Genomic DNA, 112,199 nt, shown 5'->3' on the forward strand with positions numbered 1-112,199 from the left:
CGGAGAAACCCATCGCCGTCGAGCCGGCACCGCCGATGCCGGATTCGCAGGAAGCGCCGCTGCCAGTTGTGCCTGGCCCCGTCGAAGCACCGCTGTCCGTGCAGTCGCCGGCTGTCGAGGCTCCGGTTGTTCTTTCCAACCCGGACGAATTGATCGTTGCCGCACCCGCCGAGGCGACCCCGGCGCCAGTGCTGCTTGACCGCTTGCCATTGCCGGCGGCCATGGCCGAGGCGCTGGCGGCGGTCGATCCGCAGCAGGCCGAGCAGGATGTGCTGTACGCCCTGCCCGACTCGCCGGAGCCGTCCTACAGTTCGGTGGCCAAGCACATCGAACATACCCTGCTCGGCCTGCTGGACGACTTGAGCCTGCCCGAGCGTCACCGGCCGCAAGCCGAGTCCATGCGCGATCGCTTGCAACATGGATTGAACTGGTACGAATTGCTGCCGATCCTCGACGATCTGGCAGTGTTGATGCTGGCGATCACCGACAGTGGCCAGCATGAGTTCGAGGCTTATCTCAAGCAGCTCAACGAGCGCCTGGAATCCTTCCAGAGCAACCTGCAGGCCGCCAGCGAAGGCCATGCCGACAGCAGTTCCGCGGCGCGGGAGATGGACACGCAGATTCGCGAGCAGGTCGATGGTCTGCAAAGCAGCGTTCAGGAGGCGGCGGATCTGGACGACCTCAAGCAGGTCCTGGAAAGCCACCTGGAAGGCCTGCTCGGCACCATGGACCATCACCAGAAGCAGCGTGACGAGCGCGAGAAGGAAGTGGCCGCGCGCCTGCAGAGCCTGGCCGAGCGGGTGTCGAGCATGGAGCAGGAAGCCCAGGGCTACCGCGAGCACCTGGAAGAACAGCGGCAGAAAGCGTTGATCGACCCCCTCACCGGCCTGCCCAATCGCGCGGCCTGGAGCGAGCGCCTGGAGCATGAAGTGGCGCAGTGGCAGCAGCACGGCAACACCTTGTTGCTGGCGATGCTCGACCTCGACCACTTCAAGCGCATCAACGACAACTACGGTCACCTGGCCGGCGACAAGGTGTTGAAGATCATCGCCGGCGTGCTGCGCAAGCGCCTGCGCGGCAGTGATTTCATCGCCCGTTTCGGCGGTGAAGAGTTCGTTCTGCTGATACCCAATACCTCATGGCCGGTCGGGGCGCGCCTGGCGGAAACCTTGCGGGCGGCCATCGAAGCCTGTCCGTTCCACTTCAAGGGCGAGCGCGTGACCATCACCATGTCCATCGGCATGAGTGCCTTCAAGCCGGGAGAACGCAGCGATCTGGTGCTCAAAAGAGCCGATCAGGCGCTCTATCGGGCCAAGGAGGCGGGGCGCAACCGGGTGGAACTGGGTTGACGCATAATTTGTTCCATTTTGTATAAAGCGGTGTTTTTGCCGGTTTTCCGCAAAGGCAGTACGTTACACTGTTGCATTATTTTCTCCAGCGTACTGCCTTCCACCATGAAAGTTCTTGTCCTCGCCTTGTCCCTTCTGTTGCTGGCCGGTTGCGCCAGCGGTCCGCGTTTCGATACCAGCCACCCTTCGGTCAACTTCGATGAGCGGGTGCAATTCGTGGTGGTGCATTACACCTCGGCCTCGATGGAGCGTTCCCTGCAACTGCTGACCCATGGCCAGGTCAGCAGCCACTACCTGATCGGCGACGACAAGGCGGCGACCATCTACAAACTGGTGGACGAGCAGTACCGCGCCTGGCACGCCGGCGAGAGCCAGTGGCAAGGCCGTACCTGGCTGAACTCCAGCTCCATCGGGATCGAGATCGTCAACCCGGGCTTTCGCGACCTGCCCACCGGACGTGTCTGGTACCCCTACAGCGAAGCGCAGGTCCAGAGCCTGATCGTGCTGCTCAAGGACATCAGCAAGCGCAACAACATCGCGCCACAACACATCATCGGCCACAGCGATATCGCCCCCCTGCGCAAGCTCGACCCGGGCCCGCTGTTCCCCTGGAAGCGTCTGGCCGAAGCCGGGTTGGGCCGGTGGCCGAACGCCCAGGCGGTGGCGCGCCAGGAGGCGTTCTTTGCCGCACAGTTGCCGAGCATCGCCTGGTTCCAGCAAGGCCTGGCGCGTCTTGGCTATGAGACGCCGCAGACTGGCGAGCTGGATGTGGCGACCCGTCACGTGTTGGCCGCGTTCCAGATGCATTACCGGCCGTCGCGTTTCGACGGCCAGCCGGATGCGCAAAGCGCTGCGATCCTGCAGGTTCTCAACCAGACAAAATAATGACGCCCGCCCGACGGTCAGGGCTTTTTCTCAATCAGTAGCTATAACTCATTGGTAACCCTCGGATATCCAATGATGCTGGCCGCCCGCGAACCCCTGCGCAGTTGGTTCTATCGCCCCTGGCTGTTGGCGACGTGCGCGGCTGTATTGAGTGCGGTATTGCTGCTGGCGGCGAGCCTGGGCATTGCGATGCACGAGGCGCAACTGCGCGAAAGCGAGCAGATGAATGCCCAGGGCCAGCGCTTTCTCGAGCGCCTGGAGCAACTGTTCGGCCAGCTGCGCGAAGGCCTGGACGTGCTCGAGGCGCAGCCCCTGCGCGAATGCAGCCCCGAGATGGTCGCGACCCTGCAGCAGATCAGTTTCAGTTATCGCTTCATTTATGAAGCGGCCTACATCGATGCTGCCCAGGCCTGCACCAACTGGCCACGCCAGGACAACCTGGCCGTGATGCGGCCGCCGGATATCAGCGGCCCGACCTACAACTACTGGCTGAACACCTCCACCGAACCCAACGAAAACCGCGCGGCGCTGATGCTCGGGCGCGGCAACTTTCGCGTGGCGACGTCTCGCGGGCATCTGACCGATATGGTCGATCTACCCGCCAACAGCAGCCTGATGGTGGTTCTCGACCATGGCTTGCGGGCCATCCCGGTGCTGGGGCCGGCGCTGGAATGGCCGCCGACCGAGCCGTGGCCGCCCGCGGGGCGCAGCCCGTTGCTGGTGACCCAGGACCAGTTGATCTACCGGATGCCCACCCGCAATCCGGAGTATCAGCTGGTACTCGTCACCCCCCGCACCAACATGCAGCGAGAAATGTTCGAGGGGTGGTGGTGGCTGCTGCCCAGCAGCCTGGCGCTGGCGATCTTCATCGGCGGCCTGGCCTTTCAACTGGCCGGGCAGCGCCAGTCCCTGGGCGCCGAATTGCAAGGGGCGCTGCGCCGTGGCGAGCTACAGGTGCTGTATCAGCCCATCTTCGATCTACGAACGCGCCGGTGTGTCGGCGCCGAGGCCCTGCTGCGCTGGCGCCGTCCGGACGGCACCCTGACCAGTCCGGAGCTGTTCATTCCCATGGCGGAGAACACCGGGCAGATCCGCCCCATCACCGATTTTGTCCTGCAACGCCTGCTCGAGCAGTTGGGGCATCTGTTGCGGGCCAACCCGCAGCTGTACATCTCGGTCAACCTGGCGGCCTGCGATGTCATGGTGCCGCGGATCGGCAAGGTGATGGCGCGCCTGCTGGCGCTGCATCGGGTGGCGGCGCGGCAGATCGCCTTCGAAGTCACCGAGCGCGGGCTGATCGATGTGGTGGTCGCCCGGCATAACCTGCAAGCCTTGCGGGACGTTGGCCATCAGGTGCTGATCGACGACTTCGGCACGGGGTATTGCAGCCTGGCCTACCTGCAGACCCTGCCGGTGGATTACCTGAAGATCGACAAGGCATTCATCGATGCCCTGGGGCATGACGCCGCCAGCAGCGGCGTCGCCCCGCACATCATTCGCATGGCCCATGCCCTGGAGCTCAAGGTGATTGCCGAGGGCATCGAATTCGAGGATCAGGCGTTGCTGCTGAGCAGCGAGGGCGTGCGTTTTGGCCAGGGCTGGCTGTTTGCCCATGCGCTGAGCGCAGTGCAGTTCATCGACCTGATTACCCGCGGACGCCGCCTGGGCCCGCGGCGTCTGGACGACGAGGTCTAGCCCCTAAAGAGGCAAGGCCAGATAGAACTGGGTCCCCTGCCCGGGCCGCGAATAGACACCCATGCGCCCGCCGTGCAGTTGCACGATTTCCTTGCACAGCGCCAGGCCCAGGCCGGCCCCGCCTTTCTTGCGCCCGACCTGGACGAAGGGTTCGAAAATCCGTCCCTGTTGCCCGTAGGCGATGCCTTCGCCGTTGTCTTCGACGCTGATGATGACCCGCTCGCCATGCCGGCGCGCCTGCAAGCGAATCAACCCGCCCTTGGCGGTATGCCGCAGGGCATTGTCGATCAGGTTGTCCAGCACCCGTTCCAGTTGCATGCGGTCGGCATGCAGCCGCGGCAGCGGCTCCTGCAGTTCCACCAGCAGCTCGATGCCCTGCGCCGTGGCCGCGCCGATGAAGCGGTTGCGCGCCTGCTCCAGCAACTCTTCGAGGGAGCAGGGCGCCAGGGTGAGTTTCTGCAGGCCGTTCTGATAACGCGAGAAGTTCAGCAGGTCGTTGATCAGCTGCATCAGGCGCTGCATTTCTTCGTTGACGGTGTTCAGCAGGTCGGTTTCGCGGGAGTCCTCAGGGAAGCGCAGGCGTTCCTGCAGCAGGCCGAACGCCATGTGCATGCCGGTGACCGGGGTGCGCAATTCATGTGAGGCGCGCAGCACGAATTCGCTGCGCACGCGCTCGAAGGCCCGCTGCTCGGTGACGTCGTGCAGCACCATCACCGCGCCGAGGATATGCCCCTGGGGATGGCTGACCGGGGTCAGGCTGTACGTCAGCAGGCGCGATTCGCCATCGACCTCGATGTTCAGGTCCTCCGGCGGCCGTTCAAGGCTGCCGCCGCGCAGTACCAGTTGCAGCTGCTCGTCCAGCTCCGGTCGCTGCAGGGCGCTGCCCAGCCCTTGTCCAAGGCGTTCCTCGTCCCAGCCCAGCTGACGCTGCGCCACCGGGTTGAGGTGTTCCAGGTGACCCTGGCGGTCGATCATCAGCAAGCCGTCGTCGATGCTGTCGAGCACCGATTGCAGGCGCTGCTGGCCGGCGAGCAGTTCGTCGACATTGGTGGCCTGATGCTCGCGCAGGGCTTGGGCCATGATCCCGAAGCGCCGGGTCAGCAAGTTCATCTCGGCAGCCGAAGACAGGGGCAGGGTCACGTCGAAGTTGCCCTGGCCGATATTGTCGGCGGCCTTGGCCAGGGCTTCGATGGGGCCGCCAAAGCGCTGGGCGATGCCGTGGGCGGTGATGAAGCCGATGATCAGCACGGCCAGCCCGACGAGGCCGAGCAGGCCGGCGATCAGCAAGGCGCGATTGCGGGCCTGATGTTCGATGTCATTGATGTTGTCCAGGGCCTGCTTGTGTTCGCTGATCAAGCCATTGCGCAGGGTATTGAAGCGGTGGGTCAGTTCCGTATTGCCATTGACCCCTGCCGAGGTCCCGTCGGCACGCTCGAAGGCCTCGAAGAAGCTCTGGTAGTCGTCGCGTGCCTGGGTGAAGCCGTTGCGCACATTGTTTTGCCGTTCATGCTCGATGCCCTGGTCGAGCAGGGCCAGGTATTCCTGCCTGGAGTCGTCCAGCGCCGCCCGGTCAGGGTTGTGGTTGAGCATGATGATCAGTTGGTCGCCCAGGGTCTGGCGCAGCTTGAGCCCCAGGTCCAGGGTGATGAAGTTGTTGCGGATCAGCGCTTCCTGGGTCTTGGCCATCTGCATCACGCTGACCAGCCCGAGCAGCAGGCCGAGCAGCGCCACGGTGATCAGCGCCGAGATGCTCAGAAACAGTCTCGTGCGCAGTTTCATCGCTAACTTCATGAGGTGCGGCTCACAGGTTGTACTGTTTGCGTTTGCGGTACAGCGTCGAGGCGTCGATACCGAGCGTCTTGGCGGCCTGGTCGAGAGTATCGCTGGTGGCCAGCACGGCGCCGATATGGGCTTTCTCCAGCTCGTCCAGGCTCAAGGCGGCGCCGATGCGTGGAGTGTTGTTGGTGGGTTGCTCGGCCATGCCCAGGTGGCTGATCTCCACTTTCTCCTGGGGGCAGATGATGCTGGCGCGTTCCACCACGTTGCGCAGCTCGCGGATATTGCCCGGCCAGCGGTAATTGAGCAGCGCTTCGCGGGCCTCGTCGCTGAAGCCTCGGGCGGGACGGGCGTATTCCTTGACGAAGCGTGCGAGGAAACGGTCGGCCAGGGTCAGGATGTCTTCGCTGCGTTCGCGCAGCGGCGGCAGGTGCAGGGTGATCACGTTCAGGCGGTACAGCAGGTCTTCACGAAAGCGGCCGTCGCGCACCATGTCCTCGAGGTTGAGGTTGGTCGCGGCGAGGATGCGCACGTCGGCGCGGCGGGTTACCGGGTCGCCGACCCGCTCGTATTCCTTGTCCTGGATGAACCGCAGCAACTTGGGTTGCAGGGTCAGCGGGAAGTCGCCGATCTCGTCGAGGAACAGCGTGCCGCCATCGGCCTGGTTGACCCGGCCAAGGGTGCTTTCGCTGGCGCCGGTGAAGGCTCCGCGGCTGTGACCGAACAATTCGCTCTCCATCAGCTCGGCGTTCAGCGACGGGCAGTTGATGGTCACGCAGGATTTCTTGGCGCGCTTGCTCCAGCCGTGAATGGCCCGGGCCAGCTCGCCCTTGCCGGTGCCGGATTCGCCGAGGATCAGGATGTTGGCATCGGTGCCGGCGACCTGGCGGGCGGTTTCCAGCACCACTTTCATCGCCGGGCTGTGGGAGTCCAGGCCGTCCTTGGGTTTGCGCACTTCGCCTTCGAGGGCCTCCAGGCGCGCCGAGAGCTGGCGGACTTCCAGCTGCTTGGCGGTCGCCAGGCGCAGTTGGTCGGGGCTGCAGGGCTTGACCAGGTAGTCGGCGGCGCCGGCCTGGATCGCGTCCACCGCGGTGTCGACGGCCGAATGGGCAGTGACTATCACCACCCGCATCCAGGGGGCCTGGATGCGCATCTGGGCCAGCACGTCCAGGCCGTTGTCCTCGCCCAGGCGCAGGTCGAGGAAACACAGGTCGAACACCTGGCGTTGCAGCAAGGCCTCGGCCTGAGCGGCGCTATTGGCCGTGGCGACGGTATAGCCCTCGTCTTCCAGGCAATAACGGAAGGTACGCAGGATTGCGGACTCATCATCTACCAGAAGAATGCGGCCTTGATTTTCCGGTGCTGATTCCATGTCCGAGGCTCCTGAAGTGAGTGATCTTATTTAGTCCCGGAAAAATCGGGCAAGTTGCATGGTTAATTCTTATCGATTCCCAGGGGTGCAGGTTAGTCATCTCCGGGGTGTATTGCTAATCGATTGAAAATAATAGGTTTTTTATTGCTTTTAGGACTTCTCCGTAATTCTTTCCCGATTTCGTCACTGTACTCCTGCATTTTCAGCCGCGTTTTTTTCCTCAAGTATCAGTCCAATCGTGCAATTCGCACGGTATCCAGGGCGGCATCGTGCAGGATGGCGTATGAAGATCTTCCTTGTTTGCTTTCAACTCATTGTTTTTATTGGATTTATTTCAATTCAAAAAACTGGCATGCAGGCTGCAACAGTCTGATCAGACTCGGCCGAACAAGCTGCAAGCGCAGCCACAAGCGCTTGAGAACAATGACCCACGTGGGAGGAGCCTCCGGATGAAACGCCAACGTCTCGCCCAATTGTCTGTTTCGCCCCTGCACCTGCAGCAGGGATTGTTCGCCAGCCTGGCATTGCTGGTGACCTTGATTGGCGGTCAGCAGTTTTCACGTTGGGAGCAGAGCCAGCAGCAAGAGGCTGTGAGGTTGCCGGTTTATCACACCACTCAAACCCACTTCAGTGCAGTCAGCACTCGGTTTGCCGATTCCGCCCCGTTGCATCTGATGGACGTCGACCAGGCTCAGCCTGCCACCGACACGGCTTATCAGGAGCGCTGGGTGTTCTAGGCAGGACAGCCGGTACGCAACTGCGGGCCGGCTAAGCAGTACCTCTAAATAGAAGCGTAAGGAGAATGACCATGTTGAGCTGGGCAATCACATTCCTGATCATTGCCATCATCGCCGCGGTACTGGGCTTCGGTGGTATCGCGGGCACCGCCACGGGTATCGCCAAGATTCTCTTTGTCGTTTTCCTGGTGATGTTCATTGCTTCCTTCTTCTTTGGCCGTCGTGGTCGAGGTTGAACATGAGCGTTTCTTTGAAAGCATTGGCCGCCGCCCTGTTACTGGGCGGCGCGGCCACGGCGATGGCAGCCAACGACGGTCAGACCCGGGTCAACGAGTTGTTGAACAGCGACCCGCAATACCGCGAAACCTGGCAGGACGTCGTCGAAAAGGAAGAGCGCCTGCCGGAGTGGGTGATGAACCTGTCCGGTGATGCGCAGCAGATGAATGCGCTGGAAGAAGACGGCGACAAGTACCTGGTCGGTCCGCTTTGCGAAACCCGCGATACCTGTCGCAACCAGCGCCTGATCGTGGCGTTCAGTTTCGACAAGAAACACGCCTACGCCATGTTGGTCGAAGTGCCGGCGGGCCTGCCCGCGGACAAGTCGCCGACCCGCCATGCCGAATACCGTTTTCTCGGCAAGCCGGACGCTGGCATGCAGGGCTTGCTCAGGGAACAGCTGAAAAAGGACCCGAACTGGTACTGAGTTTGCGGTTCGAAAGCTTCGATCATGGAAGGCGAGTGTCCAGCGGGCCTTGCTTTCCGTTGCACCGCCCCGAGGAGGGGCAGCGCATGACCAGGGGGGCCGGGACGTTCTGATCGAAACCGGATCGGAGTGACCTAGGGGTACAGGGAGTGCCTCCGCGAGGGCCGGGTCAGGAAAAACTGCGGCGCAAGCTCGCAAGCCGTTCAGGCTTGACGACTTGCGTCGTGTTTGAATGCCACAAACCTTTGTGGCAGAGCTGTGCCTGCTTTTTCAGGCAGGGGTTCGCGACAAATATTCCGAGTTGCCTGGCCTAACCGTTTCACGGTGTTTCTTTGCGACCGTACATCGAGAAACTTTTGCCTTTTTCCAGACGGGATTTCTGGTTCTAACGTAAGAACTTTCCCTTCTTTCGAAGGTCATTCCGAATCCTTCCAAAAGCGCTGAATGCCGCCTGAAATGGCCGTTTCACGGTAGATGGCCAGGCCGAAATGTCGCATTCGAACCGGTTGGGACGCCCGTTTCGTTTAGAAAAACTCATGCCGATTCGGCATAGGGTAGGCGTTTACGGCATTAGACGCGCCCCCCTTGCGTCGGAATAGTTGCGCCTTTTTTCGCCTGCAGAGAGCCGTAAATGCTCGCTCGGGGTGACCTTATACGGGGGCCGATGCACAGACTTTTCCGCCATTGAGCGTTCCAGTTCGCGCATCAGCCCGAGTCCAACTGAAGTAAGGGTAATGATATGAAGAAGGCAAAACTAAGCCTCGCCTGGCAGATCCTCATCGGTCTGGTGCTGGGGATTGCAATTGGTGCGCTGCTCAACCATTTCAGTGCCGAAAAAGCCTGGTGGATCAGCAACGTCCTGCAACCTGCGGGCGATATCTTTATCCGCTTGATCAAGATGATCGTGATCCCGATCGTGATTTCCTCGCTGATCGTCGGTATCGCCGGCGTGGGCGACGCGAAGAAACTCGGGCGTATCGGCCTGAAGACCATCATCTACTTCGAAATCGTTACCACCATCGCGATCCTGGTCGGCCTGGTGCTGGCCAACGTGTTCCACCCGGGCGCCGGCATCGACATGAGCACCCTGGGTACCGTGGATATTTCCAAGTACCAGGCGACCGCCGCCGAGGTACAGCATGAACACGCGTTCATCGAAACCATCCTCAACCTGATCCCATCGAACATCTTCGCGGCCATGGCCCGTGGCGAGATGCTGCCGATCATCTTCTTCTCGGTGCTGTTCGGCCTCGGTCTGTCGAGCCTGCAGGCCGACCTGCGCGAGCCGCTGGTGAAGATGTTCCAGGGCGTCTCGGAAAGCATGTTCAAAGTCACCCACATGATCATGAACTACGCCCCGATCGGCGTATTCGCCCTGATCGCGGTGACCGTGGCCAACTTCGGTTTCGCCTCCCTGCTGCCGCTGGCCAAGCTGGTGATCCTGGTTTACGTGGCCATCGCCTTCTTCGCCTTCGTGGTCCTGGGCCTGATCGCTCGCCTGTTCGGCTTCTCGGTGATCAAGCTGATGCGCATCTTCAAGGATGAGCTGGTGCTGGCCTACTCCACCGCAAGCTCCGAAACCGTGCTGCCGCGGGTGATCGAGAAGATGGAAGCCTACGGTGCGCCGAAAGCCATCTGCAGTTTCGTGGTGCCGACCGGTTACTCGTTCAACCTCGACGGTTCGACCCTGTACCAGAGCATCGCGGCGATCTTCATCGCGCAGCTGTACGGCATCGACCTGTCGATCAGCCAGCAACTGCTGTTGGTCCTGACCCTGATGGTCACCTCCAAAGGCATCGCCGGCGTACCGGGCGTGTCCTTCGTGGTCCTGCTGGCGACCCTGGGCAGCGTGGGCATTCCGCTGGAAGGCCTGGCCTTCATCGCCGGTGTCGACCGCATCATGGACATGGCCCGTACTGCCCTGAACGTGATTGGCAACGCCCTGGCGGTACTGGTCATCGCTCGTTGGGAAGGCATGTACGACGACGCCAAGGGCCAGCGCTACTGGAACTCCCTGCCGCACTGGCGCAGCAAGGAGCCGCTGCCAGCCGGTGAAGTCACCAAAGGCTGATACCTGTAGCCGCTGCCGAAGGCTGCGATAAGTTCCGCAGGAACTTCGCGATCCGGGCCGCGGCGCCTCCTGCGCAGGCGAGCGCAGCCTGTGGCAGCGGCTAGCAATGTTCTGCTCTGTCATCATCGACAAACCCCGGTCAATCCGGGGTTTGTCGTTTCTGTCCGCCCCGCTATCATTCGCCGCATCTTCTGGGGGAATAACTGATGCTCAATGGCCTGTGGCTTGGCTTCTTCATCGTGGCGGCCGTTTCAGCGCTGGCGCAGTGGCTGGTCGGCGGTAACGCCGGGATCTTCTCGGCGATGGTGGAAAGCATCTTCGCCATGGCCAAGCTGTCGGTGGAAGTGATGGTGCTGCTGTTCGGCACCCTGACCCTGTGGCTGGGCTTTTTGCGGATCGCCGAGAAGGCCGGGATCGTCGACTGGCTGGCCAAGGCCCTGGGCCCGCTGTTCACCCGCCTGATGCCGGACGTGCCGCCAGGGCACCCGGCCATCGGCCTGATCACCCTGAACTTCGCGGCCAACGGCCTGGGGCTGGACAACGCCGCCACGCCGATCGGCCTCAAGGCCATGCGCGCCCTGCAGGACCTCAACCCCAGCGAAACCACGGCGAGCAACGCGCAGATCCTGTTCCTGGTGCTGAACGCCTCGTCCCTGACCCTGCTGCCGGTGACCATCTTCATGTACCGCGCCCAGCAGGGCGCCGCCGACCCGACCCTGGTGTTCCTGCCGATCCTGCTGGCCACCAGCGCCTCGACCCTGGTCGGCCTGCTGTCGGTCGCGGTGATGCAGCGCCTGCGCCTGTGGGATCCGGTGGTACTGGCCTACCTGATTCCCGGCGCCCTGGCCCTGGGCGGCTTCATGGCCCTGCTGGCCACGCTGTCGGCCACCGCGCTGGCATCGCTGTCGTCGATCCTGGGCAACCTGACGTTGTTCGGCCTGATCATGCTGTTCCTGGTGATTGGCGCGTTACGCAAGGTCAAGGTCTACGAGGCCTTCGTCGAGGGCGCCAAGGAAGGTTTCGACGTCGCCAAGAACCTGCTGCCGTATCTGGTGGCGATGCTCTGCGCGGTAGGCGTGCTGCGCGCCTCCGGGGCCCTGGACTTCGGCCTGGACGGCATCCGTCATCTGGTGGAATGGGCCGGCTGGGACACGCGTTTCGTCGATGCCCTGCCGACGGCCCTGGTCAAGCCGTTCTCCGGCAGTGCCGCGCGGGCGATGCTGATCGAAACCATGCAGACCCAGGGCGTGGACAGTTTCCCGGCGTTGGCCGCGGCGACTATCCAGGGCAGTACCGAGACCACCTTCTACGTGCTGGCGGTGTACTTCGGTTCGGTCGGCATCCAGCGCGCGCGCCATGCCGTCGGCTGCGCCCTGCTGGCCGAGCTGGCCGGCGTGGTGGCGGCGATTGCGGTGTGCTACTGGTTCTTCGGCTGATCGCGAGCAAGCTCGCTCCTACAAGGACGATAAACATCCTGTAGGAGCGAGGCCTGCCCGCGATGAGGCCGTCAGCGCCTGACCAGCTGGCTGCCCTGCTTCACCGTCCACTCCACCACCTGCCGGTTCAGGGTATCCCCCGCCTGGCCAAATCCGGCGACCACCGCCGGCACCTTGGTATCGTTCAGCGGCTGGCGCACTTCGAAGCGCTGGCTGGCCAGGATCTTCTGGTCGTAGCCGCGCACCAGGCGCGCATCCAGGCGGATCACCACCGCCACGGCCTTGCCCTGGTATTCGCTCTGGAATGCCTGCAGGTTGCCGCCCAGTTCAAGATCGGTCTGCACATCGCTGTCGTCGGTGCCCAGCAGTTGCACCCGACCGTCGGCGAGGAATCCGTCCAGCAGCCGATTGCGCAACAACACCGGCGCCGGATCGCTCCAGCGCGCGTCCTTGTAGCTGCTGATCACATCGCCCTGGGGGATCACAGCGATTCTCGCGCTGTTCAAGGCGTCGCTCGCCAGGGGTTTGGTCAGGCGCAGGGACCAGGGCTGTGTGTGTCCCTGAGGCTGGGCTGCGGCGCTCTGGGCCGTGGGCAGGCGATAGATATCCACTGGGTCGGCCTGGGGCAGGATCGAGCAGGCGCCGCTCAAGGCGAAGCCGGCGGCCAGGGCCAGCCGGCCGAATGGGCGATAGGCACGCTTCATGGCGTGAACTCCTTGTTCTTGTCACTGCCCAGCAGGTAGCCGCTGGGGTTGGCTTCCAGGCGACGCGAAATGGCCCGCAGCGAGCTCAGGGTGTCGCGCAGCTCGCGCACCGCCGGCGCCAGGCCATTGAGGCCCTGGATGCCGTTGTTCAGCGAGTCCTGGTTGTCGGTCAGCAGTTTGTTGATGGTGGCGCTGCTCTGTTCCAGCGATTGCATGGCCAGCTCGGCGCTGCCGAACATCTGCTTGCCCTGCTCGTTGAGCAGGCCGTTGGCATTGCGCATCAGCGCGGTGGTCTGTTCCAGGGTGGCGCTGGCCTGCTTGCCGATGGACGCCAGTTGCTGCATGGCCAGGCGCACGTCGCCGCGCTGTTCGGCGATGGCCCCGGTGGTCTGCTCCAGGTGTTCGAGGGTGTTGCCGATGCGCTCGACGTTCTCTGGCGAGAACATGCTGTTGGCGTTGTGCAGCAGCAGGTTGACGCTGGTCATCAGGTCTTCGCTGTTGTTCAGCAGGCGGGCGATCGGCGATGGCGAAGCGACGATCACCGGCAGTTTGCCGTCCTTGCCCTGAAGCGGCTGGCTTTGTGGAGTACCGCCACTGAGCTGGATGATCGAAGTCCCGGTGATGCCGGTCAGGGTCAGCTTGGCCTGGGTGTCTTCCTTGATCGGGGTTTCGCCGCTCAGGCGGATCCGCGCCAGGACCCGGCGCGGGTCGTTCGGGTCCAGGCGCAGGCTGACCACATCGCCGACCTTGATCCCGCTGTACTGCACGGCGCTGCCTTTGGACAGGCCGCTGACGGCCTCGTTGAACACGACCTCGTAGTCCTTGAACTCCGTGTCGACGCTGGACTTGGCCAGCCACAGGCCGAACAGCAGGGCGCCGACCACCACAATCACGGTGAACAGGCCGATCAGTACATGATGGGCTCGGGTTTCCATGTCATACCTCGTTGAGCTGTGTAGCGGCCTGATACGCCGCGCGGCCGCGAGGGCCATGGAAGTACTCGTGAATCCAGGCGTCGTCGGTCTCGGCGACCTGGTCGATGGCATCCGCCACCAGCACCTTTTTCTGCGCCAGCACCGCCACCCGGTCGGTGATGGTGTACAGCGTATCCAGGTCGTGGGTGACCAGGAACACGCTCAGGCCCAGGGCGTCACGCAGGGTCAGGATCAATTGGTCGAACGCCGCGGCGCCGATCGGGTCGAGGCCGGCGGTGGGTTCGTCGAGAAACAGGATGTCCGGGTCCAGGGCCAGCGCCCGGGCCAGGGCGGCGCGCTTGATCATGCCACCGGACAGCGAGGCCGGGTATTTGTCGGCCGCCGACAGCGGTAGCCCGGCCAGCGCCAGCTTCACCGCCGCCAGGTGCTCGGCGTCGGCGCGGCTCAGGCCGGCGTGCTCGATCAGCGGCAGGGCGACGTTTTCGGTCACGGTCAGCGACGAGAACAGCGCGCCCTTCTGGAACAGCACGCCGAAGCGCCGTTCGATCAGCGAGCGCTCATGTTCCGCCAGGCTTGGCAGGTTCTGGCCGAACACCCGCACCGAGCCTTCGCTGGGCTGGCGCAGGCCGATGATGCTGCGCAGCAGTACCGACTTGCCGCTGCCCGAACCGCCGACCACGGCGAGGATCTCGCCCTTGTACAGGTCCAGGTCGAGGTTTTCGTGCACGCTCTGCGGGCCGAAGCGATTGCACAGGCCGCGGACTTCGATCACCGCCTCGGCAGGCGGACGGGTTGAACGGTTCACCAGCCCATCTCCATGAAGAACAGCGCGGCGACGGCATCGAGGACGATCACCACGAAGATCGATTGCACCACACTGGACGTGGTGTGGGCCCCCACAGACTCGGCGCTGCCGCTGACCTTGAAGCCTTCCAGGCAGCCGATGGCGGCGATCAGGAAGGCGAAGATCGGCGCCTTGACCATGCCCACCAGGAAATGCTGCACGCCGATGTCCGATTGCAGCAAGGCGAGGAACATCGCCGGCGAGATATCCAGCGACAGCGCGCAGACCACCCCGCCACCGACAATCCCCGAGAGCATCGCCAGGAAGGTCAGCATCGGCAGCGCCACCAGCAGCGCCAGGACCCGGGGCAGCACCAGCAGCTCCATCGGGTCCAGGCCCAGGGTGCGGATGGCGTCGATTTCTTCGTTGGCCTTCATCGAGCCGATTTGCGCGGTAAAGGCGCTCGCGGTCCGGCCGGCCATGAGGATCGCCGTGAGCAGCACACCGAATTCACGCAGGAAGGAGAACGCCACCAGGTCCACGGTAAAGATGCTGGCGCCGAAACTCTGCAGCACCGTGGCGCCGAGGAAGGCCACTACGGCGCCCACCAGGAAGGTCAGCAGAGCGACGATGGGCGCGGCGTCGAGGCCGGTCTGCTCGATATGCGCGACCATCGGCGTGATGCGCCAGCGCTTGGGATGCAGCAGGCCACGGACCAGGGTTTCGAGGATCAGGCCGACGAAACCCAGCAGCTTCAGGCTGTCCTGCCAGATGGCGTCGACCGCCTTGCCGATCCGGGTCAGCAACAGGATGCCGACCGATACTTCCGGTTCCTTGAGCGGCACGCAGAAGTCGCTCAGCGAGCAATAGACAGTCTGCAGCAGCGCGCGGTCGGCCGAAGACAGGGTGCAGTCGGGGTGTTCGGCAGACTTGCCGAGACGCTCGGAACCCAGCAGTTCGACCAGCAGCGAGGCGCCCGCGGTATCCAGGGCGCCGAGGCCGTTGAGGTCGATGTGGGTGCTGGTGTCGTATTGTCCGGTGAGCTTTTCGCAGAGGTGCTTGAGCTCGGTGTAATGGACGAGCGTCCAGTCCCCCGTGACTCGCAACCGCGAGGGGGAACTTGACGTATCCAGTTGGGCACTGCCGGCCGTCGCGCTCTGGGTCATAAGCTCCGTGCTTGTATGGTTTTTACGCAGTGCTACGTAATACCACGATCGAGGCGACTTTGCCTTGTACTAAGGTGCTGAGTTTTGTCCGTTGGTGCCGGTGATCTTGAAGCGCAGCACGCCGATCACCTGCCCGTCTTCGGTCAGCACCCGGACCTGCCAGCTGCCGGTCGGATCGCCGGGGAAATTCTGCTTGTGCGACCAGGCGCGGTAGCCCTCCTTGCGCCCGCCGTGGATGTCCAGGGCCACCCGGTCGACCTCTTTGCCGTTGAATTGCCAGACGTGATAAATGCGCTCGTCCAGCCCGCGCGGCGCATTGATCGCGGTGTAGGCATACAGCCCGGTGCTGCGCACGTCGCTGGCGCTGACTTCCTTGAGGCTGGCGCCGGGGGTGCGGTCCTGCAACTGGGTGCTGATGGCTTCCTCGGCGATCCACAAGGTCGCCGGCGGAACCCAGGAGCGCAGCAGCCAGCCGGTGCCGCCGATGGCCAGGGTCATGCCCAGCAGCATCAGCGCGCCGCGCAGGTTGCGGATCGGGAAGATCGACGCGAGGCTGGGGAACGACAGCAGCATGGCGATGCCCAGGGCCAGCTTGAAGCTCTGCGCGGTGGTCAGGTGCAGGATGATCGGCAGCGCGGTCAGCAGCGCGGCGAACAGTGTCAGGGTGTGCAGGGCGAGGAACAGCCAGCGCCGCGGGGCCAGCCATTTGTAGTACAGCGGGTCGATGATCGAGACCAGCGCCGAGGCGCCCAGCAGGCCGGTGAATACCAGCTGTCCGCTGTTCCAGGCGGTGGTGATGAAGAAGAACGGCAGGACGAAAAACAGGCTTTCCTGGTGAATCATCTGCGTTGCGTAACGCAGCAGCGGCTGGGGGATTTCCCGCTTGAAGATCTTGGTGAACAGCTGGGTCAGGCTGTTTTCCAGCATCAGCCAGATCCAGCTCACCAGCATGATCACGGCGATCCAGGTGGCCAGGCCCTGTTGGCGGTCCACCAGGATGAAACTGCCGACACCGGAAATGAAACCGCCGAGCGCAATGACCCCTGGGTAGCGCTTCATCAGTTCCAGGATGCGCTGCATGTAATGAGTCAGGTTTGGCATTCGGCGATCACACTAGAAAAAATCCCCGACAGAATAACGGTTTAGCATGACAAAAGACGCATCAGCCACGGATTCGTTTGCGATAAGCGCGCCAGCCGAACAGCGCCAAAATGATCAATAGCAGTGCGCCGAGGATCAGCCCGCTCAAGGCCGTGTAGCTCAGCAGCGGTTTTTCGATCCGCAGGTAGCCGGGTTGCTCCAGCAGCTGGCGCATGGCCTGGTTGGCCTGCTTCAGGCTGACGGCTTTCAGGCGCTTGGCCGGGTCGCTGAAACGCCCGTCCGCGTAGTCGCTCAAGGCGCCCCAGTAATAGTCCGCCAGGGCGCTGTTGCCCTGCACCGCCCAGGCCTGGCGGGCAATGGCGGCCTGTTGCAGACGGGCGAAGGTGGCGGGCTCCAGGCCGTCCTTGAGCAGTTGTGCCTTGAGCTCATCGATCACCTGTCGGGCCTGGGGCAGGTCCGCGCGTTCCAGGTCGGCATTCAGGCTGAGAAAGCCGACGCCGCCGAACACCTCGCGTTCGCTGTTCGGTCCGTAGGACAGCTCGTGCTGCAGGCGCAGCTTCTGGTACAGCGCCCAGTCCAGGTAATCCTTGAGCAGGTCGAAGGTTTCATCGTGCTGCCGGTCGAGGGTTGGCTCGGGAAACAGCCAATGCAGCTTGGCGCTGTCGCCGACCCAGCCGTGGATCAGGCTGCGCTCGGCGACGGCCGTTTGTTGAATGTCCGGCAGGCCCTGGTGCTCGCTGGGCTCCACCGGTTCCAGCGCGCCGTAGCTGCGCTCCAGGTAGGCCGGCAACAGGCGGTCAAGGTCGCCAACGACGATCAGGGTCATGTTGTTCGGCGCGTACCAGTCCTTGCGCAGCCGCTCCAGCTGTTCGAGGGTCAGTTGATCGACCTCGGCCCGTTCGGCGCATTTCAGGCCCAGTTCCACTGCCAGCTGGTTGCTGGCGGTGTGGCCGAGGTCCTGGCGGTCCAGCCAGCGTTGCAGGTGCGAGTAGTGCCCGCCGTCCTCGCGCTCGACCACCCGTTTCGCCGTTTGCAGTGCGTTGTCGTCGAGTTCGGTGCGGGTCAAGAGGGCCAGCAGCAGGTCCAGTACCTTGCGCTGGTTTTTCGCCGGGGCCTCGATAACGAAGGTGGTGTCGGCATTGCTGGTATAGGCGTTCCACTCGCCGCCCAGGGCTTGCATGCGCTCCTCCAGCCCGCCCTCGCCGCTGGCGTCGATGCCGCTGAACAGCAGGTGTTCGAGCACATGCGGCAGCTCCTTGTCGGCGCAGCCGAAGTCGTCCAGCCCTACCCCGACCACCAGGCGAATCGCCACGTGGCCGCGCTCGCTGCCCGGCTTGAGCAGCAACTGCAGGCCGTTGGGCAGCATGTAGCCCTCGACCTGGAAGCGATCCAGGGCAAACGAGTGGGCTGATCCGAGCAGCAGACAGGCGAATAACAGGCAACGCATAACAGGCTTCCTTACGACGGGCGTAAGTTCTACAGACTTCGGGTAACTGTGGACGTTCAGGGTGAATGGGTGATGTCAGCCATATCGTCCACGGCGAGCGCACCGGTTTCGGACGTCCCCAGCACCACGTAGGCGCTGCCGCAGAACAGCGAATTCAAGCGTTTCATATCGGCGATCAGTTCCAGGTGCAGCGAACTGGTCTCGATGCTCTGGACGATTTTACGTTGCAGGCGGCTGACATGGGCATGGGCCAGGCGACGTTCCTGAGCACGAAAGCGGCGTTTTTCCCGCAGCAACTGCCGGGCGCTTTCCGGATCGGCGCTGAGAAACACCGAAAGCCCCAATCGCAGGTTGGCGATCAGCTGTTCATGCAGGCCGACCAGTTCCTCGATGCCGACTTCGGAAAAGGAGCGGCGCTGCGCGGTCTTCTGCTGCTGGATCTTGCGCAGCATGCGTTCGATCAGGTCGCTGGCCAGTTTCAGGTTGATCGCCAGTTCGATGATTTCGGCCCAGCGCCGGCTGTCCTGTTCGCTGAGGTCCTCCCGGGGCATCTGCGCCAGGTAGAGCTTGATCGCGTTATAGAGCACTTCGACGTCGTCGTTGAGGTTGCGCATTTCCTGGGTGATCGCGGTCTGCTTGCCGTGCAGCACATCGCGCACGGCTTCGAGCATGTTATCGATCAGGTCACCGATGCGCAGGGTTTCCCGCGCCGCGTTGGCCAGGGCCAGGCTGGGGGTGGCCAGGGCAGTCGGATCGAGGTGGCGAGGCTTGGCCCGGCCGTTGGTTTCCGGGCGCTCCGGCAGCAGCCAGGCGCAGACCTTGGCCATCGGCCCGACCGTCGGCAGCAGCACCAGGCAACGCAGGGTGTTGTAGAGCAGGTGGAAACCGATCACCACCTCTTGCGGGCTGAAGTCCAGGCTGTCCATCCAGTGGGCGAGCGGGTCGAGCACCGGAATGATCAGCAGCAGGCCGATCAGCTTGTACAGCAGGCTGCCCAGCGCCACCTGGCGGCCGGCGGCGTTCTGCATGTTGGTGCTGAGAAAGGCCAGCACCCCGCTGCCGATGTTGGCGCCGATCACCAGGCCGATGGCCACCGGCAGGCTGATCACGCCGGCCCCGGCCAGGGTCGCGGTAAGCAGCACGGCCGCCAGGCTGGAGTAGGAAATCATGGCGAACAGCGCACCCATCAGGGCATCGAGCAGGATGTCGCCGGTCAGCGAGGCGAACAGGACTTTCACGCCTTGGGCATGGGTGATGGGCGCGGCGGCTTCGACGATCAGTTGCAGTGCCAGGATGATCAGCCCCAGGCCGATCCCTACCCGCCCGAGCTGGCCGGCGCGGGTCTGTTTGCGCGACAGGAAGAAGATCACCCCGAGAAAGATCAGCAGCGGCGACAGCCAGGACAGGTCGAAGGTCAGCACCCGGGCCATCAGCGCGGTGCCGACGTCGGCGCCGAGCATGGTCGCCAGGGCGGGTGTCAGGGCCATCAGCCCCTGGCCGACGAACGAGGTGACCAGCATCGCCGTGGCGTTGCTGCTCTGGACCATGGCGGTGACCAGGATCCCGGCGATGAAGGCCAGCGGACGCTTGGCCATGTTCTGGCCGATCAGGTGACGCAGGTTCGAGCCATAGACCCGCAGGATGCCGGTGCGGACGATATGCGTGCCCCAGATCAGCAAGGCCACGGCGGAGAGCAAATTGAGCAGGGTGAGCATAACGGCCCCCTGTGGTGAATAGCGCCCCAGAGGGGCAAGTTAACGGTGCCGCGCGTCGTTCTACGTTCTGTACTTAAGCTGTAGTTGGCTAACGGTCTGTGCGCCAGCATCGCATAGCTGATGCGGCGATTGAAACAAAACTGTCATGAAAAAACGGCTTTTCGCAGGCGTGAAAAAGGGGCTCGAAAGCCCCTTTTTCTGCTGCGCTCTCGGGTTATTGACCCGGGATGTCCTTGCGCAGTTTCACCGGGTCCTGCTGCTTTTTCTTTTTCGCGATGGCGGTGCGCATCTTGATGTTGATCGCCTCCACCGCCAGCGAGAAGGCCATGGCGAAGTAGACGTAGCCTTTTGGCACATGCACTTCGAACGCCTCGGCGATCAGTACGGTACCGACCACCAGCAGGAACGACAGAGCCAGCATCTTCAGCGACGGGTGCTTGTCGATGAACTCGCTGATGGTGCCCGAGGCCAGCATCATCACCAGCACCGCGACGATGATCGCCGCGACCATGACCGGCACATGGGAGACCATGCCGACGGCGGTGATCACCGAGTCCAGGGAGAACACGATGTCGATGATCGCGATCTGGATGATGGTGTAGAGGAAGTTGCCGCCCTTGCCGCTTGGTTCTTCCGCGGTTTCGTCCTCGCCTTCCAGGGCGTGGTACATCTCCTGGGAACTCTTCCAGAGCAGGAACAGGCCACCGAAGAACAGGATCAGGTCACGCCCGGAAATACCCTGGCCGAAGACCACGAACAGGTCGGCGGTCAGGCGCATGACCCAGGTGATCGACAGCAGCAGAAGGATCCGCGTGATCATGGCCAGCGCCAGGCCGAAAATCCGGGTCCGTGCCTGCATGTGTTTGGGCATGCGGCTGACCAGGATCGAGATCATGATGATGTTGTCGATACCCAGGACGATTTCCAGGGCGGTCAGGGTAAAGAAGGCAACCCAGATTTCCGGGTTGGTCAGCCATTCCATGTGTATTCCTTTGAGCGAGTGTTGTACCGCGCCAGTCGAGATTTCCGAGAACGAAGTCTAGCGGCCGACGCGGTGAGTCATTGCTTTTTATAGAGTGCTGAACAGCGGAAAAATCCCCATCAGCAAGGCGGCGAACATTATGCACAGGCAAACCAGTACTGCCCACTTGAGGGTGAAGCGCTGGTGATCGCCGAACTCGATACCGGCCAGGGCCACCAGCAGGTAGGTGGATGGTACCAGCGGGCTGAGCAAGTGGACGGGTTGGCCGACGATCGAGGCACGTGCCATTTCCACCGCGGTGATGCCGTAGTGACTGGCGGCCTCGGCGAGAACGGGCAGCACGCCGTAATAGAAGGCATCGTTGGACATGAAGAAGGTGAACGGCATGCTCACCAGCGCGGTGATCACCGCCAGGTACGGGCCCAGTGCATCCGGAATCACCGCCAGCAGGCTCTTCGACATGGCGTCGACCATGCCGGTACCGGACAGGATGCCGGTGAAGATACCGGCGGCGAAGATCAGCCCGACCACCGCCAGCACGCTGCCAGCGTGGGCCGCGACGCGGTCCTTCTGCTGTTGCAGGCATGGATAGTTGACGATCATCGCGATACTGAAGGCCACCATGAACAGCACTGGCAGCGGCAACAGGCCGGCGATCAGTGCGCACATCAGGGCGAAGGTCAGGGCGCCGTTGAACCAGATCAGCTTCGGACGGCGGGCGTCCGGGAACTGCGAGACGCTGATTTCGCTGTGGTCGATCTCGTCGCCCTGCAGGTGCAGTTCACCCAGGCGCGCACGTTCGCGCTTGCCGTACATATAGGCGATCGCCAGGATCGCCACCACGCCGGCCAGCATCGCCGGGATCATCGGCACGAAGATGTCCGATGGGTCGACATGCAGCGCACTGGCGGCACGGGCGGTCGGGCCACCCCAGGGGGTCATGTTCATCACGCCGCCAGCCAGGATGATCAGGCCGGCCATGATCCGCGGGCTCATGCCGATGCGGCTGTACAGCGGCAGCATGGCCGCCACGCAGATCATGTAGGTGGTGGCGCCGTCGCCGTCCAGGGACACCACCAGCGCGAGCACGGCGGTACCGACCGAGACCTTGAGCGGGTCACCCTTGACCAGCTTGAGGATCTTGCGCACGGCCGGGTCGAACAGGCCGGAGTCGATCATCAGGGCGAAATACAGGATGGCGAACATCAGCATCACGCCGGTCGGTGCCAGCTTGGTGATGCCTTCGAGCATCATCGGGCCGATCTTCGGGGCGAAGCCGCCGAACAGTGCGAACAGGATAGGAACGATGATCAGGGCGATCAGCGCGGACAGGCGCTTGGTCATGATCAGGAACATGAAGGTGATGACCATGGCGAAGCCAAGGAAAGTCAGCATGGGAATACTCCAGGCGTAGCGCGGCTAGGGAATGGCGAACCGGTTGGGGTCAGCGCAGAACGGGAAGCGCGGGACGTGGAGGAAGCGGGGCGAAAAGGCGGGTACGAACGGACATCAGAATCACCATTGTTGTTGTTAATTGGGCCTGGAGGCGCGAAAACGCCCAATGGCCAACCGGTCTGTTGCCGGCAGTGGAGGCGATCCTAATCGCGGAAGCTTTCAGCTACCTTTCGTTGTAGAAAGCAATGATCAGATGCATCGCAAGCCGACGTGCGGTTAAAAAACAACCAGATCGGCCTGCTGACGGAGTTTTCCGCTGCCATTCGATGGGAGGTCCTTGTATGAGCCTGTTGCATACCGGCGGTTGCCATTGCGGGCAGCTGCGTTATCAGTTCAGTGGACCGTTGCGCGATATCGCCCATTGCCATTGTTCGATCTGCCGACGGGTCAGCGGCGGCCTGGTGACCACCTGGATCACCCTGCCCCGCCCGGCTTTCCAGTGGCTGGCCGGGACGCCGGCGTGTTACCACTCCTCACCCGGCTGTGCGCGGTACTTCTGCCCGAACTGCGGTGCCCATCTGGCGCTGATCACACAACTGAGCCCGGACAGCATCGATGTGACCATCGCTACCCTGGATCATCCGGAACTGGCGCCGGCCGAGCGGCATATCTGGACCGACAGCCGTTTGCCCTGGCTGCACCTGGATGAGCAGCTGCCGGGAGAGGCCGAGGAGACGTTGTAAGGTTGCGGGATCGCTTCGCGGGCCAGCTATGAAGGAGGCTGGCCCGCGATGCGGGATCAGGGCAGTTCCAGCCCGCCCGCGGCCTTGTGCAAGGCCCGCAGGTGTTCGCCCAGCTGTTTCAGGTTGGCTTCGTTGGCGGCGATTTCGGCGGCGCGGTTCGGCTCCAGCAAGGCCCGTACTTCCTTGTCCAGATCGCCGGTCAGGGCCTGCAGCTGTTTCTGGCGCAGGCTGCTTTCCGACTCCAGGCGTTGCCATTCGCTTGGCTGCGGCAAGCCATAGCCGCTGCTACCGAGCAACTCGGCCGGGCGACTGAGGAAGCCGCTGTTGGCGAGGATTTCCTGCAGGGTCTTGTTGGCCTTGTCCATGCCGCCGTTCTGCAGGTCGCGAGCGCCCAGGTAACGCTGCTTGACCTCGTCCTGGGCCAACAGCAGCTGGCGCCGGAAGCTCGCCTGTTCGAGCAGCAGCAAGGCAGCGCTGGTGCGCAGGTCCGCCTGGTCGAACCATTGGCGGCGCTGCGCGGCGCTCAGGGACAGCCAGTCTTCGACGTTGTTCTGTTTGATCGGCAGGTGCTTTTTCAACACCTCGAACATCGCCTGGTAACGGTCGCGGAAGGAGTCGAAGCGATACCCCAGGCGCAAGGCTTCGCGAGGATCGTCCAGCACGCTGGTGTCGGCCAGGCCACGGCCCTTGAGCACTTCCAGCAGGCCGTTGGGCATGATGCTGTCGAGCCCGGTGAGCTGGGCATTGTTGCTGCCGCTGCGCAGCAGCTTCAGGCTTTCCACGGCACAGTTGTTGGACAGGAAGTAATAGTTGCCGTCGTAGCTCCAGTGCATCTCGGCGGCGCGCTCGACCACCTCTTCGATCTCGCTGCGCGACAGGTTCAGCGGCACCGAAGCCAGGCTGCGCAGCTCGGTCTTGGTGTATTCATCGATGACCTGGGCCAACGGCAGGATAAACAGGCGGGACGGGTATTTGCCGACCAGGCCGTCCCAGCTCGACAGCTGCACGTCACCGACAAAGGCGCGGTAGGACAGCACCAGGTGCTGCTCGAGGTCCAGCCGGCAGTCCGGCCCGCGCGGTCGGCCGGGGGCGCAGATCACCAGGCGCAACATGCTGTGCCCCCAGCGGCTGACCCAGTTCTGGTTGGCTTCGGCCAGCAGATAATCCACAGCGTAGACCCGCTCCGGGTCGACCTTGCCCAGCGGCTGCTTGGCGAAGTCGTTGCCGGCGTTGAGGAAGGCGAAGGATTGGGTGCAGGTGTCCTTGGCCTTCGGCGCCCAGCCGAAGTGTTCCTGGTAATAACGGTACAGCGCTGGCCGGCGGCAGGCGTAGCTCGGGTCCAGGAGGAAGTACTCCATGTTCACCGCGACGAACTCTTTCGGGTTGGTCGTTTCGTAGATATCCGGGCTGCGGGCGACCTGGCGGTTGTACTGCTCGCGCTCGCCGCGACGGCCGACGTATTGCGGCCAGCCGGCGAGGTCGAGCAGGCGCGGGTCGTCGCTGAGGGTGAAGCGGCGCGCGGTCTGGCCGCGGCACTGGTCCGGCAGCCCGATCAGGCCCGAGGCACTGTTCTGGCGGCTGCAACGCTGGATCAGCGTGCGCTCGGCGCCAGGCCACAGGCGCGAACGGTCATAAATATGGGTGAGTTCATGCAGCACGGTGGCGAGCATTTCCCGGCGCACGGTGCCATGGGGGCGATGGGTTTTCTGAGTGGCCGCGCTGCCGTCGGTGAGGCTGGCCAGCAGCTTGCGATTCAGGTCGAGTTCGTCGACCAGCGATGCCTGGCCGTAGGCGTTGTGAGGCATGTCGTCGGTCCAGCCGACATCGATGCGACGGTCCAGTTGTTCGATGAAGCGCGGCGGCAGCGCTTGCATCGCTTCATCCAGCAGCGCCTGGCTGGCGTGCTGCTGCTCCGGGCTCAAGCCTTCGGTCTTGAGCCGCAGTTGCAGGTCGGCCTGAGCGCTGTTGCCCAAGAGTAACAGCGCTGCACCCAGCAGCCAGGCAGCGAGCGGCCTCACAGTGCGAGGATGGCTTCGGCGAGCACCTGATCACTGGCGTCGCGGGCTTCCGGCACGCGGTTACGCAAGGTATCGAAGGCGGCCTCCAGCTGGGCGCCACGAATATCGCCGTCGCTGGCGACGAAGCTGGCGGCGTCGTCATGGGCGGCACGCACGATTTTCGAGTCGCGGATGGAGGTGGTGGTGTCCGAGGTGAAATCGATGGTACGACCAAAGGCTCGAACGATGATGTTACTGGTGGCTACCAGGGTTTGTGCCTGGGCCACATCAGCCAACAGCAACAGGCCAAGGGTGGCAGCAATCAGCGGGCTACGCATGGAACGACTCCGGGATGACAGGGATAGTTATTGGACGAGAATTGCCTGCGCCAGTTCAAGGTCGCCGACATGAAGTTGTGGCTGGGTTTTACGCAGGTATTTCAGGGCTGATTCCAGCCGGGCTCCGCGCAGGTGGCCGTCAGTGGCGACGAACGCCGCGGCATCATCCTGGGCAGCCAGTACGCGTTTGTTGTCGAAAGGCGCGGAGGTCACCTTGCTGGTAGCGTAGCCAGTGATGACCAGGCCTTGTGTGCTCAAGTCGAAAGCAGCCGCCGAGCCTGTCCAGCAAACGGCAATCAACGAAGGGACGGTAAGCAGGGATCTGAAAAAACGCATGAGTCTCGACAGCTGAAAAACCAGCGGCAAGGCTAGCGCAATGCCCGGGCGAGAGCCAGCGCCCAGGGTTTCGGGTGCGTTGGGCGCACCCGTCGCCGGACCGGTGTCAGATCGTCAGGATGGCCTGAGCGAGCTGGGCGTCAGTAGCGCTCAGTTGTGGCAACTGTTGGCGGATGTGGTCAAACGCGCTTTCCAGCTTCACTCCACGAATGGCGCCTTCGGTGGCGACAAAACTGGCGGCGTCGTCACGAGCGGCGCGCACGATTTTGTCGTCACGGAACGAGGATGTGACGTCGGAAGTCGCATCGGAAGTGGCCTTGAGTGCGCCGACAACCGCATCGGTGGTGACGATAAAGCTGGAGGCGTGGGCGTTGGAGGCCAAGGCCAGCAAGGCAGCAGCGCTGAGCAGGCGAAGACGGGACATAGGTAAAACTCCTTGATAACAGATAGGGTGGTGCTGAGTGGGCACCGGGTAGTCACTGTGGGGCAGATGAATCAGACGCCCCTTCAGGAAAATCGCTACACGCTACTGGATATTAGGCCCACCCCATCTGTTCGAATAGCCCTCTTCTGCTGTCTTGGCGCGAACTAGCGCCAGAAGGGTTTGTCCAGTTCAGCCATGCGGTCGCTATGGCTGATGCCTACATCGGACAATTGCTGATCGTTGAGCCCTGCCAGTACGCGGCGTGTCCGGGCGTTCTGTTGCATTTGGCACAAGGCGCGGTACAAGCGTTTCCACGCGCTTATCTGAGGATGGGAGAAGCTGAGAGGTACGATACGTCCTGGTATGTGGTTCATGGTGCGGTCCTTTCGGCAGGCCGAAGTCAGGGACTTGGGACACCATGTTGCTATTCACGCAGGCTCATATACAGATACAACAGTGTGAAATTGTACTGGTCCAGTTTTATTTATATTTAAACTGTACCTGTCTGGCCATACCCTTTCTGTACCGGCTCTTCCCAGTATTGCCAGGCCTAAAACGACAAAACCCGTCGCAGTTGCCCGCGACGGGTTTTGTTTTTTCAATTCGGGGTGCTGGCGGTGGACCCGGTGGGTCAGGGCCAGCGACGCTAACTTAGCGCCAGAACGGCTTGCTCAGCTCTTCGTAGCGTTGAGCTTCGCTGATACCTGCGTCAGCCAGCAGACGCGAATCCAGGCGAGCCAGTTGGTGGCGGCTGGAGATGCGGCGCTGCCACAACATCAGGTTGGCGAGAACGCGCAGAGGCAGGGAGGCCTGGGTTTTTGCAGCTTTGTCTTCGAAGAACAGTTCGGAACTGAGTGTACGTTCCATGGTGTGCATCCTTCCGCTTGTGGCGGGATTAGGTAGTGGTTTAACTGGTGCCCATGATCCTCCTCTCGCGCCAGTCTCTGTAGATACAGTTCATCTGTATTGTGAGGGACCAGTTAACTGTTTATAGGTGCTGTACTGTTCGGAAATGATGCAACTGTACCTATCAGCACCATTTAGGTGCGTTTCAGGACGTTTTCTTGAAAAAGGTGGGGTTTTGAGGGGGTAAAACACCAGTACAGCAGTACAGTTTTTGACAAGTGTTTAAGGACTGTCGATGAGCTGACGCAACTGTGCTTGCGTCAGCCATCGACTGTACCCATCACACAGCGAGCATGCGCCCGGTTTCTTCCAGGTTCATGTGCCAGCGCAGGGCATCGCGCAGGATGTGCGGCGTGTGGCCGCCCAGAGCGCAGGCGGCGGTGAAGTAGTCATTCAGGGGCTGGCGATAGTCCGGGTGTACACAGTTGTCGATGATCACCCGGGCCCGCTCCCGTGGCGCCAGGCCACGCAGGTCGGCCAGGCCGACTTCGGTCACCAGGATGTCGACGTCGTGTTCGGTGTGGTCGACGTGGCTGACCATTGGCACCACGCTGGAAATCGCCCCGCCCTTGGCAATGGACTTGGTGACGAAGATCGCCAGGTGCGCGTTGCGAGCGAAGTCACCCGAACCGCCGATGCCGTTCATCATCCGCGTGCCGCAGACGTGGGTGGAATTGACGTTGCCGTAGATGTCGAACTCCAGGGCGGTGTTGATGCCGATGATGCCCAGGCGACGCACCACTTCCGGATGGTTGGAGATCTCCTGCGGGCGCAGCACCAGCTTGTCCTTGTAACGCTCCAGATTGCCGAACACATCGGCATTGCGCCGGCTCGACAGGGTGATCGAGCTGCCCGAAGCGAAGCTCAGCTTGCCGGCGTCGATCAGGTCGAAAGTCGAATCCTGCAGCACTTCGGAGTACATGGTCAGGTCTTCGAACGGCGATTCGATCAGGCCGCACATCACCGCGTTGGCGATATTGCCGATACCCGCCTGCAGCGGGCCGAGCTTGTTGCTCATGCGCCCAGCGTCCACTTCCTGCTTGAAGAAGTTGATCAGGTGATTGGCGATCCCCTGGGTTTCGCTGTCTGGCGTCGAAACAGTGGATGGCGAGTCCGCCTGGTTGGTGATGACGATGGCGACGATCTTCTCCGCCGGGATCGGGATGGCGGTGCTGCCGATACGGTCGTCGACCTTCACCAGCGGGATGGGCGTGCGGGTCGGCCGGTAGGTCGGGATATAGATGTCGTGCAGACCTTCCAGGTTCGGGTTGTGCGCCAGGTTGATCTCGACGATCACGTGCTTGGCGAAGATCGCGAAACTGGCGGAGTTGCCCACCGAGGTGGTCGGCACGATATGGCCTTGCTCGGTGATCGCCACGGCTTCGATGACGGCGATGTCCGGCAGCTTGAGCTGCTGGTTGCGCAGCTGTTCCACGGTTTCCGACAGGTGCTGGTCGATGAACATCACCTCGCCGGCATTGATCGCCTTGCGCAGGGTGCTGTCGACCTGGAACGGCATACGTCGGGCCAGGACACCGGCCTCGGTCAGTTGCTTGTCGAGGTCGTTGCCCAGGCTGGCGCCGGTCATCAGGCTGATTTTCAGTGGGGTTACCTTGGCGCGCTCGGCCAATGCATGGGGCACGGCCTTGGCTTCGCCGGCGCGGGTGAAGCCGCTCATGCCGACGGTCATGCCGTCCTGAATCAGAGCGGCAGCGTCGGCGGCGCTCATCACCTTATCCAACAACGAAGGCAAGCGGATACGATCACGGTACATGGATTGTTATCTCGGGCAGCGGAAGCAAGATGCGCAGTCTAGTGATTTCAAAAAAATTCGTCCCGCTACCAAGGTCGAATGAAAGGCCGCGATTTAGAGCCTTTTGTCGGGTTTGTGCGGGAAATAAAAAACCCCAGCCTACTAAAGGCTGAGGTCTTGGGTGTTGCGCTGGAGCAGGGTTTACTCGACGGCTTTGACCATGTCTTCGATGACTTTCTTGGCGTCGCCGAACACCATCATGGTCTTGTCCAGGTAGAACAGTTCGTTGTCCAGGCCGGCATAACCGCTGGCCATCGAACGCTTGTTGACGATGACGGTCTTGGCCTTGAACGCCTCGAGAATCGGCATGCCGGCGATCGGCGATTTCGGATCGTTCTTCGCCGCCGGGTTGACCACGTCGTTGGCGCCGAGCACCAGCACCACGTCGGCCTGGCCGAACTCGGAGTTGATGTCTTCCATCTCGAACACCTGGTCGTACGGCACTTCGGCCTCGGCCAGTAGTACGTTCATGTGGCCGGGCATGCGCCCCGCGACCGGGTGGATCGCGTACTTCACGGTCACGCCACGGTGTACCAGTTTCTCGGTCAGCTCTTTCAGCGCGTGCTGGGCCCGCGCGACCGCCAGGCCGTAACCCGGAACGATGATCACGGTGTCGGCGTTGGTCAGCAGGAAGGTGGCGTCGTCGGCCGAGCCGGACTTCACCGGGCGGGCTTCTTGCGCGCCCGCCGGGCCGCCAGCGTCTGCAGTGTTGCCGAAGCCGCCAAGCAGTACGTTGAAGAACGAACGGTTCATCGCCTTGCACATGATGTACGACAGGATCGCACCGGACGAACCCACCAGGGAGCCGGCGATGATCAGCATCGAGTTGTTCAGCGAGAAGCCGATCCCTGCCGCTGCCCAGCCCGAGTAGCTGTTGAGCATCGACACCACCACCGGCATGTCGGCACCGCCGATCGGGATGATGATCAGCACGCCCAGCACGAAGGCCAGGACCAGCATCAGGGCGAAGGCGCTGAGATTGCCGGTGAACATGAAGGTCACGCCCAGGCCCAGGGTCGCCAGGCCGAGAATCAGGTTCAGTTTGTGTTGGCCGCCGAACTGTACCGGTGCGCCCTGGAACAGGCGGAACTTGTACTTGCCCGACAGCTTGCCGAAGGCGATTACCGAACCGGAGAAGGTAATGGCGCCGATGGCCGCGCCGAGGAACAGCTCCAGGCGGTTACCGGCTGGAATCGAATCCCCCAGTTGCTTGACGATGCCCAGGGACTGCGGCTCGACCACGGCGGCGATGGCGATGAACACCGCTGCCAGACCGATCATGCTGTGCATGAAGGCCACCAGCTCCGGCATCTTGGTCATTTCCACGCGCTTGGCCATGATCGAACCGGCGGTGCCGCCGATCAGCAGGCCGACGATCACGTAGCCAATGCCAACGGTCGCCAGTTCCGCGCCGAGCTTGAACACCAGGCCGACGGTGGTGACGATCGCCAGGGCCATGCCGAGCATGCCGAACAGGTTGCCGCGACGCGAGGAGGTCGGGTGCGACAGGCCTTTGAGGGCCTGGATAAAGCAGATCGACGCGATCAGGTAGAGCGTCGTTACCAGATTCATGCTCATTACTTGGGCGCCTCTTCTTTTACGGCTTTCGGGGCTTTTTTCTTGAACATCTCAAGCATGCGGCGGGTTACCAGGAAGCCGCCGAACACGTTGACCGCGGCCAGGGCCACGGCCAGCGTGCCCATGGTCTTGCCCAGCGGCGTCACGGTCAGGGCGGCGGCCAGCATGGCGCCGACGATCACGATCGCCGAAATGGCGTTGGTTACCGCCATCAGCGGGGTGTGCAGTGCGGGTGTAACGTTCCAGACCACGTGATAACCGACATAAATCGCCAGCACGAAGATGATCAGGTTGTAGATACCGGGGGAGATAAGCTCTTCCATCGTCTGAATCCCTGCTTAGGCGTTTTTACGGATGACTTGGCCGTCGCGGCACATCAGGCACGCGGCGACGATGTCGTCTTCTAGGTTGACCTCGAACTGACCTTCTTTAGTGAAGACGAGCTTCAGGAAGTCCAGCAGGTTGCGGGCGTACAGCGCCGAGGCATCGGCAGCGACAGCACCGGCCAGGTTGGTCGGGCCGACAATGGTCACGCCATTTTCGACGACCACCTGATCCGCCACGGTCAGCGGGCAGTTGCCGCCCTGGGCCGCGGCGAGGTCGACGACCACCGAGCCTGGCTTCATCTGGGCCACGGTTTCGGCGCTCAGCAGCACTGGCGCCTTGCGGCCTGGAATCAGGGCGGTGGTGATCACGATGTCCGCCTGCTTGGCGCGTTCGTGCACGGCCTGGGCCTGGCGCTGCATCCAGCTGGCAGGCATCGGGCGCGCGTAACCACCGACACCGACGGCGCATTCGCGCTCTTCATCGGTCTCGTAAGGCACGTCGACGAACTTGGCCCCCAGGGATTCGATCTGTTCCTTGACCGCCGGACGCACGTCCGAGGCCTCGATCACCGCGCCCAGGCGCTTGGCGGTGGCGATGGCCTGCAGGCCGGCAACCCCGGCACCGAGAATCAGCACGCGAGCAGCTTTCACGGTGCCCGCGGCAGTCATCAGCATCGGCATGAAGCGCGGGTAATAGTGGGCAGCGAGCAGCACCGCCTTGTAACCGGCAATGTTGGCTTGCGAGGACAGCACATCCAGGCTCTGGGCCCGCGAGGTGCGTGGCGCTGCTTCCAGGGCAAAGGCGGTGATGCCGCATTCGGCCATCTTGGCAATGGTGTCATTGCTGAACGGATTGAGCATGCCCACCAGGACGGTGCCGCTTTTGATCAGGGCCAGCTCGCTGTCACTGGGAGCCACGACCTTGAGAATCAGCTCCGCGCCGAATGCATCGTTGGCGCTGCCAATGGTTGCACCTGCCGCTTCATAGGCACTGTCGACAACACTGGCGTTGATGCCGGCGCCGCTCTGCACAGTGACTTTATGACCCTGGCCGATCAGTTTCTTGATGGTTTCCGGGGTTGCAGCAACCCGTGTTTCACCCGTTTGGGTCTCGAGAGGAACACCAATGTGCACGTCAAATCTCCTGCTTGATCTTATTGCTTTCGATCTTTTCTAGAAGGCCAGCGCACTACGGATGGTGCAGCTGGGGCGGCCGATCAGCACGATCCCGCCAGAATCAAGGCGGGGCGCGGCATTTTGCAGGCGAACATTACGCCCTTCAAGGGATTATGAGGGGTGACGGAAAATTAACTACAAGTCACCCTGTGACCGAATGTCGCAAGGGTTGGGCTCAATCCCTTGTAAGTCGTGACCTGTAAGGATTTCGACGGAAAATAAAACAATTTTCATATTGCTCGCGTGAATGAGCGTTCATGACCCTCAAAAAGCCCTACAAGCCACGTGGTTAGGCGCTTGTAGGACGGTTGTCCCGCTTATCGATACAGTCTGTCTGAATGCGACATTTAGTTATATCTGTAGTGTTTGATTTTTTTTGACTACGAAGTTAATTTATTGCCCTGCCCTGCTATTTCTCTAGGCTGTAGCTTTGTGCCTGCTCCACCAGCCAATCGCGAAAAGCCCGTAAAGACGCTGACTCCACCTTGCGCTCGGGAATCATCAGGTAATACGCCTTGATGCTCGCCAGGGCTTCGGGGTTGGCGATCACCAGGCGCTTTTCCCTCAGCTCCCGTTGAATAAGGAATGGCGGGATCAGGGCGATGCCCATGTCGTGCATGGCGGCCTGCGCCAGCATGGAGAATAGTTCGTAACGCGGGCCTGTCATGTCCCGCGGGATATTCAGGTGCTGTGAGTTGAACCATTGCCGCCAGGCATAGGGGCGCGTGGTCTGCTGCAGCAGCGGCAGCTCGGCGATTTCTTCGGCACTTAGCCGGGTGCGGTTGCCCAGGGTCGCGGGGCTGCACACCGGCATTGGGTTTTCTCCCATCAGGCGATGGGATTGGGTGCCCGACCAGTCGGCATCGCCAAAGTAAATCGCGGCGTCGAAGTCGGTATCGGCGAACAGGAAAGGCCGGGTGCGGTTGGTCAGGTTGACCGTGACTTCCGGGTGTCGCTGCTGAAAATCTTTGAGTCGGGGCAGCAGCCATTGGGTGCCAAAGGTCGGGACCACCGCCAGCTCGATGACGTTGGCGCCCTGCTGGCCCATGACGGAAAGCGTGTCGCGCTCCACCGCGTCCAGTTGGGTGGCCACGCGGCGGCTGTAGGAGAGCCCGGCTTCGGTCAGCTTGACGCCGCGCCGGGACCGGCGGAACAGCTCGACCCCGAGAAACTCTTCCAGGCTGGCGATCTGTCGGCAAATTGCGCCCTGGGTTAGCGAAAGCTCCTGCGCCGCCTTGGTAAAGCTCTCGTGGCGTGCGGCAGCTTCGAAGCTGATCAGGGCGGCTGTGCTGGGGATCTTTCTGCGCATGTACGGCAATCTCACTAATGGAATCGCTAAAAGCCGATTACGGCTATTACGGAGTGAGAAATTAGCACAACAGTATGCGAAATCCTCGTTTGCCGCGCCCGGCAAGCCGGCCTAGGATCAACCCACGAACGTTGACCTACTTCACGAGGACTCACTCATGGGCGGTAAAGCAAGCTTCAACTGGATCGATCCCCTTCTGCTGGATCAACAGCTCACTGAAGAAGAGCGCATGGTGCGCGACAGTGCCGAGCAATTCGCTCAGGGCAAGCTGGCGCCGCGTGTGCTCGAAGCTTTCCGTCATGAAAAGACCGACCCGGCGATCTTCCGCGAAATGGGCGAAGTCGGCCTGCTGGGTGCCACCATTCCCGAGCAGTACGGTGGCAGCGGCCTGAACTATGTCTGCTACGGCCTGATTGCCCGTGAAGTGGAGCGTGTGGATTCCGGCTACCGCTCGATGATGAGCGTGCAGTCCTCCCTGGTGATGGTGCCGATCAACGAATTTGGTACCGAAGCCCAGAAGCAGAAGTATTTGCCGAAGCTGGCCTCTGGCGAGTGGATCGGCTGCTTTGGTCTGACCGAGCCCAACCATGGCTCCGACCCGGGCGCGATGGTTACCCGTGCTCGCAAGGTGGACGGCGGTTACAGCCTGACTGGCAGCAAGATGTGGATCACCAACAGTCCGATCGCTGATGTGTTCGTGGTGTGGGCCAAGGACGATGCTGGCGATATCCGCGGTTTCGTGCTGGAAAAAGGCTGGAAAGGTCTGAGTGCTCCGGCGATTCACGGCAAGGTCGGCCTGCGCGCTTCCATCACCGGCGAAATCGTCATGGACAACGTCTTTGTTCCGGAAGAGAACATCTTCCCGGACGTGCGTGGCCTGAAAGGTCCGTTCACCTGCCTGAACTCTGCCCGCTACGGCATTTCCTGGGGCGCTCTGGGTGCGGCCGAATTCTGCTGGCACACCGCTCGCCAATACACCCTGGATCGTCAGCAATTCGGTCGCCCGCTAGCGGCTACCCAACTGATCCAGAAAAAACTGGCAGACATGCAGACCGAGATCACCCTCGCCCTCCAAGGCTGCCTGCGTCTGGGCCGGATGAAGGATGAAGGCACGGCGGCGGTTGAAATTACCTCGATCATGAAGCGCAACTCTTGCGGCAAGTCGCTGGACATCGCTCGCATGGCTCGCGACATGCTGGGTGGTAACGGCATCTCCGACGAGTTCGGTATCGCCCGTCACCTGGTCAACCTGGAAGTGGTGAATACCTACGAAGGGACCCATGACGTCCATGCCTTGATCCTGGGGCGCGCGCAGACCGGCATCCAGGCGTTCTACTAATAGGAGAGCGACCATGGGCGCGTTATCTCATTTGCGGGTGCTGGACTTGTCGCGAGTGCTGGCCGGGCCTTGGGCCGGTCAGATCCTGGCAGACCTGGGGGCCGAGGTAATCAAGGTCGAGCGTCCGGGCAATGGTGACGATACCCGCGCCTGGGGGCCGCCTTTCCTCAAGGACGCTTATGGCGAGAACACCACGGAGGCTGCCTATTACCTGTCGGCCAACCGTAACAAGCAGTCGGTGACCATCGACTTCACTCGGCCGGAGGGTCAGCGCCTGGTGCGCGAACTGGCGGCCAAGTCCGACATTCTGATCGAGAACTTCAAGGTTGGCGGTTTGGCGGCCTATGGGTTGGACTACCAGTCGCTGAAGGCGCTCAACCCTGACCTGATCTATTGCTCCATTACCGGCTTCGGCCAGACCGGGCCTTATGCCAAGCGTGCCGGCTACGACTTCATGATCCAGGGGCTGGGCGGGCTGATGAGCCTGACCGGGCGTCCCGAGGGCGATGAAGGTGCCGGGCCGGTGAAGGTTGGCGTGGCGTTGACGGATATCCTGACGGGGCTGTATTCGACTGTGGCGATTCTTGCCGCGCTGGCGTATCGGCAGCACAGCGGTGGTGGGCAGCACATCGATATGGCGCTGCTGGATGTGCAGGTTGCGTGTCTGGCCAACCAGGCGATGAATTACCTGACCACTGGAGTCGCTCCCAAGCGCCTGGGTAATGCTCACCCGAATATCGTGCCTTATCAGGACTTTCCTACGGCGGATGGTGATTTCATCCTTACCGTGGGGAATGACGGGCAGTTCCGCAAGTTTGCCGAGGTGGCGGGCCAGCCGCAGTGGGCGGACGATCCGCGTTTTGCGACTAATAAGCTGCGGGTTGCCAATCGGGCGGTGTTGATCCCGCTGATTCGTCAGGCCACGGTGTTCAAGACCACTGCTGAGTGGGTCACCCAGTTGGAGCAGGCAGGAGTGCCTTGCGGCCCTATCAACGACCTGGCGCAGATGTTCGAGGATCCGCAGGTCAAGGCGCGCGGGTTGGCGATCGAGCTGCCCCATGCGTTGGCCGGGCTGGTGCCTCAGGTGGCGAGTCCGATCCGTCTCTCCGAAACGCCGGTCGAGTACCGTCATGCTCCTCCTTTATTAGGAGAGCATACCGCCCAGGTTCTGCAGCGGGTGTTGGGGCTTGAGCTTGAGTCCGTGGATGCCTTGCGAGCCTCGGGCGTGCTGTGAATGCACTCTTCTATATAGAGAGCATCTGATCCCTTCTATATATGAGGCTTGAAAACACCCCTTTTGGGGTGTTTTCAAGTTTATTCATAGTAAAAGCAAATTAGGGGTTGACGGCAGATTCTGGAAGTCTATAATTCGCCCCACTTCCGGCGCAGTCGAAACGGAAAACTCCTTGAGATTCAACGAGTTACGCGGTTTTCGACAGCGGTTACGCTTCAGTTCATCGAAGCCCGAAGGAGTCGGTTCGGCAGTGTGTTTTCGCCGGATTGACGGTTCGATCTTCTCGGTCGAAAGCGGAGAAAAAGAGGTGTTGACAGCAGCGTGTAACGCTGTAGAATTCGCCTCCCGCTGACGAGAGATCGGAAGCGCAAGTGGTTGAAGTTGCAAAGGAAACTTTGAAAACTTCTTAAAATAACCGCTTGACAGATACAGAGGCTGCTGTAGAATGCGCGCCTCGGTTGAGACGAAAGACTTAACCAACCGCTCTTTAACAACTGAATCAAGCAATTCGTGTGGGTGCTTGTGGAGTCAGACTGATAGTCAGAAAGATTATCAGCATCACAAGTTACTCCGCGAGAAATCAAAGATGTAACCAACGATTGCTGAGCCAAGTTTAGGGTTTTCTCAAAACCCAAAGATGTTTGAACTGAAGAGTTTGATCATGGCTCAGATTGAACGCTGGCGGCAGGCCTAACACATGCAAGTCGAGCGGTAGAGAGAAGCTTGCTTCTCTTGAGAGCGGCGGACGGGTGAGTAATGCCTAGGAATCTGCCTGGTAGTGGGGGATAACGTTCGGAAACGGACGCTAATACCGCATACGTCCTACGGGAGAAAGCAGGGGACCTTCGGGCCTTGCGCTATCAGATGAGCCTAGGTCGGATTAGCTAGTTGGTGAGGTAATGGCTCACCAAGGCGACGATCCGTAACTGGTCTGAGAGGATGATCAGTCACACTGGAACTGAGACACGGTCCAGACTCCTACGGGAGGCAGCAGTGGGGAATATTGGACAATGGGCGAAAGCCTGATCCAGCCATGCCGCGTGTGTGAAGAAGGTCTTCGGATTGTAAAGCACTTTAAGTTGGGAGGAAGGGTACTTACCTAATACGTGAGTATTTTGACGTTACCGACAGAATAAGCACCGGCTAACTCTGTGCCAGCAGCCGCGGTAATACAGAGGGTGCAAGCGTTAATCGGAATTACTGGGCGTAAAGCGCGCGTAGGTGGTTCGTTAAGTTGGATGTGAAATCCCCGGGCTCAACCTGGGAACTGCATCCAAAACTGGCGAGCTAGAGTATGGTAGAGGGTGGTGGAATTTCCTGTGTAGCGGTGAAATGCGTAGATATAGGAAGGAACACCAGTGGCGAAGGCGACCACCTGGACTGATACTGACACTGAGGTGCGAAAGCGTGGGGAGCAAACAGGATTAGATACCCTGGTAGTCCACGCCGTAAACGATGTCAACTAGCCGTTGGGAGCCTTGAGCTCTTAGTGGCGCAGCTAACGCATTAAGTTGACCGCCTGGGGAGTACGGCCGCAAGGTTAAAACTCAAATGAATTGACGGGGGCCCGCACAAGCGGTGGAGCATGTGGTTTAATTCGAAGCAACGCGAAGAACCTTACCAGGCCTTGACATCCAATGAACTTTCCAGAGATGGATTGGTGCCTTCGGGAACATTGAGACAGGTGCTGCATGGCTGTCGTCAGCTCGTGTCGTGAGATGTTGGGTTAAGTCCCGTAACGAGCGCAACCCTTGTCCTTAGTTACCAGCACGTCATGGTGGGCACTCTAAGGAGACTGCCGGTGACAAACCGGAGGAAGGTGGGGATGACGTCAAGTCATCATGGCCCTTACGGCCTGGGCTACACACGTGCTACAATGGTCGGTACAGAGGGTTGCCAAGCCGCGAGGTGGAGCTAATCCCATAAAACCGATCGTAGTCCGGATCGCAGTCTGCAACTCGACTGCGTGAAGTCGGAATCGCTAGTAATCGCGAATCAGAATGTCGCGGTGAATACGTTCCCGGGCCTTGTACACACCGCCCGTCACACCATGGGAGTGGGTTGCACCAGAAGTAGCTAGTCTAACCTTCGGGAGGACGGTTACCACGGTGTGATTCATGACTGGGGTGAAGTCGTAACAAGGTAGCCGTAGGGGAACCTGCGGCTGGATCACCTCCTTAATCGACGACATCAGCTGCTTCATAAGCTCCCACACGAATTGCTTGATTCATTGAAGAAGACGATTGGGTCTGTAGCTCAGTTGGTTAGAGCGCACCCCTGATAAGGGTGAGGTCGGCAGTTCGAATCTGCCCAGACCCACCAATTACTGGTGCACCCTGTAGCGATACGGGGCCATAGCTCAGCTGGGAGAGCGCCTGCCTTGCACGCAGGAGGTCAGCGGTTCGATCCCGCTTGGCTCCACCATTACAGATTGGTGTCCATCGTTTAAAGCTTAGAAATGAGCATTCCGCTGATAGGCGATGAATGTTGATTTCTGATCTTTATCAGAATCGTTCTTTAAAAATTTGGGTATGTGATAGAAAGATAGACTGGATAGCACTTTCACTGGTGTTTATTCAGGCTAAGGTAAAATTTGTGAGTTTAATCGCGAATTTTCGGCGAATGTCGTCTTCACAGTATAACCAGATTGCTTGGGGTTATATGGTCAAGTGAAGAAGCGCATACGGTGGATGCCTTGGCAGTCAGAGGCGATGAAAGACGTGGTAGCCTGCGAAAAGCTTCGGGGAGTCGGCAAACAGACTTTGATCCGGAGATGTCTGAATGGGGGAACCCAGCCATCATAAGATGGTTATCTTGTACTGAATACATAGGTGCAAGAGGCGAACCAGGGGAACTGAAACATCTAAGTACCCTGAGGAAAAGAAATCAACCGAGATTCCCTTAGTAGTGGCGAGCGAACGGGGACTAGCCCTTAAGTGGCTTTGAGATTAGCGGAACGCTCTGGAAAGTGCGGCCATAGTGGGTGATAGCCCTGTACGCGAAAGTCTCTTAGTCATGAAATCGAGTAGGACGGAGCACGAGAAACTTTGTCTGAATATGGGGGGACCATCCTCCAAGGCTAAATACTACTGACTGACCGATAGTGAACTAGTACCGTGAGGGAAAGGCGAAAAGAACCCCGGAGAGGGGAGTGAAATAGATCCTGAAACCGTATGCGTACAAGCAGTGGGAGCAGACTTTGTTCTGTGACTGCGTACCTTTTGTATAATGGGTCAGCGACTTATATTCAGTGGCGAGCTTAACCGAATAGGGGAGGCGTAGCGAAAGCGAGTCTTAATAGGGCGTTTAGTCGCTGGGTATAGACCCGAAACCGGGCGATCTATCCATGGGCAGGTTGAAGGTTAGGTAACACTGACTGGAGGACCGAACCGACTACCGTTGAAAAGTTAGCGGATGACCTGTGGATCGGAGTGAAAGGCTAATCAAGCTCGGAGATAGCTGGTTCTCCTCGAAAGCTATTTAGGTAGCGCCTCATGTATCACTGTAGGGGGTAGAGCACTGTTTCGGCTAGGGGGTCATCCCGACTTACCAAACCGATGCAAACTCCGAATACCTACAAGTGCCGAGCATGGGAGACACACGGCGGGTGCTAACGTCCGTCGTGAAAAGGGAAACAACCCAGACCGTCAGCTAAGGTCCCAAAGTTATGGTTAAGTGGGAAACGATGTGGGAAGGCTTAGACAGCTAGGAGGTTGGCTTAGAAGCAGCCACCCTTTAAAGAAAGCGTAATAGCTCACTAGTCGAGTCGGCCTGCGCGGAAGATGTAACGGGGCTCAAACCATACACCGAAGCTACGGGTATCACGTAAGTGATGCGGTAGAGGAGCGTTCTGTAAGCCTGTGAAGGTGAGTTGAGAAGCTTGCTGGAGGTATCAGAAGTGCGAATGCTGACATGAGTAACGACAATGGGTGTGAAAAACACCCACGCCGAAAGACCAAGGTTTCCTGCGCAACGTTAATCGACGCAGGGTTAGTCGGTCCCTAAGGCGAGGCTGAAAAGCGTAGTCGATGGAAAACAGGTTAATATTCCTGTACTTCTAGTTATTGCGATGGAGGGACGGAGAAGGCTAGGCCAGCTTGGCGTTGGTTGTCCAAGTTTAAGGTGGTAGGCTGGAATCTTAGGTAAATCCGGGGTTCTAAGGCCGAGAGCTGATGACGAGTTACCTTTTAGGTGACGAAGTGGTTGATGCCATGCTTCCAAGAAAAGCTTCTAAGCTTCAGATAACTAGGAACCGTACCCCAAACCGACACAGGTGGTTGGGTAGAGAATACCAAGGCGCTTGAGAGAACTCGGGTGAAGGAACTAGGCAAAATGGCACCGTAACTTCGGGAGAAGGTGCGCCGGTGAGGGTGAAGGACTTGCTCCGTAAGCCCATGCCGGTCGAAGATACCAGGCCGCTGCGACTGTTTATTAAAAACACAGCACTCTGCAAACACGAAAGTGGACGTATAGGGTGTGACGCCTGCCCGGTGCCGGAAGGTTAATTGATGGGGTTAGCTAACGCGAAGCTCTTGATCGAAGCCCCGGTAAACGGCGGCCGTAACTATAACGGTCCTAAGGTAGCGAAATTCCTTGTCGGGTAAGTTCCGACCTGCACGAATGGCGTAACGATGGCGGCGCTGTCTCCACCCGAGACTCAGTGAAATTGAAATCGCTGTGAAGATGCAGTGTATCCGCGGCTAGACGGAAAGACCCCGTGAACCTTTACTATAGCTTTGCACTGGACTTTGAATTTGCTTGTGTAGGATAGGTGGGAGGCTTTGAAGCGTGGACGCCAGTTCGCGTGGAGCCATCCTTGAAATACCACCCTGGCAACTTTGAGGTTCTAACTCAGGTCCGTTATCCGGATCGAGGACAGTGTATGGTGGGTAGTTTGACTGGGGCGGTCTCCTCCTAAAGAGTAACGGAGGAGTACAAAGGTGCGCTCAGACCGGTCGGAAATCGGTCGTAGAGTATAAAGGCAAAAGCGCGCTTGACTGCGAGACAGACACGTCGAGCAGGTACGAAAGTAGGTCTTAGTGATCCGGTGGTTCTGTATGGAAGGGCCATCGCTCAACGGATAAAAGGTACTCCGGGGATAACAGGCTGATACCGCCCAAGAGTTCATATCGACGGCGGTGTTTGGCACCTCGATGTCGGCTCATCACATCCTGGGGCTGAAGCCGGTCCCAAGGGTATGGCTGTTCGCCATTTAAAGTGGTACGCGAGCTGGGTTTAGAACGTCGTGAGACAGTTCGGTCCCTATCTGCCGTGGACGTTTGAGATTTGAGAGGGGCTGCTCCTAGTACGAGAGGACCGGAGTGGACGAACCTCTGGTGTTCCGGTTGTCACGCCAGTGGCATTGCCGGGTAGCTATGTTCGGAAAAGATAACCGCTGAAAGCATCTAAGCGGGAAACTTGCCTCAAGATGAGATCTCACTGGAACCTTGAGTTCCCTGAAGGGCCGTCGAAGACTACGACGTTGATAGGTTGGGTGTGTAAGCGCTGTGAGGCGTTGAGCTAACCAATACTAATTGCCCGTGAGGCTTGACCATATAACACCCAAGCAATTTGCTTAAGAGCGAGTTGCGGTGTGTGAAGACGAAACGAACCGAAAGTTTGCGCTGCTCACAAAAGCACCACAAAGCTATTACATACCCAATTTGCTGAAGCGTCGAAAGACGAGTCGGCACACCGAATTTCTTGACGACCATAGAGCATTGGAACCACCTGATCCCATCCCGAACTCAGAAGTGAAACGATGCATCGCCGATGGTAGTGTGGGGTTTCCCCATGTGAGAGTAGGTCATCGTCAAGATTAAATTCCGAAACCCCAATTGCGAAAGCAATTGGGGTTTTGTTTTTGTGCGCAGAAAAAACATTCTGAATTGCAGGCGCTAGCTGCTTGATTGTGCCTGTCACGCTTTCTATGCAACAGCCTTAGGCATGGCTATCATGCCTGCCTCATTGTGAGGCGAGATCTGCATGCTGACATTGTTGGAGCTTCTGAAGGACGGGCGGTTTCACTCGGGCCAGGCCCTTGGTGCTGCCTTGGGTATTAGCCGTAGTGCCGTGTGGAAGCAGTTGCAGCAGTTGGAGGCTGATCTGGGGCTTTCTATCCATAAAGTCCGCGGTCGCGGTTATCAGCTGGCGGCTCCGCTGATGCTCCTGAGCCCGGCAGATATTTGCGAGCAGTCAAAGGATTGCCCTTGGGCTGTGTTGGCTTTCGATTCCATCGACTCTACAAATGCTGAAGCTCTGAGGGCTGTCGAGCGCGGCGTGCCTGCGCCGTTCCTGGTGCTCGCTGAGCGTCAGACGGCGGGGCGTGGTCGGAGAGGTCGCAAATGGGTGAGCCCTTTTGCAGAAAATGTTTATTACAGTCTCGTGCTGCGTATCGATGGTGGAATGCGTCAGCTTGAAGGGCTCAGCTTGGTGGTCGGGCTGGCAGTCATGCAGACCTTGCGTGAGTTTGGAGTTGCTGGTGCGGGTCTGAAGTGGCCAAACGATGTTTTGGTTGGGCGCAAAAAAATCGCTGGAATCCTGCTGGAGTTGGTTGGGGATCCTGCCGATGTTTGTCATGTGGTTCTGGGTGTGGGTATCAACGTCAACATGCAGAAAACTGACGAGGTTGATCAGCAGTGGACTTCTATGCGGCTTGAGTCCGGTAAGCAGGTTGATCGCAACCAGTTGGTTGCTCGGCTGAGTATGATGCTGAGGGCTTACCTGGAGCGTCACCAAGCCCAGGGCTTTTCCTCTATTCAAGAGGAGTGGGAGCAGAATCACTTGTGGCAAGGTAATGCGGTGTCTCTGATTGCTGGGGTCAATAAAATAGACGGTGTTGTTATGGGCATCGATCAGCAAGGGGCATTGCGATTGGAAGTAGATGGGGTTGAGAGGGTCTACAGCGGTGGTGAGCTCAGCTTGAGGTTGCGCGATGATTCTTGAGCTTGACTGTGGAAACAGCTTCATTAAGTGGCGTGTTCTGAATAATGCCGCGCTTGGGGTATTTGCTGAGGGTGTGGTTGGTTCCGATGACGCCTTGGTCGGGCATCTGCGTGCGCTAAACGGCTTGGTCTTGAGCCGCTGCCGTTTGGTCAGCGTTCGCACGGTCGAAGAGACGAACAAGCTTACTTCTATGTTGGTACAGGCTTTTGGTGTATCGGTGGTCTGTGCTGCGCCTGCGAAAGAAATGGCAGGCGTACGAAATGGCTATGAGGAGTTTGAGCGACTTGGTCTGGACCGCTGGCTTGCCATGCTGGGGGGCTTTCGCCTGGCAACTGGTGCTTGTCTGGTGCTCGATTTTGGGACAGCTGTTACTGCGGACTTCATTGCGGCGGATGGGGAGCACCTGGGGGGCTTTATCTGCCCGGGGATGCCATTGATGCGTAATCAGTTGAGAACTCACACTCGTCGGATTCGGTACGACGATTTGTCTGCCGAGCGCGCCTTGGAGAGTCTGTTGCCGGGGCGTACGACGGTTGAAGCGGTAGAGCGCGGCTGCTCATTGATGTTGAGAGGGTTTGTGCTGACTCAGCTGGAGCTGGCGCGCGACTATTGGGGGGAAGATTTCGTGGTGTTCCTCACTGGTGGTGATGCTGAGCTGGTTTCTGGTGTCGTGCCGCAGGGGCGAGTGGTCCCTGATCTGGTTTTTGTCGGATTGGCTATGGCTTGCCCATTGTCCTGAGGTTTTTATGCGCTGGTTGTTCCTGCTGCTCCTGGTTCTCAATGTGTTCTATTACGTCTGGCATCAGCAGGAGGCGCCTTTGCGTGCGAAGGAGGTAACGCCTCTGACGCTTTATAAAGGGGCTCAGCAGGATATTCGCTTACTGAGTGAGTCGTCTGGCTCGCTCTCCAGGCGTGACAAGGGGGGCGAGGCTCAAGGCGATTGCCTCTATATAGGTGGTTTTGCTCGCCGTGATCAGGCTCAAACGCTTGAGCAGCGCCTGTCGGTATTGGGTGTGGAGGTTCGGTTGAAGTCTTTGGCTCTGCCTGATGCTTCTGGTTACTGGTTGCGTGTGGCCCCTGAAAGCAAGCATTTGCTGGATGATTCGTTGCTGCAGAATCTTGCTAAAGAATTCAATGAGTTAAAACATAAAATAATGTCATGCGAAGGCATTGCAACTGCCGAATAGTTTGCATAGAATGGCGCCCGCTCCGCAGTGAAGACCTCTAGAGGTAGACGCAGCGAAGCAAGGTCAATGCAGCTAACCTCAGGTTTTTAATGAGAAAATGCTTGACAGAAGGGTGGCATAGTATAGAATGCTGCCTCGCTTAGGAGGGGTTCCCGAGCGGCCAAAGGGATCAGACTGTAAATCTGACGTCTACGACTTCGAAGGTTCGAATCCTTCCCCCTCCACCAGATTTAAGCGTGAGCTGCAAGCTCCGCGGGTATAGTTTAGTGGTAGAACCTCAGCCTTCCAAGCTGATGATGCGGGTTCGATTCCCGCTACCCGCTCCAAGTTTGCAGGTTGTGCAAAGTGTTTCGCTCTTGTAGCTCAGTTGGTAGAGCACACCCTTGGTAAGGGTGAGGTCAGCGGTTCAAATCCGCTCAAGAGCTCCATATAACAAGGCAGATATGAAAATATCTGCCTTTGTTTTAATGGCTTGTGTGACTTGCTCAATTCTTCTCCTAGGGGTGATTTCGATGGCTAAGGAAAAGTTCGAACGTAATAAGCCGCACGTCAACGTTGGTACCATTGGTCACGTTGACCACGGTAAAACCACTCTGACTGCTGCTCTGACTCGCGTCTGCTCCGAGGTTTTCGGTTCGGCTCGTGTTGACTTCGACAAGATCGACAGCGCCCCAGAAGAAAAAGCTCGTGGTATCACCATCAACACTGCGCACGTAGAGTACGACTCGAACATTCGTCACTACGCGCACGTTGACTGCCCAGGCCACGCCGACTACGTCAAAAACATGATCACTGGTGCTGCCCAGATGGACGGCGCGATCCTGGTTTGTTCGGCTGCCGATGGTCCGATGCCACAAACTCGTGAGCACATCCTGCTGTCCCGTCAGGTAGGCGTTCCGTACATCGTTGTCTTCCTGAACAAGGCTGACATGGTTGACGACGCTGAGCTGCTGGAACTGGTTGAGATGGAAGTGCGCGATCTGCTGAGCACTTACGACTTCCCAGGTGATGACACTCCAATCATCATCGGTTCGGCTCTGATGGCTCTGAGCGGCCAAGACGACAACGAAATGGGCACTACCGCTGTTAAGAGGCTGGTAGAAACTCTGGATACCTACATCCCAGAGCCAGAGCGTGCTATCGACAAGCCGTTCCTGATGCCTATCGAAGACGTGTTCTCGATCTCCGGTCGTGGCACCGTGGTAACTGGCCGTGTTGAGCGTGGTATCGTTCGCATCCAGGAAGAAGTTGAGATCGTTGGTCTGCGCGAAACTCAGAAAACCACCTGCACCGGCGTTGAAATGTTCCGCAAGCTGCTCGACGAAGGTCGTGCTGGCGAGAACTGCGGCGTTCTGCTGCGTGGCACCAAGCGTGACGACGTTGAGCGTGGCCAGGTTCTGGTTAAGCCAGGTACCGTTAAGCCGCACACCAAGTTCACTGCTGAAGTGTACGTTCTGAGCAAAGAAGAAGGCGGTCGTCATACTCCGTTCTTCAAAGGCTACCGTCCACAGTTCTACTTCCGTACTACTGACGTGACTGGTAACTGCGAGTTGCCAGAAGGCGTTGAAATGGTAATGCCAGGTGACAACATCCAGATGACTGTCACTCTGATCAAAACCATCGCGATGGAAGATGGTCTGCGTTTCGCTATCCGTGAAGGCGGTCGTACCGTCGGCGCTGGCGTCGTGGCCAAGGTCATCGAGTAAGTTCTTGATATATCTCCATCGGGCCGGCATAATGGTCGGCCTGATTTGTTTTTAGGTCAGTAGCTCAATTGGCAGAGCGACGGTCTCCAAAACCGTAGGTTGGGGGTTCGATTCCCTCCTGACCTGCCAGATTCACTCGGTGTGTCTGGCTTTCTTTTCACAGGATCTTCATAGATGACTCCTAAAGCTGAAGCTCAAGGCTCTCGCTTCGATCTGCTCAAGTGGCTTGTAGTAGTTGCTTTGGTGGTCGTTGGCGTTGTCGGTAATCAGTATTACTCTGCTTCGCCGATCCTGTACCGTGTGCTCGCTTTGCTTGCCATTGCTGCTGTAGCTGCCTTTGTAGGCTTGCAGACGGCCAAGGGCAAGTCTTTCTTTGTACTGGTTAAGGAAGCTCGCACCGAGATTCGTAAAGTCGTATGGCCAACTCGCCAAGAAACCACGCAGACCACGTTGATCGTAGTGGCTGTTGTTCTGGTTATGGCGTTGCTGTTGTGGGGGCTTGATTCCCTGCTCGGCTGGCTCGTTTCCTTGATTGTTGGCTAAGGGTGTCCCGTGGCTAAGCGTTGGTACGTTGTGCATGCTTACTCGGGTTATGAGAAGCATGTAATGCGTTCGTTGATCGAGCGCGTAAAGCTGGCTGGCATGGAAGATGGCTTTGGCGAAATTCTGGTTCCCACTGAAGAAGTGGTTGAAATGCGTAATGGCCAGAAACGCAAAAGTGAGCGCAAGTTCTTCCCTGGTTATGTGCTGGTTCAGATGGATATGAACGAGGGTACTTGGCACTTGGTCAAGGATACTCCTCGGGTGATGGGCTTCATTGGTGGTACAGCCGACAAGCCTGCGCCAATCACGGACAAAGAGGCAGAAGCGATTCTGCGTCGTGTCGCTGATGGTAGCGACAAGCCTAAGCCGAAGACTCTGTTCGAGCCGGGTGAGGTTGTTCGTGTTACCGATGGTCCGTTCGCTGACTTTAACGGCACTGTCGAAGAAGTTAACTACGAAAAGAGCCGGATCCAAGTGGCTGTGCTCATTTTCGGTCGCTCTACTCCGGTAGAGCTAGAGTTCAGTCAGGTCGAAAAGGCATAACTGAACGAGAATCCCATACCCCGCAGCCCAAGGCTGTGGGGTTTTGTCGTCACTGGGATAAACGCGCAAGTAACCGGGGAGCCTTTCTAGGCGTTTGAACCCGTAATTGGAGTGCCTCATGGCTAAGAAGATTACTGCTTACATCAAGCTGCAAGTGAAGGCCGCACAGGCCAACCCAAGTCCACCCGTCGGTCCAGCTCTGGGTCAGCACGGCGTGAACATCATGGAATTCTGCAAGGCCTTCAACGCCCGTACCCAGGGTCTTGAGCCAGGTCTGCCGACTCCTGTGATCATCACTGTTTACAGTGACCGCAGCTTCACTTTCGAAACTAAGAGCACCCCTGCTTCGGTTCTGCTGAAGAAAGCTGCTGGCCTGACCAGCGGTTCCGCTCGTCCGAACACCGTTAAGGTTGGCACCGTTACCCGTGCTCAGCTGGAAGAAATCGCGAAAACCAAAAACGCGGATCTGACTGCAGCTGATATGGATGCAGCCGTGCGTACTATCGCCGGTTCTGCTCGTAGCATGGGCCTTAACGTGGAGGGTGTGTAATGGCTAAGCTGACCAAGCGCCAAAAGGCTATCGCGGGCAAGATTGAAGCGGGCAAGGCCTACAGCTTCGTAGACGCAGCTGCTCTCCTGACCGAGCTGTCGACCGTCAAGTTCAGCGAGTCTGTCGACGTCGCTGTAAACCTGGGCGTTGACCCACGTAAATCTGACCAGGTTGTTCGCAGCGCTACCGTGCTGCCACATGGCACTGGCAAGACTGTACGTGTAGCTGTGTTCACCCAAGGTCCAGCTGCTGAAGCTGCCCTGGCTGCCGGCGCTGATCGCGTAGGTATGGACGACCTGGCTGCCGAAATGAAAGGCGGCGACCTGAACTATGACGTGGTTATTGCTTCCCCGGATGCAATGCGCGTTGTAGGTCAACTGGGTCAGATCCTCGGTCCACGTGGTCTGATGCCTAACCCTAAGGTTGGTACCGTAACTCCAGACGTAGCAGGCGCTGTTAAAAACGCCAAGGCTGGTCAGGTTCGTTATCGCACCGACAAAAACGGCATTATCCACACCTCCGTTGGCAAGGTTGGCTTCGACGCCATCAAGCTGAAGGAAAACGTTGAAGCCCTGATCGCTGATCTGAAGCGTATCAAGCCAGCTTCTTCGAAAGGTATCTACGTCAAGCGCGTTACCCTGAGCACCACTATGGGCCCAGGTCTGGTCATCGACCAGGGTTCGCTGGACGTATAAGACACAGGTTGACGCAAGAGATTGCGTCAATTGAAAGATTGGGGTCCCTGCCTGGCGGGGGCTATCCAAGACCGTAGGCGACGCAAGTCTTAAACCACAAGCCTACGCAGATGGTGCTCCCGGTTCCTTACCGAATCAGACACCAAAACGACATCCGGCCTCGGTTGGATGAAACGGTAACAAGCAGGAGTTGAACCCGTGGCAATTAAACTCGAAGACAAGAAGGCCATCGTCGCTGAAGTCAACGAGGCTGCCAAAGGCGCTCTGTCCGCTGTCGTGGCTGATGCCCGTGGTGTGACAGTAGGCGCTATGACCGGACTCCGTAAAGAGGCCCGCGAAGCTGGCGTGTATGTACGTGTCGTACGTAACACCCTGCTCAAGCGCGCAGTTGAAGGCACTCAATATGACGTGCTCAACGACGCGTTCGTCGGCCCTACCCTGATTGCATTCTCCAAGGAACATCCGGGCGCTGCTGCTCGTATTTTCAAAGAGTTCGCAAAGGGTCAGGAAAAGTTCGAGATCAAGGCAGCTGCGTTCGAGGGCAAGTACCTCGCAGCAAACGAGATCGACGTGTTGGCTTCGCTGCCAACTCGCGACGAAGCTATTGCGAAGCTGATGAGCGTGATCCAAGGCGCTACCAGCAAGCTGGCTCGTACTCTGGCGGCCATTCGCGACCAGAAAGAAGCTGCTGCTGCCTAAGGCACTGCAAGCCCTTTCAAAATCATATGTTTAATTTGATGGCTGCGTAGGCTGTCACCCCAATACAGGAATTTATAGTCATGTCTCTGACTAACGAGCAAATCATCGAAGCAATCGGCCAGAAAACCGTTCTGGAAGTTGTTGAGCTGATCAAAGCAATGGAAGAAACCTTCGGCGTTACCGCTGCTGTTGCCGCTGCTGGCCCAGCTGCTGCTGCCGCTGTTGTTGAAGAACAAACTGAATTCAACGTCATGCTGACCGAAGCTGGCGAGAAGAAAGTTAACGTGATCAAGGCTGTACGTGAACTGACCGGTCTGGGCCTGAAAGAAGCCAAGGCTGTAGTTGACGGCGCTCCTGCCATGGTTCTGGAAGGCGTTGCTAAAGAAGCCGCTGACAAAGCCAAAGCAGCTCTGGAAGAAGCAGGCGCTAAAGTCGAGCTGAAGTAAGCATCGACTTTGTGTCTCCAGCCCAAGCGTTAAGCTGAGGCTGATGGCTGGTGGCTCTTGCCACCGGCCTTTTTCCGTTATTGGCAGCCGACTGGGTCGGTGCTTCTAACGTGCTGTAACCACCCTGTGCGGTGGCGCAAACCAAAGGGTTTGCACGATTTTCTGGCTGCTCCCGTCGGGAGGGGCCAAATAAGCAGGTGACCAAGCTGGGGAACGCTGATGGCTTACTCATATACTGAGAAAAAACGTATCCGCAAGGACTTTAGCAAGTTGCCGGACGTCATGGATGTGCCGTACCTCCTGGCCATCCAGCTGGATTCGTATCGTGAATTCTTGCAAGCGGGAGCGACTAAAGATCAGTTCCGCGACGTGGGCCTGCATGCGGCCTTCAAATCCGTTTTCCCGATCATCAGCTACTCCGGCAATGCTGCGTTGGAGTATGTCGGTTATCGCCTGGGCGAACCGGCATTTGATGTCAAAGAATGCGTGCTGCGCGGTGTAACTTACGCCGTACCTTTGCGGGTAAAAGTTCGTCTGATCATTTTCGACAAAGAATCGTCGAACAAAGCGATCAAGGACATCAAAGAGCAAGAAGTCTACATGGGTGAAATCCCCCTGATGACTGAGAACGGTACCTTCGTAATCAACGGTACCGAGCGTGTAATCGTTTCCCAGCTGCACCGTTCCCCTGGCGTATTCTTCGACCACGACCGTGGCAAGACGCACAGCTCCGGTAAGCTGCTGTACTCCGCACGTATCATTCCTTATCGCGGTTCCTGGTTGGACTTCGAGTTCGACCCGAAAGACTGCGTATTCGTGCGTATCGACCGTCGTCGCAAGCTGCCTGCATCGGTACTGCTGCGTGCGTTGGGCTACACCACTGAAGAAGTGCTGGACGCTTTCTACACCACCAACGTATTCCACGTGCGCGGCGAAAGCCTGAGCCTGGAGTTGGTGCCTCAGCGCCTGCGTGGTGAAATTGCGGTCCTCGATATTCAGGATGACAAAGGCAAGGTTATTGTCGAGCAGGGTCGTCGTATTACTGCTCGCCACATCAACCAGCTGGAAAAAGCCGGGATCAAAGAGCTGGAAGTGCCTCTGGACTACGTCCTGGGTCGTACTACCGCCAAGGTCATCGTGCATCCGGCCACCGGCGAAATCCTGGCAGAGTGCAACACCGAGCTGAACACCGAGATCCTGGCGAAGATCGCCAAGGCTCAGGTTGTGCGCATCGAAACGCTGTACACCAACGATATCGATTGCGGTCCGTTCGTTTCCGACACTCTAAAGATCGACTCCACCACCAACCAACTGGAAGCGTTGGTCGAGATCTATCGCATGATGCGTCCTGGCGAGCCTCCAACCAAGGATGCGGCCGAGACCCTGTTCAACAACCTGTTCTTCAGCCCTGAGCGTTATGACCTGTCTGCGGTCGGCCGGATGAAGTTCAACCGTCGTATCGGTCGTACCGAGATCGAAGGTTCCGGCGTGTTGTGCAAGGAAGACATCGTTGCGGTTCTGAAGACTCTGGTCGACATCCGTAACGGCAAAGGCATCGTCGATGACATCGACCACCTGGGTAACCGTCGTGTTCGCTGCGTAGGCGAGATGGCCGAGAACCAGTTCCGCGTTGGCCTGGTGCGTGTAGAGCGTGCGGTCAAAGAGCGTCTGTCGATGGCTGAAAGCGAAGGCCTGATGCCGCAAGACCTGATCAACGCCAAGCCAGTGGCGGCGGCGGTGAAGGAGTTCTTCGGTTCCAGCCAGCTGTCCCAGTTCATGGACCAGAACAACCCGCTGTCCGAGATCACCCACAAGCGCCGTGTCTCTGCACTCGGCCCAGGCGGTCTGACTCGTGAGCGTGCAGGCTTCGAAGTTCGTGACGTACACCCGACTCACTATGGTCGTGTATGCCCGATCGAGACGCCGGAAGGTCCGAACATCGGTCTGATCAACTCCCTGGCCGCCTATGCTCGCACCAACCAGTACGGTTTCCTCGAGAGCCCGTACCGCGTGGTGAAAGAAGGTCTGGTGACCGACGAGATCGTGTTCCTGTCCGCCATCGAAGAGGCCGATCACGTGATCGCCCAGGCTTCGGCGACCATGAACGACAAAGGTCAGCTGATCGACGAGCTGGTAGCCGTTCGTCACCTGAACGAATTCACTGTCAAGGCGCCAGAAGACGTCACCTTGATGGACGTTTCGCCGAAGCAGGTAGTTTCGGTTGCGGCGTCGCTGATTCCGTTCCTCGAGCACGACGACGCCAACCGTGCGTTGATGGGTTCGAACATGCAGCGTCAGGCTGTACCAACCCTGCGTGCCGACAAGCCGCTGGTAGGTACCGGCATGGAGCGTAACGTTGCCCGTGACTCCGGCGTCTGCGTCGTGGCTCGTCGTGGCGGTGTGATCGACTCGGTTGATGCCAGCCGTATCGTGGTTCGTGTTGCAGATGACGAAGTTGAGCCAGGCGAAGCCGGTGTCGACATCTACAACCTGACCAAATACACCCGCTCCAACCAGAACACTTGCATCAACCAGCGTCCGCTGGTGAGCAAGGGTGATCGGGTTCAGCGCAGCGACATCATGGCCGACGGTCCGTCCACCGACATGGGTGAACTGGCTCTGGGTCAGAACATGCGCATCGCGTTCATGGCATGGAACGGCTTCAACTTCGAAGACTCCATCTGCCTGTCCGAGCGTGTGGTCCAGGAAGACCGCTTCACCACGATCCACATCCAGGAACTGACCTGTGTGGCCCGTGACACCAAGCTTGGCCCAGAGGAAATCACTGCGGATATCCCGAACGTGGGTGAGGCTGCACTGAACAAGCTGGACGAAGCCGGTATCGTTTATGTCGGTGCTGAAGTTGGCGCAGGCGACATCCTGGTCGGTAAGGTCACTCCGAAAGGCGAGACCCAGCTGACTCCGGAAGAAAAACTGCTGCGTGCAATCTTCGGTGAAAAAGCCAGCGACGTTAAAGACACCTCCCTGCGCGTACCTACCGGTACCAAGGGTACTGTCATCGACGTACAGGTCTTCACTCGTGACGGTGTAGAGCGTGACGCTCGTGCCCTGTCGATCGAGAAGAGCCAGCTCGACGAGATCCGCAAGGATCTGAACGAAGAGTTCCGTATCGTCGAAGGCGCCACTTTCGAGCGTCTGCGTTCCGCTCTGGTCGGCCACAAAGCCGAAGGCGGCGCCGGCCTGAAGAAAGGTCAGGAAATCACCGACGAAGTACTCGACGGTCTTGAGCATGGCCAGTGGTTCAAACTGCGCATGGCTGAAGATGCTCTGAACGAGCAGCTCGAGAAGGCCCAGGCCTACATCGTTGATCGCCGCCGTCTGCTGGACGACAAGTTCGAAGACAAGAAGCGCAAGCTGCAGCAGGGCGATGACCTGGCTCCAGGCGTGCTGAAAATCGTCAAGGTTTACCTGGCAATCCGTCGTCGCATCCAGCCGGGCGACAAGATGGCCGGTCGTCACGGTAACAAGGGTGTGGTCTCGGTGATCATGCCGGTTGAAGACATGCCGCACGATGCCAACGGCACCCCGGTCGACGTCGTCCTCAACCCGTTGGGCGTACCTTCGCGTATGAACGTTGGTCAGATTCTCGAAACTCACCTGGGCCTCGCGGCCAAAGGTCTGGGCGAGAAGATCAACCGCATGGTCGAAGAGCAGCGCAAGGTCGCGGAACTGCGTAAGTTCCTGGACGAGATCTACAACCAGATCGGTGGTCGTAACGAAGATCTGGATAGCTTCTCCGATCAGGAAATCCTGGATCTGGCGAAAAACCTACGTGGCGGCGTGCCGATGGCCACTCCGGTGTTCGACGGTGCCAAGGAAAGCGAAATCAAGGCCATGCTGAAACTGGCGGACCTGCCAGAAAGCGGCCAGATGCAACTGACCGACGGCCGTACCGGCAACAAGTTCGAGCGCCCGGTTACTGTTGGCTACATGTACATGCTGAAGCTGAACCACTTGGTAGACGACAAGATGCACGCTCGTTCTACCGGTTCGTACAGCCTGGTTACCCAGCAGCCGCTGGGTGGTAAGGCGCAGTTCGGTGGTCAGCGTTTCGGGGAGATGGAGGTCTGGGCACTGGAAGCATACGGTGCTGCATACACTCTGCAAGAAATGCTCACAGTGAAGTCGGACGATGTGAACGGCCGGACCAAGATGTACAAAAACATCGTGGACGGCGATCACCGTATGGAGCCGGGCATGCCCGAGTCCTTCAACGTGTTGATCAAAGAAATTCGTTCCCTCGGCATCGATATCGATCTGGAAACCGAATAACACGTGACGCGAATCGAGAGCGGGGCAGGATTGCCCGCTCTCTGCTCCGCCAGGAGGAAAGGCCTTGAAAGACCTACTGAATTTGCTGAAAAACCAGGGTCAAGTCGAAGAGTTCGACGCCATCCGTATCGGATTGGCCTCGCCTGAGATGATCCGTTCGTGGTCGTTCGGTGAAGTTAAAAAGCCGGAAACCATCAACTACCGTACGTTCAAGCCTGAGCGTGACGGCCTGTTCTGCGCCAAGATCTTTGGCCCGGTAAAGGATTACGAGTGCCTGTGCGGTAAGTACAAGCGCTTGAAGCATCGTGGCGTGATCTGCGAAAAGTGCGGCGTTGAAGTTGCACTGGCCAAGGTTCGCCGTGAGCGTATGGCGCACATCGAACTGGCTTCGCCAGTTGCCCACATCTGGTTCCTGAAATCGCTGCCGTCCCGTATCGGCCTGCTGATGGACATGACCCTGCGTGATATCGAGCGTGTTCTCTACTTCGAGAGCTATGTCGTTATCGACCCGGGCATGACCACTCTGGAAAAAGGTCAGTTGCTCAACGACGAGCAGTACTTCGAAGCACTGGAAGAGTTCGGTGACGACTTCGACGCCCGCATGGGTGCCGAGGCTGTCCGCGAGCTGTTGCACGCTATCGACCTGGAGCACGAGATTGGCCGTCTGCGCGAAGAGATTCCGCAAACCAACTCGGAAACCAAGATCAAGAAACTGTCCAAGCGTCTGAAGTTGATGGAAGCCTTCCAGGGTTCCGGCAACCTGCCAGAGTGGATGGTGCTGACCGTTCTGCCGGTTCTGCCGCCAGATCTGCGTCCACTGGTCCCGCTGGATGGTGGTCGTTTCGCGACTTCCGACCTCAACGATCTGTATCGTCGAGTGATCAACCGTAACAACCGCTTGAAGCGCCTGCTCGATCTGTCCGCTCCGGACATCATCGTGCGCAACGAAAAGCGTATGTTGCAGGAAGCCGTCGACGCACTGCTCGACAACGGTCGTCGTGGCCGCGCTATCACCGGTTCCAACAAGCGTCCTCTGAAATCCCTGGCTGACATGATCAAGGGTAAGCAAGGTCGTTTCCGTCAGAACTTGCTCGGTAAGCGTGTTGACTACTCCGGTCGTTCGGTAATTACCGTAGGCCCGACCCTGCGTCTGCACCAGTGCGGTCTGCCTAAGAAAATGGCTCTCGAGCTGTTCAAACCGTTCATTTTCGGCAAGTTGGAAATGCGTGGCCTGGCCACCACCATCAAAGCCGCGAAGAAGATGGTCGAGCGCGAGCTGCCAGAGGTTTGGGACGTTCTCGCCGAAGTGATTCGCGAACACCCAGTGCTCCTCAACCGTGCACCGACCCTTCACCGTCTGGGTATCCAGGCGTTTGAACCGGTACTGATCGAAGGTAAGGCTATCCAGCTGCACCCTCTGGTCTGTGCTGCGTACAACGCCGACTTCGACGGCGACCAAATGGCCGTGCACGTGCCGCTGACACTGGAAGCCCAGTTGGAAGCGCGTGCGTTGATGATGTCGACCAACAACATCCTGTCGCCAGCCAACGGTGAGCCAATCATCGTTCCGTCGCAGGACGTTGTATTGGGTCTGTACTACATGACTCGTGAAGCGATCAACGCCAAGGGCGAAGGTCGTGTGTTCGCGGATCTGCAGGAAGTTGACCGTGTGTTCCGTGCCGGCGAAGCCGCACTGCATGCCAAGGTCAAGGTGCGGATCACCGAAACCGTCAACGATCGTGATGGCGGCAGCGTGACCAACACCCGTATCGTCGACACCACTGTCGGCCGTGCGCTGTTGTTCCAGGTTGTGCCAAAAGGTCTGTCGTACGACGTCGTCAACCTGCCGATGAAGAAGAAGGCGATCTCCAAGCTGATCAACCAGTGCTACCGCGTGGTTGGTCTGAAAGAGACCGTGATCTTCGCTGACCAGTTGATGTACACCGGTTTTGCTTACTCGACCATTTCCGGCGTTTCTATCGGTGTTAACGACTTCGTTATCCCGGATGAAAAAGCCCGCATCATCGGTGCTGCCACCGACGAAGTGAAAGAGATCGAGAGCCAGTACGCCTCCGGCCTGGTGACCCAGGGCGAGAAGTACAACAAAGTGATCGACCTCTGGTCGAAAGCGAACGACGAAGTCTCCAAGGCGATGATGGCCAACCTCTCGAAAGAGAAGGTCATCGACCGTCACGGCGACGAAGTCGAGCAAGAATCTTTCAACTCGATGTACATGATGGCCGACTCGGGTGCGCGGGGTTCCGCAGCACAGATTCGTCAGCTGGCCGGTATGCGTGGTCTGATGGCCAAGCCGGACGGTTCCATTATCGAAACGCCGATTACTGCGAACTTCCGTGAAGGTCTGAGCGTACTCCAGTACTTCATCTCGACTCACGGTGCTCGTAAAGGTCTGGCGGATACCGCGTTGAAAACTGCGAACTCCGGTTACCTGACTCGTCGTCTGGTAGACGTGGCGCAGGATCTGGTTGTAACCGAGATCGATTGTGGCACCGAACACGGCCTGGTAATGACTCCGCACATTGAAGGCGGCGACGTTGTAGAGCCGTTGGGTGAGCGCGTGTTGGGTCGTGTTATTGCCCGTGACGTATTCAAGCCAGGTACCGAGGACGTCATCGTTCCTGCCGGCACTCTGGTCGACGAGAAGTGGGTTGAGTTCATCGAGCTGAACAGCATCGACGAAGTGATCGTGCGTTCGCCGATCAGTTGCGAAACCCGCTACGGCATTTGCGCCAAGTGCTACGGCCGCGACCTGGCTCGTGGTCACCAGGTGAACATCGGTGAAGCTGTCGGCGTTATCGCTGCTCAGTCCATCGGTGAGCCGGGTACCCAGCTGACGATGCGTACGTTCCACATCGGTGGTGCGGCAAGCCGGACCTCCGCGGCCGACAGCGTTCAGGTGAAGAATGGCGGTACCGTCCGTCTGCACAACCTGAAGCACGTTGAGCGAGTGGATGGTCATCTGGTTGCTGTGTCCCGTTCCGGTGAGCTGGCGATTGCTGACGACTTCGGTCGTGAGCGCGAGCGTTACAAGCTGCCGTACGGTGCTGTGATTTCGGTTAAAGAGGGTGACAAGGTCGACGCTGGCTCTATCGTGGCCAAGTGGGATCCGCACACCCACCCAATCGTTACCGAAATGAAAGGTACCGTGACCTACGTGGGCATGGAAGAAGGCATCACGATCAAGCGTCAGACTGACGAATTGACCGGTATGACCAACATTGAAGTTCTCGATGCCAAAGACCGTCCGGCTGCAGGTAAGGACATCCGTCCTGCAGTGAAGATGGTGGGTGACGATGGCAAAGATCTGCTGTTGCCAGGTACCGACGTACCGGCCCAGTACTTCCTGCCAGCCAACGCCCTGGTCGGTGTTGCGGACGGTGCGCGGATCGCGATCGGTGACGTTATCGCGCGTATTCCGCAAGAAACTTCGAAGACTCGTGACATCACCGGTGGTCTGCCGCGTGTTGCCGACCTGTTCGAAGCTCGTCGTCCGAAAGAGGCCTCGATCCTGGCTGAAGTCAGCGGCACCATCGCGTTCGGTAAAGAGACCAAAGGCAAGCGCCGTCTGGTCATTACCCCGAACGACGGTAGCGATCCGTACGAAGAGCTGATTCCGAAGTGGCGCCACCTGAACGTCTTCGAAGGCGAACAGGTAAACCGCGGCGAAGTTATCTCCGACGGTCCAAGCGATCCACACGACATCCTGCGTCTGCTGGGTGTGAGTGCGCTGGCCAAGTACATCGTGAACGAGATCCAGGACGTTTACCGTCTGCAAGGCGTGAAGATCAACGACAAGCACATCGAGACCATCCTGCGTCAGATGCTGCGTAAGGTTGAGATCGCTGAATCCGGCGATTCCAGTTTCATCAAGGGCGACCAGATGGAGCTGACTCACGTACTGGTAGAGAACGAGCGTCTGAACACCGAAGACAAGTTTGTCGCCAAGTTCACCCGCGTTCTGCTGGGTATCACCAAGGCGTCGCTGTCGACCGAATCGTTCATCTCGGCGGCCTCTTTCCAAGAGACTACTCGCGTACTGACCGAAGCGGCGGTAACCGGCAAGCGCGATTATCTTCGCGGCCTGAAAGAAAACGTCGTCGTGGGTCGCCTGATCCCGGCTGGTACCGGCCTGGCGTATCACAGCGAGCGTAAGCGTCGTCGTGATGCCGACAAGCCGCTGCGCGTAAGCGCAAGTGAAGTTGAAGCTGCACTGACCGAAGCGCTGAACTCCAGCGGTAACTGAGGTCTGCAGTAGATTGAGATAGGGCCCTGGCTTTTCCGCTCACGAATCAAGACGATTTTGTCGGGGTTCGCTGATCGGGGAGGCCGGGGCCTTGCCTTGACTGGGGACAAGATCCTCTTTAGACTCTTGTACCCCTAAATTTGGTGGGGCTTGCGCCCTGCCATTTTGTTTATGTCGAAAGACAACAGTGGAGCTAGTAGATGGCAACTATCAACCAGCTGGTACGTCAGCCGCGTAAGCGTATCGTCGAGAAATCCGACGTACCTGCGCTGCAGAACTGCCCGCAACGTCGTGGCGTGTGCACTCGCGTGTATACCACTACGCCGAAAAAACCTAACTCGGCACTGCGTAAAGTATGCCGTGTGCGTCTGACCAACGGTTTCGAGGTTTCCTCGTACATCGGTGGTGAAGGCCACAACCTGCAAGAACACAGCGTGGTACTGATCCGCGGCGGTCGTGTAAAAGACTTGCCAGGTGTTCGTTACCACACCGTTCGCGGCTCCCTGGATACCTCCGGCGTTAAAGGTCGTAACCAAGGTCGTTCGAAGTACGGTACCAAGCGTCCGAAGTAATCGGCCGTTTTGCAGTTAATTATTTTATTGAGTCGATAAGAGTAAGGTCGGGCACGAGTCCTTTGGATCAACTGTCCCGAGCTAACCTGAAGACCGTTTGAGGGCTTATCATGCCAAGACGTCGCGTAGCAGCCAAACGTGAGATTCTGGACGATCCGAAATACGGAAGCCAGATCCTCGCCAAGTTCATGAACCACGTAATGGAAAGCGGCAAGAAAGCCGTTGCCGAGCGTATCGTTTATGGCGCGCTGGAAAAAGTTAAAGAACGCAAGAACAGCGATCCCCTGGAAATCTTCGAGAAAGCTCTCGACGCCATCGCTCCGCTGGTCGAAGTGAAGTCGCGCCGTGTTGGCGGTGCTACTTACCAGGTTCCGGTCGAAGTTCGTCCGTCCCGTCGTAACGCTCTGGCAATGCGCTGGTTGGTAGACTTCGCCCGTAAGCGCGGCGAGAAGTCTATGGCTCTGCGCTTGGCTGGCGAACTGCTGGACGCTGCCGAAGGCAAAGGTGCTGCAGTTAAGAAGCGTGAAGACGTACACCGTATGGCTGAAGCCAACAAGGCTTTCTCGCACTACCGCTTCTAATATCGGCATCATTCATTTTGCGAGGGCTTTATGGCTCGTACTACAGCAATCAACCGCTACCGTAATATCGGTATCTGTGCCCACGTTGACGCGGGCAAGACTACCACTACCGAGCGGATCCTGTTCTACACAGGTCTCAGCCACAAGATGGGTGAGGTGCATGACGGCGCTGCTACCACCGACTGGATGGTGCAGGAGCAGGAGCGTGGTATCACCATTACCTCCGCTGCTGTAACTACCTTCTGGAAAGGTTCGCGCGGCCAATACGATAACTATCGTGTAAACGTTATCGATACCCCAGGCCACGTAGACTTCACCATTGAAGTAGAGCGTTCGCTGCGCGTACTCGACGGCGCGGTCGTTGTGTTCTGCGGTACTTCCGGTGTTGAACCTCAGTCCGAAACCGTATGGCGTCAAGCCAACAAATACGGCGTTCCACGTGTTGTTTACGTGAACAAGATGGACCGTGCTGGTGCCAACTTCCTGCGCGTTGTTGCTCAGATCAAAAACCGTCTGGGTCACACTCCGGTTCCAGTTCAGCTGGCTATCGGTGCAGAAGATAACTTCGAAGGTCAGATCGATCTGATCAAGATGAAGGCTATCTACTGGAACGACGACGACAAGGGTACTACCTATCGCGAGGAAGAAATTCCTGCCGATATGCTGGATCTGGCTAACGAGTGGCGCTCCAACATGGTTGAGGCTGCTGCCGAAGCTAACGAAGAGCTGATGAACAAGTACCTTGAAGAAGGTGAGCTGACCGTCGAAGAGATCAAGGCAGGCCTGCGTGCGCGCACCCTGGCCAGCGAGATCGTTCCGGCTGTCTGCGGTTCCTCGTTCAAGAACAAGGGTGTTCCGCTGGTTCTCGACGCTGTCATCGACTTCCTGCCGGCTCCGACCGAGATCCCTGCGATCAAGGGCGTTCATCCGGACAGCACCGACGACAACGAAATCGTTGACGAGCGTCACGCTGACGACAACGAGCCGTTCTCGGCTCTGGCGTTCAAGATTGCCACCGACCCGTTCGTGGGTACTCTGACCTTCGTTCGCGTTTACTCGGGTTTCCTGAGCTCCGGCGACTCCGTGATCAACTCGGTCAAGGGCAAGAAGGAGCGTGTTGGTCGTATGGTGCAAATGCACGCGAACCAGCGCGAAGAGATCAAAGAAGTACGTGCAGGCGACATCGCTGCTCTGATCGGTATGAAAGACGTCACCACCGGTGACACGCTTTGCGATATCGACAAGCCGATAATCCTTGAGCGTATGGACTTCCCTGAGCCGGTGATTTCGGTTGCTGTAGAGCCGAAAACCAAGGCTGACCAGGAGAAGATGGGTATTGCTCTGGGCAAACTGGCTCAGGAAGACCCGTCGTTCCGCGTCAAGACTGACGAAGAAACCGGTCAGACCATCATTTCGGGTATGGGTGAGCTGCACCTGGATATCCTTGTTGACCGTATGCGTCGTGAATTCAACGTAGAAGCCAACATCGGTAAGCCGCAGGTTTCCTATCGCGAGAAGATCACCGTCGGCTGTGAAGTTGAAGGTAAGTTCGTTCGTCAATCCGGCGGTCGTGGCCAGTTCGGTCATTGCTGGATCCGTTTTGCTCCGGCAGACGTCGACGAAAAAGGCAATATCACTGAAGGTCTGGTGTTTGCCAACGAGGTCGTTGGTGGTGTGGTTCCGAAGGAATACATCCCGGCAATCCAGAAGGGTATCGAAGAGCAGATGAAGAACGGCGTTGTCGCCGGCTATCCGCTGATCGGCCTGAAGGCTACCGTGTTTGATGGTTCTTACCACGACGTCGACTCTAACGAGATGGCGTTTAAGGTAGCGGCCTCCATGGCGACCAAGCAGCTGCGTGAGAAGGGCAAGGGCGTAGTTCTTGAGCCGATCATGAAGGTTGAAGTAGTAACCCCTGAGGACTACATGGGTGACGTGATGGGTGACCTGAACCGTCGTCGTGGTCTGATCCAGGGTATGGAAGACTCGGTCTCTGGCAAGGTTATCCGTGCTGAAGTGCCGCTGGGTGAAATGTTCGGTTATGCGACCGACGTTCGTTCCATGTCCCAGGGTCGCGCGAGCTACTCCATGGAGTTCTCCAAGTACGCCGAAGCTCCGTCGAATATCGTCGAAGCACTCGTTAAAAAACAAGGCTAATCCAGCCCTTTAGGCAAGAGGTTCACTGTCGTGGCTAAAGAAAAATTTGAACGTAACAAACCGCACGTCAACGTTGGCACCATCGGTCACGTTGACCACGGTAAAACCACTCTGACTGCTGCTCTGACTCGTGTTTGCTCCGAGGTTTTCGGTTCGGCTCGCGTTGACTTCGACAAGATCGACAGCGCCCCAGAAGAAAAAGCTCGTGGTATCACCATCAACACTGCGCACGTAGAGTACGACTCGAACATTCGTCACTACGCGCACGTTGACTGCCCAGGTCACGCCGACTACGTCAAAAACATGATCACTGGTGCTGCCCAGATGGACGGCGCGATCCTGGTTTGCTCGGCTGCCGATGGTCCGATGCCACAAACTCGTGAGCACATCCTGCTGTCCCGTCAGGTAGGCGTTCCGTACATCGTTGTCTTCCTGAACAAGGCTGACATGGTTGACGACGCTGAGCTGCTGGAACTGGTTGAGATGGAAGTGCGCGATCTGCTGAGCACTTACGACTTCCCAGGTGATGACACTCCAATCATCATCGGTTCGGCTCTGATGGCTCTGAGCGGCCAAGACGACAACGAAATGGGCACTACCGCTGTTAAGAGGCTGGTAGAAACTCTGGATACCTACATCCCAGAGCCAGAGCGTGCTATCGACAAGCCGTTCCTGATGCCTATCGAAGACGTGTTCTCGATCTCCGGTCGTGGCACCGTGGTAACTGGCCGTGTTGAGCGTGGTATCGTTCGCATCCAGGAAGAAGTTGAGATCGTTGGTCTGCGCGAAACTCAGAAAACCACCTGCACCGGCGTTGAAATGTTCCGCAAGCTGCTCGACGAAGGTCGTGCTGGCGAGAACTGCGGCGTTCTGCTGCGTGGCACCAAGCGTGACGACGTTGAGCGTGGCCAGGTTCTGGTTAAGCCAGGTACCGTTAAGCCGCACACCAAGTTCACCGCTGAAGTGTACGTTCTGAGCAAAGAAGAAGGCGGCCGTCATACTCCGTTCTTCAAAGGCTACCGTCCACAGTTCTACTTCCGTACTACTGACGTGACTGGTAACTGCGAGCTGCCAGAAGGCGTTGAAATGGTAATGCCAGGTGACAACATCCAGATGACTGTCACTCTGATCAAAACCATCGCGATGGAAGATGGTCTGCGTTTCGCTATCCGTGAAGGCGGTCGTACCGTCGGCGCTGGCGTCGTAGCTAAAGTCATCGAGTAATCGACGACTCATGAAAAAGCCCCCGCTTGCGGGGGCTTTTTTATTGGGTTGACACTCTGTGGGACCGTCTATAGAATTGCGCCTCCTTTTAACGGGCGTATTGCGCCCGGTGGGAATAGCAGCCTGGAGTCTGAAATCCAATGCAAAATCAGCAAATCCGTATCAGGTTGAAGGCTTTCGACCATCGCCTGATCGACCAATCCACCCAGGAAATCGTGGAAACCGCGAAACGTACTGGTGCTCAAGTGCGTGGTCCTATTCCACTGCCTACCCGTAAAGAGCGGTTCACCGTTCTGGTCTCCCCGCACGTCAACAAAGACGCGCGTGACCAGTACGAGATCCGTACTCATAAGCGCGTACTGGACATCGTCCAGCCAACGGATAAAACCGTTGATGCACTTATGAAGCTTGATCTTGCGGCAGGTGTGGAAGTGCAGATCAGCCTCGGCTAAGACTCGGTCTTAGTCGTGTAACGCTCTGAAATGGGCGGCCATAGCGGGTGAAAGCCCCGTACACTCATGAGGTTTACAACATGACTATTGGTGTAGTCGGTCGTAAATGCGGTATGACCCGTATTTTCACCGAAGAAGGTGTCTCCATTCCGGTCACGGTCATTGAGATCGAGCCGAATCGCGTCACCCAGTTCAAAACTGAAGAAACCGATGGCTATCGTGCAGTGCAAGTCACTGTAGGTGAGCGTCGTGCTTCGCGCGTGACTGCTGCTCAAGCAGGTCACTTCGCTAAAGCGAACGTTGCTGCCGGTCGTGGCGTTTGGGAATTCCGTCTTGAAGAAGGCGAGTACCAAGCTGGCGATCTGATCAATGCAGAAATCTTCGCAGCTGGCCAACTGGTAGATGTTACCGGTCAGTCGAAAGGTAAAGGCTTCGCCGGTACCATCAAGCGTTGGAATTTCCGCGGTCAAGATAACACCCACGGTAACTCCGTTTCCCACCGCGTCCCGGGCTCTATTGGCCAGTGCCAGACTCCTGGTCGTGTATTCAAGGGCAAAAAAATGTCCGGTCATATGGGCGCTGAGCGCGTGACCGTGCAGTCCCTGGAAGTAGTGCGCGTCGACGCTGAACGCAATCTGTTGTTGGTCAAGGGTGCTGTTCCTGGCGCTACTGGCGGCAACCTGGTTGTACGTCCGGCGGCCAAGGCTCGCGGTTAAGGGGAAGCTGACATGCAATTAAATGTAAATGACGCTCAAGCGATCGAAGTTTCCGAACTGACATTTGGCGGCGAATTCAACGAGACGCTGGTTCACCAAGCAGTCGTGGCCTACATGGCCGGCGGCCGTCAAGGTAGCAAGCAGCAAAAGACCCGTTCCGACGTTTCCGGTGGCGGCAAGCGCCCATGGCGTCAGAAAGGTACTGGCCGCGCTCGTGCCGGTACTATCCGTAGCCCAATCTGGCGTGGCGGCGGTACCACTTTCGCAGCTCGTCCACAGGATCACTCCCAGAAGCTGAACAAGAAGATGTATCGCGCAGCAATGCGTTCCATCCTTGCTGAGCTGGTGCGTACTGATCGTCTGGTCGTGGTTCAGGATTTCGCTGTTGAAACTCCGAAAACCAAAGATCTGCTGGGCAAGCTGAACAACATGAGTCTGACCGACGTTCTGATCGTGTCTGACGCTGTTGATCAGAACCTGTACCTGGCTGCTCGTAACCTGCCACACGTTGATGTACGTGACGTACAAGGTTCCGATCCAGTTAGTCTGATCGCATACGACAAAGTGTTGATCACTGTGTCGGCCGTGAAGAAATTCGAGGAGCTGCTGGGATGAACCAGGAACGCGTATTTAAAGTTCTGCTTGGCCCGCACGTTTCCGAGAAGGCTACGGTTCTGGCAGACAAGAAAGGCCAGTTCGTTTTCAAGGTTGCTACTGATGCAACCAAGCTGGAAATCAAGAAGGCCGTCGAAAGCCTGTTCAGCGTGAAAGTGGAGCGCGTTACTACCCTGAACGTTCTGGGTAAGAGCAAGCGTACCGCTCGCGGTCTGGGCAAGCGTAATGACTGGAAGAAGGCAGTTATCTCCCTTCAGCCAGGCCAAGATCTCGATTTCAGCAGCAGTGCTGAGTAAGGAAGGGGTGCATCATGGCAATCGTTAAATGCAAACCGACTTCCCCTGGCCGCCGTTTTGTGGTCAAGGTGGTCAATCAGGAGCTGCATAAAGGCGCTCCTCACGCACCGCTGCTCGAGAAGAAATCGAAGTCTGGTGGTCGTAACAACAATGGCCGTATTACCACTCGTCACGTTGGTGGTGGTCATAAGCAGCACTATCGTCTGGTCGACTTCCGTCGCAACGACAAAGATGGCATCGCTGCCACTGTCGAGCGTATCGAATACGATCCAAACCGTACTGCTCACATCGCTTTGCTGCTGTACGCAGACGGCGAGCGTCGCTACATCATCGCCCCTAAAGGCGTGAGCGCTGGCGACCAGCTGATCGCAGGTGCTCTGGCACCGATCAAGCCGGGCAACGCTCTGCAACTGCGTAACATTCCAGTTGGTAGCACCGTACACGGCATCGAACTGAAGCCAGGTAAAGGCGCGCAAATCGCTCGTTCCGCTGGTGCTTCGGCTCAGCTGATCGCTCGTGAAGGTGTCTATGTGACCCTGCGTCTGCGTTCTGGTGAGATGCGTAAAGTCCTGGCTGAATGCCGTGCGACCCTGGGCGAGGTCTCGAACTCCGAGCACAGTCTGCGTTCGCTGGGTAAAGCTGGTGCCAAACGCTGGCGTGGCGTTCGCCCAACCGTTCGTGGTGTTGCCATGAACCCGGTTGACCACCCACATGGTGGTGGTGAAGGTCGTACCTCTGGTGGTCGTCATCCGGTATCGCCATGGGGCTTCCCGACTAAGGGCGCGAAGACTCGTGGTAATAAGCGTACCGACAAAATGATCGTCCGTCGTCGCAAGTAAATAGAGGGATACGACAGTGCCACGTTCTCTGAAAAAAGGTCCTTTTATTGATCTTCACCTACTGAAGAAGATCGAAGTGGCGGCGGAAAAGAACGATCGCAAACCAGTTAAGACCTGGTCGCGCCGTTCCATGATCCTGCCACAAATGGTCGGTCTGACCATTGCTGTGCATAACGGTCGTCAACATGTTCCAGTTCTCGTGAACGAAGACATGGTCGGCCACAAACTGGGCGAGTTCGCCGGTACCCGTACATATCGCGGGCACGTGGCTGACAAGAAAGCCAAGCGTTAAGGGGTAAGGAACGATGGAAGTAGCCGCTAAGTTGTCGGGCGCTCGAATCTCCGCCCAGAAAGCCCGCTTGGTCGCCGACCAGATCCGCGGGAAGAAGGTGGGCGAAGCGCTCAACCTGTTGGCTTTCAGCAGTAAGAAAGCCGCCGAGATCATGAAGAAAGTGCTGGAGTCGGCCGTAGCCAACGCCGAGCATAACGAAGGCGCAGACGTTGATGACCTGAAGGTCTCCACCGTTTTCGTCAACGAAGGGCGTTCGCTGAAGCGCATCATGCCGCGTGCCAAAGGCCGTGCTGATCGCATCGTCAAGCGGTCTTGCCATATCACTGTCAAGGTTGCTGACAAGTAACGGAGTCGAAGAGATGGGTCAGAAAGTACATCCCATTGGCATTCGCCTGGGAATCGTCAAGGAGCACACCTCCGTCTGGTACGCAGACGGTCGGACTTATGCGGACTATTTGCTCGCAGATCTGAATGTGCGTGAGTACCTCCAAGACAAACTAAAAAGCGCGTCCGTAAGCCGTATCGATATCCATCGTCCGGCTCAAACTGCACGCATCACCATCCACACCGCTCGTCCCGGCATCGTGATCGGCAAGAAAGGTGAAGATGTTGAGAAACTGCGTCAGGACCTGACCAAGCAAATGGGTGTGCCTGTGCACATCAATATCGAAGAGATCCGTAAGCCGGAGCTCGACGGTATGCTGGTTGCCCAGAGCGTAGCTCAGCAGCTGGAGCGTCGTGTAATGTTCCGTCGCGCTATGAAGCGCGCAGTACAGAACGCCATGCGCATTGGTGCCAAAGGCATCAAAATCCAAGTGAGCGGTCGTCTCGGCGGTGCTGAAATCGCACGTACTGAATGGTATCGCGAAGGTCGTGTGCCACTGCACACCCTGCGTGCCGATATCGACTATGCCACCTACGAAGCTCACACCACTTACGGTGTGATCGGTGTGAAGGTTTGGATCTTCAAAGGCGAAGTAATTGGTGGTCGCCAAGAAGAGCTGAAGCCACAAGCACCAGCGCCTCGTAAAAAAGCTGCTAAGTAAGGGGTACGCCAAATGTTGCAACCAAAGCGTACGAAGTTCCGCAAGCAAATGACCGGCCACAACCGTGGTCTGGCATTGCGCGGTAGCAAAGTCAGCTTCGGCGAGTTCGCGCTGAAGTCTGTTGCTCGTGGTCGTCTCACCGCTCGTCAGATCGAGTCAGCGCGTCGTGCTCTGACCCGTCACGTAAAACGTGGCGGCAAGATCTGGATCCGTGTATTCCCGGACAAGCCTATTTCCAAGAAACCACTCGAAGTTCGGATGGGTAAAGGTAAGGGTAACGTCGAATACTGGGTTGCCCAGATTCAGCCAGGCAAAGTCCTGTATGAAATCGAGGGTGTTTCTGAAGAGCTGGCGCGTGAGGCTTTCGCCCTGGCTGCTGCAAAGCTGCCGCTCGCCACCTCCTTTGTTAAACGGACGGTGATGTGATGAAAGCGAATGAACTTCGTGAAAAATCCGCACAGCAGCTGAACGAGCAACTGCTCGGCCTGCTGCGCGACCAGTTCAATCTGCGTATGCAGAAGGCAACTGGCCAGTTGGGGCAGTCTCATCTGCTCTCGCAAGTTAAACGTGACATCGCTCGCGTGAAGACTGTGCTCAACCAGCAGGCAGGTAAGTAATCATGGCTGAAGCCGAAAAAACTGTCCGTACGCTGACTGGCCGTGTTGTCAGCGACAAGATGGACAAGACCATCACCGTTCTGATCGAGCGTCGCGTTAAGCACCCTATCTACGGTAAATACGTTAAGCGTTCGACTAAGCTGCACGCGCACGACGAAACCAACCAGTGCCACATCGGCGACAAAGTCACTATTCGTGAAACTCGTCCGATGGCCAAGACCAAGTCTTGGGCTCTGGTTGATGTTCTCGAACGCGCTGTGGAAGTCTAAGGGCTAAGGGTCGGAGAAATTATATGATTCAGACTCAATCCATGCTCGATGTGGCCGATAACAGCGGCGCTCGCCGCGTTATGTGCATCAAGGTGCTGGGTGGCTCCCATCGTCGTTACGCTGGTATCGGTGACATCATCAAAGTTACCGTCAAGGAAGCAATTCCTCGCGGTAAAGTGAAGAAAGGTCAAGTGATGACTGCTGTTGTAGTCCGCACTCGCCATGGCGTCCGTCGTGCTGACGGCTCCATCATCCGCTTTGATGGCAACGCTGCTGTTCTGTTGAACAACAAGCAAGAGCCGATCGGCACCCGTATCTTTGGGCCAGTGACCCGTGAACTTCGTACTGAGAAGTTCATGAAGATCGTCTCGCTCGCCCCAGAAGTGCTGTAAGGAGATCCGACATGCAAAAGATTCGTCGTGACGACGAGATCATCGTGATCGCCGGCAAAGACAAGGGTAAGCGCGGTAAGGTGCTTAAGGTTCTCGCTGACAACCGTCTGGTTGTTGGTGGTCTGAACCTGGTCAAGCGTCATACCAAGCCTAACCCGATGTCGGGCGTACAGGGCGGTATCGTCGAGAAAGAAGCGCCACTGCACGCTTCCAACGTCGCCATTTTCAACGGCGAAACCAACAAGGCTGACCGCGTTGGTTTCAAAGTAGAAGACGGCAAAAAAATTCGTGTCTTCAAGTCGACCCAAAAAGCGGTTGATGCTTGAACACTGCTAGGTAGAAGACCATGGCACGACTACAAGAGATTTACCGGAAGGAAATCGCTCCGAAACTTAAGGATGAACTTAAGCTTTCGAACGTGATGGAAGTTCCGCGCGTTACCAAAATCACCCTGAACATGGGTCTGGGCGAAGCGATCGGCGACAAAAAAGTCATCGAGCACGCTGTTGCTGACCTGGAAAAGATCACCGGCCAGAAAGTCGTTGTGACCTACGCTCGGAAATCCATCGCTGGCTTTAAAGTCCGTGAAGGTTGGCCGATCGGCGTCAAAGTGACCCTGCGCCGTGAGCGTATGTACGAGTTCCTGGATCGTCTGCTGTCGATCTCCCTGCCTCGGGTTCGCGACTTCCGCGGCCTGAATGCCAAGTCCTTCGATGGTCGTGGCAACTACAGCATGGGCGTGAAAGAGCAGATCATCTTCCCGGAAATCGACTACGACAAGATCGATGCTCTCCGCGGTCTGGACATTACCCTGACCACCACTGCCAAGAACGATGATGAAGGCCGCGCTCTGCTGCGTGCTTTCAAATTCCCGTTCCGCAACTGATTGGAGTAGGAAAATGGCCAAGAAGAGCATGAAAAACCGTGAGCTGAAGCGTCAGCTCACCGTTGCCAAGTACGCCACCAAGCGTGCAGCGCTGAAAGCTATCATCGTCGATCTGAACGCAAGTCCAGAAGCGCGTTGGGAAGCTACCGTAGCTCTGCAGAAGCAGCCACGTGACGCGAGCGCTTCGCGCATGCGTAACCGCTGCCGCCTGACTGGTCGTCCGCACGGCGTTTACCGCAAGTTCGGCCTCGGCCGTAACAAGCTGCGTGAAGCTGCAATGCGTGGTGACGTACCAGGTCTGGTTAAAGCCAGCTGGTAATAGCTATCAAAGTCGCGGTGTTCGGGGTCGCAAGATCCTGACCACCGGTGACCTTGAACATGAATCAAGCCCCTTTTGGGGCTTGATTCATTTCTGGGGTGTGTCTAGAATGACCGGCTCGCCTGAGCCCGTGTTTTTTGCCCGGAATTTCTCGGCGACAAGCTGTAGCCGCAAGGCTCATTTTTTTTGTATCAGGAGCGTCTAGCCCATGAGTATGCAGGACCCGTTAGCGGACATGCTAACTCGAATCCGTAATGCCCAGATGGCTGAAAAGTCCGTCGTAAGCATGCCGTCTTCCACGCTGAAGGTGGCTGTAGCAAAAGTCCTGAAGGACGAAGGTTACATCGCGGGTTATCAGATCAGCAGCGAAACTAAGCCACTGCTGTCCATCGAGCTGAAATACTTCGAAGGCCGTCCGGTCATCGAGGAAGTGAAGCGCGTTAGCCGTCCAGGCCTGCGTCAGTACAAGTCCGTTGAAGATCTGCCGAAAGTTCGTGGCGGTCTCGGCGTGTCTATCGTCTCCACCAACAAAGGTGTGATGACTGATCGTGCTGCGCGCGCTGCCGGTGTCGGCGGCGAAGTTCTTTGCACTGTGTTCTAAGGGGGGATAAGCATGTCTCGCGTCGCTAAGAACCCCGTTAAGCTGCCAGCTGGTGTTGAAGTTAAATTCGCCGGCCAACAGCTTTCGGTGAAGGGTGCCAAGGGCACTCTCGAACTGAACGTACACTCGTCCGTTGAAATTGTTCAGGAAGCTGGTGAGCTGCGTTTCGCTGCTCGCAATGGCGACCAACAAACTCGCGCAATGGCCGGTACCACTCGTGCGTTGGTAAACAACATGGTCCAAGGCGTAAGCCAAGGCTTCGAGCGCAAGCTCCAGCTGGTCGGTGTTGGTTACAAAGCGCAAGCAAAAGGCACAGTGCTGAACCTGGCCCTTGGCTTCTCGCATCCAGTGGACTACGAGCTGCCGGAAGGCATCACCGCTGAGACTCCTAGCCAGACCGATATCCTGATCAAGGGCATCGACAAGCAGCTGGTAGGTCAAGTGGCCGCTGAGATCCGCGACTTCCGTCCACCAGAGCCTTACAAAGGTAAAGGTGTGCGCTACGCGGACGAAGTCGTCCGTCGTAAAGAAGCCAAGAAGAAGTAGGGCATAGCAAATGACCGACAAAAAAGTTACTCGACTGCGTCGCGCTCGCAAAGCACGCCTGAAAATGCACGAACTCGAAGTCGTGCGTCTCTGCGTGTTCCGCTCTTCGCAGCACATCTACGCCCAGGTCATTTCGGCCGACGGCAACAAAGTCCTGGCAAGCGCCTCGACTTTGGATAAAGAACTGCGTGATGGCGCCACTGGCAACATCGACGCGGCCACTAAGGTTGGCCAGCTGGTCGCTACGCGTGCAAAAGCCGCTGGCGTCTCGCAGGTGGCTTTCGACCGCTCTGGCTTCAAGTACCACGGCCGCGTCAAGGCGCTGGCTGATGCTGCTCGTGAAGCTGGGCTGGAGTTCTAAGTTATGTCAAATAACGACCAAAAGCGCGACGAAGGCTACATCGAGAAGCTGGTTCAAGTTAACCGCGTAGCCAAAACCGTAAAAGGCGGCCGTATCTTCACTTTCACCGCGTTGACCGTGGTTGGTGATGGTAAAGGTCGCGTTGGCTTCGGCCGTGGCAAGTCGCGTGAAGTGCCTGCTGCGATCCAGAAGGCAATGGAAGCTGCTCGCCGCAACATGATCCAGGTTGATCTGAACGGCACCACTCTGCAGTACGCAATGAAGTCCGCTCACGGCGCTTCGAAGGTGTACATGCAGCCTGCTTCTGAAGGTACCGGTATCATCGCTGGCGGCGCTATGCGTGCTGTCCTCGAAGTTGCTGGCGTTCAGAACGTTCTGGCCAAGTGCTACGGCTCGACTAACCCAGTAAACGTGGTTCACGCCACTTTCAAGGGTTTGAAAGCAATGCAGTCCCCTGAATCCATTGCCGCCAAGCGTGGCAAAAGCGTCCAGGAGATCATCTGATCATGGCTACCGTTAAAGTAACGCTGATCAAAAGCATGACCGGCCGTATCCCTAACCACAAACTGTGCGTTAAGGGTCTGGGTCTGCGTCGCATCGGTCACACTGTAGAAGTCCAGGATACTCCCGAGAACCGCGGGATGATCAACAAGGCTTACTACATGCTGCGTGTCGAGGGTTAATCGATGAAACTCAATGATCTGAGTCCAGCGCCGGGTTCCCGTCGCGAAAAGCATCGTCCGGGCCGTGGTATCGGTAGTGGTTTGGGTAAGACTGGTGGCCGTGGTCACAAAGGTCAGACTTCCCGCTCCGGTGGCACCATTGCTCCAGGCTTTGAAGGCGGTCAGCAGCCGCTGCATCGTCGCCTGCCGAAGTTCGGTTTCGTATCCCTGAAAGCCATGGATCGCGCAGAAGTGCGTCTGTCCGAGTTGGCTAAAGTGGAAGGCGACATCGTCACCGTGCAGTCCCTGAAAGATGCCAACGTGATTAACCAAAACGTACAGCGTGTGAAAATCATGCTGTCCGGCGAAGTTACTCGCGCTGTGACTATCAAGGGCATCGCAGCCACCAAAGGTGCGCGTGCGGCTATCGAAGCAGCTGGCGGCAAGTTCGAGGAATAAATGGCTAAGCAAGGTGCTCTCTCTGCGCTCGGCAAAGGCGGTATGTCTGAACTCTGGGCTCGTCTGCGTTTTCTGTTCTTGGCGATTATCGTCTACCGAATAGGCGCACACATCCCGGTTCCAGGTATCAACCCTGACCGACTCGCAGACCTGTTTCGACAGAATGAGGGGACCATTCTTAGCTTGTTCAACATGTTTTCCGGCGGCGCGCTGGAGCGGATGAGCATCTTTGCACTGGGGATCATGCCGTACATCTCGGCATCGATCATCATGCAGCTGATGACCGCCGTCAGCCCGCAGCTGGAGCAGTTGAAGAAGGAAGGTGAAGCTGGCCGTCGCAAGATCAGCCAGTACACCCGCTACGGCACTGTCGTCCTAGCTCTTGTTCAGGCCATCGGCATGTCCGTTGGCCTGGCAGGGCAGGGCGTTGCGTTCACTGGTGACTTTGGCTTCCATTTCGTCGCGGTATCCACTTTTGTGGCTGGTGCGATGTTCATGATGTGGCTGGGTGAGCAGATTACTGAGCGTGGTGTTGGCAACGGTATCTCGATGTTGATTTTCGCAGGTATCGTCGCCGGTCTTCCGAGAGCGATCGGGCAGTCTTTCGAGTCTGCGCGTCAGGGTGATATCAACATTTTTGCCCTGGTTGCCATCGGTTTGCTGGCAGTAGCGATTATCGGTTTTGTGGTGTTCATTGAGCGTGGTCAGCGTCGTATTGCTGTTCACTATGCCAAGCGTCAGCAGGGCCGCAAGGTGTTTGCTGCGCAGACTAGCCACTTGCCGCTGAAAGTGAATATGGCAGGCGTTATTCCTGCTATTTTCGCGAGCAGCATTTTGCTGTTCCCGGCTTCGTTGGGTGCCTGGTTCGGTCAGTCTGAAGGTATGGGCTGGTTGCAGGACATCTCGCAGTCGATCGCTCCTGGTCAGCCGTTGAATATTCTGCTGTTTAGTGCAGGGATTATTTTCTTCTGCTTCTTCTATACGGCGTTGATGTTCAATCCGAAAGACGTAGCGGAAAACCTGAAGAAGTCCGGTGCCTTTATTCCGGGCATCCGTCCAGGTGAGCAGTCGGCGCGCTACATTGATGGCGTTCTGACCCGCTTGACCATGTTCGGTGCTCTATATATGACGGCCGTCTGCCTGTTGCCCCAGTTCCTGGTGGTTGCAGCAAACGTTCCGTTCTACCTTGGCGGGACCTCGTTGCTGATCGTGGTCGTGGTTGTTATGGACTTTATGTCGCAAGTACAATCGCACCTCGTTTCGCACCAGTACGAATCCCTGATGAAGAAAGCCAACCTGAAGGGTTACGGCAGCGGCATGCTGCGCTGACCCATAAGGTTCGAGGAGTTGGTGATGAAAGTTCGTGCATCGGTGAAAAAGCTGTGCCGTAACTGCAAGATTATTCGCCGCGAAGGTGTTGTTCGAGTAATTTGCAGCGCGGAACCGCGTCACAAACAGCGCCAAGGCTGAGTGTGATTGTGCTTCAAGCCCAGCAGCTAGTGCGCTGCTGGGTTGATTATTTGTTATTACAGCGATATTATCTCGCGCCCTATTTCTTGGCTTCCGGGGCGTAGGTAGCTGTCAATTGGAGTCCCACTGAATGGCCCGTATTGCAGGCGTTAACATTCCAGATAACAAGCATACTGTTATCTCGCTGACCTACATCTATGGTGTTGGTCGCACGACTGCGCAGAAAATCTGTGCAGAGACTGGGGTCAACCCAGCCGCAAAGATCAAGGATCTGAGCGACGAGCAAATTGAACAGCTGCGTGGCGAAGTGGCGAAGTTCACCACTGAAGGTGACCTGCGTCGCGAAATCAACATGAAAATCAAACGCTTGATGGATCTGGGCTGCTACCGCGGTCTGCGCCATCGTCGTGGTCTGCCAGTACGCGGTCAGCGTACCAAGACCAACGCGCGTACTCGCAAAGGTCCGCGTAAGCCGATCCGCAAGTAATCGCACCAGCGAATCGACAGGAATTTAGTCATGGCAAAACCTGCTGCTCGTCCTCGTAAAAAGATTAAAAAGACAGTGGTTGATGGCATCGCCCACATCCACGCGTCTTTCAACAACACCATCGTGACCATCACCGACCGTCAAGGTAACGCTCTTTCCTGGGCAACCTCCGGTGGTTCGGGTTTCCGCGGTTCCCGCAAGTCCACCCCGTTCGCTGCTCAAGTAGCTGCTGAGCGTGCTGGTCAAGCTGCGCTGGAATATGGCCTGAAAAACCTCGACGTTAACGTCAAGGGCCCAGGTCCAGGTCGTGAATCCGCAGTCCGCGCTTTGAACGGCTGTGGCTACAAGATCGCCAGCATCACCGACGTGACGCCAATCCCGCACAACGGGTGCCGTCCGCCGAAGAAGCGCCGCGTGTAATCCAGGAGATTGTAAAGAATGGCTCGTTACATTGGTCCAAAATGCAAACTGGCTCGTCGCGAAGGCACCGATCTCTTCCTGAAGAGCGGCGTGCGCGCTATCGAATCCAAGTGCAACATCGAAGCAGCACCTGGTATCCACGGCCAGCGCCGCGGTCGCCAGTCCGACTACGGCACCCAACTGCGTGAAAAGCAGAAGGTCCGTCGTATCTACGGCGTTCTCGAGCGTCAATTCAGCGGCTACTACAAAGAAGCTGCTGGCAAGAAAGGTGCAACCGGTGAGAACCTGCTGCAACTGCTTGAATGCCGTCTGGACAACGTTGTATACCGTATGGGCTTCGGTTCGACTCGTGCCGAATCCCGTCAGCTGGTATCGCACAAGTCGATCAGCGTAAACGGTCAGACCGTTAACGTTCCGTCCTACCAGGTTCGTGCTGGTGACGTGGTTGCTGTTCGCGAGAAAGCAAAAAACCAACTTCGCATTGTCCAAGCTCTCGATCTGTGTGCCCAACGTGGCCGCGTAGAATGGGTAGAAGTAGACACTGAGAAGAAGTCGGGCGTTTTCAAGAACGTTCCAGCTCGCAGTGATCTGTCCGCCGACATCAACGAAAGCCTGATTGTCGAGCTCTACTCCAAGTAAGGGCTAGAAAATAGGTGCATCCATGCAGATTTCGGTAAATGAGTTCCTGACACCCCGCCATATTGATGTGCAGGTTGTCAGTCCAACCCGCGCCAAGATCACCCTCGAGCCTCTCGAGCGTGGTTTTGGCCACACCCTGGGCAACGCGCTGCGCCGCATCCTGTTGTCCTCAATGCCCGGCTGTGCAGTAGTCGAGGCCGAGATTGACGGTGTGCTCCACGAGTACAGCGCCATCGAAGGTGTACAGGAAGACGTAATTGAAATCCTGTTGAACCTTAAAGGTCTGGCTATCAAGCTGCACGGCCGTGACGAAGTTACGCTGACCTTGTCGAAGAAGGGTTCGGGGGTGGTTACCGCTGCCGATATTCAGCTGGATCATGATGTCGAGATCGTTAACCCCGATCACGTAATCGCTAACCTGGCGTCTAACGGCGCCCTGAACATGAAGCTCGTAGTAGCTCGTGGTCGTGGTTATGAACCGGCAGACTCGCGTCAGAGCGATGAAGACGAAAGCCGCAGCATCGGTCGCTTGCAGCTTGACTCTTCGTTCAGCCCGGTTCGCCGTATCGCATACGTGGTGGAAAACGCCCGTGTCGAGCAGCGTACCAACCTGGACAAGCTGGTTATTGATCTGGAAACCAACGGTACCCTGGATCCTGAAGAGGCTATCCGTCGTGCTGCAACCATCCTGCAACAGCAGTTGGCTGCGTTCGTCGACCTCAAGGGTGACAGTGAGCCAGTGGTAATCGAGCAGGAAGACGAGATCGATCCGATCCTGCTTCGCCCGGTTGACGATCTGGAACTGACTGTACGTTCGGCTAACTGCCTTAAGGCGGAAAACATTTACTACATCGGCGACCTGATTCAGCGTACCGAAGTAGAACTGTTGAAGACTCCGAACCTTGGCAAGAAATCCTTGACTGAAATCAAGGACGTTCTGGCCTCCCGCGGTCTGTCCCTCGGCATGCGCCTCGACAACTGGCCGCCTGCAAGTCTTAAGAAGGACGACAAGGCGACTGCCTGATCGTCGTAATCACCGAACGTTGTGTTTGGTAAGGAATGAACCATGCGTCATCGTAAAAGTGGTCGTCACCTGAGCCGCACCAGCTCGCACCGCAAGGCCATGTTCCAAAACATGGCGGTGTCGCTGTTCGAGCACGAGCTGATCAAAACTACACTGCCGAAAGCCAAAGAACTGCGCCGCGTTGCTGAGCCGCTGATCACTTTGGCCAAGACAGACAGCCTGGCTAACCGCCGTCTGGCTTTCGACCGTACTCGTTCGAAAGCTATCGTTGGTAAGCTCTTCAACGACCTGGGCAAGCGTTACGCTACCCGTGAGGGTGGCTACCTGCGCATCCTCAAGTGCGGTTTCCGCGCTGGCGACAACGCGCCTATGGCGTACGTCGAGTTGGTTGATCGTGCTGTCGGCGGTGAAGCTGTATCCGCTGAATAAGACGTCAAATACAAAGAACCGGGCCTAGTGCCCGGTTTTTTGTGTCTGTTGTATTAGAAAAATACTATCGATAGTAATCATTTAATGCATTTGATGCTGTCATCTTGATGGTCGATACTCCTCGTCAGCCGATTAGCCGGCAGTTCCAAGACTGACAGAGGAAGATTGAGCATGAGCCAAAACAAAACGCTTACCACCGCAAGTGGCGCTCCAGTCGCCGATAACCAGAATTCCCGTTCTGCTGGCCCTCGTGGCCCGCTGCTGCTCGATGATTTTCATCTGATCGAGAAGCTTGCCCACTTCAACCGTGAAAACATTCCTGAGCGTCGCGTGCACGCCAAGGGTTCGGGTGCCTACGGTACTTTCACTGTGACCCGCGACATCACCGAATACACCAGCGCCAAGCTTTTCGAGTCCGTAGGTAAGCAAACCCCTACGTTCCTGCGTTTCTCGACCGTAGGTGGCGAACGTGGCTCGGCTGATACCGAGCGTGACCCACGCGGCTTTGCCCTGAAGTTCTATACCGAAGAAGGTAACTGGGACATCGTTGGCAACAACACACCTGTGTTCTTCATTCGCGACCCGCTGAAGTTTCCCGACTTTATCCACACCCAGAAACGTCTGCCGCAGAGCAACCTGAAGAGCGGCCAGGCAATGTGGGACTTCTGGTCGCACTCGCCTGAAGCGCTGCACCAGGTCACCATCCTGTTCTCGGATCGCGGGATTCCGGACGGCTATCGTCATATGCACGGCTTTGGCAGCCACACCTACAGCCTGATCAACGCCAAAGGCGAGCGTCACTGGGTGAAATGGCACTACAAGACCAAGCAAGGCATCAAGAACCTGGCGCCGGCCGAGGCTGCCCGCCTGGCGGGTACCGACCCGGATTACGCCCAGCGTGACCTGTTCAACGCGATCGAGCGCGGCGACTTCCCGAAATGGAGCGTGTGCATTCAGATCATGACCGAGGCTGAGGCTGCCGCTCATTACGAGAACCCGTTCGACGTGACCAAGACCTGGTCGCAGAAGGAGTTCCCGCTGATCGAAGTCGGTGAGCTGGAGTTGAACCGCAATCCACTGAACTACTTCGCGGAAGTCGAGCAGGCTGCCTTTGGTCCTAGCAACATGGTTCCGGGTGTCGGCCTGTCGCCGGATCGCATGCTGCAAGGCCGCGTATTCGCTTACGCCGACGCTCATCGCTACCGTGTTGGCACCAACCACCAGCAACTGCCGGTCAACGCCCCACGCAGCCCAGTGAACAGCTACCAGCGTGACGGCGCCATGGCCTTTGGCAGCAATGGCGGCGCGGCACCGAACTACGAGCCGAACAGCTACGCCGACGCGCCGAAACAGGCTCCTCGCTACGCAGAGCCGGCCTTGGCACTCAGCGGTGCGGCGGATCGTTACGATCACCGCGAAGACACCGACTACTACAGCCATGCAGGCGCTCTGTTCCGCCTGATGAACGATCAGCAGCAAGCCCTGTTGATCAACAACATCGCCGGTGCGATGGCGGGTGTCAGCTCGGATGTGGTTCAGCGTCAGCTGCAACATTTCTTCAAGGCTGACCCGGCTTATGGAGAAGGTGTCGCAAAGGCGTTGGGTGTACAGCTTAACTAAGTCTAAACGATAAGCAGAACCGCCCTCATTTGGGCGGTTTTTTGCGTTTTTTCGGCTACTTTTCTCTGGAATTCTTCACTTTGTTAGCGTTTTTACAGTGACCTGCAAGTCAGCTTGGTTCAAAATACAGACTTTCAAGCAGGGAGATGTAGGGCGATGCAAGGTCACCCGGACGTAATCGATTACCTCAACACGTTGCTGACGGGCGAGCTGGCAGCACGTGACCAATATTTCATCCACTCGCGTATGTATGAAGACTGGGGCTTCAGCAAGCTCTACGAGCGCATCAATCACGAGATGGAAGAAGAGACTCAACACGCCGATGCATTGATGCGCCGCATCCTGATGCTCGAAGGCACGCCACGCATGCGCCCTGACGATCTGGATATCGGCACCACCGTGCCGGATATGTTCGCCGCTGACCTGCGCCTGGAGTACAAGGTCCGCGCAGCACTGTGCAAGGGCATCGAGCTGTGCGAGAAGCACAAGGACTATGTCAGCCGCGACATCCTGCGTGTGCAGTTGGCCGATACCGAAGAAGACCATACCTACTGGCTGGAAAAGCAGTTGGGTCTGATCAAGTCGATCGGTCTGGAAAACTACCTGCAGTCGCAGTTCTGATGCGCTAGCCCTTTCCTGCAGGCAACTGCAGGGCTCTGACGGGCACAAAAAAGCCCCTGCCATTTCCCAATGGCAGGGGCTTTTTCATGGGGCTCAGGCCCGGTCGCGGGTCAGCAGTGGCTTGAGGTAGTAACCGGTATGGGATTGCGGCATCTCTGCCAATTGCTCCGGTGTACCTACGGCAATGATCTGACCACCCTTGGAACCGCCTTCCGGCCCCAGGTCCACCAGCCAGTCGGCAGTCTTGATCACATCCAGGTTGTGCTCGATCACCACCACAGTGTTGCCGTGGTCGCGCAGGCGATGCAGAACGTCCAGCAACTGCTGGATATCGGCGAAGTGCAGGCCGGTGGTTGGCTCGTCGAGGATGTAGAGGGTCTTCCCTGTATCGCGCTTGGACAGCTCGCGAGACAGCTTGACCCGCTGCGCTTCACCGCCGGACAAGGTCGTCGCCGACTGCCCCAGCTTGATATAGGACAGCCCCACGTCCATCAGCGTCTGCAGCTTGCGCGCCAGTGCCGGCACCGGGTCGAAGAACTCCCGCGCTTCCTCGATGGTCATTTCCAGGACCTCGTGGATGCTCTTGCCCTTGTATTTGATCTCAAGGGTTTCGCGGTTGTAGCGCTTGCTCTTGCACACATCGCACGGCACGTAGATATCCGGCAGGAAGTGCATTTCCACCTTGATCAGGCCGTCGCCCTGGCAGGCTTCGCAGCGTCCGCCCTTGACGTTGAAGGAGAAGCGGCCCGGACCGTAGCCGCGCGAGCGCGATTCGGGAACCCCGGCAAACAGTTCGCGAATCGGCGTGAACAGCCCGGTGTAGGTCGCCGGGTTGGAGCGGGGGGTGCGACCGATCGGGCTCTGGTCGATATCCACCACCTTGTCCAGGTGCTGCAGGCCGTTGATGCTGTCGTGCGCAGCGGCTTCCAGCGTGGTCGCGCCGTTCAGCGCCGTGGCACTGAGGGGGAACAGGGTGTTGTTGATCAGGGTCGATTTGCCCGAGCCGGAGACACCGGTCACGCAGGTCAGCAGGCCGATCGGAATCTCCAGGTCGACGTTGCGCAAGTTGTTGCCGCGGGCCCCCTTGAGGGACAGCGAAAGCTTCTTGTTGCGTGGCGTACGCTTGGCCGGCACGGCGATTTTCACCCGACCGGAGAGGTACTTGCCGGTCAGCGAGTCGGGATGGGACATCACCTCGTCGGGAGTGCCCTCGGCGACGATCTGCCCGCCATGCACGCCGGCGCCCGGGCCGATGTCCACCACATAGTCGGCCAGGCGAATGGCGTCCTCGTCGTGTTCGACCACGATCACCGTGTTGCCGATATCCCGCAGGTGTTTCAGGGTGCCCAGCAGACGGTCGTTGTCGCGCTGGTGCAGACCGATGGAGGGTTCATCGAGGATGTACATCACTCCTACCAGGCCGGCGCCGATCTGGCTGGCCAGGCGGATCCGCTGCGCCTCGCCGCCGGACAGGGTGTCGGCGCTGCGATCCAGGGTCAGGTAGTCCAGGCCGACGTTGACCAGGAACTGCAGGCGCTCGCGGATCTCCTTGAGGATCTTGTCGGCGATCTCGCCACGGCGTCCGGTCAGCGACAAGGTGCCGAAGTAATCGGTGGCATCGCCGATCGGCAGGCTGGTGACGGCCGGCAAAGTCTTCTCGCCGACCCACACGTGGCGTGCTTCACGACGCAGGCGGGTACCACGGCAGTCCGGGCACGGCTGGGTGCTGAGGAACTTGGCCAGCTCCTCGCGCACGGTGGCCGATTCGGTCTCGCGGTAGCGACGTTCCAGGTTCGGCACGATGCCTTCGAACGGGTGGGAGCGCTTGACGATATCGCCACGATCGTTGAGGTACTTGAAGTCGACGTTCTGCGTGCCGCTGCCGTTGAGGATGACCTTCTGCTGGTCGGCCGGCAGCTGGTTGAACGGTACTTCCAGGCTGAAGCCGTAATGCGACGCCAGCGAGCCGAGCATCTGGAAGTAATAGACGTTGCGCCTGTCCCAGCCGCGAATCGCCCCTTCGGCCAGGGTCAGCTCGCCATTGACCAGGCGCTTGATGTCGAAGAACTGCTTGACCCCCAGGCCGTCGCAGGTCGGGCAGGCACCGGCCGGGTTGTTGAAGGAGAACAGCTTGGGTTCCAGTTCGCTGATGGCGTGGCCGCAGATCGGGCAGGCGAAGCGCGCGGAGAAGATGATTTCTTCGCCGGGTTCGTCGTCCATTGGCGCCACCAGGGCGATACCGTCGGCCAGCTTCAGCGCGGTCTCGAACGACTCGGCCAGACGCTGCTGCAGGTCGGTGCGGACCTTGAAGCGGTCGACCACCACATCGATCGAGTGCTTTTTCTGTTTATCCAGCTTCGGCAACTCATCCAGCTCGTAGAGCTTGCCGTTGACCCGGGCGCGAACGAAGCCCTGGGCACGCAGTTCCTCGAAGACCGACAGGTGCTCGCCCTTGCGCTCGCGAATCACCGGCGCCAGCAGCATCAGCTTGCTGCCTTCCGGCTGGGCCAGCACCAGGTCGACCATCTGGCTGACGGTCTGGGCTTCCAGCGGGATGTCGTGATCCGGGCAGCGTGGCGTACCCACGCGTGCATACAACAGGCGCAGGTAGTCGTAGATCTCGGTGATGGTGCCGACGGTGGAGCGCGGGTTGTGCGAGGTGGATTTCTGTTCGATGGAAATCGCTGGCGACAAACCTTCGATGGTGTCGACGTCGGGTTTTTCCATCATCGACAGGAATTGCCGGGCATAGGCCGACAGCGACTCGACATAACGGCGCTGGCCTTCGGCATACAAGGTGTCGAACGCCAGAGACGATTTGCCGGATCCGGACAGGCCGGTGATGACGATCAGTTTGTCCCGTGGCAGGGTCAGGTCGATGTTCTTCAGGTTGTGGGTTCGGGCCCCACGAATCAGGATCTTGTCCAAAGTGGCCTCGCTCGGCGGGCGTCGAAAACGTAGGAGTATAAGGGCAAATACTGGATGGATGCACACTATCAAATGAGGTCTGTGCAGCCGTAGATGAAACCTGCGCGGCAAAGCGTCGCCATATACCCCGTCAATCGATCGGACTGGTAGAATCGCCGCCGGTTCACACGAGGTTTTTCCATGCATGATCCCCACAGCGAGCGCATGAGTGGCGCCGAGACCCGCGCGGCAAGCGGTCTGGCCCTGGTGTTCGCCTTCCGTATGCTTGGCATGTTCATGGTGTTGCCGGTCCTGGCGACCTATGGGATGGATCTGGCAGGAGCGACCCCTGCCCTGATCGGGTTGGCGATCGGCGCTTACGGCCTGACCCAGGCGATTTTCCAGATCCCGTTCGGGATCATTTCCGACCGTATCGGTCGTCGTCCGGTGATTTACCTGGGGCTGATCGTCTTTGCCCTGGGCAGTGTGCTGGCGGCCAACGCCGACTCGATCTGGGGCGTGATCGCCGGGCGCATCCTGCAGGGTGCCGGGGCGATTTCCGCGGCGGTCATGGCGCTGTTGTCGGACCTGACCCGCGAGCAGCACCGCACCAAGGCCATGGCCATGATCGGCATGACCATCGGCCTGTCCTTTGCCGTGGCCATGGTGGCCGGCCCGCTGCTGACCCGCGCTTTCGGTTTGTCCGGGCTGTTCTTCGCCACCGGCGGCATGGCGCTGCTGGGCATTTTCATCGTTGCCTTCATGGTGCCGCACTCGACCGGCCCATTGCAGCACCGTGAGTCCGGGGTCGCGCGCCAGGCGCTGTTGCCGACGCTCAAGCATCCGGACCTGTTGCGCCTGGATCTTGGTATCTTCGTGTTGCATGCGATGCTGATGTCGAGCTTCGTCGCCTTGCCGCTGGCCCTGGTGGAAAAAGCCGGCCTGCCCAAGGAACAGCACTGGTGGGTCTACCTCACCGCGCTGTTGATCTCCTTCTTCGCCATGATCCCGTTCATCATCTACGGCGAGAAAAAACGCAAAATGAAACGAGTTCTGCTGGGCGCGGTCAGTACGCTGCTGCTCACCGAGCTATTCTTCTGGGAGTTCGGCGACAGCCTGCGGGCGCTGGTGATCGGCACGGTGGTGTTCTTCACCGCGTTCAACCTGCTGGAAGCTTCGCTGCCGTCGCTGATCAGCAAGGTTTCACCGGCCGGCGGCAAGGGCACGGCCATGGGGGTCTATTCCACCAGCCAGTTCCTCGGTTCGGCGCTGGGTGGCATTCTCGGCGGCTGGTTGTTCCAGCATGGCGGTTTGTCGGTTGTGTTCCTGGGGTGTGCAGGACTTGCTGCCCTGTGGTTGGCCTTTGCTGTTACCATGCGCGAACCTCCTTACGTGACGAGCCTGCGCTTGCCGTTATCGCCCGAAGCGATCCGCGAAGCCGGTCTGGTCGAGCGCCTGAAGGCCGTTGTTGGGGTAACAGATGCAGTGATGGTGGCCGAAGAAGCCGCCATTTACATCAAATTGGACACCGAATTATTGGATCGCGCGACCCTCGAGCAGCTGGTCAACCCAGCCCGATCGGCGTGTGAAGCCTAGGAGAACGTTATGGCCCGTGGGGTTAACAAAGTCATATTGGTCGGCACTTGCGGCCAGGATCCTGAAGTTCGCTACCTGCCTAACGGTAACGCCGTGACCAACCTGAGTCTGGCCACCAGCGAACAGTGGACCGACAAGCAAACCGGTCAGAAGGTCGAGAAGACCGAGTGGCACCGTGTGTCGATGTTCGGCAAGGTCGCGGAAATCGCCGGCGAATACCTGCGCAAAGGTTCGCAGGTCTACATCGAAGGCAAGCTGCAGACCCGCGAGTGGGAAAAAGACGGCATCAAGCGCTACACCACTGAAATCATCGTCGACATGCAGGGCACCATGCAGCTGCTGGGCGGCCGTCCACAGGGCGACCAGGGCCAGGGCATGGGCAACTCCGCGCCACGTCCGCAGCAGTCGCGTCCACAGCCTTCGCAGGCGCCACAACGCGAATCGCGTCCAGCGCCTCAGCAGTCCTCGCCACAGCCGGCGCAGAACTTCGACGACAGCTTCGATGACGATATTCCGTTCTAAGAGAGCCCTCTCGGCAACGGCATGAAAAAGGCCCGTAGCGCGCAAACGCTACGGGCTTTTTGCTTTCTATCTATCGCAAGTTCGGTGCTGGGGACTCCGTTGTCCCAGAGCCTCCAGCAAGGAACGGCCCGACAGAATCAGCGGCTGCCTGCCAGAAACTCATCGGTGGACACCACGCTGGCGTAGGCGAACCCGAGGGACGACATGAATGCAGCGTGGACCTGGGCCGCTGGCACCACCACACCATTGAATTCGAGGTCGCGGGTGGCGCAGGCGTCATGGATCACTGTGACGCCATAGCCCAGGTCGGCGGCAGCGCGGGTGACGCCGTCGATGCACATGTGACTCATGCTGCCGACCACCACCAGTTGTTCGATGTCGTGTTGGTCGAGAATGGCTTCGAGCTCGGTTTCGCGGAACGAATTGACGAAGTGCTTGAGCACCACCGGTTCGTCGGCGCGGTTGCTGACCTTGGGATGCAGTTGTGCGCCGCTGGAGCCGGGGGTGAAGAACGGCGCGCTGTCGGAAGTGAATTCGTGGCGGATGTGCACCACCTGCTGGCCGCTGTCACGGAAGGCTTGGATCAGCCGCGCGGCGTTGTCGGCGGCGGCTTCGACGCCCACCAGGGGCCACTTGCCGTTGGGGAAGTAGTCGTTCTGGATATCGACTACGATGAGCGCTTGCTTGGCCATGGGTGTGTCCTCTGAAGTAGTGGCTGGCTGTGGAGTCCAGTATTGGCTCCGGCGGGCCGGTCGAGGATTGGCCGCACCGACAATAGCAGGGGGAAAACTGACAATGGGTATGGAAAGCGCAGTCGCCGAGCTGGGCGTGCTGATCTATCCCGGGGCACAGATGGCCGCGGTGCATGGCTTGACCGACCTGTTCGGGGTCGCCAACCGTATCGCCGCCGAACAACGCAGTACGCAGTTGCCGCTGTTGCGCATCAGCCACTGGCAGGCGCAGGCCGACCAGGCGCCTATACGGGTATACGACAGTCACCCTGATGTTGAGGGGCCATTGCTGGCGGTGCTGATCCCACCCTCGGTGGCCGGCTTCTCCCGGGCGCAGGCACCGCAGGCGCTGACCCAATGGCTGCGCCAGCAGCATGCCAATGGCGCGACCCTGGGCGGGGTCTGTGTCGGCTCGATCCTGCTGGCCGAAAGTGGCCTGCTCGACGGTCGCAGTGCCACCACTCACTGGACCTCGGCGAAGCAGTTCGCCGAGCGCTACCCGAACATCCGCCTGAACGCCGACAAGCCGATCGTCGACGATGGCGACCTGATCACCACCGCCGGCCTGATGGCCTGGTCCGAACTCGGGTTGCGCATGGTCGACCGCCTGCTAGGCCCGAGCATCGCCAGCGGCACCGCGCGTTTTCTGGTGATCGAACACAGCGACAGCGCCAGCCAGTGCGGCAGTAACTTCGCGCCGATCCTCGGCCACGGCGACGCGGCGATCCTCAAGGTGCAGCACTGGCTGCAGGCCAATGGCGCGGTGGACGTTTCCCTCGCCGTCATGGCGCAGCAGGCCGGGCTGGAGGAACGCACCTTCCTGCGGCGCTTTCGGGCCGCCACCGGGCTCAAGCCCACCGAATATTGCCAGCACCTGCGGGTGGGCAAGGCCCGGGAAATGCTCGAGTTCACCAACGGCACCATCGACCATATCGCCTGGACGGTCGGTTACCAGGATCCGGGGGCGTTCCGCGCCACCTTCAAGAAGATCACCGGGCTTGCGCCCAGCGAATATCGCGCGCGTTTCGGCGTGACGCCGCCGACACCGCTGGCGCGGGCCGGGCAGGGCTGAGCCCGCGAGTCGTGCAAAATACCGGGCGGCGCCGGCCGATCGTGCAAAATAAGACAGGCCCAATGCCAGCAACGATGGTGTAGAGCGCTTATCCAGGGGCTATTCGACTCCCCCCGGGCCTTGGCGTGATCCCTGCACCCTTCCTTGTACATTCACCACGCCGATGACGAAGGGGGACGCATGACCCCGACGCAACGCAAGAAACGGGTGGTCGCCCACTCGGTCCACCCTGGGGCCTCGCAGCATGTCGTGGAGACCAATCGCGCGCTGGCCCGGTGGCTGGCGCAAATCCTCGGGCTGGAGTTCGCCGGTGACTACGACCCGCTCGTGCATGGCCAGGACGAGCTGTACCTGTTGCCGACGCAGACCATCGTCGGCCCTGCCGCGGCCCGGCAATTGCGGGTCACGGGGCCGGACGACCTGTGGGGCGGGTATGTCGAGCATGACTTTATCTGCACCAAGGCCATCACCCATGGCTTGCTGAACAAGAACGCCGTGGCCCCGCCGGGGTGGGCGCCGCTGTTCTCCCGGCGGGTGCGCAATGTGGTGCTGGACGGCCTGAGCGTGTTCTCCCTGAACGATGCCCGGCCAGCGGCCAGCCATTTGCTTTACAGCGGGCCGATCCGCATGAAGCCGATCCATGCCTGCGCCGGTCGTGGCCAGCAGGTGATCGAGAGCCTGGAGCTCTTCGACGAGCTGCTGACGCAACCGGACGTCGCCCGGCAGTTCAATGAAGGCGTGGTCCTGGAGCAGGACCTGCAACAGGTGGTCACCTACAGCGCCGGCCAGTCCTTTATCGCCGGCCATGTCCTCAGCTACTGCGGCCAGCAGTACCTGACCGAGGACGCCGACGGCGAGCAGGTCTACGGTGGCTCCGAGCTGTTGGTGGTGCAGGGGGGCTACCCTGAGTTGCTGGCGCTGCCACTGCCGCCGGACGTGCGCCAGGCGGTGCAGCAGGCCCGGGTTTTCGACGCCGCCGCCGATGAGGCCTATCCGCGGTTTTTCGCCTCCCGGCGCAATTACGACATCGCCCAGGGCCTGGACGCCGAAGGCCGGCAGCGCAGCGGCGTACTCGAGCAATCGTGGCGCATGGGCGGTGCCAGCAGCGCCGAAGTGGCGGCTTTGCAGGCCTTTATCGACCATCCGGGCATGCGCGTGATTCGTGTGTCCGCGGTGGAAACCTATGTCGACCAGCCTTTGCCGGCCGATGCCATCGAGGTCTATCGCGGGCCCGCGGAGCACAGTGACTTTCTTCTCAAATATGCAACGGTCCAATCCTATGACGGCTAGAAGCGAAAGCATTCAAATCGACATCGATGACGAGCAGATGAGCGGGACCTTCCTCACTCCCAGGTCGAAAGTCCCCGGCGTACTGTTTGTCCACGGCTGGGGCGGTAGCCAGGAGCGCGACCTGGAGCGCGCCCGGGGCATCGCCGGGCTGGGTTGCGTGTGCCTGACCTTCGACCTGCGGGGCCACGCCGGCAGCGGTATCCCGCTGAACCGCGTGAGCCGCGAAGACAACCTGCGCGACCTGTTGGCGGCCTATGACCGCCTGCTGGCCCACCCGGCCCTTGATACCTCGGCAATCGCCGTGGTGGGCACCAGTTACGGTGGCTACCTGGCGAGCATCCTGACCTCGCTGCGACCGGTGCGCTGGCTGGCGCTGCGGGTCCCGGCGCTGTACCGCGACGAAGCCTGGAACAGCCCCAAGCGCGACCTGGACAAGGCCGACCTGCTGGATTACCGCAGCAGCCTGGTGCGCATGGACAGCAACCGGGCGCTGCATGCCTGCGCGGCGTTCACCGGGGATGTGCTGCTGGTGGAGTCGGAGACCGACGAGCATGTGCCACACGCCACCATCATGAGTTACCGCGCGGCCTGCCAGCAGACCCATTCCATGACCCACCGGATCATCGACGGCGCCGACCATGCCCTGAGCAATCCCGTGTCGCAGCAGGCCTACACCTCGATCCTGGTGGACTGGATCACGGAAATGGTGGTGGGAGAACGGTTGAGCATCATTCAGTCGCAATAGTCGGGAGCGCTGGTTGAATGAGGTGCGCAAGCTCGCTCCCGGAGAGGAACGCGCGCGTTTGTCGCGATAGCGTCAGCCGCCTTTGCGCGGCTTTTTCTCCACGTGCAACGCCTTGGCCCTGGCCTCTACCAGCAGGTACATCAGCAGCGCGATCAGCAGCGGCAGGATGAAGTAGATCGCCCGGTAGGCGATCAACCCGGCCAGCAGGCTGCCGCGGGACACCTCATGTTGCAGCAGGGCGATGAACACCGCCTCCAACACCCCCAGCCCCGCCGGAATATGGGTGATGACCCCGGCGATGCTGCTGATCAGCAGCACCCCGAGCACCACCGGGTAATCGAGCTTGCTGGGCAGCAGGGTAAAGATCACCGCTGCCATCAGCGACCAGTTGAGCGCGCCCAGGGCCAGTTGCAACAGGGCCATGTGCAACGAGGGCAGGTTGATCTCGACCCCGCGTATCGACCACTCGCGCCGCCGGGAAAACCGACAGGCCGCCAGGTAGCCCACGCCCAGCACCAGCAGCAGGACGCCCACCCCCTGTAACGCGCCGTTGCTGAGCTGCCAGCCGGGCGGCAACTTCATCAGGCCACTGGCGAACACGGTGCCGGCCAGGGCCATGTAGCCGAACCAGTTAGTGGCCAGGCTCAGGCCGAGGATCTTGGCGATGTTGCCGGTGCTCACCCCGAGCCTGGAGTACAGCCGGTAGCGCATGGCGATCCCGCCGACCCAGGCGCTGAGGTTGAGGTTGAAGGCATAGCTGATGAACCCCACCGGCAGGATCTGCCGCCAGCCGAGGTTCTGCCGGATGTAGGTGCGCCCGATCAGGTCGAAGCAGGCGTAGACCAGGAAGCTGGCCAGGGTCAGGCTCGCGGCGATGACCAGGGTACGCACCTTGAAGTCGGCCAGGGTGCCAAGCACTTCGCTCCAGTCGATGCGCCGGGCCAGCAGGGTGAACAGCACGATCAGCAGCAGGAAGAAGGCGATGGTCAGCGGTTTCTTCAGGCGTTGCCAGCGCGACCGGGCATGCGACGCGGCGGGCGTCGAGCCATGGGCGTCAGTGCGGCTCATGGGGCGACTCCCGCTGGGGGGCGGCCTGGCCGAAGGGCTTCAATAGCGGCTTGTGGGCGGGCAGCCAGCCGGCCCAGGCCGGAAAGTGACGCAGGATGTGAAACACCAGGAAGCCCACGGTCAGGCGCCACAGGCGGCCGCGGCCGGAGCCCTTGGCCGGCATGGCCTGGCAGTGGTCGCGGCTGAGCCGGTCGAGGCGCTCGAACAGGTCGTGATTGAAGGCCCGGTCGCGGATCAGCACATTGGCTTCCAGGTTCAGCGACAGGCTCAGCGGGTCGAGATTGCTCGAGCCCACGGTGCTCCAGTCGTCGTCCACCAGCGCCACCTTGCCGTGCAGTGGCCGTTCGCAATATTCGTAGATGGTCACGCCATCCTTGAGCAGGTAGTCATAGAGCATGCGTGCCGCCAGCCTGGCCACCAGCATGTCCGGCTCGCCCTGCAGGATCAGCCGTACCTCGACGCCACGGCGCGCGGCGTTGCGGATCTCGCGCAGCAGCCGATAGCCGGGGAAGAAGTAGGCATTGGCGATTACCACCCGCTGCCGGGCCCCGCGCAGCACCAGGCGGTAGACCTCTTCGATATCGCTGCGGTGCAGGCGGTTGTCGCGATAGACCAGGCGTACCTGGCCGTCATGGTCGGTCAGGGCCAACTGCGCGCGGCGCTGCCGGCGGCGTTGCCACCAGTAGCGGGCGCGGGCCGGGCGGTCGCCTTGCAGCAGGGCGAAATGGTGGATATCCACCACCGCCGGCCCCTGGATCTCTACCGAGTAATCCTGTTTGGCCTGGGGGCCGAAATCGGCCAGGTGATCGGCGGAGAAGTTGATCCCGCCGACAAAGGCGATGGCGCCGTCGACCACCACTATCTTGCGATGCAGGCGGCGGAACCAGTTGGTGCGCACCCCGAAAATCGGCTGCGCCGGGTCGAATATCTGCAAGCGCACCCCGGCGTTGCTCATGGCGGCAAGGAACTCGGTGCTCAGTTCGCCGCAACCGAAGCCGTCCAGGCTGACAGTGACCCGTACGCCACGCTGTGCGGCCTCGATCAGGATGCGGTGCAGCTCATGGCCGACCTTGTCCTCGAAGAGAATGAAGGTCTCCAGCAGGATCTCGCTCTGCGCCTGGCGCAGCACTTCGAACACCCGGGGGAAATAGGCTTCGCCATTTTCCAGCAGCACCACCCGGTTGTTGCTGTGCCAGCCATATTCGAGGTCCATCCGTGGCGGCTCGTGGGCCAGCCCGGCATCGGGCAGGCTGTCCACCGTGGTTTTTTCCAGGGGCATGTCGTTCATAGCTCGACCTCGACCGACAGCGGCGCGTGATCGGAGAGATGGGACCAGGGATGGGTGTCCAGTACCTGGGGCCGGTGGACCTTCAGATGACGCACGTAGATCCGGTCCAGCCGCAGCAGCGGCAGGCGCGCGGGGAAGCTGCGCGCTGGCTTGCCGTGCAGGCTGACAAAGGCCTCCCGCAAGCCACTGGGCGCGAGCCGTGCATCGGCGCGCAGCCGCCAGTCGTTGAAGTCGCCGGCGACGATCAAGGGCGCATCGACGGGTAGCTCGGCGATCAACTGCAGCAGCAGATCCAGCTGTTGCTGGCGATGGCTTTCGCGCAACCCCAGGTGCACGCAAATGGCATGCACTTCCAGGGCATCGCCGGGCAGGCGCAGCACGCAATGCAGCAGGCCGCGGCTCTCGTGCCCGGACAGGGAGATGTCGAGGTTGTCGTAGCGAATGATCTGGAACTTCGACAGCAGCGCATTGCCGTGGTCGCCAGCCGGGTACACCGCATTGCGCCCATAGGCGAACTGCGGCCAGATGCTGTCGGCGAGGAACTCGTATTGCGGCATGCTCGGCCAGTTGTTGTAGCGCTGCGGGTGCTGGTCGTGGGCGCCGTGCACCTCTTGCAGGAACACCACATCCGCCTCCACGCTGCGCACCGCCTCGCGCAGCTCGGGCAGGATGAAGCGCCGGTTCAGGGCGGTGAAGCCCTTGTGGGTGTTCACCGTCAGCACCGTGAAGCGGCGCGCGGCGGCAAGCCCGATCGCGGGTGGTATCGGGCTGTTGGCCGACTCGTCATGGCTCATGGCAGCACCCCGGGCGGGGCCGGCTCGCCGGGCGTCGTCGCCAGCGCCTTGTCGAGCCCGAAGCGCTGCAGCAACCGGCGGGCATCGAAGGGCGCGCGGACCTTGAGGTCATTGTCGAAATAGCAGAACACCTCCCGGCTCTTGCGCACCCTGGGGGTATGCCGGGCGTCGATCAGCCGGGCATCGGCGGGTTGTTTGCCGTTGTGCCAGGCCTCGATCCGGTCGCCCCAGCGCTTCAGGGCCTGGGGCGTATAGCCGCTGGCATACAACGCCTTGTCGCCATGCAGCCGCAGATAGACGAAATCGCCGGTCAGGTCCTCGCAATAAGGCCACTTGCCGGCGGTGTCGGCCACCACCAGCGCCACACCGTGCTGGCGCAGCAGGTGCGGGAATTCGGGCACGGCAAAGCTTGCATGGCGGATTTCCACGGCATGGCGCATGGCTTTTTTGCCGTAGGCCTTGGTGCTGGCGTGGCCGTTCAGGCGTGGTTCGTGCTGGCGGGCGAGGGCGGCGGCCTGTTCGGTATCGGCGGGCAGTTGCTGAAGAAAGGCGCCGAACAGCTCGGCGTCGAACTGAAAACTCGGTGGAAACTGCCAGAGGATCGGCCCGAGCTTGTCCTTGAGCTCCAGCACGCCCGAGGCGAAGAAGTTGGCGATCGGCTTGTGCACGTCCCGCAGCCGCAGGATATGGGTGATGTAGCGCGGCGCCTTGACGCTGAACACGAAGTCCCTGGGGGTATCGGCATACCAGTCGGCATAACGCTCGGGGGTCTGCAGCGCGTAGAACGAGCCGTTGATTTCGATGCTGTTGACCGCGCGCGAAGCGAATTGCAGCTCGCGCTTGTGCGTCAGCCCCTCGGGGTAGAAGTCTCCACGCCAGGGCTTGTAGCGCCAGCCGGAAATACCGATATGAATCGCCGCCATGTCCGCTCCCGTCTCAGGGTCTTCGAACCGCCTCTGTCTTTTGATGACTGCCCGGCTGACGGGAAAGTTTCGACCTTCCTACGGACGGCACTTTCCACCTTTGTAGGAGCGAGCTTGCTCGCGATGGACGTTAACGATAACGCGTGTTGAGTGGATGAACGCGGCGCTCTCAGGTCCATCGCGAGCAAGCTCGCTCCTACAGTGGCGCCACTATCGTCCTTAACTGATCGGCACTAGCCGGCCAGGGCTGCGTTTTTCTGCTTGGGGCCTGCTGGCGGGCTCAGTGCCCGACCACCACCCGGCTCGAACCCTCGGCCGGTTCGGCGTACACCGGGCCGAGGCGATCCAGGCGCCCGCTCCAGGCGGTCAGGGCCAGGGCGCCCAGCACCACCAGGCCACCGATCCAGGCGGTGTGGATCAGCCCCAGGTGGGCGACGATCAGGCCGCCACCCCAGGCGCCGCCGGCGATGCCGAGGTTGAAGGCGGCGATGTTCAGGCCCGAGGCCACGTCTACCGCCTGCGGGGTGTGGTGTTCGGCCTGGCGCACCACGTAGACCTGCAGGCCCGGTACGTTGCCGAAGGCCACGGCGCCCCACACCAGCACGGTGGCCAGTGCCAGCCACGGGTTGCCGGCGGTGAAGGTGAGCAGCAACAGCACGCCGGCCAGCAGGGCGAAGATGATCTTCAGGGCGCTGATCGGGCCGCGCTTGTCCGCCAGCTTGCCGCCCCAGATGTTGCCCACGGCGACCGAGATCCCGTAGACCAGCAGCACCAGGCTGACGGTGCTGGCGCTGAAGCCGGAAATGTCCTGGAGAATCGGCGCGAGGAAGGTGAAGGCGATGAACGAGCCGCCGTAGCCCACCGCGGTCATGGCGTACACCAGCAGCAGGCGCGGTTGTTTCAGCACTTGCAGTTGTTGCAGCAAGGACGCCGGTTTGCTGTGGGCGATGTTTTTCGGCACGTAGATCAGGCTGCCGATAAAGGCGATCACACCCAGCGCCGACACGGCGAGGAAGGTTTCGCGCCAGCCGAAATGCTGGCCGATAAAGGTCCCCAGCGGCACACCGGTGACCAGGGCCACGGTCAGGCCGGTGAACATGATGGCAATCGCGCTGGCGGCTTTCTCCTTGGGCACCAGGCTGGTGGCGATGGTCGAGCCGATGGAGAAGAACACGCCATGGGCCAAGCCGGTGACGATGCGCGCCAGGACCAGGGATTCATAGCTGGGCGCTTGCCAGGCCAGCAGGTTGCCGAGGGTGAACAGCACCATCAGCGACAGCAGCAACAACTTGCGCGGGACCTTGCCGGTCAGCGCGGTGAGCACCGGCGCGCCGACAGCGACGCCCAGGGCGTACAGGCTGACCAGCAGCCCGGCGGACGGCAGGCTGACGCCGAGGTCGGCGCCGATGGTGGGTAACAGGCCAACGATGACGAACTCGGTCGTCCCGATGGCGAAGGCGCTGAGGGTCAGCGCGAGCAAGGCAATGGGCATGGCTGCAACTCCGGTGGATTCGATAATGGAGCGCAGTGTCCGGATTCGACTCGTGCGGAAAAATAGCGGTTTCGGTATTTGATATTTGACCTGCGAGCAAATATCGAATGGCCAGGCTTCTGTAGGAGCGAAGCTTGCTCGCGATAGGCGCGGCGCGATGTACCAGCCTGATCGCGCTCAGGCGTCAGTGGCGAATCAACCGAGTCCGCAACTCAAGGCTGGCCTGCGGCTCGAGGTCCAGCCAGAAATGCTGTTTGCCGGCGATCTCGGCGGCCGCGGGCAGGCCGTCGCGGTACACCAGCCGGTTGCCGGCCAGGGCCGGGACCTTCGGCCCGGGCAGCAAGGTGCCGGCGAGGTTCAGCGGGTCGACGCCACACACCGCGATCAGGCTGCCATCCAGCGGGCGCCGGCGAACTTCGCGCAACAGGGCGATGGCCTCGGGCAGGGCGAACTGCTCGCCGGCCAGGCCGCTGACAAAACGCCCGCCACGGATTTCGCCGCGGGCCTCCAGCCGATGGAAAGTGCGCAGCAGTTCGCGCCAGCTCGGCAGCCAGTCGGCCTCGCGCTCCAGCAGGCGCCAGAACACCACGCCATAACGTCGCAACAGGGTCATGGCGATGTGTTCCAGGGTGTCCGGTGGGAGTGCCTGCGCATGGCTGCCGACGCCCTCCAGCACCTGCGACGGGCGCCGTAGCAGGGCCCAACGCCCCGCATCGTCCATGCCGCCGACCAGCGCTCCGCGCCCGCGTCGGCTGCTGCGGGCCTGGCGCTTGCTGGCCGGGGTGATCAAGGCGCGCAGGCCGGCAAAACTGTCGGCATTTACCAGCCCGGCGGCCACCAGTTCCTGCAGGGCGATCTCCAGTTCGGTGCGCAGGACATGGGCTTCGTGCTGTAACTCATCGAAGAACAAGGCGCCGTGCTGGCTCAAGGCTTCATGGACCTTCTGTGCCTTGGGCGACAGCTCGCTGCTGTCGGGTTGCGCGCCCAAACCGCTCCACAGCGCGACCTGGCTGCGGGGCAGCAACACGATCGGCGTGTTGCGCAAGGTTGCACCAGCGGCTTTGTGCGGGGCGCTGAGGCGGCTCCAGACCACCTTGCCGTTGCGGCACAGCTCATCCAGCCAGGTGGCGGAGTAATCCTTGATCCGCGCCGGCAGCAGGTCGCTGTCCCAGGCACCGGCTGCGGCGGCATAGCCCTCGAACTGGGCGACCGTCTGCGCCAGCATGGCGCTGCCCTGGCCCTGGGTGGAGCTGGACAGGTGCTGCCAGTCGAACAGAAAGCGCATCAAGTCCTGCAGCGATACCGGTTCGATCTCCCGGCGCAGGCGTTTGACGGTGTAGCGATGAATCCGCGCCAGCAGATGCCGTTCGCACCACTCCTCCCGAGTCTCGCCGGGGCTGAAGCGGCCGCGCAGCACATAACCTTCACCTTCCAGTTGCGCCAGGACCTGGGCGACCTCGCTGGTGCTCAGGCCCAGGGGCGCGGCGATGCTCTCCAGCGGCAAGGGGCCGAAGCCGCTGAGCCGGGCTCGAATCACCTCCAGCAGCGCTTCATCGCGCTGCCATTGCTCATCGAAGCCGGGCAGAGCCTCGAGGACCGGTTGCAGCGGCGCCTGTGGATAAATCGCCCGCAGGCAACCCAGGCGCTCAACGGCCAGCCACAGGGCCTGCTTGTCGTCGATCTGCAACCGGCTGGCGCGGCCGCTGTCCGCCAGGGCTTGCAGCCAATCAGTCCATCGCGGGTTGGCCTGGGCCTCGTGCTCGCCGATACAGGCCAGGCTCATCAGTGCTTCATGCATTTCATCCGGGTTGCCGGGGGCGGGCCAGGCTTCCTCGCGCACCGACTGGATGGCCTCGGCATCCAGGGCGCCAAGGTCGTCGCTGGATTCGGGGTCGCTCCAGCGGCGGCTGAGCACGGCCTGGGTCCGCCGCTCTTCCAAAGGCGCATCGTCGAGGAAGGTGTAAGGCCGGGCGCTGAGGATCTCCGCGGCCAGGGGAGAGGGCGCCGGCAGGTCGCGGCTGATCAGGCGCAACTCGCCGCGTTCCATGCGCCGCAACAGCTTCAGCCAGCCCTCGCTGTCCATGGCTTCGTGCAGGCAGTCGTCCAGGGTCTGCTCCACCAGCGGGTGATCGGGAATCTGCCGTTCGCCGGCGAGGTTTTCCAGGCAAGCGATCTGGTCGGGAAACACGCTGGCGATCAGGTCTTCGCTTTTCATCCGCTGGATCTGCGGCGCTACCTTGCGCCCGCCGACAAAGCGCGGCAGCGCCAGAGCCACCCCGGCATTCCAGCGCCAGCGCACGCCGAACAGCGGCGCGTCCAGCACGGCCTGGACCAGGATGTGTTCGGCGCTGTTGCTGTGCAGGTAACGCCAGACTTCGTCGAGCTCGAAACTGTGGCTGGTGGACAGCGACAGCACGATGGCGTCTTCGCTGGCGGCGGCCTGCAGTTCGAAGTTGAAGGTGCGGCAGAAGCGCTTGCGCAGCGCCAGGCCCCAGGCGCGGTTGATCCGGCTGCCGAACGGCGTGTGGATGATCAGTTGGGTGCCGCCGGACTCATCGAAAAAGCGCTCCATGATCAGCGTGTCCTGGGACGGCAGCGCGCCCAGGCTCTGGCGTGCGCGGGCCAGGTAGTCGACCAGTTGTTCGGCGCTGGCGGCGTCCAGGCCAAGGCTGTCGCCCAGCCAGTCGAGGGCCGGCTGCAACTGGCCGGGCGTGGCGCCGAGCAGTGCGTCGAGCCGGGCCAGCAGGCGCGCCACGGCAAACGACAGTTCGGCGCTGCGCCCGGGGGCTTCGCCAAGCCAGAACGGAATGGTCGGCGGCTGGCCATGGGCGTCCTCGACCCGCACCCGGCCGGTTTCCACCCGCAGGATACGGTACGAGGTGTTGCCCAGCTGAAACACATCGCCGGCGATGCTTTCCACCGCGAAGTCTTCGTTAACGCTGCCGATATTCAGCGCCTGGGGCTCCAGCAGCACGGCGTAGTCGGCGTTGTCGGGGATGGTGCCGCCACTGGTCACCGCCGTCAGCTGGCTGCCCCGCCGGCCGCGCAGGCTACGGTTGACGGCATCGCGATGCAGGTAGGCGCTGCGGATGCCCTGGCGCCCGTTGTAGCCCTCGGCGAGCATGCACAGCAGCGCCTGGAAATGCCCTTCGTCGAGGTCGCTGTAGGGCGAGGCGCGGCGGATCATTGCCAGCAGCGGCTGTTCCTGCCATTCCTGGTTGCTGACTTCGGCGACGATCTGCTGCGCCAGCACATCCAGCGGCGCCCTGGGGATCTGCAGGGTGTCGAGCTCGCCGCGGTGCACGCAGTCGAGCAGGGCGGCGCATTCGATCAGGTCGTCGCGGGTCAGGGCGAACAGGCGGCCCTTGGGCGTGCCGCCGACCTGGTGTCCGGAGCGCCCGACCCTTTGCAGGAACGCCGAGATCGAGCGCGGCGAGCCGACCTGGCACACCAGATCGACATCGCCGATATCGATGCCCAGCTCCAGCGAGGCGGTGGCGATCAGCACCTGCAAATCGCCGCGCTTGAGGCGTTGTTCGGCGTCCAGGCGAAACTCCTTGGCCAGGCTGCCGTGGTGGGCGGCCACCGCGTCCTTGCCCAGGCGCTTGCTCAGGTGACGGCTCAGGCGTTCGGCCAGGCGCCGGGTGTTGACGAACACCAGGGTGGTGCGGTGTTCCCGCGCCAGCTCGGCGATGCGTTCGTAGACCAGCTCCCAGACGTCGTTGGCCATGACCGCCGACAGCGGCACGGGCGGCACTTCGATGGCCAGGTCCCGGGGCCGGGCGTGTCCGATGTCGACGATCTCGCAGGGGCGTTCATGACCGACCAGGAAACGCGACACCGCTTCGATGGGCTTCTGCGTGGCCGACAAGCCGATGCGCGTCAGTGGTTCGCCACACAGCGCTTGCAGGCGCTCCAGGCTCAACACCAGGTGGCTGCCGCGCTTACTGGCGGCGATGGCGTGGATCTCGTCGACTATTACCGTGCGCGTGCTGGCCAGCATCTGCCGGCCAGAGGCCGAGCCCAGCAGCACATACAGCGATTCGGGGGTGGTCACCAGGATATGCGGCGCGCTCTTGCGCATGGCGCTGCGGTCTTTTTGCGGGGTGTCGCCGGTGCGCACCGCGGTGCTGATGCGCAACTGTGGCAGGCCCATGCGTTCGAGCTGTTGGGTAATCCCGGCCAGCGGGTCCTGCAGGTTGATCTGGATATCGTTGCTCAGGGCCTTGAGCGGCGAGACGTACACCACCAGGGTCTGCTCCGGCAGCGTGCCACCATTTTCCAGGCCACGATGCACCAGCTCGTCGATCACCGCGAGGAAGGCGGTCAGGGTCTTGCCCGAGCCGGTGGGCGCGGCAATCAGGGTCGAGCGGCGCTGGCGGATCAGCGGCCAGGCCCGGGCCTGGGCGGCGGTCGCCGCCGGGAAGCAGCTGTTGAACCAGGCGCTGACCGCGGGGTGGAAACCCGGCAGGGCGTCGGCGGGGATCTGGGGAAGGTTCATGCACAACGTTATGCGACCGCCGGGGCGAAGTTGCAAGGCTGTCTCGTCAGTGGCTACACGGACACCACGTACTCTATAGCCGCTGCCGCAGGCTGCGATCGAGCTGGGCGGCATTCCGACGTAGCGGTCGTAAAACCAGCCAATGCGATTTTCCAGACAGATCGCGGACTCAGGGTTTGCGGCAACTGCGTTGCCGATCGCAGCCTTGCGGGGCTCGGCAGCGGCTACAGAGGGACGGTATGACCGACGGCGCTACACTTTCTCAGTGACGGTTGCGCCGGAAACCCGCAAAATGCAACGATTCTGAGCACTATTCATGGCCAAACCCGCGGGTCTGGCCGACTCAAACCATCGTTCCGAACAGATTGGGCCTGCTGACTCTATGCGAATGCGCCTTATGTTACTGGGCGGCGGAAATGCCCTTGGGCAGGCGCTGATTCGCCTCGGTGCAGAGGAAGACATCGGTTTCCTTGCCCCCCGTCCGCCGCAAGACGGCTGGGATGCCGCGAGCCTGACGCAACTGCTCGACGACACCCGTCCGGATGCCTTGATCAACCTTGCGTACTACTTCGACTGGTTCCAGGCGGAGAGTGTCCCCGAGGCACGCCTGGCCAGCCAGGAACGGGCGGTCGAGCGGCTTTCCGAGCTGTGCCAGCATCACAACATCATTCTTCTGCAGCCTTCCAGCTACCGCGTGTTCGACGGTTCGCGGGCCACCGCCTACAGCGAAAAGGACGAACCGGTACCGCTGGGTCTGCGTGGCCAGGCCTTGTGGCGGATCGAGCAGAATGTGCGGGCCACCTGCCCGCAGCATGTGCTGCTGCGTTTCGGCTGGCTGCTGGACGACAGCGCCGAAGGCACCCTGGGGCGTTTCCTGGCGCGTGCCGAGCAGCCCGAAGAGCTGCTGCTGGCCGACGACCGCCGCGGCAACCCGACGCCGGTGGACGATGCCGCCCGGGTGATCATTTCCGTGCTCAAGCAACTCGATTGCGCCGCGCCGCTGTGGGGCACCTACCACTACGCCGGCCATGAGGCGACCACGCCGCTGGCGCTGGGCCAGGCGATCCTCACCGAGGCCCGCAGCCTGCATCCGCTGGCTATCGAGGCGCCGACCGCCCAGGCCCACGCCGCCCGGCCGGACGCCGCCGAAGAACCGCAGCACGCGGTGCTGGCCTGCAAGAAAATTCTGCACACCTTCGGGATCAAGCCACGTGCCTGGCGCGCGGCGCTCCCGGCTCTACTGGATAGGTTTTATCGTCATGGCTGATGGCCCAATTCTGATCACCGGCGGTGCCGGTTTCATCGGTTCGCACCTGACCGACGCTTTGCTCGCCAAGGGCTACTCGGTGCGGATCCTCGATGATCTGTCCACTGGTAAACCCAGCAACCTGCCGCTGGATAACCCGCGGGTCGAACTGATCGAAGGCGACGTCGCCGATGCGGCCCTGGTGGCGCGGGCGATGAGTGGCTGCCGTGCGGTCGCGCACCTGGCGGCGGTCGCTTCGGTACAGGCCTCGGTGGACGATCCGGTGCGTACCCACCAGAGCAACTTCATCGGCACCCTCAACGTCTGCGAGGCCATGCGCCAGGCCGGCGTCAAGCGCGTGCTGTTCGCCTCCAGCGCGGCGGTCTATGGCAACAATGGCGAGGGCGAATCGATCGACGAAGACACGCCCAAGGCGCCACTGACGCCCTATGCGTCGGACAAGCTGGCCAGCGAGTACTACCTTGATTTCTATCGCCGCCAGCATGGCCTGGAGCCGGCGATCTTCCGCTTCTTCAACATCTTCGGGCCGCGCCAGGATCCGTCCTCGCCGTACTCCGGGGTCATCAGCATCTTTTGCGAGCGTGCGCAGAAAGGCCTGCCGATCACCGTATTCGGCGATGGTGAGCAGACCCGCGATTTCATGTATGTCGAAGACCTGGTGGACGTGCTGGTGCAGTCCCTGGAAATGCCGCAGCTGGAAGTCGGCGCGGTGAATGTCGGCCTGAACCAGGCCACCACCCTCAAGCAATTGCTCGAGGCCCTGGGCGAGGTGGTGGGGCAGTTGCCACCGATCAGCTACGGCCCGGCGCGTTCAGGGGATATTCGCCATTCGCGGGCGAACAACCAGCGTCTGTTGCAGCGCTTCAAGTTCCCCGAGCCGACCCCGATGAGCGTCGGGCTGGCACGTTTGCTGGGCCTCTGAGCTTTCCCCCAGCGATGAAAAAAGGCGCCTTTGCAGGCGCCTTTTTTTGTCTGGCCGATTTAGAACTTGTAGCCCAGGCCGACCATGTAGACCCATGGATCGACGTCCACGTCGACCTTGGCCCGGGTGCCGCCGGCGACCGCGTTGTTGTTCACGTAGGCGGTGGTGTCGATGTCCACGTAACGCACCTGGGCGTTGATCATCACGTTGTCGGTCAGCATGTAGTCGGCACCGACCTGCCAGGCCAGGCCCCAGGAGTTCTTCGCCCGGAAGTTGTCGAAACCGGCGGCGCTGGCGCGGCTGCCGACGTGTTCGTCATAGATCCAGGTGTAGTTGATACCGGCACCCACGTAAGGCTGGAAAGCGGCCTTGTGGTCCAGCGGGTAGTACACGACGCTCAGGGTCGGTGGCAGGTGCTTGAGGGTACCGAGCTTGCCGTTGGCGGCGTCCAGCGCGGTGCCCTTGAGTTTCACGTCATGCTCGAACGGCGTGGCCGCGAGCAGTTCGATGCCGATGTTGTTGGTCAGCATGTAGGCGAAGTTCAGGCCCAGCTGGGTGTCGCTGCTCATGGTCGCCTTGCCGCCGAGGTTGGCACCGGCCAACGGACCGCGGTCGACCTTGACGTCGCCGCTGTCGGCTTTCGGATTGACGGTGATGGCACCGGCGCGAACGATGATGTCGCCCGCTTCGTGGGCGTGGGCGAGCGGGGCGGCGAGCGCGAGCGCGAACAGGGAGGCGCTGAGCAGGGACTTGTGCATGGGAGCTCCAAAGGACGATTCGAGTTGGCTAGGTCCAATGGTAAGGATCGTCAAGGAACAGGCTTTGACTCAGCTCAATGAAAACCGGATCAGCGTGGGAGCGAGGCGCTCGGGGGGCGCTCCGGGCGCTTTGGAATCGATCGCGAGCAAGCTCGCTCCTACATGAACAATGCAGTTCCCTGTAGGAGCGAGCTTGCTCGCGATGAGGTCATGTACGGCACTGCAAAACCGACGGTTCACTCCTGCAATTCGTACACGTAGATCTTCTGCGCTTCCATCTGGTAACCCGCGTCGGCGATGTCGCTGGTGGACGCCTTGACCTGCATCGGCCCCTCGATCCAGTACGGCTGATACAGCTCGTCGAGCTTCACGCCGACCTCGCTTTTCACGTGCACGATCTGGTTCGAGGGCGGTGGCGGTACGTGGATACAGGCGCCGAAATACGGCACCAGCAGAAACTCCGTGGTGCGGCCTTCCTCACTGACTTCCAGCGGCACTATGTAGCCGGGCAGGCGCACCGACAGGCCGTCCAGGCTCTGCACCACCGGGGCGTTGGGCATCTCCTGCTTGGCCGCCGGGGCGGACTCGGCGGCCAGGGCGTCGCTCATCTGCGACAGGTCGTGCAACGGCTTCATGTTCGGCACTTCCGCCGGCGCGTCCGGCGGGATCATTTCCGACCAGGCCAGGTCCCGCGGTTCGGCGGCCCACAGTGGCAGGGCGACCAGCATCAACAGCGCAAGCAGGGCACGGGGCATGCCGGAGCTCCTCATGACTAGAGACCTCATAAACGGATGGACAGGCCATCGGCCAGCGATTGTCGGTAGGCGCGCCAGGCCGGCACGCTGCCCATCAGCAGGGCGGCGATCAGGATACCGCCGAGCAGCGTCCACTCATACTCGCTCGGCCAGGCCAGCGGCAGGTACAGGCCGTAGGTCGACTGCACATAACCCTGGGCCAGGGCGATGCCCAGGTACAGCAGGCCGAGCCCGGCGAGCACGCCGAACAGCGCCAGGGCGAAGGCTTCCAGCACCAGCAAAGTCGCGATATGCCAGGGGCGGGCGCCGACCGAACGCAGGATCGCCATCTCCCGGCGGCGCTCGTTGAGGCTGGTGAGGATCGCCGTGAGCATGCCGATCAGGCCGGTCAGTACCACGAACAACGACACCACGAACAAGGCTTTTTCCGCGGTGCCCATCAGGCTCCACAGCTCTTGCAGGGCGACCCCGGGCAGGATCGCCAGCATCGGTTCGCCGCGGTATTCGTTGATCTCGCGCTGCACGGCGAAAGTGGCGATCTTGCTGTTCAGGCCGAGCATGAAGGCGGTGATCGCTTGCGGCGTCAGGTCCATGTTGCGTGCCTGGTCGGCGCTGATGCGGCCGTTGCCCTGGGCCGGCACGCCGTTGTGCCAGTCGATGTGGATCGCCTCCATGCCGCCGAGGCTGATGTGCAGCGTGCGGTCCACCGGGGTGCCGGTGCGCTTGAGGATGCCGACCACGGTGAAGGGTTTGTCGTCGTGCTTGACCAGGCTGATGGCTGCCACGCCGTGGGCCAGCACCAGCTTGTCACCGAGCTTGTAATGCAGGGCCTCGGCGACTTCGGCGCCGAGCACCACTTCGAACGGATCGCTGGCGAACTCGCGGCCGCTGGCCAGTTGCAGGTTCTGCTGGTGGCCGTATTGGTAGTGCTCGAAGTAGGCCTCGGTGGTGCCCATCACCCGGTAGCCGCGATGGGAATCGCCGAGGGAAATCGGGATCGCCCATTTCACTTTCGGGCTATTGGCGAAATGCTCGAAGCTGTCCCAGCGAATGTTGTTGGTGGCGTTGCCGATGCGGAACACCGAATACAGCAGCAGGTTCACCGAACCGGAGCGGGCGCCGACGATCAGGTCGGTGCCGCTGATGGTGCTGGCGAAACTGGCGCGGGCTTCGGTGCGCACCCGCTCGACCGCCAGCAGCAGGCAGACCGACAGGGCGATGGCGAAGGCGGTGAGGATCGCGGTGAAGCGGCGGTTAGCCAGGCTGGCCATGGCTAGACGGAACAGATACATCTCAGACCTCTGCGGGCGTGGCGGCGCGATTGAGTTCGGCCAGCGACAGGTTGCGATCGAACAGCGGCGCCAGGCTCTGGTCGTGACTGACGAACAACAGGCTGGCCCCGGCCTCGCGGCATTCGGCGAACAACAGGCGGATAAAGGCTTCGCGGGCGTCGTAGTCCAGCGCCGAGGTCGGCTCGTCGGCGATCACCAGTTCCGGCTGGCCAATCAGTGCGCGGGCGGCGGCGACCCGTTGTTGCTGGCCGATGGACAGCGAGTCGGCGCGGCGTTCGAGCAGGTCGGGGTCTTTCAACCCCAGGTGGGCGAGCAGGGTGGCCGCTGCCTGGTCGACACTGCCGTGGCGCTGCACGGCGCGGCCGGCGCGCAATTTGGAGAAGTGGCAGGGCAGCTCGACGTTCTCGCGCACCGAGAGAAATGGCAGCAGGTTGAATTGCTGGAAGATGTAGCCGGTGTGATCGACCCGGAAGCGGTCGCGGGCGCCGGCCGAGAGTTCGGTCAGCTCCTGGCCCAGCAGGCGGATGCTGCCGCAATCGGGTTTCTGCACGCCGCCGAGCAAGCCGAGCAGGGTGGTCTTGCCGCTGCCGCTGGGGCCCTTGAGGAACAGTGTTTCACCCGCTTCCAGGCGAAATGCCGGGATATCCAGCAACTGCGGATGGCCGGGCCAGCTGAAGCCCAGGTCGGACAATTGGATAAGTGCTTGGGTCATGTTGGGCCGATCATGGTGTGAGTTTTGTAGCCGCTGCCGAAGGCTGCGATAAGGTCCGCAGAACCTTCCGGGGGCCTCAAGAGCAACGACCCCTTCGGGCTCGATCGCAGCCTGTGGCAGCGGCTACAGGAGTCGCGGTCAGAACTTCAGGCTGGCGGCCTTGGAGGTCGCTTCCACGCCTTGCTGGCCACTTGGCGAGATGAGTTGTACCTGAATTTTCTGGGTAGCGGGGAAGGTCTTGAACACGCCGGCCAGGTCCAGGCTTTTCAGCGCACCCGGCGTGGCACAGGTGAACTGGTAGTGCGCATGGATCTCGCTGTGTTCGTGGTGATGCTCGTGGCCGTTGGCGTCCTTCGCTTCGTCATGGTCTTCGTCGTGATCCTCGGGCTTGTCGCCGAACAGCGGGCTTTCCAGTTCCTGTTGCGCCACCACGCAACCGGCGGCGGGCGGCAGGCTGAACAGCGCCAGGGGTTTTTCCAGCTGGGCCCGCACGGCGTCGACCTTGGCCTTGTCCGCGTCGGTGCTGGCGGCGTGTTCGAAACCCACCAGGTTCATCGCCGGGCTTTCCAGTTCCAGCTCCAGGGTCTGGCCGTCCAGCGCGGCGTTCAGGCGAGACACGCCATGCTCGTGAGCGCCGAGGCTGCCGTGCTCATGGTCGTGATCGTGTTTTTCGGCCGCGTGAGCGATGGCCAGGGGCAACAGGGCGAACGGCAGGGCGAGCAGCAGACGACGCATGGCAAGTCTCCGGAGCGAACATGAAAAAAATGTTATGTAATCTTATAACAAGAGTGGCGAGAGTTTGACCGCCTGCTTGGCGTTGCGCAAGACGCATGGGAGCATGCTCGTCAGAAAAGATCGGGAGCAGAGCGATGGTGCGGATTCGTGGAAGCATCGGCGAATGGCCGGTGGATTTGACCCTGGAACTGGACGAGGCCGACTGGGATCAGCTGAGTGCCCGGCTGGGGGCGCCGTTGCAGGCGGCCAAAGCCGAAAGCGGTGCGCCCGTGGCCAAGCCGGCGAGCCAGGACGATGCGCTGTGGCAGATCGCCAGGGACTTGCTGCGCAAGGCCGGGCAATTGAGTGGCCCGGATCTGCTGGAGCAATTGGAAGGCCTGACCGGCAGCGCCGCGGCGGGCAAGCGCCTGCTGGTGCGCCTGCGCCATAGCGCACAGGTCAAGGTAGTGAGCGGCGGCGATACGCCGCTCTACAGCTGGATCGAGTAGGCGAGGGCTGAGCCGGCTTGCGATAAGCCGGCGCGGTTATCAGCTATGAATCAGTACAGCGCGGCGAACAGCTTGCGGCGGTAGGTGGTCACCAGCGGGTGATCGTTGCCCAGCAGCTCGAACACTTGCAGCAAGGTCTTGTGCGGCAGGCCTTCGTTGTAGCCGCGGTTGCGGATGAACAGCTTGAGCAGCGCATCCAGCGCCGCGTCGTACTGCTGGCGCGCCAGTTGCTGGATGGCCAGCTGATACACGGCCTCGTCGTCCTGCGGGTTCTGCGCCAGGCGGCTTTTCAGGTCGGCGCTGTCCGGCAGGTCGGCGGCCTGCTTGAGGAAGGTGATCTGCGCCTTGGCCCCGGCCAGCGCAGCCTTGTGCTCATCGCCGGTAACCGCGTCGAGCACGGTCTGAGCTTCGCCCAATTCACCGCGTTCGGCCAGGCAGCGGGCGTAGAGGATCAGCGCCTTGGCGTTGCTGTTGTCTTCGCCCAGCAGCACTTTCAGCGTGGCCTCGGCCTCGGCGATGCGGCCTTCGGCGAACAGCGCTTCAGCCAGTTCCAGCGGATCGGCGGCCTTGGGCGGCGGCATCTGCACATGGGGTTCGAGCATGGTGCGCACCGCGGATTCCGGTTGCGCCCCGGCAAAGCCGTCCACCGGCTGGCCGTCCTTGAACAGCACCACGGTCGGCAGGCTGCGAATGCCGAAGCGGGCGACGATGTCCTGCTCGATATCGCAGTTGACCTTGGCCAGCAGCAGCTCGCCCTGATAGCTCTCGGCGATCTGTTGCAGCATCGGCATCAGCGCCTTGCAGGGCGCGCACCATTCGGCCCAGAAATCCACCAATACCGGCTTGTGGAACGAGTTCTCGATCACCGACTGGTCGAAGTCGGCGGTGCTGGCGTCGAAAATGTACGGCGTGTCCTGACTCATGGGGGATCTCGAAAAAACGTGAATGGAACCACTATAAGGCTTGGCGGGGGGCGGCTGAAAGCGGGGCATGGGGTGACCGCTAGATTGTTTCGCGGGCAAGCCTCGTTCCTACAGGCGGCGTTTCTTTTGTAGGAGCGAGGCTTGCCCGCGATAGGCCACAACGTGGCCCGTCCTCTATCAATCACGCTGCGCGTGATACAGGCTCACATCGCGGAACTCCCAGGGCTCGGCCAGATCCGGCAGGGTCAGGGCGTGGAGCATTTCCAGGCGTCGGTACAGCGGATGCTGGAAGTCCTTGACCCGGGAGTCCGCCACCAGCGCCTGGCGTCCGCGGCTGAGGAATTCATCCAGCAGCGGCAGGTTGGCACGGTCATAGAGCACGTCGGCCACCAGGATCAGGTCGAAGCGGTCGGCTTCCGCGAAGAAGTCCGTGGAGTAACCCAGTTCAACCCCATTGAGCGCGGCATTCGCCCGGCAGGCGGCAATGGCCAGCGGGTCGAGATCGCAGGCCACCACTTCCAGCGCGCCGGCCTTCAGCGCCGCGATGCCGGCCACGCCGGAGCCGGCGCCGAAATCCAGTACCCGCTTGCCTTGCACCCACTGCGGCCGCTCGGCCAGGTAGCGCGCCAGGGCCAGGCCGCTGGCCCAGCAGAAACTCCAGTACGGCGGTTCGTGGAGGATTCGCCGGGTTTCTTCCGGGGTGAAGGCGCGGTTCATATTGTCGGCATCGATCAACCACAGCTTCAGCTCGGTGTCCGGCAGTTCGCAGGCCACCAGCTGGGCATCGCCCAGCAGGTCGCTCAGGGCACGTTGCAGGTCGAGCGGTGGGGTCATGGTGCTTTGACAAATTGCAGCTGGCCCACGGCCTGGGTGGTCGGCTGGGTGATGAGTCGCGCCGGCAGGTGCAGGATCAACTGGCCGGACTGGCTGGCGCGGCCGCGCAGTTCGACGCGGGCGCCCACCGGGAAGACGTCGGGGTTGAAGCGCAGGCGAAACGGCAGGATCTTGTTGTTGCCGATCAGGTTGCTGCTGGCCAGCAAACGTTGCGGCCGGCCGCGCTCGTCGATCACCAGCAGCGCCAGTTCCACTTCGGCACCGCTCGGTACGCCCTGTAGGGTCCCGCTCAGTTCACGCTGGTAGGCCGGCAGCGGGCCGAGGTCGGTGGATTCACGGGCTTTTTTCACACTCTGCTGGGGCGGCACGGTGGAGGCGGCCGGTTTCGGGGCGTCGCTGCTGCAAGCCACCAGCAGGCTGAAAAGGCTGAGCAGAACGAGCGGTCGTAGTGGCATGCGAAGCTCCAACAAGGCGAAATTCCATGTGCAAAACATAATAGTCGGTCTGTATACCGTAAAGGCTATGGCTTGTCTTGCCAGTGGGATGCGCTACCATGGCCCTCCCTTTTTTTGTTGCCTGCCACCATGCACTGTCCCTTCTGCGGTGCCAACGACACCAAGGTCATCGACTCGCGTCTGGTCGCCGAAGGCGAACAGGTGCGCCGCCGGCGTGAATGCCTGGCCTGCGGTGAACGTTTCACCACTTTCGAAACTGCCGAACTGGTGTTGCCGCGCCTGATCAAGACTGACGGCAGCCGTCAGCCCTTCGACGAAGAAAAACTCCGCGCTGGCATGCAGCGCGCCCTGGAAAAACGCCCGGTCAGCGTCGAGCGCCTGGAAGCCGCGCTGGTGCATATCAAGCACAAGCTGCGCGCCACCGGCGAGCGCGAGGTCAAATCCCTGGTCGTTGGCGAACTGGTGATGGCCGAGCTGCAAAAGCTCGATGAAGTGGCTTATATCCGCTTCGCCTCGGTCTACCGGCGCTTCCAGGATCTCAACGAGTTCCGCGAAGAGATCGACCGTCTCGCCCGCGAGCCGGGCAAAGAATGAACATCTCCGGCGAACAGGCGGTACTCGACGCCCACTACATGGCGCGAGCCCTGGAGCTGGCCGCCAAAGGCCGCTTCAGCACTCACCCCAATCCGCGGGTCGGTTGCGTGATCGTGCGCGACGGCCAGGTCGTCGGCGAAGGCTGGCATGTGCGGGCCGGCGAGCCCCATGCCGAAGTCCACGCCTTGCGTGCCGCCGGTGCCAACGCCCGTGGCGCCACCGCTTACGTGACCCTCGAGCCCTGCAGCCATCACGGCCGTACGCCGCCGTGCGCCGATGCCTTGGTGGATGCCGGCGTGGCGCGGGTCGTGGCGGCGATGCAGGACCCCAACCCGGAAGTCGCCGGCCGTGGCCTGCAGCGCCTGGCCCAGGCCGGCATCGCCACCCACAGTGGGGTGATGGAGCAGGAAGCGCGGGCGCTCAACCGGGGTTTCCTCAAGCGCATGGAACACGGCCTGCCGTTCGTGCGGGTCAAGCTGGCCATGAGCCTGGACGGGCGCACCGCCATGGCCAGCGGCGAAAGCCAGTGGATCACCGGCCCCGCCGCGCGTTCCGCGGTGCAGCGCCTGCGGGCCGAGGCCAGCGTGGTGTTGACCGGTGCCGACACGGTGCTGGCGGACAACGCCCGACTGACCGTGCGTGCCGAGGAACTGGGGCTGGACGCGGAACAGACCGCCCTGGCCATGAGCCGTCCACCCTTGCGCGTATTGATCGACGGCCGCCTGCGGGTACCGCTCGATGCGCCCTTCTTCAAGGCGGGGCCGGCGCTGGTCGCTACCTGCGCCGCGGTGGAGGAACAGTACGCCAACGGTCCGGAATGCCTGATCGTGCCGGGTGCCGATGGCCAGGTGGACCTGCGTCGGCTGCTGAGCGAGCTGGCCGCCCGCGGCGTCAACGAGGTGCTGGTGGAAGCCGGCCCGCGCCTGGCGGGCGCATTTGCCCAGCAAGGCTTGGTGGACGAGTACCAGATCTTTGTCGCCGGCAAGTTCCTTGGTTCCTCGGCGCGACCGCTGCTCGACTGGCCGCTGACGCAGATGCGCGAGGCGCCGCAGCTGAAAATCATTGAAATGCGCGCCGTAGGCGATGACTGGCGAGTCATTGCCATTCCTCTGCCAGCAGCGAGCGTATAATTTCGGGCCTTCGCCACGCGGCGACCCTGTTCTCGAGGAGGACTCCATGTTTACAGGCATCATCGAATCCATCGGCAGCATCCGCGCATTGAGCCCCAAAGGCGGCGATGTGCGGGTGTATGTGGAAACCGGCAAGCTCGACCTGGGCGACGTGAAGCTGGGCGACAGCATCGCGGTGAACGGCGTCTGCCTGACGGCGGTGGAACTGCCGGGCGACGGCTTCTGGGCCGACGTCAGCCGCGAGACCCTGGATTGCACCGCTTTCCATCAATTGAAGGCCGGCAGCCGGGTCAACCTGGAAAAGGCCCTGACTCCGACCACCCGCCTGGGCGGCCATCTGGTCAGCGGCCACGTCGACGGTGTCGGCGAGGTGGTGGCCCGGGAAGAAAATGCCCGCGCCATCCAGTTCCGCATCCGCGCGCCCAAGGACCTGGCCAAGTACATCGCCCACAAAGGCTCGATCACCGTCGACGGCACCAGCCTGACGGTCAACGCGGTCAATGGCGCCGAGTTCGAGCTGACCATCGTCCCGCACACGCTGGCCGAAACCATCATGGCCGACTACCGGCCGGGCCGTCAGGTCAACCTCGAGGTCGACCTGCTGGCGCGTTACCTGGAGCGCCTGCTGCTGGGCGACAAGGCCGCGGAGCCTTCGAGCGGCGGCATTACCGAAAGTTTTCTGGCCGCTAACGGCTACCTCAAATCCTGAACCTCAAATTTTGAAAGAAGGGGGGTGCCGCGTGGCGCTCAACAGCATCGAAGAACTGGTTGAAGACATCCGCCAAGGCAAGATGGTCATCCTCATGGATGACGAAGACCGCGAGAACGAAGGCGACCTGATCATGGCCGCCGAGTGCTGCAAGGCCGAGCACATCAACTTCATGGCCAAGCACGCCCGCGGCCTGATCTGCATGCCGATGAGCCGCGAGCGTTGCGAGCTGCTCAAGCTGCCCTTGATGGCGCCGCGCAACGGTTCCGGGTTCGGCACCAAGTTCACCGTGTCCATCGAGGCCACCACCGGCGTGACCACCGGCATCTCCGCCGCCGACCGTGCGCGCACGGTGCAGGCGGCTGCCGCCAAGGACGCCAAGGCCGAAGACATCGTCAGCCCGGGCCATATCTTCCCGCTGATGGCCCAGCCGGGTGGCACCCTGGCTCGCGCCGGTCACACCGAAGCCGCCTGCGACCTGGCGCGCATGGCCGGTTTCGAGCCGAGCGGGGTGATCTGCGAAGTGATGAACGACGACGGCACCATGTCCCGTCGCGCCGAGCTGGAAGCCTTCGCCGCCGAACACAACATCAAGATCGGCACCATCGCCGACCTGATTCACTACCGGATGATCCACGAACGTACCGTTCAGCGGATTGCCGAGCAGCCGCTGGACAGCGAATTGGGCCAGTTCAACCTGGTGACCTACCGTGATTCGGTGGAAGGCGACGTGCACATGGCGCTGACCCTGGGCAACATCTGCGCCGAAGAGCCGACCCTGGTTCGCGTGCACAACATGGACCCGCTGCGCGACCTGCTGATGGTCAAGCAGCCTGGCCGCTGGAGCCTGCGGGCCGCGATGGCCACGGTGGCCGAGGCCGGCAGCGGCGTGGTGCTGTTGCTGGGCCACCCGCTGGACGGCGACGTGCTGCTGGCGCATATCCGCGAAACGGCCGAGCACGCGCCTGCGAAAAAACCGACCACCTACAGCATCGTCGGTGCCGGTTCGCAGATCCTGCGCGACCTGGGCGTACGTAAAATGCGCCTGATGAGTGCGCCGATGAAATTTAATGCGATATCCGGTTTCGACCTGGAAGTTGTAGAATACGTGCCCTCCGAATAAAAGCCGGTTGTTGCGGGCTTGAAATTCGCGGTTCAAATATCACTAGTGAGCGCGTAGTGAACGCGCTCCGGCTCTTTAAGAGATTTGTCGAATGACCCTGAAGACCATCGAAGGTACCTTCATCGCCCCCAAAGGCCGCTATGCCCTGGTGGTCGGCCGTTTCAACAGCTTCGTCGTCGAAAGCCTGGTCAGCGGCGCCGTTGACGCCCTGGTCCGTCACGGCGTGAGCGAAAGCGACATCACCGTGATCCGTGCCCCTGGCGCCTTCGAGATTCCGCTGGTTGCGCAGAAAGTCGCGCAGAAGGGCGAGTTCGCGGCGATCATCGCCCTGGGCGCGGTCATTCGTGGCGGCACTCCGCACTTCGAATACGTGGCGGGCGAATGCACCAAGGGCCTGGCCCAGGTGTCCATGGAGTTCGGCGTACCGGTCGCCTTCGGCGTGCTGACCGTCGACTCGATCGAGCAAGCCATCGAACGTTCCGGCACCAAGGCCGGCAACAAAGGTGCTGAAGCTGCCTTGTCCGCTCTGGAAATGGTCAGCCTGCTGGCGCAGTTGGAGGCCAAGTGATTAGCGACGAAAGCGATCGTTTCAACCCGCGCGATCCGAAACCTGCGGACGCTGGCAAGCCATCCAAGAGCGCCAAGCGTCGCGAAGCCCGTCAGCTCGCGACCCAGGCGCTGTACCAATGGCACATGGCCAAGCACTCGCTGAACGAGATCGAAGCGCAGTTCCGGGTCGACAACGATTTCACCGACATCGACGGTGCCTACTTCCGTGAGATCCTGCACGGCGTTCCGGCCAACAAGAACGAGATCGACAACGCTCTCGCCCCTTGCCTGGACCTCACCATCGAAGAGCTGGACCCGGTCGAACTGGCGGTCCTGCGCCTGTCCACCTGGGAACTGCTCAAGCGCGTCGACGTGCCGTACCGCGTTGTGATCAACGAAGGTATCGAACTGGCCAAGGTCTTCGGTTCCACCGACGGCCACAAGTTCGTCAACGGCGTACTCGACAAGCTGGCCCCGCGTCTGCGTGAAGCTGAAGTGAAGGCATTCAAGCGCTGATCCGCGCTTGCAGCTGCCATGGGCGAGTTTGAGCTGATCCGTAACTTCTTCGCTGCCGCGCCTTGTGCGCAGGGCGGCGAGGGCGTTGCACTGGGGATTGGCGACGACTGCGCCTTGCTGGCTGTTCCCCCCGGCGAACAGTTGGCGATTTCCACCGACACCCTGGTGGCCGGTGTGCATTTCGCAGACCCCTGCGACCCTTTCCTGCTCGGCCAGCGCTCGCTGGCAGTGGCGGTCAGCGACCTGGCGGCCATGGGCGCTGCGCCCGTCGCCTTCACCCTTGCCCTGACCTTGCCGACGGTTGAAACCGATTGGCTGCAAGCCTATGCCAATGGCCTGAGCGCCATGGCGCAGAGCTGTGGCGTACGCCTGGTAGGCGGCGACACCACGCGTGGCCCGTTGACCCTGACCATGACCGTGTTCGGTCGCGTACCCGCCGGCCAGGCCCTGACCCGCAGCGGTGCCCGTCCGGGCGATCTGCTGTGTGTGGGTGGCGAACTGGGCAATGGCGCTGGGGCCTTGCCCCTGGTGCTCGGACAGCGCAGCGCCGATCCGGATATCGCCGAGCCCTTGCTGGCCCACTATTGGTCGCCGCAACCGCAACTGGCCCTGGGCCAGGCGCTGCGCGGCAAGGCCAGCGCGGCCATGGATATCTCCGATGGCCTGCTGGCCGACTGCGGGCACATCGCTGCTGCTTCAGCTGTCGGCTTGCTGATCGAAAGTGAAAAACTGCCGATGTCCCGGGCGTTGTTGAGCTTTCTCGGTGAGAATGGCGCCCGCTCGGCGGCACTCAGCGGCGGCGACGACTACGTGCTGGTCTTCACCTTGCCCGAAGCCGAGCTGACGCCGCTGCTCGCCGCCGGTTGGCCAGTGCATGTGCTGGGCCGGGTCGTGGCCGGGCAGGGTGTAGTGCTGCTGGATGCCGAGGGGCGGGACATCACCCCGAGCACTCGGGGCTATCAACATTTTCGGGAGACACCGTGACAGATCATCCCAAACAGGTTCCGGCAGAGTGCGTGCCACCTTCCGTCTGGCGTAATCCCTGGCATTTTCTGGCCTTCGGCTTCGGTTCGGGCACCTTGCCCAAGGCCCCGGGCACCTGGGGCTCGCTGGTGGCGCTGCCTTTCATTCCGCTGTGGCAGATGCTGCCGGACTGGGGCTACTGGCTGATGCTCGGCATCACCATGCTGTTCGGCTTCTGGCTGTGCGGCAAGGTGGCCGACGACCTGCGTGTGCACGACCATGAGGGCATC

At 60.3% G+C, this 112,199-nt stretch carries 111 protein-coding genes, 6 tRNA genes and 3 rRNA genes (1 of these 120 only partly in view); 82 read left to right on the plus strand and 38 right to left on the minus strand.

All coding sequences use genetic code 11. The features are described from left to right. From DK261_RS13770 to DK261_RS13780, 3 genes are all read left to right on the plus strand, one after another. Positions 1–1,349 (plus strand): GGDEF domain-containing protein (locus DK261_RS13770; RefSeq protein WP_146218536.1); only part of this gene is annotated, 1,349 nt, incomplete at its 5' end. Between the two features lie 105 nt (positions 1,350–1,454). Next, on the plus strand, positions 1,455–2,234 hold the full coding sequence (locus DK261_RS13775) for an N-acetylmuramoyl-L-alanine amidase (RefSeq protein WP_009046284.1): 780 nt from the start codon (positions 1,455–1,457) through the stop codon (positions 2,232–2,234). A 72-nt stretch (positions 2,235–2,306) separates the two neighbouring features. Further along, positions 2,307–3,929, plus strand: coding sequence for an EAL domain-containing protein (locus DK261_RS13780; RefSeq protein ID WP_110175866.1), 1,623 nt, complete (start codon positions 2,307–2,309; stop codon positions 3,927–3,929). A gap of 3 nt (positions 3,930–3,932) precedes the next feature. Here DK261_RS13780 and DK261_RS13785 read toward each other — a convergent pair whose 3' ends face one another. Further along, positions 3,933–5,720, minus strand: a complete 1,788-nt coding sequence (locus DK261_RS13785) for a KinB sensor domain-containing domain (RefSeq protein WP_110175867.1) — start codon at positions 5,718–5,720, stop codon at positions 3,933–3,935. Positions 5,721–5,730: 10 nt separating this feature from the next. Beyond that, complete coding sequence (gene algB, locus DK261_RS13790; protein ID WP_009046287.1) at positions 5,731–7,077, minus strand: sigma-54-dependent response regulator transcription factor AlgB; 1,347 nt, start codon at positions 7,075–7,077, stop codon at positions 5,731–5,733. A 449-nt stretch (positions 7,078–7,526) separates the two neighbouring features. Between algB and DK261_RS13795 the strand changes: the two genes are divergently transcribed. The 5 genes from DK261_RS13795 (at position 7,527) to DK261_RS13815 (ending at position 12,024) form a co-directional block, all read left to right on the plus strand. Further along, on the plus strand, positions 7,527–7,814 hold the full coding sequence (locus tag DK261_RS13795; RefSeq protein ID WP_009046288.1) for a hypothetical protein: 288 nt from the start codon (positions 7,527–7,529) through the stop codon (positions 7,812–7,814). 71 nt (positions 7,815–7,885) lie between these two features. Next, on the plus strand, positions 7,886–8,050 hold the full coding sequence (locus DK261_RS13800; RefSeq protein ID WP_003177151.1) for a DUF1328 domain-containing protein: 165 nt from the start codon (positions 7,886–7,888) through the stop codon (positions 8,048–8,050). Between the two features lie 2 nt (positions 8,051–8,052). Beyond that, the gene (locus DK261_RS13805; RefSeq protein WP_009046289.1) at positions 8,053–8,517 is read left to right on the plus strand and encodes an inhibitor of vertebrate lysozyme family protein; all 465 of its coding nucleotides are present in this window, start codon (positions 8,053–8,055) and stop codon (positions 8,515–8,517) included. Between the two features lie 739 nt (positions 8,518–9,256). Further along, positions 9,257–10,588 carry a glutamate/aspartate:proton symporter GltP gene (gltP, locus tag DK261_RS13810; protein WP_007924276.1) on the plus strand — a complete coding sequence of 444 codons (1,332 nt, stop codon included), beginning with the start codon at positions 9,257–9,259 and terminating at the stop codon, positions 10,586–10,588. 206 nt (positions 10,589–10,794) lie between these two features. Beyond that, complete coding sequence (locus DK261_RS13815; protein ID WP_009046290.1) at positions 10,795–12,024, plus strand: nucleoside recognition domain-containing protein; 1,230 nt, start codon at positions 10,795–10,797, stop codon at positions 12,022–12,024. 71 nt (positions 12,025–12,095) lie between these two features. Here DK261_RS13815 and DK261_RS13820 read toward each other — a convergent pair whose 3' ends face one another. The 9 genes from DK261_RS13820 to DK261_RS13860 all read right to left on the minus strand — a co-directional run bounded on the left by DK261_RS13820 (position 12,096) and on the right by DK261_RS13860 (position 22,253). After that, positions 12,096–12,728, minus strand: coding sequence for an ABC-type transport auxiliary lipoprotein family protein (locus tag DK261_RS13820; RefSeq protein ID WP_009046291.1), 633 nt, complete (start codon positions 12,726–12,728; stop codon positions 12,096–12,098). Beyond that, positions 12,725–13,663: an MlaD family protein gene (locus DK261_RS13825; RefSeq protein WP_009046292.1), complete on the minus strand. Its 939-nt coding sequence runs from the start codon at positions 13,661–13,663 to the stop codon at positions 12,725–12,727. The genes DK261_RS13820 and DK261_RS13825 overlap by 4 nt, the downstream gene beginning before the upstream one ends. Position 13,664: 1 nt before the next feature. After that, the gene (locus tag DK261_RS13830) at positions 13,665–14,468 is read right to left on the minus strand and encodes an ABC transporter ATP-binding protein (protein WP_007924271.1); all 804 of its coding nucleotides are present in this window, start codon (positions 14,466–14,468) and stop codon (positions 13,665–13,667) included. Next, entirely contained in the window at positions 14,465–15,613 is a 1,149-nt protein-coding gene (locus tag DK261_RS13835; protein ID WP_016703904.1) for an ABC transporter permease, read from the minus strand. The genes DK261_RS13830 and DK261_RS13835 overlap by 4 nt, the downstream gene beginning before the upstream one ends. A 69-nt stretch (positions 15,614–15,682) precedes the next feature. Next, positions 15,683–16,714 (minus strand): DUF5924 family protein, encoded by a 1,032-nt coding sequence (locus DK261_RS13840; RefSeq protein ID WP_009046294.1) that lies wholly within the window; start codon positions 16,712–16,714, stop codon positions 15,683–15,685. Between the two features lie 61 nt (positions 16,715–16,775). Beyond that, positions 16,776–18,161 carry a pitrilysin family protein gene (locus DK261_RS13845; protein WP_110175868.1) on the minus strand — a complete coding sequence of 462 codons (1,386 nt, stop codon included), beginning with the start codon at positions 18,159–18,161 and terminating at the stop codon, positions 16,776–16,778. Between the two features lie 56 nt (positions 18,162–18,217). Then, complete coding sequence (locus tag DK261_RS13850; protein WP_009046296.1) at positions 18,218–19,876, minus strand: Na/Pi cotransporter family protein; 1,659 nt, start codon at positions 19,874–19,876, stop codon at positions 18,218–18,220. A 214-nt stretch (positions 19,877–20,090) separates the two neighbouring features. Further along, positions 20,091–20,858 carry a TerC family protein gene (locus DK261_RS13855; RefSeq protein WP_009046297.1) on the minus strand — a complete coding sequence of 256 codons (768 nt, stop codon included), beginning with the start codon at positions 20,856–20,858 and terminating at the stop codon, positions 20,091–20,093. A gap of 87 nt (positions 20,859–20,945) precedes the next feature. After that, positions 20,946–22,253 carry a CitMHS family transporter gene (locus DK261_RS13860; RefSeq protein WP_007924260.1) on the minus strand — a complete coding sequence of 436 codons (1,308 nt, stop codon included), beginning with the start codon at positions 22,251–22,253 and terminating at the stop codon, positions 20,946–20,948. 341 nt (positions 22,254–22,594) lie between these two features. Here DK261_RS13860 and DK261_RS13865 point away from each other — a divergent pair, with 341 nt between their 5' ends. Beyond that, positions 22,595–22,996, plus strand: coding sequence for a GFA family protein (locus DK261_RS13865; RefSeq protein ID WP_009046298.1), 402 nt, complete (start codon positions 22,595–22,597; stop codon positions 22,994–22,996). A gap of 56 nt (positions 22,997–23,052) precedes the next feature. Here DK261_RS13865 and DK261_RS13870 read toward each other — a convergent pair whose 3' ends face one another. From DK261_RS13870 to DK261_RS13920, 11 genes are all read right to left on the minus strand, one after another. Then, positions 23,053–25,014 (minus strand): DUF4105 domain-containing protein, encoded by a 1,962-nt coding sequence (locus DK261_RS13870; protein ID WP_039967549.1) that lies wholly within the window; start codon positions 25,012–25,014, stop codon positions 23,053–23,055. Continuing rightward, on the minus strand, positions 25,011–25,331 hold the full coding sequence (locus tag DK261_RS13875) for a DUF2388 domain-containing protein (RefSeq protein ID WP_009046300.1): 321 nt from the start codon (positions 25,329–25,331) through the stop codon (positions 25,011–25,013). The genes DK261_RS13870 and DK261_RS13875 overlap by 4 nt, the downstream gene beginning before the upstream one ends. 27 nt (positions 25,332–25,358) lie before the next feature. Continuing rightward, on the minus strand, positions 25,359–25,667 hold the full coding sequence (locus DK261_RS13880; RefSeq protein WP_009046301.1) for a DUF2388 domain-containing protein: 309 nt from the start codon (positions 25,665–25,667) through the stop codon (positions 25,359–25,361). Positions 25,668–25,773: 106 nt separating this feature from the next. Then, positions 25,774–26,091 (minus strand): DUF2388 domain-containing protein, encoded by a 318-nt coding sequence (locus DK261_RS13885; RefSeq protein WP_009046302.1) that lies wholly within the window; start codon positions 26,089–26,091, stop codon positions 25,774–25,776. Between the two features lie 164 nt (positions 26,092–26,255). After that, on the minus strand, positions 26,256–26,465 hold the full coding sequence (locus DK261_RS13890) for a DUF1127 domain-containing protein (RefSeq protein ID WP_177411718.1): 210 nt from the start codon (positions 26,463–26,465) through the stop codon (positions 26,256–26,258). 277 nt (positions 26,466–26,742) lie between these two features. After that, positions 26,743–26,958, minus strand: a complete 216-nt coding sequence (locus DK261_RS13895) for a DUF1127 domain-containing protein (RefSeq protein WP_007924247.1) — start codon at positions 26,956–26,958, stop codon at positions 26,743–26,745. A 319-nt stretch (positions 26,959–27,277) separates the two neighbouring features. Beyond that, positions 27,278–28,771, minus strand: a complete 1,494-nt coding sequence (locus DK261_RS13900; protein WP_009046303.1) for an acetyl-CoA hydrolase/transferase family protein — start codon at positions 28,769–28,771, stop codon at positions 27,278–27,280. Between the two features lie 180 nt (positions 28,772–28,951). Continuing rightward, positions 28,952–30,388 (minus strand): NAD(P)(+) transhydrogenase (Re/Si-specific) subunit beta, encoded by a 1,437-nt coding sequence (locus DK261_RS13905; RefSeq protein ID WP_016703896.1) that lies wholly within the window; start codon positions 30,386–30,388, stop codon positions 28,952–28,954. Next, positions 30,388–30,711: an NAD(P) transhydrogenase subunit alpha gene (locus DK261_RS13910; RefSeq protein WP_003187010.1), complete on the minus strand. Its 324-nt coding sequence runs from the start codon at positions 30,709–30,711 to the stop codon at positions 30,388–30,390. Before DK261_RS13910 ends, DK261_RS13905 begins: the two co-directional genes overlap by 1 nt. 15 nt (positions 30,712–30,726) lie before the next feature. Continuing rightward, positions 30,727–31,848, minus strand: a complete 1,122-nt coding sequence (locus DK261_RS13915; RefSeq protein ID WP_110175869.1) for a Re/Si-specific NAD(P)(+) transhydrogenase subunit alpha — start codon at positions 31,846–31,848, stop codon at positions 30,727–30,729. Between the two features lie 451 nt (positions 31,849–32,299). Beyond that, a complete protein-coding gene (locus DK261_RS13920; protein WP_009046306.1) occupies positions 32,300–33,199 on the minus strand; it encodes a LysR family transcriptional regulator in 900 nt (299 codons plus the stop codon). Positions 33,200–33,356: 157 nt separating this feature from the next. On the opposite strand from DK261_RS13920, the gene DK261_RS13925 reads away from it, so the two are divergent. The 57 genes from DK261_RS13925 to bfr all read left to right on the plus strand — a co-directional run bounded on the left by DK261_RS13925 (position 33,357) and on the right by bfr (position 78,255). Further along, positions 33,357–34,538 (plus strand): acyl-CoA dehydrogenase, encoded by a 1,182-nt coding sequence (locus DK261_RS13925; RefSeq protein WP_009046307.1) that lies wholly within the window; start codon positions 33,357–33,359, stop codon positions 34,536–34,538. 13 nt (positions 34,539–34,551) lie between these two features. Next, positions 34,552–35,772: a CaiB/BaiF CoA-transferase family protein gene (locus tag DK261_RS13930; protein ID WP_038635607.1), complete on the plus strand. Its 1,221-nt coding sequence runs from the start codon at positions 34,552–34,554 to the stop codon at positions 35,770–35,772. Positions 35,773–36,415: 643 nt separating this feature from the next. Continuing rightward, positions 36,416–37,952, plus strand: a 16S ribosomal RNA gene (locus DK261_RS13940). Between the two features lie 65 nt (positions 37,953–38,017). Then, positions 38,018–38,094: transfer RNA gene (locus tag DK261_RS13945), tRNA-Ile, on the plus strand. A gap of 26 nt (positions 38,095–38,120) precedes the next feature. Further along, positions 38,121–38,196 (plus strand) — tRNA-Ala (locus DK261_RS13950). Positions 38,197–38,435: 239 nt separating this feature from the next. Further along, positions 38,436–41,327, plus strand: a 23S ribosomal RNA gene (locus DK261_RS13955). A gap of 147 nt (positions 41,328–41,474) precedes the next feature. Continuing rightward, positions 41,475–41,590, plus strand: a 5S ribosomal RNA gene (gene rrf / locus DK261_RS13960). Together the 16S, 23S and 5S rRNA genes with 2 tRNA genes alongside form the textbook arrangement of a ribosomal RNA operon. Positions 41,591–41,757: 167 nt before the next feature. After that, entirely contained in the window at positions 41,758–42,717 is a 960-nt protein-coding gene (gene birA, locus DK261_RS13965) for a bifunctional biotin--[acetyl-CoA-carboxylase] ligase/biotin operon repressor BirA (protein ID WP_009051128.1), read from the plus strand. Continuing rightward, the gene (locus DK261_RS13970) at positions 42,707–43,456 is read left to right on the plus strand and encodes a pantothenate kinase (RefSeq protein ID WP_110175870.1); all 750 of its coding nucleotides are present in this window, start codon (positions 42,707–42,709) and stop codon (positions 43,454–43,456) included. Before birA ends, DK261_RS13970 begins: the two co-directional genes overlap by 11 nt. 7 nt (positions 43,457–43,463) lie before the next feature. Next, a complete protein-coding gene (locus DK261_RS13975) occupies positions 43,464–43,904 on the plus strand; it encodes a hypothetical protein (RefSeq protein WP_053270061.1) in 441 nt (146 codons plus the stop codon). A 142-nt stretch (positions 43,905–44,046) separates the two neighbouring features. Continuing rightward, positions 44,047–44,131, plus strand: a tRNA-Tyr gene (locus DK261_RS13980). A 25-nt stretch (positions 44,132–44,156) separates the two neighbouring features. After that, positions 44,157–44,230: transfer RNA gene (locus tag DK261_RS13985), tRNA-Gly, on the plus strand. A 26-nt stretch (positions 44,231–44,256) separates the two neighbouring features. Further along, positions 44,257–44,332, plus strand: a tRNA-Thr gene (locus tag DK261_RS13990). An 84-nt stretch (positions 44,333–44,416) separates the two neighbouring features. Beyond that, positions 44,417–45,610: an elongation factor Tu gene (gene tuf / locus DK261_RS13995; protein WP_110175871.1), complete on the plus strand. Its 1,194-nt coding sequence runs from the start codon at positions 44,417–44,419 to the stop codon at positions 45,608–45,610. Between the two features lie 53 nt (positions 45,611–45,663). Beyond that, positions 45,664–45,739 (plus strand) — tRNA-Trp (locus tag DK261_RS14000). A gap of 45 nt (positions 45,740–45,784) precedes the next feature. Continuing rightward, entirely contained in the window at positions 45,785–46,153 is a 369-nt protein-coding gene (gene secE, locus DK261_RS14005) for a preprotein translocase subunit SecE (protein ID WP_009045851.1), read from the plus strand. Between the two features lie 9 nt (positions 46,154–46,162). Next, positions 46,163–46,696, plus strand: coding sequence for a transcription termination/antitermination protein NusG (nusG, locus tag DK261_RS14010; RefSeq protein ID WP_002555501.1), 534 nt, complete (start codon positions 46,163–46,165; stop codon positions 46,694–46,696). 118 nt (positions 46,697–46,814) lie between these two features. Next, complete coding sequence (rplK, locus tag DK261_RS14015) at positions 46,815–47,246, plus strand: 50S ribosomal protein L11 (protein ID WP_003176435.1); 432 nt, start codon at positions 46,815–46,817, stop codon at positions 47,244–47,246. Then, complete coding sequence (rplA, locus tag DK261_RS14020) at positions 47,246–47,941, plus strand: 50S ribosomal protein L1 (protein WP_009051121.1); 696 nt, start codon at positions 47,246–47,248, stop codon at positions 47,939–47,941. Before rplK ends, rplA begins: the two co-directional genes overlap by 1 nt. Before the next feature lie 198 nt (positions 47,942–48,139). Next, a complete protein-coding gene (gene rplJ / locus DK261_RS14025; protein ID WP_007925954.1) occupies positions 48,140–48,640 on the plus strand; it encodes a 50S ribosomal protein L10 in 501 nt (166 codons plus the stop codon). A gap of 80 nt (positions 48,641–48,720) precedes the next feature. Beyond that, the gene (rplL, locus tag DK261_RS14030; protein ID WP_007925956.1) at positions 48,721–49,086 is read left to right on the plus strand and encodes a 50S ribosomal protein L7/L12; all 366 of its coding nucleotides are present in this window, start codon (positions 48,721–48,723) and stop codon (positions 49,084–49,086) included. A 219-nt stretch (positions 49,087–49,305) separates the two neighbouring features. Then, positions 49,306–53,379 carry a DNA-directed RNA polymerase subunit beta gene (gene rpoB, locus DK261_RS14035; RefSeq protein ID WP_007925957.1) on the plus strand — a complete coding sequence of 1,358 codons (4,074 nt, stop codon included), beginning with the start codon at positions 49,306–49,308 and terminating at the stop codon, positions 53,377–53,379. Between the two features lie 64 nt (positions 53,380–53,443). After that, positions 53,444–57,643, plus strand: coding sequence for a DNA-directed RNA polymerase subunit beta' (rpoC, locus tag DK261_RS14040; RefSeq protein WP_009051120.1), 4,200 nt, complete (start codon positions 53,444–53,446; stop codon positions 57,641–57,643). Positions 57,644–57,843: 200 nt separating this feature from the next. Next, entirely contained in the window at positions 57,844–58,215 is a 372-nt protein-coding gene (gene rpsL, locus DK261_RS14045) for a 30S ribosomal protein S12 (protein ID WP_003186084.1), read from the plus strand. 110 nt (positions 58,216–58,325) lie between these two features. Further along, positions 58,326–58,796, plus strand: coding sequence for a 30S ribosomal protein S7 (gene rpsG / locus DK261_RS14050; protein WP_007925959.1), 471 nt, complete (start codon positions 58,326–58,328; stop codon positions 58,794–58,796). 30 nt (positions 58,797–58,826) lie between these two features. Next, a complete protein-coding gene (gene fusA / locus DK261_RS14055) occupies positions 58,827–60,953 on the plus strand; it encodes an elongation factor G (protein WP_009051119.1) in 2,127 nt (708 codons plus the stop codon). 30 nt (positions 60,954–60,983) lie between these two features. Further along, the gene (tuf, locus tag DK261_RS14060; RefSeq protein WP_110175871.1) at positions 60,984–62,177 is read left to right on the plus strand and encodes an elongation factor Tu; all 1,194 of its coding nucleotides are present in this window, start codon (positions 60,984–60,986) and stop codon (positions 62,175–62,177) included. Between the two features lie 140 nt (positions 62,178–62,317). After that, positions 62,318–62,629, plus strand: coding sequence for a 30S ribosomal protein S10 (gene rpsJ, locus DK261_RS14065; RefSeq protein WP_003186070.1), 312 nt, complete (start codon positions 62,318–62,320; stop codon positions 62,627–62,629). Between the two features lie 80 nt (positions 62,630–62,709). Beyond that, positions 62,710–63,345, plus strand: a complete 636-nt coding sequence (gene rplC, locus DK261_RS14070) for a 50S ribosomal protein L3 (RefSeq protein WP_007924205.1) — start codon at positions 62,710–62,712, stop codon at positions 63,343–63,345. Between the two features lie 12 nt (positions 63,346–63,357). Then, the gene (rplD, locus tag DK261_RS14075) at positions 63,358–63,960 is read left to right on the plus strand and encodes a 50S ribosomal protein L4 (RefSeq protein ID WP_007924200.1); all 603 of its coding nucleotides are present in this window, start codon (positions 63,358–63,360) and stop codon (positions 63,958–63,960) included. Continuing rightward, positions 63,957–64,256, plus strand: coding sequence for a 50S ribosomal protein L23 (gene rplW / locus DK261_RS14080; RefSeq protein WP_002555488.1), 300 nt, complete (start codon positions 63,957–63,959; stop codon positions 64,254–64,256). Before rplD ends, rplW begins: the two co-directional genes overlap by 4 nt. 14 nt (positions 64,257–64,270) lie before the next feature. Next, the gene (gene rplB, locus DK261_RS14085) at positions 64,271–65,095 is read left to right on the plus strand and encodes a 50S ribosomal protein L2 (RefSeq protein WP_007924198.1); all 825 of its coding nucleotides are present in this window, start codon (positions 64,271–64,273) and stop codon (positions 65,093–65,095) included. Between the two features lie 16 nt (positions 65,096–65,111). After that, positions 65,112–65,387, plus strand: coding sequence for a 30S ribosomal protein S19 (gene rpsS, locus DK261_RS14090; protein WP_002555486.1), 276 nt, complete (start codon positions 65,112–65,114; stop codon positions 65,385–65,387). A gap of 13 nt (positions 65,388–65,400) precedes the next feature. Next, positions 65,401–65,733: a 50S ribosomal protein L22 gene (gene rplV, locus DK261_RS14095; protein ID WP_003103908.1), complete on the plus strand. Its 333-nt coding sequence runs from the start codon at positions 65,401–65,403 to the stop codon at positions 65,731–65,733. Between the two features lie 13 nt (positions 65,734–65,746). Then, positions 65,747–66,433 carry a 30S ribosomal protein S3 gene (rpsC, locus tag DK261_RS14100; RefSeq protein ID WP_007924192.1) on the plus strand — a complete coding sequence of 229 codons (687 nt, stop codon included), beginning with the start codon at positions 65,747–65,749 and terminating at the stop codon, positions 66,431–66,433. A gap of 12 nt (positions 66,434–66,445) precedes the next feature. Then, positions 66,446–66,859 carry a 50S ribosomal protein L16 gene (rplP, locus tag DK261_RS14105; protein WP_003228729.1) on the plus strand — a complete coding sequence of 138 codons (414 nt, stop codon included), beginning with the start codon at positions 66,446–66,448 and terminating at the stop codon, positions 66,857–66,859. Further along, a complete protein-coding gene (gene rpmC, locus DK261_RS14110) occupies positions 66,859–67,050 on the plus strand; it encodes a 50S ribosomal protein L29 (RefSeq protein ID WP_002555481.1) in 192 nt (63 codons plus the stop codon). The genes rplP and rpmC overlap by 1 nt, the downstream gene beginning before the upstream one ends. A 2-nt stretch (positions 67,051–67,052) precedes the next feature. Then, positions 67,053–67,319: a 30S ribosomal protein S17 gene (rpsQ, locus tag DK261_RS14115; protein ID WP_003194644.1), complete on the plus strand. Its 267-nt coding sequence runs from the start codon at positions 67,053–67,055 to the stop codon at positions 67,317–67,319. A gap of 23 nt (positions 67,320–67,342) precedes the next feature. After that, positions 67,343–67,711 carry a 50S ribosomal protein L14 gene (gene rplN / locus DK261_RS14120; protein WP_002555479.1) on the plus strand — a complete coding sequence of 123 codons (369 nt, stop codon included), beginning with the start codon at positions 67,343–67,345 and terminating at the stop codon, positions 67,709–67,711. 11 nt (positions 67,712–67,722) lie between these two features. Continuing rightward, complete coding sequence (gene rplX, locus DK261_RS14125) at positions 67,723–68,037, plus strand: 50S ribosomal protein L24 (RefSeq protein ID WP_003186046.1); 315 nt, start codon at positions 67,723–67,725, stop codon at positions 68,035–68,037. A gap of 20 nt (positions 68,038–68,057) precedes the next feature. Further along, on the plus strand, positions 68,058–68,597 hold the full coding sequence (rplE, locus tag DK261_RS14130; protein WP_007924186.1) for a 50S ribosomal protein L5: 540 nt from the start codon (positions 68,058–68,060) through the stop codon (positions 68,595–68,597). A 13-nt stretch (positions 68,598–68,610) separates the two neighbouring features. Continuing rightward, positions 68,611–68,916 (plus strand): 30S ribosomal protein S14, encoded by a 306-nt coding sequence (gene rpsN, locus DK261_RS14135; RefSeq protein WP_003228726.1) that lies wholly within the window; start codon positions 68,611–68,613, stop codon positions 68,914–68,916. A 208-nt stretch (positions 68,917–69,124) separates the two neighbouring features. Continuing rightward, positions 69,125–69,517 carry a 30S ribosomal protein S8 gene (rpsH, locus tag DK261_RS14140; protein ID WP_003228724.1) on the plus strand — a complete coding sequence of 131 codons (393 nt, stop codon included), beginning with the start codon at positions 69,125–69,127 and terminating at the stop codon, positions 69,515–69,517. A gap of 12 nt (positions 69,518–69,529) precedes the next feature. Next, positions 69,530–70,063 (plus strand): 50S ribosomal protein L6, encoded by a 534-nt coding sequence (gene rplF, locus DK261_RS14145; RefSeq protein WP_007924185.1) that lies wholly within the window; start codon positions 69,530–69,532, stop codon positions 70,061–70,063. Between the two features lie 10 nt (positions 70,064–70,073). Beyond that, positions 70,074–70,424, plus strand: coding sequence for a 50S ribosomal protein L18 (rplR, locus tag DK261_RS14150; protein ID WP_003186037.1), 351 nt, complete (start codon positions 70,074–70,076; stop codon positions 70,422–70,424). A 3-nt stretch (positions 70,425–70,427) separates the two neighbouring features. Next, a complete protein-coding gene (rpsE, locus tag DK261_RS14155; protein ID WP_007924184.1) occupies positions 70,428–70,928 on the plus strand; it encodes a 30S ribosomal protein S5 in 501 nt (166 codons plus the stop codon). 2 nt (positions 70,929–70,930) lie between these two features. Then, entirely contained in the window at positions 70,931–71,107 is a 177-nt protein-coding gene (gene rpmD, locus DK261_RS14160; protein WP_003176408.1) for a 50S ribosomal protein L30, read from the plus strand. 3 nt (positions 71,108–71,110) lie between these two features. Next, positions 71,111–71,545 (plus strand): 50S ribosomal protein L15, encoded by a 435-nt coding sequence (gene rplO, locus DK261_RS14165; protein WP_007924183.1) that lies wholly within the window; start codon positions 71,111–71,113, stop codon positions 71,543–71,545. Beyond that, the gene (gene secY, locus DK261_RS14170) at positions 71,546–72,874 is read left to right on the plus strand and encodes a preprotein translocase subunit SecY (protein WP_007924182.1); all 1,329 of its coding nucleotides are present in this window, start codon (positions 71,546–71,548) and stop codon (positions 72,872–72,874) included. Between the two features lie 24 nt (positions 72,875–72,898). Next, positions 72,899–73,015, plus strand: coding sequence for a 50S ribosomal protein L36 (gene rpmJ / locus DK261_RS14175; protein WP_002555468.1), 117 nt, complete (start codon positions 72,899–72,901; stop codon positions 73,013–73,015). Positions 73,016–73,145: 130 nt separating this feature from the next. Next, positions 73,146–73,502 (plus strand): 30S ribosomal protein S13, encoded by a 357-nt coding sequence (rpsM, locus tag DK261_RS14180; protein ID WP_009045849.1) that lies wholly within the window; start codon positions 73,146–73,148, stop codon positions 73,500–73,502. Positions 73,503–73,532: 30 nt separating this feature from the next. After that, positions 73,533–73,922, plus strand: coding sequence for a 30S ribosomal protein S11 (rpsK, locus tag DK261_RS14185; protein ID WP_007924177.1), 390 nt, complete (start codon positions 73,533–73,535; stop codon positions 73,920–73,922). Between the two features lie 18 nt (positions 73,923–73,940). Beyond that, positions 73,941–74,561, plus strand: coding sequence for a 30S ribosomal protein S4 (gene rpsD, locus DK261_RS14190; RefSeq protein WP_003176404.1), 621 nt, complete (start codon positions 73,941–73,943; stop codon positions 74,559–74,561). 22 nt (positions 74,562–74,583) lie between these two features. After that, positions 74,584–75,585: a DNA-directed RNA polymerase subunit alpha gene (gene rpoA, locus DK261_RS14195; RefSeq protein ID WP_007924176.1), complete on the plus strand. Its 1,002-nt coding sequence runs from the start codon at positions 74,584–74,586 to the stop codon at positions 75,583–75,585. Between the two features lie 42 nt (positions 75,586–75,627). Further along, the gene (gene rplQ / locus DK261_RS14200) at positions 75,628–76,014 is read left to right on the plus strand and encodes a 50S ribosomal protein L17 (protein WP_007924175.1); all 387 of its coding nucleotides are present in this window, start codon (positions 75,628–75,630) and stop codon (positions 76,012–76,014) included. Positions 76,015–76,185: 171 nt separating this feature from the next. Continuing rightward, positions 76,186–77,634, plus strand: coding sequence for a catalase (locus tag DK261_RS14205; protein ID WP_016702645.1), 1,449 nt, complete (start codon positions 76,186–76,188; stop codon positions 77,632–77,634). Positions 77,635–77,790: 156 nt separating this feature from the next. Beyond that, on the plus strand, positions 77,791–78,255 hold the full coding sequence (bfr, locus tag DK261_RS14210) for a bacterioferritin (RefSeq protein WP_007924173.1): 465 nt from the start codon (positions 77,791–77,793) through the stop codon (positions 78,253–78,255). Positions 78,256–78,348: 93 nt separating this feature from the next. On the opposite strand, the gene uvrA is transcribed toward bfr, so the two are convergent. Further along, positions 78,349–81,183: an excinuclease ABC subunit UvrA gene (gene uvrA, locus DK261_RS14215; RefSeq protein WP_016702646.1), complete on the minus strand. Its 2,835-nt coding sequence runs from the start codon at positions 81,181–81,183 to the stop codon at positions 78,349–78,351. Positions 81,184–81,363: 180 nt separating this feature from the next. Here uvrA and DK261_RS14220 point away from each other — a divergent pair, with 180 nt between their 5' ends. Then, positions 81,364–82,758, plus strand: coding sequence for an MFS transporter (locus DK261_RS14220; RefSeq protein WP_009051114.1), 1,395 nt, complete (start codon positions 81,364–81,366; stop codon positions 82,756–82,758). A gap of 9 nt (positions 82,759–82,767) precedes the next feature. Further along, positions 82,768–83,280: a single-stranded DNA-binding protein gene (locus tag DK261_RS14225; protein ID WP_009045846.1), complete on the plus strand. Its 513-nt coding sequence runs from the start codon at positions 82,768–82,770 to the stop codon at positions 83,278–83,280. 137 nt (positions 83,281–83,417) lie between these two features. Here the strand turns inward: DK261_RS14225 and DK261_RS14230 are convergent, their stop codons facing one another. Next, positions 83,418–83,972, minus strand: coding sequence for a cysteine hydrolase family protein (locus DK261_RS14230; RefSeq protein ID WP_009051113.1), 555 nt, complete (start codon positions 83,970–83,972; stop codon positions 83,418–83,420). Positions 83,973–84,075: 103 nt separating this feature from the next. Between DK261_RS14230 and DK261_RS14235 the strand changes: the two genes are divergently transcribed. From DK261_RS14235 to DK261_RS14245, 3 genes are all read left to right on the plus strand, one after another. After that, the gene (locus tag DK261_RS14235) at positions 84,076–85,083 is read left to right on the plus strand and encodes a GlxA family transcriptional regulator (RefSeq protein WP_016702648.1); all 1,008 of its coding nucleotides are present in this window, start codon (positions 84,076–84,078) and stop codon (positions 85,081–85,083) included. 180 nt (positions 85,084–85,263) lie between these two features. Beyond that, positions 85,264–86,373 (plus strand): DUF3182 family protein, encoded by a 1,110-nt coding sequence (locus tag DK261_RS14240; RefSeq protein ID WP_038635583.1) that lies wholly within the window; start codon positions 85,264–85,266, stop codon positions 86,371–86,373. Further along, a complete protein-coding gene (locus tag DK261_RS14245; RefSeq protein ID WP_110175872.1) occupies positions 86,363–87,118 on the plus strand; it encodes a S9 family peptidase in 756 nt (251 codons plus the stop codon). Before DK261_RS14240 ends, DK261_RS14245 begins: the two co-directional genes overlap by 11 nt. A gap of 72 nt (positions 87,119–87,190) precedes the next feature. On the opposite strand, the gene DK261_RS14250 is transcribed toward DK261_RS14245, so the two are convergent. The 6 genes from DK261_RS14250 to DK261_RS14280 all read right to left on the minus strand — a co-directional run bounded on the left by DK261_RS14250 (position 87,191) and on the right by DK261_RS14280 (position 97,184). Then, complete coding sequence (locus DK261_RS14250) at positions 87,191–88,186, minus strand: lysylphosphatidylglycerol synthase domain-containing protein (protein ID WP_110175873.1); 996 nt, start codon at positions 88,184–88,186, stop codon at positions 87,191–87,193. Beyond that, the gene (gene clsB / locus DK261_RS14255; protein ID WP_016702651.1) at positions 88,173–89,474 is read right to left on the minus strand and encodes a cardiolipin synthase ClsB; all 1,302 of its coding nucleotides are present in this window, start codon (positions 89,472–89,474) and stop codon (positions 88,173–88,175) included. Before clsB ends, DK261_RS14250 begins: the two co-directional genes overlap by 14 nt. Then, positions 89,471–90,268, minus strand: a complete 798-nt coding sequence (locus DK261_RS14260) for an endonuclease/exonuclease/phosphatase family protein (protein ID WP_016702652.1) — start codon at positions 90,266–90,268, stop codon at positions 89,471–89,473. Before DK261_RS14260 ends, clsB begins: the two co-directional genes overlap by 4 nt. Next, positions 90,265–91,191: a DUF72 domain-containing protein gene (locus tag DK261_RS14265; RefSeq protein ID WP_110175874.1), complete on the minus strand. Its 927-nt coding sequence runs from the start codon at positions 91,189–91,191 to the stop codon at positions 90,265–90,267. The genes DK261_RS14260 and DK261_RS14265 overlap by 4 nt, the downstream gene beginning before the upstream one ends. Before the next feature lie 280 nt (positions 91,192–91,471). Continuing rightward, positions 91,472–92,683 (minus strand): MFS transporter, encoded by a 1,212-nt coding sequence (locus DK261_RS14275; RefSeq protein WP_101283705.1) that lies wholly within the window; start codon positions 92,681–92,683, stop codon positions 91,472–91,474. A gap of 184 nt (positions 92,684–92,867) precedes the next feature. Next, positions 92,868–97,184, minus strand: a complete 4,317-nt coding sequence (locus DK261_RS14280; protein WP_110175875.1) for a DEAD/DEAH box helicase — start codon at positions 97,182–97,184, stop codon at positions 92,868–92,870. Between the two features lie 382 nt (positions 97,185–97,566). Here DK261_RS14280 and DK261_RS14285 point away from each other — a divergent pair, with 382 nt between their 5' ends. Then, positions 97,567–98,451, plus strand: coding sequence for a sugar nucleotide-binding protein (locus DK261_RS14285; RefSeq protein ID WP_023969342.1), 885 nt, complete (start codon positions 97,567–97,569; stop codon positions 98,449–98,451). Then, positions 98,444–99,373 (plus strand): NAD-dependent epimerase/dehydratase family protein, encoded by a 930-nt coding sequence (locus DK261_RS14290; RefSeq protein WP_009051102.1) that lies wholly within the window; start codon positions 98,444–98,446, stop codon positions 99,371–99,373. The genes DK261_RS14285 and DK261_RS14290 overlap by 8 nt, the downstream gene beginning before the upstream one ends. Positions 99,374–99,432: 59 nt before the next feature. Here the strand turns inward: DK261_RS14290 and DK261_RS14295 are convergent, their stop codons facing one another. From DK261_RS14295 to DK261_RS14315, 5 genes are all read right to left on the minus strand, one after another. Beyond that, the gene (locus DK261_RS14295) at positions 99,433–100,131 is read right to left on the minus strand and encodes an OmpW family protein (protein WP_009051101.1); all 699 of its coding nucleotides are present in this window, start codon (positions 100,129–100,131) and stop codon (positions 99,433–99,435) included. Between the two features lie 236 nt (positions 100,132–100,367). Next, positions 100,368–100,886: a DUF3299 domain-containing protein gene (locus DK261_RS14300; protein ID WP_041987488.1), complete on the minus strand. Its 519-nt coding sequence runs from the start codon at positions 100,884–100,886 to the stop codon at positions 100,368–100,370. A gap of 26 nt (positions 100,887–100,912) precedes the next feature. Then, positions 100,913–102,178, minus strand: a complete 1,266-nt coding sequence (locus DK261_RS14305; protein WP_038635565.1) for an ABC transporter permease — start codon at positions 102,176–102,178, stop codon at positions 100,913–100,915. Position 102,179: 1 nt separating this feature from the next. Then, positions 102,180–102,890, minus strand: coding sequence for an ABC transporter ATP-binding protein (locus tag DK261_RS14310; protein WP_038635562.1), 711 nt, complete (start codon positions 102,888–102,890; stop codon positions 102,180–102,182). Positions 102,891–103,028: 138 nt separating this feature from the next. Then, the gene (locus DK261_RS14315) at positions 103,029–103,625 is read right to left on the minus strand and encodes a DUF2796 domain-containing protein (protein WP_110175876.1); all 597 of its coding nucleotides are present in this window, start codon (positions 103,623–103,625) and stop codon (positions 103,029–103,031) included. Between the two features lie 134 nt (positions 103,626–103,759). On the opposite strand from DK261_RS14315, the gene DK261_RS14320 reads away from it, so the two are divergent. Next, positions 103,760–104,113 (plus strand): hypothetical protein, encoded by a 354-nt coding sequence (locus DK261_RS14320; protein WP_016702661.1) that lies wholly within the window; start codon positions 103,760–103,762, stop codon positions 104,111–104,113. A 50-nt stretch (positions 104,114–104,163) separates the two neighbouring features. On the opposite strand, the gene trxA is transcribed toward DK261_RS14320, so the two are convergent. The 3 genes from trxA to DK261_RS14335 form a co-directional block, all read right to left on the minus strand. Then, the gene (gene trxA / locus DK261_RS14325) at positions 104,164–105,036 is read right to left on the minus strand and encodes a thioredoxin (protein ID WP_016702662.1); all 873 of its coding nucleotides are present in this window, start codon (positions 105,034–105,036) and stop codon (positions 104,164–104,166) included. A gap of 177 nt (positions 105,037–105,213) precedes the next feature. After that, positions 105,214–105,870, minus strand: a complete 657-nt coding sequence (locus tag DK261_RS14330; RefSeq protein WP_110175877.1) for a methyltransferase — start codon at positions 105,868–105,870, stop codon at positions 105,214–105,216. Continuing rightward, positions 105,867–106,325 (minus strand): hypothetical protein, encoded by a 459-nt coding sequence (locus DK261_RS14335; protein ID WP_009051093.1) that lies wholly within the window; start codon positions 106,323–106,325, stop codon positions 105,867–105,869. The genes DK261_RS14330 and DK261_RS14335 overlap by 4 nt, the downstream gene beginning before the upstream one ends. A 129-nt stretch (positions 106,326–106,454) precedes the next feature. Between DK261_RS14335 and nrdR the strand changes: the two genes are divergently transcribed. From nrdR to DK261_RS14375, 8 genes are all read left to right on the plus strand, one after another. Continuing rightward, on the plus strand, positions 106,455–106,919 hold the full coding sequence (nrdR, locus tag DK261_RS14340) for a transcriptional regulator NrdR (RefSeq protein ID WP_007924133.1): 465 nt from the start codon (positions 106,455–106,457) through the stop codon (positions 106,917–106,919). Then, positions 106,916–108,049: a bifunctional diaminohydroxyphosphoribosylaminopyrimidine deaminase/5-amino-6-(5-phosphoribosylamino)uracil reductase RibD gene (gene ribD / locus DK261_RS14345; RefSeq protein ID WP_016702665.1), complete on the plus strand. Its 1,134-nt coding sequence runs from the start codon at positions 106,916–106,918 to the stop codon at positions 108,047–108,049. Before nrdR ends, ribD begins: the two co-directional genes overlap by 4 nt. 46 nt (positions 108,050–108,095) lie before the next feature. Further along, positions 108,096–108,758, plus strand: a complete 663-nt coding sequence (locus tag DK261_RS14350) for a riboflavin synthase (RefSeq protein WP_009051091.1) — start codon at positions 108,096–108,098, stop codon at positions 108,756–108,758. A gap of 31 nt (positions 108,759–108,789) precedes the next feature. Further along, on the plus strand, positions 108,790–109,881 hold the full coding sequence (gene ribBA / locus DK261_RS14355; protein WP_016702666.1) for a bifunctional 3,4-dihydroxy-2-butanone-4-phosphate synthase/GTP cyclohydrolase II: 1,092 nt from the start codon (positions 108,790–108,792) through the stop codon (positions 109,879–109,881). A 91-nt stretch (positions 109,882–109,972) separates the two neighbouring features. Beyond that, positions 109,973–110,449, plus strand: a complete 477-nt coding sequence (gene ribE / locus DK261_RS14360; protein ID WP_007924117.1) for a 6,7-dimethyl-8-ribityllumazine synthase — start codon at positions 109,973–109,975, stop codon at positions 110,447–110,449. Then, positions 110,446–110,946, plus strand: a complete 501-nt coding sequence (gene nusB / locus DK261_RS14365; RefSeq protein WP_009051090.1) for a transcription antitermination factor NusB — start codon at positions 110,446–110,448, stop codon at positions 110,944–110,946. The genes ribE and nusB overlap by 4 nt, the downstream gene beginning before the upstream one ends. Positions 110,947–110,964: 18 nt before the next feature. Next, the gene (gene thiL, locus DK261_RS14370; RefSeq protein ID WP_110175878.1) at positions 110,965–111,930 is read left to right on the plus strand and encodes a thiamine-phosphate kinase; all 966 of its coding nucleotides are present in this window, start codon (positions 110,965–110,967) and stop codon (positions 111,928–111,930) included. Then, positions 111,927–112,199, plus strand: the 5' portion of a protein-coding gene (locus tag DK261_RS14375) for a phosphatidylglycerophosphatase A (protein WP_023969326.1). Its footprint extends 231 nt past the window's final position; 273 of the gene's 504 nt are visible here — the first part of the coding sequence; the start codon lies at positions 111,927–111,929; its stop codon lies off the right edge, out of view. Before thiL ends, DK261_RS14375 begins: the two co-directional genes overlap by 4 nt.

Source organism: Pseudomonas sp. RW409 (genome assembly GCF_003184125.1).
Taxonomy (GTDB): Bacteria; Pseudomonadota; Gammaproteobacteria; order Pseudomonadales; family Pseudomonadaceae; genus Aquipseudomonas; species Aquipseudomonas chlororaphis_I.

Bases quoted from the DNA above. Each gene is read 5' to 3' on its own strand.
- DK261_RS14290 (WP_009051102.1), top strand. From the start codon at position 98,444: ATGGCTGATGGCCCAATTCTGATCACCGGCGGTGCCGGTTTCATCGGT.
- DK261_RS14330 (WP_110175877.1), bottom strand. From the start codon at position 105,870: ATGACCCCACCGCTCGACCTGCAACGTGCCCTGAGCGACCTGCTGGGC.
- DK261_RS13850 (WP_009046296.1), bottom strand. From the start codon at position 19,876: ATGCTCACCCTGCTCAATTTGCTCTCCGCCGTGGCCTTGCTGATCTGG.
- trxA (WP_016702662.1), bottom strand. From the start codon at position 105,036: ATGAGTCAGGACACGCCGTACATTTTCGACGCCAGCACCGCCGACTTC.
- DK261_RS13845 (WP_110175868.1), bottom strand. From the start codon at position 18,161: ATGCGTTGCCTGTTATTCGCCTGTCTGCTGCTCGGATCAGCCCACTCG.
- DK261_RS14335 (WP_009051093.1), bottom strand. From the start codon at position 106,325: ATGCCACTACGACCGCTCGTTCTGCTCAGCCTTTTCAGCCTGCTGGTG.
- rplR (WP_003186037.1), top strand. From the start codon at position 70,074: ATGACCGACAAAAAAGTTACTCGACTGCGTCGCGCTCGCAAAGCACGC.
- rplA (WP_009051121.1), top strand. From the start codon at position 47,246: ATGGCTAAGCTGACCAAGCGCCAAAAGGCTATCGCGGGCAAGATTGAA.
- DK261_RS13815 (WP_009046290.1), top strand. From the start codon at position 10,795: ATGCTCAATGGCCTGTGGCTTGGCTTCTTCATCGTGGCGGCCGTTTCA.
- DK261_RS14235 (WP_016702648.1), top strand. From the start codon at position 84,076: ATGGGTATGGAAAGCGCAGTCGCCGAGCTGGGCGTGCTGATCTATCCC.
- rpsH (WP_003228724.1), top strand. From the start codon at position 69,125: ATGAGTATGCAGGACCCGTTAGCGGACATGCTAACTCGAATCCGTAAT.
- DK261_RS14250 (WP_110175873.1), bottom strand. From the start codon at position 88,186: ATGAGCCGCACTGACGCCCATGGCTCGACGCCCGCCGCGTCGCATGCC.
- rpmC (WP_002555481.1), top strand. From the start codon at position 66,859: ATGAAAGCGAATGAACTTCGTGAAAAATCCGCACAGCAGCTGAACGAG.
- rplP (WP_003228729.1), top strand. From the start codon at position 66,446: ATGTTGCAACCAAAGCGTACGAAGTTCCGCAAGCAAATGACCGGCCAC.
- secE (WP_009045851.1), top strand. From the start codon at position 45,785: ATGACTCCTAAAGCTGAAGCTCAAGGCTCTCGCTTCGATCTGCTCAAG.
- DK261_RS14285 (WP_023969342.1), top strand. From the start codon at position 97,567: ATGCGAATGCGCCTTATGTTACTGGGCGGCGGAAATGCCCTTGGGCAG.
- tuf (WP_110175871.1), top strand. From the start codon at position 44,417: ATGGCTAAGGAAAAGTTCGAACGTAATAAGCCGCACGTCAACGTTGGT.
- DK261_RS14260 (WP_016702652.1), bottom strand. From the start codon at position 90,268: ATGAGCCATGACGAGTCGGCCAACAGCCCGATACCACCCGCGATCGGG.
- rplX (WP_003186046.1), top strand. From the start codon at position 67,723: ATGCAAAAGATTCGTCGTGACGACGAGATCATCGTGATCGCCGGCAAA.
- DK261_RS14310 (WP_038635562.1), bottom strand. From the start codon at position 102,890: ATGACCCAAGCACTTATCCAATTGTCCGACCTGGGCTTCAGCTGGCCC.
- DK261_RS14300 (WP_041987488.1), bottom strand. From the start codon at position 100,886: ATGCCCCGTGCCCTGCTTGCGCTGTTGATGCTGGTCGCCCTGCCACTG.
- DK261_RS13920 (WP_009046306.1), bottom strand. From the start codon at position 33,199: ATGCGCAGAAAGATCCCCAGCACAGCCGCCCTGATCAGCTTCGAAGCT.
- DK261_RS14305 (WP_038635565.1), bottom strand. From the start codon at position 102,178: ATGTATCTGTTCCGTCTAGCCATGGCCAGCCTGGCTAACCGCCGCTTC.
- DK261_RS13895 (WP_007924247.1), bottom strand. From the start codon at position 26,958: ATGGAACGTACACTCAGTTCCGAACTGTTCTTCGAAGACAAAGCTGCA.
- algB (WP_009046287.1), bottom strand. From the start codon at position 7,077: ATGGAATCAGCACCGGAAAATCAAGGCCGCATTCTTCTGGTAGATGAT.
- rplF (WP_007924185.1), top strand. From the start codon at position 69,530: ATGTCTCGCGTCGCTAAGAACCCCGTTAAGCTGCCAGCTGGTGTTGAA.
- DK261_RS13840 (WP_009046294.1), bottom strand. From the start codon at position 16,714: ATGCCAAACCTGACTCATTACATGCAGCGCATCCTGGAACTGATGAAG.
- DK261_RS13925 (WP_009046307.1), top strand. From the start codon at position 33,357: ATGGGCGGTAAAGCAAGCTTCAACTGGATCGATCCCCTTCTGCTGGAT.
- DK261_RS13820 (WP_009046291.1), bottom strand. From the start codon at position 12,728: ATGAAGCGTGCCTATCGCCCATTCGGCCGGCTGGCCCTGGCCGCCGGC.
- rpsD (WP_003176404.1), top strand. From the start codon at position 73,941: ATGGCTCGTTACATTGGTCCAAAATGCAAACTGGCTCGTCGCGAAGGC.
- rpsL (WP_003186084.1), top strand. From the start codon at position 57,844: ATGGCAACTATCAACCAGCTGGTACGTCAGCCGCGTAAGCGTATCGTC.
- rpsM (WP_009045849.1), top strand. From the start codon at position 73,146: ATGGCCCGTATTGCAGGCGTTAACATTCCAGATAACAAGCATACTGTT.
- DK261_RS13805 (WP_009046289.1), top strand. From the start codon at position 8,053: ATGAGCGTTTCTTTGAAAGCATTGGCCGCCGCCCTGTTACTGGGCGGC.
- DK261_RS13905 (WP_016703896.1), bottom strand. From the start codon at position 30,388: ATGAGCATGAATCTGGTAACGACGCTCTACCTGATCGCGTCGATCTGC.
- DK261_RS13780 (WP_110175866.1), top strand. From the start codon at position 2,307: ATGATGCTGGCCGCCCGCGAACCCCTGCGCAGTTGGTTCTATCGCCCC.
- rplK (WP_003176435.1), top strand. From the start codon at position 46,815: ATGGCTAAGAAGATTACTGCTTACATCAAGCTGCAAGTGAAGGCCGCA.
- DK261_RS13970 (WP_110175870.1), top strand. From the start codon at position 42,707: ATGATTCTTGAGCTTGACTGTGGAAACAGCTTCATTAAGTGGCGTGTT.
- DK261_RS13785 (WP_110175867.1), bottom strand. From the start codon at position 5,720: ATGAAGTTAGCGATGAAACTGCGCACGAGACTGTTTCTGAGCATCTCG.
- DK261_RS13775 (WP_009046284.1), top strand. From the start codon at position 1,455: ATGAAAGTTCTTGTCCTCGCCTTGTCCCTTCTGTTGCTGGCCGGTTGC.
- DK261_RS13975 (WP_053270061.1), top strand. From the start codon at position 43,464: ATGCGCTGGTTGTTCCTGCTGCTCCTGGTTCTCAATGTGTTCTATTAC.
- rplQ (WP_007924175.1), top strand. From the start codon at position 75,628: ATGCGTCATCGTAAAAGTGGTCGTCACCTGAGCCGCACCAGCTCGCAC.
- rplO (WP_007924183.1), top strand. From the start codon at position 71,111: ATGAAACTCAATGATCTGAGTCCAGCGCCGGGTTCCCGTCGCGAAAAG.
- DK261_RS14280 (WP_110175875.1), bottom strand. From the start codon at position 97,184: ATGAACCTTCCCCAGATCCCCGCCGACGCCCTGCCGGGTTTCCACCCC.
- rpsJ (WP_003186070.1), top strand. From the start codon at position 62,318: ATGCAAAATCAGCAAATCCGTATCAGGTTGAAGGCTTTCGACCATCGC.
- rpsN (WP_003228726.1), top strand. From the start codon at position 68,611: ATGGCCAAGAAGAGCATGAAAAACCGTGAGCTGAAGCGTCAGCTCACC.
- rpsQ (WP_003194644.1), top strand. From the start codon at position 67,053: ATGGCTGAAGCCGAAAAAACTGTCCGTACGCTGACTGGCCGTGTTGTC.
- DK261_RS13890 (WP_177411718.1), bottom strand. From the start codon at position 26,465: ATGAACCACATACCAGGACGTATCGTACCTCTCAGCTTCTCCCATCCT.
- DK261_RS14265 (WP_110175874.1), bottom strand. From the start codon at position 91,191: ATGGCGGCGATTCATATCGGTATTTCCGGCTGGCGCTACAAGCCCTGG.
- bfr (WP_007924173.1), top strand. From the start codon at position 77,791: ATGCAAGGTCACCCGGACGTAATCGATTACCTCAACACGTTGCTGACG.
- rpsK (WP_007924177.1), top strand. From the start codon at position 73,533: ATGGCAAAACCTGCTGCTCGTCCTCGTAAAAAGATTAAAAAGACAGTG.
- rpsE (WP_007924184.1), top strand. From the start codon at position 70,428: ATGTCAAATAACGACCAAAAGCGCGACGAAGGCTACATCGAGAAGCTG.
- rpoB (WP_007925957.1), top strand. From the start codon at position 49,306: ATGGCTTACTCATATACTGAGAAAAAACGTATCCGCAAGGACTTTAGC.
- thiL (WP_110175878.1), top strand. From the start codon at position 110,965: ATGGGCGAGTTTGAGCTGATCCGTAACTTCTTCGCTGCCGCGCCTTGT.
- ribE (WP_007924117.1), top strand. From the start codon at position 109,973: ATGACCCTGAAGACCATCGAAGGTACCTTCATCGCCCCCAAAGGCCGC.
- DK261_RS13885 (WP_009046302.1), bottom strand. From the start codon at position 26,091: ATGTCCCGTCTTCGCCTGCTCAGCGCTGCTGCCTTGCTGGCCTTGGCC.
- DK261_RS14320 (WP_016702661.1), top strand. From the start codon at position 103,760: ATGGTGCGGATTCGTGGAAGCATCGGCGAATGGCCGGTGGATTTGACC.
- rpsC (WP_007924192.1), top strand. From the start codon at position 65,747: ATGGGTCAGAAAGTACATCCCATTGGCATTCGCCTGGGAATCGTCAAG.
- gltP (WP_007924276.1), top strand. From the start codon at position 9,257: ATGAAGAAGGCAAAACTAAGCCTCGCCTGGCAGATCCTCATCGGTCTG.
- DK261_RS14350 (WP_009051091.1), top strand. From the start codon at position 108,096: ATGTTTACAGGCATCATCGAATCCATCGGCAGCATCCGCGCATTGAGC.
- DK261_RS14315 (WP_110175876.1), bottom strand. From the start codon at position 103,625: ATGCGTCGTCTGCTGCTCGCCCTGCCGTTCGCCCTGTTGCCCCTGGCC.
- rplW (WP_002555488.1), top strand. From the start codon at position 63,957: ATGAACCAGGAACGCGTATTTAAAGTTCTGCTTGGCCCGCACGTTTCC.
- rpsG (WP_007925959.1), top strand. From the start codon at position 58,326: ATGCCAAGACGTCGCGTAGCAGCCAAACGTGAGATTCTGGACGATCCG.
- DK261_RS13825 (WP_009046292.1), bottom strand. From the start codon at position 13,663: ATGGAAACCCGAGCCCATCATGTACTGATCGGCCTGTTCACCGTGATT.
- secY (WP_007924182.1), top strand. From the start codon at position 71,546: ATGGCTAAGCAAGGTGCTCTCTCTGCGCTCGGCAAAGGCGGTATGTCT.
- rplD (WP_007924200.1), top strand. From the start codon at position 63,358: ATGCAATTAAATGTAAATGACGCTCAAGCGATCGAAGTTTCCGAACTG.
- ribD (WP_016702665.1), top strand. From the start codon at position 106,916: ATGAACATCTCCGGCGAACAGGCGGTACTCGACGCCCACTACATGGCG.
- DK261_RS14230 (WP_009051113.1), bottom strand. From the start codon at position 83,972: ATGGCCAAGCAAGCGCTCATCGTAGTCGATATCCAGAACGACTACTTC.
- clsB (WP_016702651.1), bottom strand. From the start codon at position 89,474: ATGAACGACATGCCCCTGGAAAAAACCACGGTGGACAGCCTGCCCGAT.
- DK261_RS13880 (WP_009046301.1), bottom strand. From the start codon at position 25,667: ATGCGTTTTTTCAGATCCCTGCTTACCGTCCCTTCGTTGATTGCCGTT.
- DK261_RS14245 (WP_110175872.1), top strand. From the start codon at position 86,363: ATGACGGCTAGAAGCGAAAGCATTCAAATCGACATCGATGACGAGCAG.
- birA (WP_009051128.1), top strand. From the start codon at position 41,758: ATGCTGACATTGTTGGAGCTTCTGAAGGACGGGCGGTTTCACTCGGGC.
- rpmJ (WP_002555468.1), top strand. From the start codon at position 72,899: ATGAAAGTTCGTGCATCGGTGAAAAAGCTGTGCCGTAACTGCAAGATT.
- DK261_RS13860 (WP_007924260.1), bottom strand. From the start codon at position 22,253: ATGCTGACTTTCCTTGGCTTCGCCATGGTCATCACCTTCATGTTCCTG.
- rplB (WP_007924198.1), top strand. From the start codon at position 64,271: ATGGCAATCGTTAAATGCAAACCGACTTCCCCTGGCCGCCGTTTTGTG.
- rpoA (WP_007924176.1), top strand. From the start codon at position 74,584: ATGCAGATTTCGGTAAATGAGTTCCTGACACCCCGCCATATTGATGTG.
- rplE (WP_007924186.1), top strand. From the start codon at position 68,058: ATGGCACGACTACAAGAGATTTACCGGAAGGAAATCGCTCCGAAACTT.
- DK261_RS13930 (WP_038635607.1), top strand. From the start codon at position 34,552: ATGGGCGCGTTATCTCATTTGCGGGTGCTGGACTTGTCGCGAGTGCTG.
- DK261_RS13795 (WP_009046288.1), top strand. From the start codon at position 7,527: ATGAAACGCCAACGTCTCGCCCAATTGTCTGTTTCGCCCCTGCACCTG.
- DK261_RS13835 (WP_016703904.1), bottom strand. From the start codon at position 15,613: ATGACCCAGAGCGCGACGGCCGGCAGTGCCCAACTGGATACGTCAAGT.
- DK261_RS14240 (WP_038635583.1), top strand. From the start codon at position 85,264: ATGACCCCGACGCAACGCAAGAAACGGGTGGTCGCCCACTCGGTCCAC.
- DK261_RS13910 (WP_003187010.1), bottom strand. From the start codon at position 30,711: ATGGAAGAGCTTATCTCCCCCGGTATCTACAACCTGATCATCTTCGTG.
- DK261_RS14220 (WP_009051114.1), top strand. From the start codon at position 81,364: ATGCATGATCCCCACAGCGAGCGCATGAGTGGCGCCGAGACCCGCGCG.
- DK261_RS13800 (WP_003177151.1), top strand. From the start codon at position 7,886: ATGTTGAGCTGGGCAATCACATTCCTGATCATTGCCATCATCGCCGCG.
- DK261_RS14225 (WP_009045846.1), top strand. From the start codon at position 82,768: ATGGCCCGTGGGGTTAACAAAGTCATATTGGTCGGCACTTGCGGCCAG.
- DK261_RS13855 (WP_009046297.1), bottom strand. From the start codon at position 20,858: ATGGAATGGCTGACCAACCCGGAAATCTGGGTTGCCTTCTTTACCCTG.
- DK261_RS14205 (WP_016702645.1), top strand. From the start codon at position 76,186: ATGAGCCAAAACAAAACGCTTACCACCGCAAGTGGCGCTCCAGTCGCC.
- rplC (WP_007924205.1), top strand. From the start codon at position 62,710: ATGACTATTGGTGTAGTCGGTCGTAAATGCGGTATGACCCGTATTTTC.
- rpmD (WP_003176408.1), top strand. From the start codon at position 70,931: ATGGCTACCGTTAAAGTAACGCTGATCAAAAGCATGACCGGCCGTATC.
- DK261_RS14275 (WP_101283705.1), bottom strand. From the start codon at position 92,683: ATGCCCATTGCCTTGCTCGCGCTGACCCTCAGCGCCTTCGCCATCGGG.
- DK261_RS14295 (WP_009051101.1), bottom strand. From the start codon at position 100,131: ATGCACAAGTCCCTGCTCAGCGCCTCCCTGTTCGCGCTCGCGCTCGCC.
- rplL (WP_007925956.1), top strand. From the start codon at position 48,721: ATGTCTCTGACTAACGAGCAAATCATCGAAGCAATCGGCCAGAAAACC.
- rplV (WP_003103908.1), top strand. From the start codon at position 65,401: ATGGAAGTAGCCGCTAAGTTGTCGGGCGCTCGAATCTCCGCCCAGAAA.
- DK261_RS13900 (WP_009046303.1), bottom strand. From the start codon at position 28,771: ATGTACCGTGATCGTATCCGCTTGCCTTCGTTGTTGGATAAGGTGATG.
- DK261_RS13875 (WP_009046300.1), bottom strand. From the start codon at position 25,331: ATGCGTAGCCCGCTGATTGCTGCCACCCTTGGCCTGTTGCTGTTGGCT.
- DK261_RS13865 (WP_009046298.1), top strand. From the start codon at position 22,595: ATGAGCCTGTTGCATACCGGCGGTTGCCATTGCGGGCAGCTGCGTTAT.
- rplN (WP_002555479.1), top strand. From the start codon at position 67,343: ATGATTCAGACTCAATCCATGCTCGATGTGGCCGATAACAGCGGCGCT.
- fusA (WP_009051119.1), top strand. From the start codon at position 58,827: ATGGCTCGTACTACAGCAATCAACCGCTACCGTAATATCGGTATCTGT.
- nrdR (WP_007924133.1), top strand. From the start codon at position 106,455: ATGCACTGTCCCTTCTGCGGTGCCAACGACACCAAGGTCATCGACTCG.